Source organism: Marinobacter sp. LM1, from assembly GCF_042763285.1.
In the GTDB taxonomy this organism is placed as follows: domain Bacteria; phylum Pseudomonadota; class Gammaproteobacteria; order Pseudomonadales; family Oleiphilaceae; genus Marinobacter; species Marinobacter nauticus.
Genome location: NZ_CP114373.1, coordinates 3,158,885 through 3,269,895, shown reverse-complemented (window position 1 = coordinate 3,269,895; position 111,011 = coordinate 3,158,885). Strand labels below are relative to the sequence as shown.

Here is a 111,011-nt window from a genome sequence, read left to right as displayed (position 1 = left end):
CCAGATGCTGCTGGTCAATCAGGTACATCAGATCCAGATCCTCCTGACACTGTTCACGAGGGACGTAGTACACCGACGAGCGGCTCAGTTTGAGCAACTCGCACTGGCGCACAATGCTGACTTGGGGATGACCATGCTCGATCATCGCCAACCGGCGTTGACGGCTTACTGATCGAGCTTGCGCGACAAAAAATCGCGTTCCACCGTCAGTCGGCCGATCTCGCGGTAGAGTTCGTCAGAACTGGGCTCGTTGGACTGTTTGCCGGACCTTTTTTTGCCTTCGAAGAGGTCCGGAGCATTCTCCAACAACTCGCGTTTCCAGGTGCTAACCATGGTCGGATGAATCTGGAACCGGGCGGCAATTTCAGATGTGGTCTGGTCACCCTTGAGGGCGGCTAGGGCAACTTTGGACTTGAACGATGGGCTGTATTGCTTGCGTTTCTTGCTCATGATTCTCCTCCTTGTGGAGATGATGAATCAGAGCTTAGGCACCTGTCCAAATTTCGGGGTCCACTTCACATGACGCGCCGAGGCTATGGGTTGCTTCGACATTTTGCGGCACGGGGAGAGCCGGTGAACGGCTATTACAACGGGCTGACGCCAGTGCATGAAGCCGTTCTCTATGCCAATGTGGACTACCTTCACGCCTTGCTGGAGCTGGGGGCGGACCCGAACCTGCCAATTGATATGCAGGAGAAGGACTACCATGGCTTCAATGCGTTTGAGTTTGCGGTGTTTTTGGAGGCCCGGAATCCGGAAATGTATCAGGTTATTCGGGTAGTACTTGGCGGCAGCGAGTGAGCTACTTTGAATGCGAGTCGACGATCAGCGCAGCGCTGAAATAGATCTGCGTGTAGCTAGAAGAAATGGAGGCATACGTTACCCGCCCAAGCGCTCACTGTTTCTGGCCACCACGTCTATAAGAAAGTCTGCCAGGGCCCTGATTCGTCTAGACTTTGCCAAGTCGGTTTGTATGACGAGATAGATAGGCTGATCGACTCCAAGATCGGTGTCGACACAAACGAGTCCTGAGTTCCGAGCGATGAAATGTGGCAACAGTGCGAGCCCAAGCCCTGCCTTTGCTGCGGCCACCTGGGTGGCTAGTGAAGTGGTTGTCAGGGCGGGTCTTCTTCCACGCAAGATCCGCTCTATCCACTGAGCGGCAGGCAAATGTGAGTACATTTCCCCCCAGGTAATGAAATCATCCGTATCGTAGTAACCTAGGAGTCTGCGCGGCAGAAGTATTTTGAGCAAGTGACCCCGCCGCGTCGAATCACAGTTCGGCCCGAGAACGTATCCACAATATCCAGCCGAATAGAGTCTCGATTCTCTCTATTCAGTCAGTCAAGACGGTTATCAGCGAATGCGTTATCGTAGTCCGATCACTCAGTACGCCCAAGGATCCCTCGGACCCTCTATTTCAGCCTCATCAGTGAACTCATCCGCCTGAGATTAAGCGACAGACAGACCAGATCCCATTCACCCTGCACGGCGTGAAGGCCCCGCAGACTGAACTGTCGGAAGCCCAGAACATGCTTGATCCAGCCGTTGACCGCCTCAACCAGATGCTTGCGCTGAGCGTAAACCGATCGCCCGGTTGCCGTGGCCAGCTTCCCGGCCATCCGGGCGCTGGCCGGATAACGGCTCGCGTCTATCTCTGAACTCTTCTTGCCCTCCCGACGCAGCGAGACATAGCCGTCGATGCTTTTGTCTTCCAGGGTCTGTAGATCTTCTTCTTTACGGTAACCCGCGTCAGCCAGACACTGATCCGGATAGGTTTCCAGAGTGTCTTTTGCCTGATCCAGCAGTGGTATCAGACAGCCATTGTCACTGGGATTATTGCCCAGGTGGTTGGCGACAATCAGCTGGAATTCACCATCCACGGCCAACTGGCCGTTGTAGCATTGCTGGAACCCGTCCGCCGTTTTCATAATCCGGCTTTGCGGATCGGTAAAATTGCTCTGATCCTTGTCATCCGGAACCCCGTAATCCCGCTTGAAGTTCGGGCCCCCGCGAGGTGAGCGCCGATCATCGTCCGGGGACCGACCCCGAGCCTTGTCCCGCTCTTTCTGGTCTGCTTCCAATTTCTCTTTGGCAGCACGAATCTTTTCCAGCCGCGCCTGCCGGTACTGAAGCTCTTCAGGCAGTTCATCACCCCGGTTATCCGGGCCGAACTGTCGGTCTTCCGACTGGTCTGTCTGACGTGCCTGACGACAAAGTGCATCGATCTCTTTCGATAAACGATCGCCTTCCTCGCCCATGCGGCCATAGCTCATGGCCTTATGCTTGCTGGCATTAGCCCGAACCTTGGTGCCATCAATCGCCAGTGTTCCCAGCGTGATCAGCTCCGCTTCCCGGGCAATCCGGACCACCTGAATAAACACGGCCTTGAAGGCAACCAAATGGTGTTTGCGGAAATCACAGATCGTGCGATGCCTGGGGAAGTTGCCTGCCGCCAGAACCCGGAAGGCCACGTCTTCTTCCAGCTTCCGGGCGATCTTGCGTGAAGAGAAAACGCCGGTGGCGTAGGCGTAGATCAAAATCTTCAGCATCATTCGTGGATCGAAGGGCGAGTTGCGTCGGCCGTTGCCCTCGTAGCGGGCATAAAACGCACTTAAATCCAACTCCTCGACGACATCACTGACAAAATAGGCCAGATGCCCCTCAGGCAGCCACTCGTTCAGGCTCGGGGGAAGAAGCAGTTCCTGGCCAGGCGAATACGGGCGGAAAGTGGTTCCCATCAGTCATCCTGTTGCTGAAGAATTTTGATCTATTGTGCCAGAATGTAGCTTCTGCCGCGCAGACTCCTAGGTCCGGGTTGCTCTCACGTCTTAGCTCATAGGACGTGCTGCAGTAGAGTCCATACCCCAAGGTGCCAAGAGCACGAAGTGTGACGTTGCCCCTTTCTGGCCGCACCATTCGCAATGCTAAATCCGCATCGCGTCGATGCAGGTTGGCGGTTGATATGTCTGTAACCAGCTCAACCAACAGGTCGGGGTATTGGGCTCGAAATGCCGGGAGTTCCGGCAGTATGAGTTCGGTGGCGACATTTTCCGCTGTAGCCAGACGCACGTGGCCACTCATCTGCGCTTGGGTGTCTGCGCCTACGGCAAACGCGTGCGCTGCAGCCTCCAAGGCTTCGGCCTTTTCTATCAACTCAGCACCGTCCTCAGTTAACTCGTATCCCGATTGCTGACGTACGAAAAGCGGAAGTTTTAGTGCCGACTCAAGCCGCTCGATGCGACGTGAAAGTGTCGCAATGCCTACATTCAAGTTCTGGGCTGCGGCGCTTAGCGTGCCGCAACGGGCCACTGCCAGAAAGGCGCGGGTGTCATCCCAAACCATGCCCCTCGGCATCTCGTTTCCGATAATGGAAATCCTTTTGCCAAATTTGTTTGTATTTTCCATTTTTCGAGTCTGTCACGATTTAGTTCTAGACATCAAGGAGTCAGACATGGAAAAACGAGTGCTTGGAACAGGCTTCTCCGTTTCATCGATCGGATTAGGGTGCATGGGGATGAGCGAGTTCTATGGGCCCCGTGATGACAGTGAGTCGTTGCGTGTAATGGAAAGGGCGGTGGAGCTCGGCGTTGACTTTTTCGACACCGCCGACATGTATGGGCCACACCACAATGAGGAGCTTATCGGTCGGTTTCTAGCCGGTAGTAAGGCGCCTGTTCACGTCGCGACTAAGTTCGGCATTGTGCGTAATCCTGGCGAATATAAGCGGAGCTTGAAGAACGGTTCCGACTATGCGCGCAGGGCATGCGAAGCCTCTCTTCGTAGGTTAGGAATTGAGCAAATCGATCTGTATTACGTGCATCGCGTCAATCCGGAGGAGCCAATAGAGGAGACGATTGGCGGGCTTGAGAAGCTCATTCAATCAGGGAAAATCGCCCGTATTGGTCTTTGTGAAGTGAGCGCTGAAACCTTACGAAGGGCTCATGCGGTGCACCCGATTACCGCTATTCAGACTGAGTATTCACTTTGGGCTCGAGAGGTAGAGCGCGATGTTCTGCCGACATGCCGTGAGTTGGGTATTGGTTTTGTTCCATACTCCCCCCTGGGCCGAGGTTTTCTGACAGGGCGATTTCAAGACCCTGGAGAGTTCGATCATAACGACTTTCGTGCTCACCTTCCACGGTTTGCGGAAAGAGCAATCGGCGCGAACCGCCGAATTGCCGATGTTATAGCTGAAAAAGCCAAGCTTAAAGGGTGCACGCCAGCTCAACTCTCATTGGCGTGGCTGTTAGCCCAAGGGGACGATATCGTTCCAATCCCTGGTACCAAGCAGTTGCGCTACCTAGAAGAGAATGTCGCAGCAGCAGATGTCAGTCTTTCCGTAGCGGAGCAGCGGGAGCTCGAAACCGCCACTGAGTCACTGCCAGTAGTGGGTGAGCGTTACAGCGAGGAAAGCATGAAGGGGGTGAATGTATGAGTTCTCCAGGCTCTGATCGCCGCACTCAAGCTTTAAATCTACTCGAATCACTCGACCCGGCCGCGCCGGGAAAGGTTGCCGCAAGCCTTGATGAGTTTCACAGCGAGGCTGTAGAAATACTTCTCGGGTTTTCCTTTGCTGATGTAGTGGCGCGTGAGGGGTTATCACTTAGAACACGAGAGATGCTCACTGTCGCCATGTTGTCTGCCGTAGGCACGGCACCAGGCCAATTGGAGTTTCATATGCGCGCAGCGCTGCATATTGGAGTGACGCAAGAGGAAATTGTCGAGATTGTCCTCCGAGTTGCTGTATATGCGGGAATTCCTGCCGCAATGAATGCCATTACAGCGGCAAAATTGGCCTTCAAAGAAGACCGGTTGGGCACACAGTCTCATGGCGCAACGCAGGGAGGTGAGAAAAATGTACGCTAGAACCACAACCTGGCGTGATTGGGTTGCCGTGACCGCACTTGGTATTGGTAGCTTCACAATTGTCACTGCGGAATTGGCACCGATTGGATTGCTCTCCGATATTGGGAACAACCCGGTCTAGGCTATCGACAATAGATATTCTACCGGCTGCGCTTACTTCGACCGCACAAGGAGCGGAACAGCTCTATCGCGCCTTGCTGGAGCAGGGGGCGGCCCCGAACTTGCCCAGTGATATGCCGGAGAGGGACTCCCACGGCTTTAAGGTGGTTGAGCTTGCAGCGTTTTGGGAAGCCTAGAGTCCGGAAATATATCAGATTACTCAGGCAGAACTTGGCGGTAGCGAATGAGTATTACCTGGAGTGGGAGTAGTCTATCAGCGCCTGAACACAACGGCGGAACAATTCAGCCGAGAAAAACCGGTGTTCGCCGGGCTGCTCTGCCACCAGTAGCTGGCCACCGGACTCCTGGAGGCCACATTCAATCATCAGGTTGTCGCTCATCTCGAAGTCTTCAATGCTGTGGCCCAGTTCATCCCGATCGGCTGCGCCCGCGCGTTCACGGTAGTGCCTGCGGTCCATTGTGAATCCGAATGCAGCTTTGCCCTGGCCGATAATGTAGCCGACTTCGAACACCGTGCCCGGGTCCGCACTGATGCCTCGGAAGGGGGTGAGGTTGGCAATGACGGCGTCGCAACTGTCCATCAGTTCGCGGTTGGCCTGGTAGATCCGGTGGCCGCGCGCCGGTTTCGCTTCCTCGTCGGAAAACGTCAGGGCGGTGTCCAGTGGGTCTATGCCTTCATAGCCGGCTTCGCGCAGCAGGCGCTTTTTCTCGGCGACGATAGTGTTGTGTTCTTCGTGTGGGAAAAACACCTCCGGGCCGGCCAGGTAGATGCGTTTGGGTTTTGTCATGGCGAAGTCGTTTCCTGCTTCAGTCCTGGCAATTGCCCAAATCCAAACCGTATTGGACTGGCGATCAATGCTGAGAGGCTGGGTCGTATTCAATTGCTTCCAGTTTTACCCGAAAGCCACAGGCTGCTGCGTATTTGTTGAGCGTTCCCCAGCTTGGGTTGCTACGGCCTCTCTCAAGCCTCGAGATGTTGCTTTTGTTGGTTCCGAGCTTTTTCGCAACGTCTTCCTGAGTAAGGCCTGCTTTAGTCCTCATTGCGATCAACTGGTCGATCAGGCTGAATTCTTCCTGGAGGGCATCGTACTCCTGGTGAACTTCCGGATTTTCGAGTGCCTTTTGTCTGAACTGTTTGAAATTCATGATTTTTTGACCTCCTTTAAACGCTCTTTCGCGAGCTCTAGGTCTTTCTTCGGTATCTTTTGATCCTTTTTTACAAACACGTGCAGGATGATGATCCGTTTGCCCTGCATGTAGCAGAAGATTCCTCTACCTATTCCTTCTTTGGCTTTTGCTCGGATTTCAAACAGCTCACCACCTAAAGACTTTGTGTGCGGCTCTCCAAGGTTGGCCCCGTGCTTCTCCATCAATTCCATCAGCCGAATCATTCTGGCCTGAATCTTTGGCGGCATCTTAGCCAACTCTTCGCCTACTGAGTCGTAGAATTCAATCTCCCAATCCATGGGTGCTCCTTTGCCTTTTTGTTATCATATACGATAACTCTGAGCTTGAACACTATCTTGATAGCCGCCTCAACGAGCCTGAAGCTGTGCCACATAGGCGGTAATAAAAGCATTTTCCTGGAAGACTTTCAGGCCTGTGTCGGCAAAGGTGATGGGCACGGGGTTGGACGCCAGGGTGGATTTGATCAGGGCCGGAGGCACCAGGGTCACGTTCAGCTCAGAGTCGGCAATCAACTGGATGGCGGCTTCCATTTTGAAGCTGATGGCGCCACCGGCAAACTTGCCTTTTTGCATCCGCTCTTTTATCGCGACCGTGGCCACTCCGTATTCGGCCATCAACTCCGCAAAGGTGGCCTGAAACGTTTTCAGGTCGTCCCGGCTGTGGTTTTTCGGTAGCGACAGTTTGCGTACTTTGCAGTCGGGCAGGTTGAATTGGCCCCGGTCCATATTCAGCATACACACCACCGCATCGCTGCCGGTCAGTTCTACTCCGCATACAATCATAATAATGCCCCCTATGCCCCGGTTACTCTCAGCCGCAGCATTTCTTGAATTTGAGTCCGCTACCGCAATTGCAGGCGTCGTTGCGGGAGGGAGATTTTGCTGTGGTGACTGTTCCCGTTTTATTCAGGATAGCCGTGAGCTCGTTGACGGATTCAACGGCGCCTTCGCGGGTATCAACGGAGATGGTTGCGTGAAGCTTCGCCGCGGCCACCTGGGCCTCAACTTCTTTCCTGCGTGCTTCACTGGTAACCACCAGCGTTAGTGGGTACTTCTTGCTGCCGCTCTTTTGGCTGGCGTTTGTCTGAAAGCCGCCGTAAGCCGTGTGGTGCTGGCGGGCATCTTGCCGACCTTTATAGAAAAATTTATCTGACATGCTGATATCCTGAAGGAGAGAATACCCAGGCGACGGCCGGGCGCAATCTTTTAGCACGCTTGCGGAAACAGTGATATAGGGAAAATCGGAAAAGACTAATCAAGGAAGCACCACGTGAATCAAAAAGGCTTACTCACCTCATGGAACGACGCCAAGGGTTTCGGTTTTATCACGCCAGAGAAAGGTGGCGAGCGTCTGTTTGCCCACATCAGCGCCTATCAGGGCCGGGGCAGGCCCTCGGCCAGCCGCAAGGTGGTCTACGCACAGACAAAAGATGAGAAGGGGCGGCTGAGGGCGTCCAGTTTCCAGTACGCTGGCGTGGCGAGACACAGCGTAGCGGTCGCCACGGGCGTTTGGTTTGCTCTGTTGATTGCCGCTGCAGTCGCAGGGGCGGTTTCTGTGTTGTACGTTCAGGGTTATGTGCCAGTGCTGTTGCCGGCGGCCTATGGCGTAATGAGTGTAGTGACCTTCTTGATGTATGCCGTCGACAAGGGGGCAGCTGAGAGCGGCAAGAGGCGTGTCCCTGAGGGGCGGTTGCATCTGTTTGAACTCCTGTGCGGTTGGCCGGGGGCACTGGTGGGCCAGCAATTCTTTCGTCATAAAACCCGAAAGACCTCGTACCAGGTGTCTTTCTGGTTCAATGTCGTCCTCAATCTCGCAGTGCTTTGCTGGTTGTTACTGTGGCCGGGCGCCGAGTTCGTCAGGCAGGCCCTGGAGATCAGGCCGGTTATGCTTCTAAGGTTTTGATGATGCAAAACGTCTGCTCGGACGACGAGCTCTCAACATTGCTGCAGTCCAACCCTGCGGTGCTGCTGCTATATGGCGGGGCAAGTTGTGGCGTCTGCCAGGCTATCAAGCCCCAACTGGAGCGCCTTTCCAGTGAACAATTCCCGAAGCTGGTTACTGCCTACATTGATTGCCAGGCATCAGCCGGTGCGCTGTGTGCGGCTCAGGGTATTTTCTCGCTGCCGGTGGTGCAGTTATGGTTTGAGGGGCAGCGATTTGCGGAATTCGCCAGGGTGTTTTCAATCGGCGAGGTGCGGGTAGCTCTTGAACGGCCATATGGGCTTTTGATCGAGTGCTGAGCCCTCTCTGTACTCGTGGCAGGACCCAAATCTCGCTGTGCGGATTGGCTACGGCTCGCAGATGCCCCTAACAAACACCAGCAGTTCATTATTGGCGGGCATTGCAAAATCGTCCCGGAGTTGCAGGCCAACGGCCTCGGCCAGCTCAGACAGGGCTTCAATATCTCGGATGCCCATGTGGGGTGCTTGGGATTTCAGCGACTGATCAAACGCCTTGTTGCTCTCGCTGGTGTACCCGCCCTTATGCTTGAACGGTCCGTACAGGCAGAACGCACCGTCTTTTTGAAGGCAGGCGCCGACACCTTGAAACATCTTTTCAACTTCCTCCCAGGCCATGATGTGAGCTGTGTTTGCTGAGAATGCCCATCGACAGGCGGACACAGGCCATGGCATTTGGTTTACGTCCAGCTCAAGGATTGGGAGGACGTTGGGCAAGGCGGCCTGTTGCAGTCGGGCAACGGCCAGGTGCGCCGCTCTGGGGTGGTCGGTGGGCTGCCATTTCAGGTGTGGCAGAGCCGCAGCGAAGTGCTCGGCGTGCTGGCCGGTGCCGGTTCCTATTTCCAGGACGGTACCTGGTGCCATAAAGACGTCACGCAGTTTTTCCAGAATGGGGGCTTTGTTGTTTTCGCAGGCCTGGGAGTAAGGCAAGGGGGTGTTCATTTGAGCTCTCCTTCTTCAGGGTGGCACACAGCATGTTGCGTGGTCGGCGATGACTGGTTTTACCAAAGCGTGGCATTCAAGGGTAAACTGCGGGACGTTTTATGTCTGACGAATCTCTGAAAATAAACCATAGGAAATCCAACATGCTAAAAGTGCGAACGCTGTCGCCGGTGCGATCGCCCATTAGTGCAGACAGCGAGCGTCGCGCTGCGGATACCCTGAAACAGATGGCGGAGGCTGGCTCCAGTGCCGGCGGATTGGTCAATCTGTTAGCTGAAACCGACACCCTCAGTAGCTTTGAATGGCCGTGGGCCAATGGCTACGGGACGCTTGAGCACGATAACCTGCCAGCGTTCTTCCAACCCTTCGCATGTTACTCGGTTGCGATGGGTGACGTGTCTTTGCCTTCTGATATCAGCCAACTATTGGTCAACAACGGAGGTGCGATCGAGTGCTGTCGTTTGTACCTTTACGATGACACAGTCGCCTTGCTCCAGCTGGATGTGGCCTTTGAAACCAGCGAATCTGGCCTTGGTGATCTGCTCCGAGGGCATAGCCTGGACGGCGCGCTTTCCAATCTGGCCAAACGGGTCTATGAGCACGCGGTATACCCGGCGTTTCACCAGTACGCACTCGGATTCCGCAAGAGCAGGCGATACAAAGCCTCCGGCGCGGTCTCGTACCTTCGAGATCCGAAGAAGCTTACGGTGTTTCGGGATGTTTCGTTCGATTCGCCGGAAGCGCCAGACACCTATGTGCTGTGGACAGGGCGATACGTGGTGACGCCTCCGAGCACCCTGAACGGTCCGCTTGGAGACAGTCTGCGACTTTGGGCGTCGTATACCGGATCAACGGAGGCTTTGTTGGAGGCCAGACAGTTTGTGGGCTCGGGCAACATCCTGGCGGTTGCGGACGATGCCGAGGCTCAGGCGGACAACTGGCTGCGCGGCCTGTCCGTCTGCCAGCTTTACAATGCCGTGTTGTCGATATACGGCGGTATCCTGAAGTCCAGTTATTCGGAGCTTAACGACTTTGCGGGCTCGCGACACCGCAGTAAAGATTTGCATCGGCTGATGGCCGACATTACGAAGACCTTGGACCATCTGGAATTCACTCGCCTTGAATTCAATGAGGCCATCATCGGGGTTCAGGCTGAGCGAGCCAAGGTGGTCAGAGCTGCGTATGCGGCCTGGAATCTCGGCGAGCTGATTGAGGGTTCCCTGGAGCGCACGAGCTTGATTCGCTCCAAGATCTCCCGCCTGCTGGAGGCACGAAAAAGCCAGCTTGATCGTTCGGTTGAATTGATTCTTGTCGGTATCGGTGGCGTTGCCGTTATTGATCTGTTTATTTCGTTGACGACTGCTTCCCGGAGCCTGGACCGTGATGATATTCCCGGAGTGCTGGATGTGTTTGAGTGGCTCCAGCCGGATGGTTCCATTGCGCTGTCGACGACCATTCTTGTGCTGATCTCGTTCTACATCTATCTCGCCAAGCGTTGATGAAAAGGAGTTTGCCATGTCGGGCAGTGAAAGAATTCGTTTTCTTGTAATTCTGTCAGCAGAACCGGGACAGATCCCTCGGGCGAGTGAGCAGATCGCTCGGCAGCTTTCCCGGAAGTTTGGGGGGGCGACGGTGATGGGGGGGCTGGATAGTTCCTGGCTCGCCGGTTACTGGGCTGAAGATGGCCATGCCTTCAAAGGCGAATACGATGGCGAGGTTCACAAGGAGTCCGTGTTCGCCGTCATGCTGATGGTGCTACCGGAAGACGAGGCCCGGGCCTTTGCTGAAATCCGGAATGCCGTGAGGCAAGCGGTGTCCGATTTTGGCCTGAACAGCCGCCACATTCATGTGGAGGTGAGTTCCGTGCGATCACGGCACTTCGATATTCAGGATCATGAGCCTGACTAAGTGTCTTCGAGCATGATCGCCCATGGCCACCTTCACGGCCAGGGCGTTCAACATCTCTGACCAAGGGCGGGGGTTACTCGGCCTCGACGGTTTCGTTCAGCAGTTCCGGCTTTTTCAGTGCCTTGGTGAACAATTCTTTTTCTTCCGCAATGGCCAGGGCGCACTGTTCTGCCAGCTCTTCAGACAGGCCGCCGACCTTACGTTGCAGGAAGGTGGTAATCTCTTCGGACAGTTCAAGAACCTTGTCCCGGGCATCGGCTTCTGCTTTGGACGAAAACAACATTTTGTCCGGGTTTTTCAGTGCCATGTCCAGTCCGTCCCTCTCGGAATAGTAGAGTGCTTTTACGCCCATGGTATGCCATCGCCTCCGGGGTAATGATGGTTGGTAAGACCGTTAATGAAATCACAGCTTATCACGAATAGTGTATATTTATACAGTATTTTGCTGCGTCATCCTGTCCTCTTTTGCTGTTCCAGCGCCGGACCTGGCCCCCGTATGATGGATTGTCAGACATCAGCTCCGGAGTCCTGAAATGAACGCCAGAACAACCATAGCCGGTACTCAACCCACGCCGCCTCCCAAGACCAAGGCGCCCCTTCCCGAAGTCCGTCAGCCGGATTTTGATCTGGCGGAAGATGTGCCCAAGTACTGGTGGGATAGCGATCCGGCCAAAACGCTGTTGCTGGCGGCCTTGTCGGCGAGTTTTCCGCCCGGTGAGCGGTTTTTTATCGACTCCGTGCGCCATTATCAGAAAGAGATTACAGACCCGGAACTGAAGGCGGCAGTGCGAGCGTTCATCGGCCAGGAGGCGCACCACTCAAAAGAGCACGAGGCCCTGAACGGATACATGCAGGCGCGCGGCATCAACCTCAAACGCCTTGAGCGCGAGGTGATGTGGCTGATGAATGTGCTGCGCAAGCGGCTGAGCCCGGAGCGCCAATTGGCCCATACGGTGGCGGTGGAGCATTTCACGGCACTGATGGCAGAGGAATTCCTCCTGAAATATGACGCTCTGGAAGAGATGGACCCGCGTATGGCCCCCATCTGGGCCTGGCACGCGATTGAGGAATCCGAGCATAAAGCCGTGGCGTTCGACGTGTATAAGACCATCGGAGGCAGCGAGTTTGTCCGGTTGACCGAGATGATGGTGGTGAGCGTGCTGTTTCCAGTCTCCAGCGGTATTCATCTGATTCAACTGATGAAAGAGGACGGCCAGTTGTTCAATCTGAAATCCTGGGCGAACGGTCTCAATTACATGTGGGGCAAGCCAGGTGTATTCCGCAAACTCCTGCCCTCTTACTTCAAGTACTACAGCCCCGGCTTTCATCCATGGAATCACGATGCCCGTGATCTGGTGGAGAAAGCCAAACGGAAGTGGCTCGCTCCGGTGATGAAAAAGGCCGCGTGACGCCTAACACATTTGCTACCATGTCGGACTTTTCACTGGGTTGAGGATCTAAGTCCGGCAAGATGAATGCGCCTTTCACGCTGCGGCCTTACCAACAGGAAGCGGTCGACGCCACGCTGAACCACTTCCGTAAATCGGATGAATCTGCGGTCATTGTGCTGCCGACCGGTGCCGGTAAGAGCCTGGTGATTGCCGAGCTGGCTCGCCTTGCGCGCCGAAAGATCCTGGTGCTGACTCATGTGAAGGAACTGGTGGAGCAGAATCACGCCAAGTATCAGAGTTATGGTTTGTCGGGGGGAATCTTTGCGGCCGGGCTAAAGCGCAAGGAGAACCACCATCAGGTGACCTTTGCCAGCGTGCAGTCGGTGGCGGCGAATCTGGACCAGTTCCGGGATGAATACTCGCTGGTTATTATCGATGAGTGCCACCGGGTGAGTGGCGAGGAAACCAGCCAGTACCAGCGGATCATTGAGCTTTTACGGCAGCAGAATGACTCCCTGAAGGTGCTTGGGCTCACCGCCACTCCCTACCGCCTGGCCATGGGATGGATCTATCGTTACCACTACCGGGGTTTTGTTCGTGGTTCTGATGACGAACAGGACAAGCCTTTCCGGCACTGCATCTACGAATTGCCCCTGAGCTACATGATCAACCGTGGTTACCTCACCCGGCCTGAATTGGTTAACGCCGCCGTGGCCCAATACGATTTCTCCACGCTGACGCAGGACCGTTTTGGCGAATACGCCGAGAAAGACGTCAACCAATTGTTGAGCAAACATCAGCGGGTGACACGTGCCATCATCGAACAGGTGATGGAGATGGCGGCCGAGCGCCAGGGGGTGATGATTTTCGCGGCGACAGTGCAGCACGCGCAGGAAATTGCCGGGTACTTGCCCGAGCAGGAAACCGCCCTGGTGACCGGCGCGACTGATCTGCGAGATCGCGACCAGCTGATCCAGCGCTTCAAACAACGGCAGTTGAAGTACCTGGTGAATGTGTCTGTGCTGACGACCGGGTTTGATGCCCCCCATGTGGACCTGATCGCCATCTTGCGGCCTACTCAGTCTGTAAGCCTGTATCAGCAGATTGTCGGCCGAGGCTTGCGGTTGGATGAGGGGAAACGGGATTGCCTGGTGATTGATTACGCTGGCAATCATGTCAATCTGCATCATCCGGAAGTTGGGGAGCCGAAGCCCAACCCCGACAGTGAACCGGTGCAGGTGTTCTGCCCGGGCTGCGGTTTTGCCAACATCTTCTGGGGCAAAACCGACAGCGACGGGCGTGTCGTTGAGCATTATGGCCGCCGGTGCCAGGGCCTGCTGGAGCCTGCTGACGATGACCGAGGGCGGCCACAGCAATGTGACTACCGGTTCCGCTTCAAGGAGTGCCCACATTGTGGCGCTGAGAACGACATCGCTGCCCGCAACTGCGGGCACTGCCACCAGGCCATTATCGACCCGGATGATCAACTGCGGGATGCCCTGAAGCTTAAGGATGCCATGGTCATCCGTTGCGCCGGGGTTTCGCTTGCCGTAGAAGGCCAAAAACTTCGGATCACTTACCACGGAGAAGACGGGGAGGAACTCCGGGAGTCGTTTGATTTCAGCAAGCCCGCCCAGCGAGCCGTGTTCAACAAGCTGTTTGGACGACGATTTGCCAATGGTCAGGCTCCGAAAGTCTTTGCCCGGGCAAATGAGGTGCTGGAGATGCAGGTACTGTTACCCGCGCCGGATTTCGTGATTGCTCGCAAGCAGAAGCACTACTGGCAGGTGCAGGAGCGGGTTTTTGATTATCAGGGGCAGTATCGTAAGGCGTATTGACTGGCTAAACGATGCTCGGGTGGCGCATTGGATGCCATCTGGTCTATCGCCCTGTATGATTCGGACATAATCTCTCGTCAGCTTTCAAGCGGTGTTTACTCGGATCATGTCGGTAACCCTTCGAACCACAGTGCTCGTGCTGCTCCTGCTTGTAGCGGGGTTAGGGCATGCCAAGATCTACAAATGGGTAGATGAGCACGGCAAGGTGCACTTCAGCGACCGCCAGGACCATAGCGTTAAGCAGGAAGTGGTTAACGTGAAGCCCAGGGCCTCGAAGTGGTCGCGTTTTGATATCCGCATTGAAACGGTCGATCTGGAGCTGACTGCCGAGGAAAACCAGCAGATTGTCGATGGCGTGAACCATGTTTACGAGTTTTTCGACCGCGTGCTGTCTTTCGATATGTACCGGACGGTGCCGGTTAATATTCTGATTTTCAAGGATATGGTCAGTTACCGGAACTACCTGATTCAACGGGACAGGGGCTGGGCGGTTGCATCCTACGGTTTGTACATGCCATCTGAGCATCAGATCGTGGTTTATATTCAGGAGGACAGGGAACGCACCTTCAGAACCATCAAGCATGAGGTCAGTCATGCGGTTGTCGATACCATCGTCCCCTATGCTCCCGCCTGGTTGAACGAGGGGCTTGCCGAGCAGATGGAGATGCTGGAACGGGATGATTCCGGCTTGTATTTCGAGAGCCACCCGGAAAACCGATGGATTGTCGCTAAAGCCCGTGAGCAGGGGCGGTTAACCGGCATCGACCAATTCCTGAAACTGCCCAGCAATAAGTGGCGACACTCCGATATGTCTGGTAGCGGCAGCGTGCGTGCCCAGGCTGGCCAGTTTGTCTATTTCCTGCTTGCCAAGCCCACGCGCCGCAGTTTTCTGGTGCGGCTGATGCATAACTTCAACCGAGGTGACCGCACACTCTCGTATTACCTGGTAGACGACAACTACATCGGCGGGGTCAACATGCTGGGCCTGGACTGGCGACGCTGGCTGCATGCCCAGGGTGAGGGCTCGGTGCGGTTTGCGTTCTGACACTTTAGGCGGGGGCGTTGTTGTGAAGGTTTTCAAATCATTGGTGATTGCCGGAGTACTTGCGCTGTCGGGTTGCACCAACGTGATCGGGGACGTGCCCCGTTCCATTCATCTATCCTCGTCTGCCGGGCAGGAAGCAGGGGAGCTGTTGTCGGTTGCCCGCGATTTCTTCACCGGCTCGGGGTATCAGTGTCATGCCGATCAGCCTGCGGACAGCCTGCGTTGCAGCCGACCACTCCGGGACCTGTACATTCATCAAACCACGGCAGTGGTCCGCATTTATTCAGACGATGACGCCACCCCTGAGGTGACACTGGTGGCAACGCGCTGGGATGAGGGGCTGATTCCCAGCGAGTTTATCTCGGACGAATTCCACAACCCGGATGTCGAGGCGTTTTGTGAGTACGTGAAGGCGCAGGCTTTGGGAGTGTGTCAAACCGTCTCGAGCTAGGGCCTGCCATTGTCAGGGGGGCAGAACCGAAAACCAATGGCGGCAACAATCGGATGGAAACCATTGTCGAAGTCGGTTTTACTCATCGCTACGACCATGATTAAAAGGGTGATGAGATGTCCCGCTCCCCGGAACAGGATAGCGATTGGACGACAGGCGTCGGCGACTCTGCGGCAGGGGAGAGTGCACGGGTAGCCAGGCTGGTCAGGGTGGCACAGCACATCGAGATGCACGCCGATGAAGCACTCACGCTCTCGAGCCTGGCGAAGGTGGCCGCTCTGTCACCGTCCCGTTTACAGAAACAGTTCAAGGCGGCGTTTGGTGTCTCTCCAAAAGCCTATCAGGATGCCGTCCGTATGCGGCGCTTCAAGCAATCCCTGAAAGACGGGCGTAAAGTGACGGACGCGATATTCGCCTCCGGGTTTGGTTCGGTAAGTCGTGTCTACGGTGAAGCGAACCGTAGCATCGGTATGCCGCCCAGGACCTATCGGGCCGGTGGTGCGGGTGAAGTCATCGTCTATGCCGGCCGAACCACCGCACTGGGGCTGATGATGATGGCGGCCACGGATAGGGGTGTTTGCTTTGTGGAATTCGGTGACGATGAAGCGTCGCTGGTGGGCCGATTGAGGTCGGAATTTCCTAAGGCTGAGCTGACCGCCTCACCAGCCCGGAACGCCCCGGAACTTGATGCCTGGATGGAAGCCCTGGATCAGCATATCAGTGCGGGAGCCCCACGGCCGGATTTGCCGTTGGATATGCGAGGCACCGCGTTTCAGGTAAAAGTCTGGCAGTTTCTGTTGAGTATCCGCGAGGGCGATGTCCTGAGCTACAGCGAGGTGGCCGCGAAGATCGACAAGCCCAGGGCGGTGCGGGCCGTGGCGTCAGCTTGTGGCAAGAACCGGATTGGTGTGTTGATTCCCTGCCATCGTGTATTGCGGGGCGATGGCGGGCTTGGCGGTTATCGCTGGGGATTGGAGCGAAAGCGGGCGTTGTTGGAGGCAGAGCGGAGAAGTGTGACGAGGGAATAAACGATCCCAAAATGCTCCGACAGCAATTTTTTCCTGTTTCAGTTATACTGGAGCACTTATATTGGCGAATAAGCCAATAGCGAACCGGGGAAATATCATGAGCAAGAAAGTCGTAAAAGCTGTTTTAACGTCTGCTGAGATTGAAGAGCAGACAGCTGCCTTTTTAAAGTCCGGTGGGCGTGTTGAATATGTGGTTAAAGGTAAAAGCGCACAATTAACTGCTGCCGGCCCTAAACAGATTAATCTGAAGAGTAATTAAGAGTTTTCGATAGCGGGATGGGCTGGGGAACATAAATCTGGCCGGATCTGAGCAATAAAAAAGGCAGCCGAGGCTGCCTTTTTTACGTATTGGCCGTTAGTTACAGGCCAATAACGTTCTCAGCTTGCGGGCCTTTCTGGCCTTCAGTCACGGTGAATTCCACTTCCTGGCCTTCGGCCAGAGTTTTGAATCCGCCACCCTGAATCGAGCTGTAATGAACGAAAACGTCTGCGCCGTTTTCACGAGTAATAAAGCCAAAACCTTTTGCTTCATTGAAGAACTTAACGTTGCCTTTGATAGTAGACATAATCATTATCCTGATTTTAATCAATTGGTTGCCGTCAGCAGGTCGTTGTGACCTCTAATCAGCGATAGGCGGGAAACAAAAAACGCGCAGGATCAAAAACAGGACAGTAGGTTTGACAACACAAAAGGTCTTATTCGTGAAATGCTTTGCTAAATCTTTCCAACGAAATAGACAGTACGCTAAATAACAGGCGTTGCATAGAAAAGTTTTCAGAAACGGGAAAATACCTATTTCTGGAATTATTTCTCGAGTTTGCCATCGATCTTAAACCTTGCCATAAAATATCGTAACCATTAGTTGCCATCTTGGGGGCTACACTCTACTCAATCATGGATCTGATATGAGGCATAGCTGCGGTTATGAGTCACAACGAGGAAAGCCCGGGTGTCGGGTCGGGTTCTGGCGAACAGGACTCAACAACGGCCCTGATTGAAGCCATCAATATCCGCAGCATGTCGTTGATTGTGCTGACCAGCATCGCCTCCCTGTATTTTATCGACTGGGCCCAGCCTGTTCTGCTGCCGCTTGTGGTCGCAGTTCTGATCAGTTACGCCCTGGATCCGTTGGTGGCGACACTGGATCGGATTCACATACCCCGTCCATTGGGTGCAGCTCTGGTTCTTTGCGCACTGATAGCGATTCTGGCGGCGGCAAGTGTGCCACTCAAGCAGGAAGCCATGGCCATGCTGGACAAGATTCCCCAGGCCATCAAGGAGCTTCAGCGTGAAGATGCGTCTGCGTCCGAGGATGAAGAAAGCATCATGGAAAAAGCCCAGATTGCCGCCAAGCAGATTGAGGAAACCGCCGAGAAAAGCCAGGAGGAACCGGCTGTTCAGGCCGGCGTGACACCCGTACGGGTGGTGGATGAGCCGATGGACGTTCGTGACTATGTCATCCGCAATTCGCCGGCCACAATAGTTCTTATTTCCCAGATGTTTTCTGTGCTTCTACTGGTGTTTTTCCTGCTTTCCGTCGGCAAGCTATACCGGCGTAAGATCGTTAGAATATCCGGCCCGTCGTTCCGGCGTATGCGCAAGGCGGCACGAATTATGAACGAGCTGCATCACCAGGTACGCCGGTTCCTTTTTGTCATGGTCATCAGTGCGCTTTTTGTCGGCATTCTCACCTGGCTGGCATTCCTGCTATTAGGAGTTGAGCAAGCGGCTTTGTGGGGCGTGGTGGCTGGTATTGCCAGTGGTGTGCCGTATCTGGGGCCTTTCCTGGTTCTGGTCGGCTCTGGGGTGGCCGCATTTCTGCAGTTCGGCGAGCTCAATACTGCCGTGATTGTTGCGCTTACATCGCTGGTCATCACCAGTATTCAGGGGAATCTGCTGATGCCGTGGCTGACGAGTTACGTCTCCAGTTTGAATGCCGTCGCCATTTTTATCGGGTTGTTGTTCTGGGGTTGGTTGTGGGGGCCAGTGGGCTTGATTGTGGCTACGCCCATTCTCATGATCGCAAAATCCGTGTGCGATTATGTGGTGAACTTTCGTCCGGTAGGAGAGTTGTTGGGTAAATGATTCGGGTGTGACCACAGCTTCAATCCTTGATGACTTCTCGCTCGAATCGGCCAAGCACGACCACGATAATCAATGAAAGCACCGTCACCATGCTGGCAAGGGCCAGGGTGCCAAGGCCGCAGGCTACGCCAATGGCGCCGGATACCCAGATGGAGGCTCCCGTGGTAATGCCCTGAACATTGCCGCGGCTCTGGATGATACTGCCGGCGCCCAGAAAGCCAATGCCGCCAATCACGCCTTCGACAATGCGTGTGGGGTCAATTCGGGCGGAAGGGTCGCCTTCCGCCGTGGCGAGCAAAATGTGCATGCCCATCATGATGAATGCGGATGCCCCCACGGAGACGAGCATGTGCGATCGCAGTCCCGCTGGCTTCCCTCGTAGTTCACGTTCAAGCCCAAGCACCAGTGCCAGGCCAGCCGCCATAAGCAGTCGAATGACCATGTCCATTAAGGGGATTTCGCTTTCCAGCACAGATCGTCTCCTGGTCTTTCAGTTTTGTTTGTATCTGCTCACGCAGATTAGCAGGTAAGGCCGGGATCGTCCTTTTATGAGGTTACTGCCGGCACGGTTCCGTGCCATATTGGCAATTCCATATCCTCGGGATCTTCGTTGGGGCCACCGGTCCGGCTCTTGAATGAGCCTTCCTCAATCGGTATCCGGAACAGCGCGGTTGCCCGGCGCTCCTTCTGGTTCGGTGCCCGTACCTGCTCCCAACGTCCTGGCTCAATCTGGTTGATGATGGCCCGGAATGCGGCGTCGAATTCTGCAGAGTCTTCCACGAGCTGTGCGCAGCCGAACAACACCAGAGATTCGTAGTTGGCGCTGTGGTGGTACGCAGACTTGGTCAAAACCCATTCATTGGTGACGGCAAACGAGATGCAAAGGAGTTGGCCCGAGCCGAGGCGTTTTGACAACCGGCCTCCATTAAGAGTGTGAACGTACAGGTGGTCATCCATTCGCCAGGCGGTAATCGGGATGATGCGGGGCTCGCCGTCCTCCACAAAGCCCAGGTGCGCGGTTTTGAGTCGGTCAAATCAGCGTATAGGCAACCTGGCGGTTCACCGAGGCTCTTTTGGTGGCCCGCCTCACGGTGCTCCTTGGGCAGGACGTGAGAGGTGAGGCTTGTTGAGTATTTGGCTGATTCATTCGGTGGTCCTCAAGGCTGTGGATTGGACAGTTGCGTTCTATTTCACGTCACTTCTGATACCCTCAAAAGACCCAGATTGTGTTTTTTTATAGGACCAGTGGTTGTGATTGATGATATTCGGTTTGATGCTGACCAATCTCTGCAGCTTCAGCTCTATCGACAGTTGGCTGATCGGATTCTGGCTCAACGCTATCCTCCGGGATACCGGTTGCCGTCCAGTCGCCAAATGGCGGAGGATCTTGGCGTCAGTCGGAACACAGTGAATGCGGTCTACGATCAGTTGAAAGCAGAAGGCTTCCTTCAGAGCCATGCAGGTAGGGGAGTATTCGTTCACGAGGATATCGGGTCGGCTATCGAACCGGCTGGGAAAAAATTGAAAATACCCTCTGGCGGGAGTTTCCGACTGCCTTCACTGCCAGACAGGGTGCGTGGGACTCCCCGCAGAGCGGAAGATGCCTGCTTGCCATTTCAGCCCGGCCTGCCGGATCTGGACGCCTTTCCCGTCAACGCCTGGAACCGCGTGCTGCACCATCAGGAAAGCCGGCGGGGGCTTCGCGGTTATGACAGCACTCAGGGCTACCTGCCGCTGCGGACGGCCATTGCGAACTACCTCCGAACGTCGCGTGGCGTGCGTTGCCATGCCGATCAGATTGTGATCACCAATGGTGCGCAGCAGGCCTTGTCGTTGCTGGCGGATGTGTTTCTGAGTCCCGGCGATCGTGTCCTATGCGAGAATCCGGGCTATCGAGGTGCCCGCAATGCGTTGGGGCGCCTTGGCAATCCGTTGGTGCCCATTCCCCTGAAAAATCAGGTTCTTGATGTGACCGCGTTGCCACATCTGGGCTCCGCCAGGTTGCTGTTCTGCACCCCCACCCATCAATATCCCATGGGGGGGATTCTGGACCTCTCCCAACGGATGGCCCTGGTGCAGTGGGCTCGGCAGAACGATTGCTGGATAGTGGAAGACGACTATGACAGCGAATTTCATTTCTTCAACAAGCCGTTTGCGGCGGTGCAGGGTATGTTCGACAATGCGCCGGTACTGTACGTGGGAAGTTTCAGCAAAACGCTGCTGCCGGCATTAAGAGTGGGATATGTCGTTCTTCCGGAGGAAGTAGTGGAGCCGGTGCTCTGGGCCAAACAGGTCGGTGGTGGCGAAACGCCCTTGCTGATTCAGGCCACTATTGCCGAGTTTATGGAGAGTGGCCAGTTCGTTCGACACGTTCGCCGGATGCGTCAGTTGTATCGGGACAAGTGGCAGTACTTCCAGGACGCGGTGCAGAGGAAACTCGGGGATCTGGTGCACCCTGTGGCCGAGAGTGCGGGTATGCATCTGGTGCTTGAAGGCCGGTTTGATGACTCAGCCTTGAGTGGATGGCTGAGGAAACAAGGCTTTGGCAGCACGCCCTTGAGTGCGCACTACATCGGAGATACCGCATCATCCGGTCTGGTCATGGGGTTTGCCAGTGCCAGTGAGCGGGAAATGGAGGATTGCGTCAGCATCCTCAGAAGCGCGTTAACCTGAATGTAACCGCAGCTTGTAATTGACTCAAAATCCGTCGGAATAGCAAAGGGAAGCAGCATGACAACACCATCCGAGGCGAGACAGCGCGCCATTCTGAATCGTCTTGACCGGTTCAGTCGCCTCATGGACAGCAACATCGGCCTTCCATTTACCAGGTTCCGGATTGGCATAGAGGCCATCATCGGGCTGTTACCGGTGGTTGGTGATATGGCTGGCCTGATCCTGTCGGGCTATGTGCTGGTAGAAGCGCAACGGGCGGGCGCCAGCAAGGCTGTGAAGTTAAGAATGCTCAGAAATATGGTCATCGATTTCCTGGGTGGCCTGTTGCCGGTGGTGGGAGATGCCTTTGATGCCGTGTATAAGGCGAATACTCGCAATACCAGACTGCTGAGAAACTATCTTGAGAAGGAATTGGCGATTGAACCACCGTCACCGCCGTTCCCCTGGGGAACGCTGATTGGGTTGTCGATTCTGTTTGCCGTGATAACCGGTGGTTTGTCGCTCATTCTTTGAACACCCGAACTGACTATGGATAGAGCATGATGCTGGACGCACTTCAGGCCAATGGCCTTATGCAGATACTACTACTGACATTGATGGCCGGTCTTGCAATGCCTGTGGGCGCAGCACTGGCATCGGTGGAGCGTATTCACCCGCGCTGGCTGGAAACCGAGGTGCGGCACAGTGTGATCGCGTTTGGTGGTGGCGCGCTGCTGGCGGCGGTTGCGCTGGTACTGGTGCCAGAAGGGACGGCTAACTTGCCCATGGTGGGTATCGTTGTCTGTTTTGCCGGAGGCGGTATCAGCTTTATGCTTCTGGATCGATGGCTGGCTGCCAATGGCACGCCGGCGAGTCAGTTGGTGGCCATGCTTTCGGATTTTGTGCCGGAAGCCATGGCCCTCGGCGCCACTTTTTCGGTGTCCAGTGAGGGCGGAATTCTGCTGGCCGGCATCATTGCGTTGCAGAATATTCCGGAGGGCTTTAACTCCTATCGGGAACTGGTGGACGCAACCCATTATCGAGGATTGAAGATTGTGGGTGCCCTGGCGCTGATGGCGTTGCTTGGGCCGGTGGCCGGTGCCCTTGGCTACTTTCTGCTGTCGGATGCCCCGAGTGTGGTATCCGGCATCATGCTGTTTGCGGCAGGCGGTATTCTCTACATCATTTTCCAGGACATAGCGCCTCAGGTACGCCTGAAAAAACACTGGGCGCCACCATTGGGTGCGCTTGCAGGCTTTCTGCTTGGGGTGATGGGAGAGGTTGCGTTATCCGGATAGGGGACGTTCCGGCGTAGTTTGGCTATCATTCTGCCCTTTATGCGTTGTTTACTTTTTTATTATCCCAGAACAGGAGACTAACCGTGGCGGATACATCACTTAAGGAAAAACTTTCCAGCGCAGTCAAGGACGCAATGCGGAGCAAGGACAAAGACCGCCTGGTGACGCTGCGTATGGCTCAGGCTGCGGTGAAGCAGATTGAGGTCGACGAGCGCCGGGAACTCACTGATGACGATGTTCTGAAGGTGCTGGACAAGATGTTGAAACAGCGCCGGGACGCCGCTGCACAATATGATGACGCAGGCCGGGGCGAACTGGCAGACAAAGAGCGCTCGGAGATGGTGATCATCGAGGAGTTTATGCCTGCCGCGCTGTCTGAGGACGATCTGGATGCGCTTATCCGCGAAACCATTAACGCGACGGGAGCCTCCGGTATGCAGGACATGGGAAACGTGATGAATGAACTCAAGCCTCAGGTGCTCGGCCGGGTGGATATGGGGCACCTGAGCAAAAAAGTTCGAGCTGCGCTGGCGGGTTAAGCCAGCGCTGGGACCACGGCCTGGTCAGGCGAAGTCGTAGTCTCCACCTTTCTCCAGTGCTCTCTGGTACGCGGGGCGCGCATGCACCCGCGCTACCCAGGCCTTGATGTTTGGCCTGTCGTTACCAACGATGCCCCTTGCGACGGATGCCTCCAGAGGAAAGCTCATCTGAATATCCGCCGCACTCAGCTGTTCCCCAAGAAACCAGGTGTTTTTGGCCAGTTGTGACTCCACGAAGTCCAGGTGGGTCTTGATCATCGGGCCGATAAAAATCTGGTTGGTTTTGTCCGAAATTCCTTTGGCGATCGGCTTGATAAAGAACGGCATTGGGCTGGTCTTCACTTTTTCAAACACCAGGCGCATGACCAGCGGTGGCATCAGCGAGCCCTCGGCATAGTGCATCCAGTAGGTGTAATCCAGCCACTGCTGGCCTCCGGCTTCGGGCAGCATGGTGTCTTTACCATAGGTGTGCGCCAGATATTCGATGATGGCACCGGATTCGGCAACCACCAGATCTCCGTCGGTGATGACCGGGGACTTTCCGAGGGGGTGCACTTTCTTGAGACTGGCTGGAGCCAGCATGGTTTCAGGGTCGCGCTCATAGCGCTGGATCTCGTAGGGTACGCCCAGTTCTTCCAGCATCCAGAGAATGCGTTGTGAACGTGAATTATTGAGGTGGTGAACTGTGATCATTCGGAAGCTCCGTTCCCGTTTTATAAGTGGTCAGGGTAGTACAGTAGGCTGAAAAAGGCTGATTGGTTCACTCGAAATGTAGTATTCCGCTGTTACCTATCCCTGTTGAAAGTGGCGCATGATGGATATGCATTGTTGATCAAACAGGGAGGAATGAACATGTCGAATAAAAAACTGTTGCTGCTGGCCGGCGATTTCACCGAAGACTACGAGACCATGGTGCCGTTCCAGGCACTGACCATGCTGGGCTACGAAGTACACGCGGTCTGCCCGGAAAAGAAATCCGGCGACAGCGTGAAAACCGCCATCCATGATTTCGAAGGTGACCAGACTTACACCGAAAAGCCGGGTCATAACTTCGCGCTCAATTACGATTTCGATAAGGTTCAGGTTGATGACTATGCTGGGCTGGTGATTCCCGGTGGTCGGGGCCCGGAGTACCTGCGCCTGAATGAGCGGGTGATTGAGATCGTGCAGGCGTTCAACAACGCGGGCAAACCCATTGCGTCGGTTTGTCATGGCGCCCAGATCCTGGCCGCCGCCGGAGTGCTGGAGGGGCGCGAGTGCAGTGCCTATCCTGCCTGTGGGCCCGATGTGAAAATGGCGGGTGGTCGTTACATGGACATTCCGGTCGATCAGGCTCACGTTCAGGGCAACCTGGTGACGGCTCCGGCCTGGCCTGCCCATCCGGCATGGCTGTCAGCGTTTGCTAAACTGCTTGGTGCTGAGATCTCGATCTAGTCTTAACCCGGCAGCCTCCGCTGGAGGCTGCCGTTATCACAGGAGACCGACTCCATGTGTGAACTCTATGTGAAAGCCGACCCGATCCTGTTTGAAAGTCGGTCCCGTTCTCTCCGTATCCGGGGGGTGGTCACAACGCTTCGGCTTGAGAACCAGTTCTGGGATATTCTCCGGGAGATTGCCGAAGTGGACGGCATGACCACCAATCAGCTCATCACCAAACTCCACGAAGAGGTGATGGAACTGAGAGGTGAAGTAGAGAACTTCGCCTCCTTTCTCCGTGTAAGCTGCACACGCTATCTGGCGCAGCGCGAAGCCCGTCCCGTTCCCCTGATAACGGCTCATTCATCGGGTAAGGCCCAGTCCCGGGTCGTGTCGGTCCCTTGAATTATCCGCCGTTCGGGCGCAGCTAGTAGGGTAGGTTCATTTCACACAACAGACAGGGGAGGCACCCCATGCATGTATTCATTGCCGGAGCCAACGGGCAGATCGGGCGTTTTCTATTACAGGAAATCGCGGATAGCAAGCATGAGGCACGAGCACTGGTTCGCCACGCAGACCAGGGGCCGGAGTTGCAGCAGCTTGGTGCCACGGAAACGGTGATTGGCGACCTGGAGCAGGATTGCAGCGAAGCCATGCGGGGCTGTGACGCCGTTATCTTTACTGCCGGGTCCGGCCCCCATACTGGTCCGGACAAGACAGTAGATGTGGATCAGGATGGCGCGATTCGCCTCGTGGATACCGCCAAGGCCATGGGCATCAAACGTTTCATCATGGTCAGCAGTATGCGAGCTGAAGAGCCCGAAAAAGGCCCTGAAAAGCTTCAGCATTACCTGCGTGCCAAGCGTAATGCCGATGAACACCTGAAAAGCAGTGGTCTGAATTACACCATTGTGCGCCCTGGCCGACTTACCAATGACGATGGCAACGGTAAGGTGTCTGTCAGCGAGCGACTGGACGCGTTCGGAGAGATTCCTCGCCAGGACGTTGCCCGGGTTCTGTTGGCTGTGCTGGATTCTGACAATACCGGCAATTGCGTTTTTGATGTAGTGTCTGGAGATGTGCCGGTGCGTGATGCGCTGGCGAACCTGTAAGCCGCATCCGCCGGCATGATCAACAAGAGAGCCGCAATGAGCGATAACCCGTTAGCCTCGATTCTGGAAATGGATGGCGAAGAACGCTACGACTATTTTCTGGACGCTGTGGTGGAAGAGCGCGAGCTCTGGATACTGGTCAATGGCGATAACCAGTTTCTCAAAATCGTCTCGGAAGAGGATGGGGTCGGGTATCTCCCGGTATGGCCAGGTGAGGACTTTGCGGCTGATTATGCAGGTCCTTCGGGTGACCTGAGCCCGAAGGCGATTTCCTTGCCGGATTTCTTCAAGAAATGGGTGCCAGGGCTAAGCCGTGACGGGCTTGAGGTGGGCGTTTTTCCGGGCGCCGACAGTGAGCTCTGGATAACGCAGCCGGAAGAGCTGAAGCAGGATCTTCAGGACGTGTTGTCGGGATCTTTCTAGGCTTTATCGGCTGTAAACGAGCCTTTTAAGCTGTCAGTGAGCAGCAGTTTCAGACTTCTGTAATTTATGAGACCGGGTTCAGGGCTGGGAGAGTCGCGCTGATATAAGGTCATGCTCAGAGACCGAGTCGCAAGGAAAGAGCATGAGTAGTATGTCAGAGGAAGATTTTATTGAGTTGGTGCGTAAAGCCGAGCAAGAAACTGTTGCCCATCCACGGCGCTACGTGACAAAACTGGCGTTATTCGCCTTGATTGGATACCTGGCAATATTCGGGGTGTTATTCGCTCTGATTGGTCTTGCTGGTGGGCTGGTCGCCGCGGCTGTTTTCAGTACAGCCTTGTTCCTCATTCTGGTAAAGAAAAAGCTGATTTTTGTCATTCTGATCGCCATCTGGGTACTTCTGAAGGCGCTCTGGGTCCGTTTTGAAGCGCCTGAAGGCTACACGCTCAAACGAAAAGAATGCCCCCGTTTGTTTGAGGAAATTGACCGTTTGAGCAAGCAGTTGAAGGCGGTCAGAATTCACCGGGTTATACTGGATAACAATCTCAATGCTGCGGTAGTTCAACACCCTCGTTTGGGCGTGTTTGGCTGGAACCGGAATTACCTTATCGTCGGCTACCCTTTGATGCTGACTCTGTCCCCTGAAGAAATGCGCTCTGTGTTGGCCCACGAGTTTGGCCATTTGTCCGGCAATCACAGTCGTTTCAATGCCTGGATTTACCGTGTGCGTTTGAGTTGGCTCCGGATAATGGCCGCATTTGAACATGCAGAGTCATGGGGCGCTTCCGTGATGCGCAAGTTCTTCAACTGGTACTCACCCCGTTTTGAGGCCTATTCCTTTGCGCTTGCCCGGAGCAATGAGTACGAGGCCGATGCCATCGCAGCGGAGCTCACGTCACCGCAAACGGCTGCACAAGCGTTGGTGAATGTCCATGCGACGGCTCCGTATATCGACGATCACTATTGGAAGAACTATTTTAGGAAAGCGGATGAAGTGGCGGAGCCCCCTTTTGCGCCGTTTGCAGGCCTGGCACATTTTCTCAACGATAGTCCCTTTGATCGAGAACAGATGAAGGTACGCATCAATGAGGAAATGCAGGTACAGACGCATTACGCCAACACGCATCCGAGTTTGCGGGACAGGCTGATGAGCCTTGGTGTGGAAACACCGGAGGTGACCGTCACGGAAGTGAATGCAGCCGATGAATGGCTCGGCGACCGTGGCCGCCAGGTAATGGCGGATTTTGATCGTGAATGGCTGACAGCCAATGGTGAAGCCTGGCGAGAGCGCTACGAATACGTGGCGAACGCCCGCACCAAGCTGAAAGAGATGGAAGGTAGTGATGCAGCAGAACTATCTGATGACACTCTCTGGGACTACGCGTGTTGGACCCGGGAGTTTGTCTCCGATGAGCAGGCATTGCCTCTATTTCTGGCGTTTCGTGAACGTCAGCCTCAGGCCACGGGCTGCGCTTTCTATATTGCCTGTATTCTTCTGAGTCGTGATGATGAGTCGGGTCTAGAGTCTTTAGCTTTGGCCAGAACCAATCCAAACCTGATTGGCGACTGTGCGAGGCTGGGTTATCAGTTCCTCCTGGATAAGGGCAAACGGGAGGAAGCTGAGGCTTGGTGGCAGGACTCTTTGGCTCAGCAGGAAATCTTTGTTGCAGCCCATCAAGAGCGCCAGAGTGTTAGCCCTAAAGATGCTCTGATGAAGCCTGAAATTGAAAAAGAGCGGCTTGGCGAATTAATCGCGCAACTCAAGCGTATGCCAAATGTCGGAAAGGTCTGGTTGGCCCAGAAACCCGTTCGCCACATGCCGGAGGATCCGGTATATATCCTTGCATTCAAGTCTAAAGGCATCGTTTTCTCACGAAATAAGCTACAAGCTCGAGTGGCCGAAAGTCTGGATGTTGACGGTAGATTCTTCATCGTCTGTAAGTCAGGGGACGCCAAAGCTGTGGCAAAGAGGGTTGTTAAAAAAGGGAGCCGAATCCTGTAACCGCCGTTTTCACATTAAGAACCCCTCACATCGTGTTTCTGAGTCTGTGCTAGAGTTGGAATGACCGTGGTTGCTTTTGGATACACGCAGCCATAGCCGAAATAGCAGTAATCATACTGATAAGGAGGCAAGATGATGGAAGCGAAATCCGGTCAACAAAATGAGTACGAACAGGTTCGTGAGGATCTGCGCCGTCTTCAGGAAGATATGGCCAAGCTGACCAGAAGTGTCGCTGAAGGCCAGAAGAACAACATCAGTCATCTCCGAGACGAGATACGCCGCGAAAGCCGGGAAGCGTTTGACCAGGTAAAGCGGCGGGGCGATGAAGCCCTTGACCGTGCAAAGGATGTCAGTGGCAAAGCGGTGGAAAACGTGGAACACAAGATTGAGGAGCGTCCTTTCCTCAGTATTGTTCTTATGTTTCTGGCCGGGTTGTTGGTGGGTCGCTTGTTGGATCGCTGATGATGCCTGAGTCGGCCTGGTTGCAGGGCGCGCTGCGAAAGGTAGTCGCGGCAGTTCTGGGTTTACTGCTGGCGCTGGTTTTGCTGGTGGCCCTGCTCATTACCGGTTTTTACATGCTCGTCAACGCCGCCACGCTGGCCCTGGCTCCTGTGCTGGGTGAAGCCGGTGCGATGGCCGTGACGGGCTTTTTCTGTATTCTCCTGTTAGTGCTTTTTTTCTATCGTATGACACGGCCGGCCAGGTCTCACGGACAGGCCGATTCCGGCGAAAGTTCAGGTATGTCATCGCCGGTAGAATCTTTACGGAACCTGATTCGAAAGAACCCTCTGGAATCGGCGTCTATTGCTTTTGTGCTGGGCATCGCCGAACAGGGAGATCCCCGGTTGAAGTCTCTGTTGCTTCAGGGCGGTATGGTTTTGATGAAGGAAGCCGAAGCTGAACGTGCTGCCAAGCCTGAGCATATGTCTGGCTCACAACCTTCCGATAGCCAGTCGGAAACAACGCAGTAACAGACCAAGAGCAAGACATGCCACCATCACCATTACAGTCCAGCCTACCTGGTGCGCCTGAGAATAAACGCGCACTCTGGTCTTGGGCGCTCTATGACTGGGCCAACAGTGCCTTCTTTACGATCATTCTTACGTTTGTCTTCGCCCAGTACTTCAGCGTCTCGGTGATTCAGGATGAAGTGGCGGGCACGCGGGCATGGGGCAACATCGTTGGTATAGCCGGGGTGGTGATTGCCATACTTGCTCCGATTCTCGGTGCAATTGCCGATCAGTCAGGCCGGCGCAAACCCTGGCTGATCAGTTTTACGCTCCTGTGTGTGATTTCGTCGGCCATGTTGTGGACGGTGACGCCGGATCAGAGTCAGTTCTGGACGGCCGCTCTGTGGGTGGGGCTCGGCACTCTCGGGGCCGAGTTCGCTTTCATCTTCTATAACTCCATGTTGCCGGATCTGGCGCGACCGGAGCGAACAGGGCGTTGGTCTGGCTGGGCCTGGGGGCTGGGATATGTGGGCGGTATCGCCAGTCTGGTGGTGGCGCTCTACGGCTTTATCGAAGCGGACGGCACGTTCTTTAACCTTGATCGAGACGCCGCAGAGCACGTGCGGGCAACCTTCGTTCTGGTGGCCGTGTGGTATCTGGTATTTGCCTTGCCGGCGTTCTTTTTTATCCCGGATCGTCCGTCAACCGGTTTGAGTCTGGGGGCGGCGACGCGGGCTGGATTGGCCCAACTGAAACAATCCATTGCTCATGTACGGCAATACCGGGACATCGTGCGGTTTCTGGTTGCGAGGATGCTGTACACCGATGGCCTGGCGACAATTTTTACCTTCGGTGGCGTCTATGCTGCCGGCACGTTCAACATGAGTCCCACGGAAGTGCTGCAGTTCGCCATTGCCCTGAACGTCACTGCCGGGCTGGGCGCGCTAGGCTTTGCCTGGATTGACGATGCCCTGGGTGGTCGCAATACCATCCTGCTGTCGCTGGTGGGCCTGGGCTGCAGTGCGTTCGCGATTCTGGTGGTGGATGGGGCCACCGCGTTCTGGATATGGGGCATGATTCTGGGCATTTTCGTTGGGCCGCTGCAATCGGCCAGTCGCTCTCATTTGGCCCGTGTGGCCCCGCCGCATCTGCAGACTCAGATGTTCGGCCTGTTCGCCTTTTCCGGGAAGGCAACCGCGTTTGCCGGCCCGTTGCTGGTGGGTTGGGTGACGTCGGTTACCGACAGCCAGCGTTGGGGCATGAGTACGATCTTGCTGTTCCTGCTGATCGGGTTTGTGCTGATGCTGAAAGTGCCTGCGACTGAGGCCCGAAAAGCGGAGGACTGACACGGTATCTGCCCCAGCTTCGGCTATTCTGATTCATAGCCATCCCACAACAACAAGATCCTAAGGGGCGTTTTGCCATGGCCAGATATGACTTCATCATCAAGGGCGGTCGCTATTTCGACGGCACCGGGGCACTCTCGTTTACCCGCAATCTTGCTATCAAGGATGGCCGCGTTGTTCGTGTGACGGCCGATCCGATTGCTGATGACAATGCTGAGCGCGTGATTGATGCCTCCGGGCTTTGGGTGATGCCAGGCTTTCTCGATACCCACGCGCACTACGATGCCGAGCTGCTGGTAAGCCCAAGCCTCTCGGAATCTGCGCGCTACGGCGTGACAACCGTGCTGGTGGGGAGCTGCTCCTTGAGCATGGTGTGCAGCGACTACGAGGACGCCTCGGATATCTTTACGCGCGTGGAGACGGTACCGAGGGAGCGGGTGCTGCCTATTCTGAAAGCCCACAAGACCAGGCCGACTGGTTCGGTGTGGATGCGGGCAAGATTCGTGAAGGCGACCGAGCCGATGTTGTGATTATTGATCCTGCGGGGTTCGATCAGGACCTTGAGCAGGTGCACTGGGGCGAGATGGAAAACTTTGATCTGCAGCGTTTGGTCAATCGCAATCCCGGCATTGTAAAAACGGTTCTGATCAACGGACGGCTGGCGGTCGACGACGAGGAATTCTCGCCGTCATTCGGTCGTGAAATGGGCTATGGACAGTTTATCCCGGCGAGGTAATTAATCAGGTTATGGCCAAGGCCTCTTTTGCTAGAAAGTCACTGCGGCTGATGTTCTGGGTGGTTGTAGCCGCACTGGTGCTGATGTTTTCAATTATTCTGCTGTTCAGGTTCGTGAACCCACCGACTTCTGCCTTCATGCTGGGTTATCAGATGGGTGATTCCCGCGAGCCTTTGCAGCACGAATGGGTGCCAATATCTGAGGTATCCGAATGGATGGCGCTGGCGGTGATCGCCAGTGAAGACCAGCGATTCCCGGAGCACCATGGGGTTGATTTCAAGGCCGTTCGCGAGGCTGTCTCTGAGTATCAGGCCGGTGAGGGCTTGCGAGGTGCCAGTACCATCACCCAGCAAACGGCCAAGAATCTGTTTCTCTGGAATGATCGAAGCTTTGTCCGAAAAGCCATCGAGGCGGGTTTGGCACTTGCAATTGATGCGATCTGGCCTAAACAGCGGATTCTTGAAGTCTATCTGAACATCGCAGAATTCGGACCGGGCATCTACGGCGTACAGGCAGCCAGCCGCGCCTACTACCGCATTCCGGCGGGCGTGCTGTCGCCACTCCAGGCTGCACATCTCGCTGCAGTCCTTCCTAACCCGAAAGTGTTGAGCGTGCTTTCACCCACGCCTTACGTGCAGGAACGTGTGGCGTGGATTGAGGGGCAGATGGCTCGGTTATCGAGGGCGGGGTATCTAGCCGAAATCAACGCTGGCAGGTAGTGCCAAACCGCTGTTGATGATTCAACGGTTCTTTGATGAGTGAGCCTCGCTTCGGTAATGGGATGGTGTCACGCCAAATCTGGCCCTGAAAGCCTTGCTGAACTGGCTGGCGTCGTTGAAGCCGCAGGCGAGAGCGATGGCAGTGATTTTGGTGGTTGATTGGCGCAGATGATCGCGTGCCCGGATGAGCCGTTGTTCCTGTACATATTGGTAGGGGGCGCAGCCAAACGTGGCCCGGAACAGTCTTGCGAAATGGTAGGGGCTGAGATTCACCCAGCCGGCCATTTCCGACAGTGTGAGAGGCCGGTCCAGTTCCGCATGAATCTGCTCCTGTAACAGTCGCCGGTACTGATGGGACAGTTGCCCGGTAACTGCGGGAGGTGCTTTGGTGACGCTGGCGTGTCGGCTGACCACCTGTAGCAGGAGCCACTGTGCCAGGTGATCCATCGCCATTGCCTGGCCGGGTGCCTGCCAGTCGCTAAGCACCAGGAGTTTACCTGCCTGGGCCAGGATCGGATCCTCACGGTGGTAGCGCTCGTTCAGTTGAATCTTATCCGGGTCGGAATCCCAGGTTTGACTGGCACATCGAGCGACATCGACATCATTGAAATAGAAATGGAAAAACTCGAATTGCCCGCCGATTTGCCAGATGGAGCGGCTGCCCGCAGGAAACAGGCACACGGCGCCGGGAAAGCCGCGGCTTACCGCCTTTCCGTTGACCATCCGCTGGGCTTGCTGGCCCTTGTCAATGTAGATGCTCAGGGCGTGATGGCGAGGGCGCTCGTAGCGAACCTCCCCCTGACGGTTCTGCCACTGGGCGAGGGTTTTTCCATGCTCCAGGTCCATCATTCTCTGCGGCGCAACGCCCGCCGTGCGAAGGCTGTCGGCAATGTCCAGCTGCCCCCGTCTGTCTTGCAGCGGTGACGGGTTTGTTGTCGTTGGGTTGTCCATAATGCAAGGCCTCCGCAAGAATCATCCACGGTTCCGCAGGATCTGACAAGCTATCGCGCGTTCGTTTCCATAATCTGACCACCTGACGCCCGAACTTGCCATTTAACTGGGAGCCTCTGAATCATGCCCATTAGTGCCCATTATGGACTGACTGTATTGATATGGGGTCTGACCTGGACGGCGATTCGACTGCAGGTCGAATCTGCGTCTGTGGATTTGGCAGTGTTCTATCGCTTTGTGATGGCTTCTGTGGTTGCACTTGCGGTTCTTGCCGTTACCCGGCGGCTGAGCAGGTTGACGCCTGGCCAGCATGGCTGGCTTTTTTTGCAAGGGCTGACGCTATATAGCGTGAATTTTCTCCTGATCTATCGGGCCGCCGAATCGATGACCAGTGGGTTGTTGGCGGTCGTGTTTTCTCTGGCGGCACTGTTCAACGCGTTCAACGGTTGGCTCTGGTTGCGAACCAGACCGACAGCGAGGCTCTACCCCGCCGTGGCCCTTGGTGTGACCGGTGTCGCGCTGCTGTTCTGGCATGACCTGCAACTTGGCAATGCCACTGGCGCGAGCATACTGTTTGCGGTCGCTGGAACCTTCTGGTTTTCCATGGGTAACCTGGTGAGCGTGAAGGTGAGGGCCGCAGGGGTTCCGTTGTTTACGGCCAATGCCTGGGCAATGGTTTATGGAGCACTTATTCTCGGATTGTGGTGCCTGATCCAGGGGGTAGAGTGGATGCTGCCTGCCACCTCAGTATTCTGGGGAGCGACCGTGTTCCTTGCCGTTCCCGGCTCTATTGTGGCGTTCTACTGCTACATTACGGTCATCCAGGTGCTGGGCGCCGACAATGCAGGCTACGCCGCGGTATTGTTCCCGGTTGTCGCTCTTTCGGTCTCCACCTGGCTGGAGGGATTCGAGTGGACGACGCCGGCTATGCTGGGCGCCCTGCTGGCCATATTGGGAAACTATGTGTTGTTTCGTCCCGGCAAGCGTCAGAGCGTCAGCGCAACCAGCGTTCCCGAGCAACGGACCTGACTCTGTTGCTATGGGCTCACTTTGTCGTGCAGGACTCATCGCACCCGTTCGCACCGATCTCTTTTGGGGCCATTTTTAAAAACACACCTAGTGCGGCCAACAACAATGCTGTACTCGCAATAATCGCAACCGGATAAACGAGATTCCCCGCCAAATCAAGCTGGCTGTATTTGATGATCATGATCAGGCCTTCAAGCGACATGGCCACGCAAACGGTACTGATGAAGCGGGGCAGGGTGCGGCGCATCATAGTCACTATATCGTGAGTTTCTGAACGGCCGCTGTATTCCGAGCGGATCACCATCGCCAGTTCGTAAACGGCCAGTGCGATTATGCTGCCGTTAACGCCATTAATCATGGCCTGCATCAAGGGCTCATCGGAGTTCAGGAGCTCAAAAACATCGACGATGGTTGCTGCCACAAGAGCGAAGGCCAATCCGAAAAACAACCAGGAGAACAGCCTGGCGAACAAACCGCGTACTGGAATACTTCTCAACCTGTCGAGCATGCGTTTTCACCGTGACCTGTGGATGTGATGAGACAGGCTACGGATATTTCGTAAAGGCTGCGATTACAGGTTGCACACAGCGCGGTAACCTTGAAGCAAAGGGCGAGTTGATTATTTTACCTCCGCTCATCGCCAGGCCTTGTGGTTGAGCCATTCACAGCGGCTATCCTTGGGTTGCCAACACAGTTATCCACAGATTCTGTGGGAAAACTCTTTGCTGTTTGATCATTGTTTCGCTGGTTGTGGAGGCGGTTATTGAAACCATAACTCGGCGCTTTCAAGGCGTAGTAAACGCTACGGTCGCAAAGCGAACCTTCAGGAAGGTTCATGAGTTTTGGTCCAAGTGGTTTGGTCGAGTCTTCGGGCATTTTGAAGGGAACTTTCTGGTGCTATCCAAAATGCCCGAAGACTTGACCATTGAATTACCTCTTTAATTTAACGCATTGATAGTACGCACCGGTATCAGGGCTTCGTACCCGGCCGAGGCACCATATAGATCACGGATCACCCCAGCTCGACGGAGTTTGGCCCCAGTAAGCTGTCTTGCGCTATTTATCGCGTCCTCCAGTCTGCCAGTGCCACTGGCCAGCTCGTTCAGACTGGCTTCCCAGTGCGCGCGCTGGTTTGGCAAGTGTCGCTCGTTGAGGATGTTCAGTCGACCATGGCCGGCCTCAACGCTTGCCCTCAGTTTAGCTATCGAGGCCCGCCATTCCCGCTGGGCCTGAGTGGCCAGCCATCGTTTTTGTGATGCTTCGGCAGTCGCCTTTCGAACGGCGCTGTGCTGGCGCTGCCCACTAAATGGGATCCGAACGCCAATGCCGACGACCCAACGTTTTCTCTCGTCAGCCCACAGGCTGTTATAGCCGGCATTAGCTGTGAACGTAGGTCGACGATCGACTTCGGCAACATCCAGCCGCGCGCGCCTCGGCTTCCCTCGCCTCGGCTGCACGAATCAGCGGATGATCTGGTTCCAACTGTCCATCGGCGAACAGAAGCGTTTCAGATGGCGCCATCAGTTGCAAACTGGCCCCCGTCGGACGACGCCCAAGCAGAGGAATCAGGTCGCTGGCTAGCCCGGCCTTTTCCGCTTGCAGCTCTACTAGTCTGGCATCTAGGAGTCTGCGCGGCAGAAACGTTTTGAGCCCTCGTTTCCGCCAGACCGGATCATTGTCTGGCCGGAAGGAGTGTTCGCGATATCGGATCGGCTCCATCATCGCTTTCGATCCAGCCAGTTAACCGGTTAAAAGGGGCATCGCAGGGCCCCAGCTGTACCTACCGTGAGCCAAAGGCTGCCTCAGCGACTTATGCCAGCCTCATCAGTGAACTCATGCGCCTGAGATTGAGCGACAGACAGACAAGATCCCATTCACCCTGCACCGCCTGAAGGCCCCGCAAGCCGAACTGCCGGAAGCCCAGGACATTCTTGATCCAGCCATTCACCGCCTCAACCATGTGCTTGCGCTGAGCGTAGACTGCTCGCCCCTCCGCCGTGGTAAGCTTCTCCTCCATGCGGGCCGTCGCCGGGTACCGGCTCGCGTTTATATCTCCGGTTTTTTTGCCTTCCCGGCGCAGCGAGACGTAGCCATCTATGCCTTTTGTCTCCAATGCCTGCAAGTCTTCCTCTTTGCGATAACCCGCATCAGCCAGACATTGGCCCGGGTAACTTCCCAGAGTTTCTTTTACCTCGCCCAGCAGCGGCACCAGACAGCCGTTATCACTGGGGTTGTTACCCTGGCGGTTGCCCACGATGATCTGGAACTCGCCATCCACGGCCAGTTGGCCGTTATAGCATTGCTGGAACCCATCATTCGTTTTCATGATCCGGCTTTGGGGGTCGGTAAAGTTACTCTGAGCCTTGTCCTCCGGAACTCCATAATCTCTCTTGAAGTTCCGGCCACCCTTGGGTGAGCGGCGATCATCGTCTGGATGCCGGCCTTTGGCCTCATCTTGCGTTTTTTGATCCGCTTCCAGTTTCTCCTTCGCTGCCCGGATCTTGTCCAGCCGCCCCTGACGGTGCTGAAGCTCTTCGGGTAACTCGTCGCCCCGCTGATCCGGGCCAAACTGTTGGTCTTCCGATTCATCCACACGGCGAGCCTGGCCACAAAGCTCATCAACCTCTTTTGACAGACGGGCTTCTTCCTCCCGCATGCGGTCATAGCTCATGGCCTTGTGCTTACTGGCGTTGGCCCGGACCTTGGTGCCATCAATCGCCAGCGTACCGAGAGTAACCAATTCCGCTTCCTGGGCGATCCGGACCACCTGAATAAATACGGCCTTGAACGCAGCCAGGTGTTGCTTGCGAAAATCGCAGATAGTGCGGTGTCTGGGGAAATTGCCAGCCGCCAGGACCCGAAGGGCGACATCTTCTTCCAACTTCCGGGCGATCTTTCGTGATGAAAACACGCCGGTCGCGTACGCATAGATCAACACCTTCAACATCATCCGCGGATCGAAAGGCGAGTTGCGCCGACCGCTCCCTTCATACCGGGCGTAGAAGGCACTCAGATCCAGTTCCTCGACCACGTCACTGATGAAATAGGCCAGATGCCCTTCGGGCAGCCACTCGTTCAGGCTCGGGGGAAGAAGCAGTTCCTGATCAGGTGAATAGGGGCGGAAGGTGGTTCCCATCGGATTCTCCGGTGCTGAAGAATTTTTACGTATTATGCCAGAAGGTGGCTCCTGCCGCGCAGACTCCTAGCATAGGCCGGTAACAAACTGTCGAAACCGGCAAGAAGTCCCATTGTGGCAGCTCCTTGTATAAGGCGGCGCCTGGACACACCTGCATAGAAATGTCTATCGCTCATAGGTTGCTCCTAAAACCATGTATATACAGCTTCTTGCGTTCGTGACTCGATTATTGATGCTACCCGGTGCAACTGAAATCAAACTGAAAAGTCGACCGGTAACCCCCCATTTTTAACGGGTTGCTGTTTTTCTGGGGAGTTGCCGTTACTGGTACAATCCATGGCAGACTGGCGAAACTTTCCCACCACGAAAAACGGCGCTTACAAATGAAAATTCTGATTGTTGAAGACAATGCTGTACTTGCCAAAAAAATATCGGACTGGCTTGCGCAGGCGCACTACACAGTAGATATCGCCAAAACCGGCAAAGAAGCGGACTCGTTGATTGAAACAAGCTCCTACCAGGCCGTTATTCTCGATATCGGACTGCCCGATGAAAATGGACTTTCTTTAATGCAAAGATGGAGAAAAAACGGGAAAAAAGAGGCCATCCTTATTCTGACCGCACGCTCCAACTGGACTGAGAGAGTAGAAGGGTTGAACGCGGGTGCCGACGATTACCTTCCCAAACCGTTTGAGTTTGATGAACTGAAAGCCCGGCTCAGTGCGATTATCCGCAGAAAGGACGGCAGAACGACAGACCAGATCAGCGTCGACGGATTTCATCTCAACGCCACCTACCGAACGCTTACCACGCCCGACCAGAAAGAGTTCAGACTGACAGCTACGGAATTCCGCCTTTTACAGTGTTTCCTCCGTTCACCGGACCGAGTGTTTTCCCAGGACGAACTGGTTGAATCCCTCTACAACATAGAAAGATGCCCCACCAGAAATGTCGTTCAGGTTTACATAACCCGGCTTAGAAAAATAATAGGGGTCAATAAAATAAAAACATTGCGTGGCCAGGGCTACTACTTCGAAAAAGATCCTAACCGCTGAACGCCCGAGTGAACCAACCAGGTTAAAATATGTCTGCTCCGAAAAGTATCCGCAGAACAGCCATTCAGTATGGTGCTGTTTTCAGCCTCGTATATTTTACTCTGATATTCTTTTCACACACCTACGTGATAAAGCAACTATCGGACGAGTCCAGGAAGCAACACCTGAACAAAGAGCTGGGAAACTTTCAGGCAATCATTGAGGCTGAATCCCCCACAACCGACGACCTCAGCAACATGATCAATCAGTTTGAAATGCTTCTGGGGCATGCCATCGTCATCGAAACGGCTAGCGGAAGCGTCCTGGCGAGCCCGAACTTTGACCAGAGCCAACTGCAGGGCGCTGCAGAGAAGCCCGAGGGTTTCATCCACATAGCGCAGGGTGCGAACACGCTTTTCGGGCTTAGACGTACGTTCACTGCTACTGGAAAGCTGGCCTCAATCACCGTTCTTGAAACCGAGGGGGCGCTCTCTGAACGACCGCTGAAGGCCCACCTGACATTGCTCGGTGCCTCGGCCGTTCTTCTGGCGATACTGCTGGCACTGATTGGAACCACCACACATCTGACGTTAAAGCCCATCAGTAGGATAAAAGAGGACCTGAGACGGCTCCAATCCGGGAAACAAAGTCGTCTGAACCCTCACGTGCCGGAAGAGTTTCGTCCGCTGATCCGGCAGCTCAATGATTTGCTCGAGCTGTCAAACCGGCGGCTGGACCGCCACCGCCGCCTGAATTCCGATCTCTCTCACCTGGTCAAAACCTCTATTTCTGCCAATCTTGCCATTTTGTCGGATATCGATACCTTGCCTCCGTCCCGGGAGGATGTTGTGTTTATGGCCTCTAACTTGCGGGAGCTTGACAAATCCCTGAAATACCGGATGAGCAAAGCAGACATATCAGGCAGACAGATGGGACGGACGTGCATGCCGGTTGAAATCACGGCAAGTGTCATCACCGTTATGGAAAAAATCTTCCCTGACACGGTTTTTCGCCTCCACACCAACTTACCTGAAAACTTCAGCTGGCCAATGGAACGGCAGGATCTTTCAGAGCTACTTGGCAATTTACTCGAAAATGGCGGGAAGTGGTGCCAGACAACCGTCGACGTTACAATCGCCCGCACGTCATCAGGACTCTCCATAGAAGTAGCGGACGATGGCCCCGGAATTTCTCCCGAGGCGGCAGCCACTGTCATGAACAGGGGTACCAGGCTGGATGAAACGGTCGCCGGTTTTGGGCTCGGATTGTCCATCGTGTCCGAGATTGTCGAAGACAACCTCGGACAGATGAACATGGGTACCTCAAAAAACGGAGGAGCCAGGATTCTGATTTTACTGCCATTTCCGGACTAGATCACTGCCAAAAGGCCAGCCATCTTGAAAATCCGGCCTTCAAAGACTCAGTTTTAGCAGTAATCAGCTGCGTCATTAATCATTCTTCGAGTTTAATTCAGAATCAACGGGGTCATTCTGGCTGTCTGTTGGCGGAAGATCGATCGAGAATAGCTGGTACCGTTCGTTCTCCCCCAACTTCTGAGCGTCAGTGGCCCGCGGACCAAGAACCTCATCGACCGCATGGTTTGGAATTACTGCAAAGACCCTGGCGTACCCGTCAGCTTCCAGCAGACTGTTGAATTCTGTGGAGATGATTTCCACAGCGTCGCCTAACGAATAAAAACGTGCCGAAAATGGCATCTCACCAATGTAGAAGATCGGACTGTCCCCCGCTTGATGGATGCTCTCATACCGGCTTATCAATTGTTTCTCGGTTTTTAGTGGAATGACTCCGCTCACACTGATGAACACAACAAGGGTAATGAGAACGGGCACAAGCAATACAGCCCCCGACCTGACTCTGGACCAGGCACCTAGATCGAGCTTCGACACCCATCCGGCAATCAGAATGGCCGAGAACGGAAGAGAAGGAAGTATGTACGTCCAAAGCGTGTTGCCTGCCAGGGTGAAGAACAGCATTGGCGTTATCGCACAAAACAACAGATACAGCGTTGAGGCGTCTTGAACAGCACCAGTGAATATATCCTTTGTTTTGCCTCGCGCCGCCGCAAGGCCAAAGCCAACCAAGCCAATGATACCCCAGGGGAATGAAGCCCAAAGCCAGAATATCCAGATCATGCCCTTGGGCCGGTCATGGGCACTACCGTACAAATCGCCGGCCCACCCGGGGTCCAGAAACCGGCTAAAGTGTTCGCCAATGATGAAATAGTTGAGGAACCCTGGCGTTTTCAATTCAGCGAGCACGTACCATGGCACGGCAATCGCCAGTGTCAGAAGTGAGCCAAGAAGCCAGGGTAATTTTTTCAACGGCTGTAACCGCTGCCTGAAAATAGCAGCCCATAGCACCAGGGGGATAACGGTCAGTACAACAGCCAACGGTCCCTTTGACAACAAACCGATGGCCAGGCCCATGAAAAACCACCAGCGCCAATAGTCAGAGCGCCCTGAAAGCACAAACCACACGCTCACCAAGGAGAGGGTCGTTCCAAATACCAGGAACGTATCCGTCATGACTGCGCCGGCACTGATATAGGTGAGTACCATCGTGGAAAGCACAAGAGTAGACCATCGAGCGACCGCAGCACCGCGCGCATGATTTGCAAGGCACCACGTCAGCCATACGATTCCAATCGTGGCGAACCATGCCGGTAGCCGCAGAGAAAATTCAGACAGTCCAAATATTTTTATAGAGGCAGCCTGAGCCCAGAACGACAGTGGAGGTTTCCCCCAGAACGGAACGCCGGGTTCAAACCAGGGCGTTATCCAGTCCCCGGTTTCAGCCATTAAACGAGCGATTTCAGCGTATCGGGGCTCCGTTGTATCCACGAAGGGAAACAGCGTCATTCCGATAAAGCGACTGAACAATACGGCAGCCAGTACCCAGAACCAGGGCTCAAATCGCTTTAGCATTCTTGACGCCTCTGAAGTTGCTGATTTGGTCTCGGCTTGATACCTCTTTGTTCTCGACCACTTCTTCGGTCAGATACAGTGGTCGCTGTTTCGATTCGATGTAGGTTTTGCCCACATACTCACCAACGATACCAACGCTCACCAGTTGTATGCCGCCCAGAAAACTGATGAGGGCGATTAACGATGGGTAGCCGTCAGTCGGATCGCCGAGCATTATTGCCTTCGCTACAATCCAGACACCGAACAATCCACCAACGGAGGCGGCCAGCAAGCCGACAAGCGTTGCCCATCTGAGAGGTGACACTGAGAAGGAAGTCAGGCCTTCAAGGGCCAGGCCGACCAGGCCCGGGTAGTCCCACTTACTCTCGCCAGCCACTCTCAATGCCCGGTCGTATTCGATGATCGTCGTTGGCATACCAACCCAGGCAAAGAGTCCCTTCATGTAGCGGTTGCGCTCTCCTAACCGGAGAAGGGCATCAACTGCCCGCCTGCTCATCAATCGGAAATCACCCGTGTCGACCGGGATTTCAGTGCGACTGGTCTTATTCAGCAAGCGATAGAAAAGGTGCGCACTCCAGCGCTTGAGAAAACTCTCGCCTACACGTGATCGACGTTGCATCAGAACGACATCAAAGCCGGACTTCCAACTCCTGACCATCTCGGGAATGTATTCAGGTGGATCCTGAAGGTCCGCATCCAGAACGATCACCGCATCCCCCTTGGCATGCTCCAGCCCTGCTGTTACCGCTGCCTCTTTGCCAAAGTTGCGGCTTAGCTTGACGAGACGGATGCTCGATTTCCTTTTAATGAAAGTCCTAACAAATTCGGCACTGCCATCCTCGCTACCATCGTCCACAACCACGATCTCCGAGCGAATATCGAGGCTCGCAAGGATCGGCAATACATGCTCAAAGAATAGGGGAAGCATCGAACGCTCATTGAACACCGGAACCACCAGGGAAAGCAGCTCTGATTCATTCGGCGCACGGGAAGTCTCAAGAGGTTTGTTCATGAAACACCAGCCTTTGGTAGACAACATAGTTAAATACAGCGACAGCCGCAGTGGTTAGAAGCTGAGCAGGCACAACAGAGATTTCAAACAGTTGATGCAGGACTAAAAAGATCAGAACGTTCAGGAGAGCTGCGAGTGAACAGGAAAAGGCATATCGCCAGATGGCCTGGATGTGTGGGCGTGCGTTTGGAAAGGCCAAAGTTCGCTGCAACCAGTAGTTGGTAACCGCTCCTACAACGCTTCCAGAAAAGGTGGCTGCTACGGGGGCCATGCCAAGCAGAACCAGGCCGGACATGGCCGCCCAATGGAAAAGGGTTGCCATTCCTCCGGCGGCAATAAATCCACTTATTCTTTTAAAGGGAACCTTCTTCATCCTGGCCGACACACCCGTGGCTATAACCATCGTGCCCGATGTTTCAACAACAATTCCGGAAATGGTGAACATTGACTCTTCAGAAACATCGGGCACCAGAATCACAGTCACAGCCTTCTTTCTAGGAGCAAAGTTCAACAGCAAGACCCTCGTCTCCGTTAAAACGGGCGGAATTACACTTCCATGCATGTAACCGCAACTATGCATTTCCGCCTCACATCTACCGCTGAATATCACCCACCTTGGCTCTTGAAAAGCGACCGAACAGAACCGGCAAAACAAAGAGTGTCAGGAAAGTTGCAGTCACGAGACCACCAACAATCACGCTGGCCAGTGGCTTCTGGATTTCCGCTCCCACGCCCGTCGACAACAGCATCGGTATCAAGCCGAGCGCCGAGGTTATTGCTGTCATCAAGACAGGACGTAAACGGGAGACGGCACCTTCAAACACCGCGGTATCCACGTTCAACCCATCCTGTATTCGCTGATTGATGCTTTCGACCATAACGACCCCGTTAAGCACCGCCACACCAAACAGTGTGATAAATCCAACGGAACTGGGCACTGAAAGATACTGGCCGGAGACCCAGAGCGAAAAGACACCACCAATTACGGCAAGCGGCACGTTGACCAGAATCAACAGCGCTTGACCAACCGAACTGAAAGCGAAGTAGAGCAACAGCGCAATCAGGCCCAGAGATACAGGTACCACAATGGTCAATCGTTTCTGAGCTCGCTGCTGGTTTTCGAACTGACCACCAATATCCACCGAATAGCCGGGGGGAAGGTTCACTTCTGACGCGATGGTATCCTGAATATCGGCAACCACACTGCCCATGTCACGACCCTGCACATTGGACTGAATGACCACACGGCGCTGAACGTCGTCGCGGCGCACCTGGGGCGGGCCAGACTCAATAGACACATCGGCCACATCACCGAGTCTCACCCAGGCTCCGGAAGGCGCCTGCAACCTGAGATCAGCAATGGCATCCCGGTCTTCCCGGAAACGTTTGGCCAGGCGCACATAGATATCGTACCGCTCATTTCCGTTGATGATCTGGCCCGCGGCGGCACCACCCAGTCCGTCCCGGACGACACTCATCACATCAGACACGGCGAGTCCGTACCGGGAAAGTGCCTGACGGTCTGGCTGAACCACCAACTGCGCTTCACCGGCAATCTGCTCCATGGCCACATCCCGGGTCCCCTGAACAGTTTGGACCGCCGCTTCAATCTGCTGGCCTTTCTCCGCCAGTACGTCGAGATCCGGGCCAAAGAGTTTGATGGCCAACTGCGCACGAACACCTGACAACAATTCATCAACCCGAGTCGCGATAGGCTGAGAAAAGTTAAACAGTAGTCCCGGGTGCTGTTCGAGCTTCTCCTCAAACAGAGCCTGCAATTCATAGCGATTACTGGCGCTGGTCCACTCCGAAGTTGGTTTTAAGCCAATATAGACCTCTATGTTGTTAACTGGCTCCGGGTCGCCGCCTATTTCTGCTCGGCCAGCCCTGGACAGAGCGTAAGTCACCTCTGGAAACTCCATCAGCATGGCCTCCAGTTTCGGCGCCACTTCAAGCGCCGTATCGAGGCTTGATGAAGGGGCCAGGGTCACCCGGAGGTTAATCGTGCCCTCTTCCAGTTCAGGCACGAACTCCGTGCCCAGTCGTGGAACAATCAGCGCCGCCAGTACAACAAGAACCGCCGCCGCGCCAACAACCACGCGGCTATGCTTCAGTGACCAGGCAAGCCCCATGCGATAGAGCTTTTCCAGGGGTTTTAGAATGAAGCTTTCCCGCTCCCGGATACCCTTACGGAACATGTATGACGCCAGCGCGGGTACAACCACCAGAGCGACGATCACCGCCGACACGATAGCCAGCATGATGCTGATTGCCATTGGCTGGAACAGCTTGGCTTCCACACCTTCGAAGCTGAACAGAGGCATGAAAACGACCAGGATAATCGCCGTCGCGAAAAAAATCGGCCGTGCCACTTCCCGGCCGGCTTCCTGGAGACGAAGGGCAATGCCATGATCATCGTGTGACGCGTCCAATGGATCGGGGTCATCTCCAGCCAACTCATCCCGATGGGCGTCATGCTCGCCATCAGGATGGGTCAGATGTTTGAACATGTTCTCGACCATAACAACAGAGCCGTCTACCAGCATGCCAATTGCCACAGCAATACCGCCAAGAGACATCAGGTTGGCCGAGAGGCCGAACCAGGCCATGATCATCAGCGCAATTCCGATGGAAATCGGTATTGAAAGCAGCACCAGCGTTGTTGCCCGCAGATTCATCAGGAACAGGGCAAGCACGATCGCAATAAACACAAAAGCCAACAGAAGCGCATTGGTCACCGTCTCTACGGCCTTGGTCACCAGATCCGCCTGGTTGTAATAGGGCTCAAAACGAACCCCACTCGGAAGCGCCTGATTTATGCGATCAATGCGGGCCTCGATGCCGTCGATGGTGGCTTTTGTGTTGGCCCCCATTCGTTTGAGTACAATGCCAGAAACCACTTCACCCAGTTGTTCAACCTGACCGGCTTCATCCTTCCGGGTCATGGTTACCGCACCCTGGCGAATTTCAGTGCCCAGCGCTACCTCGGCGACATCGTTCACTGTCACTGTAATGCCATCACTGGTTTTAACGGGCACCTGACGGATCTGCTCGAGCCCCTGCTCGCCATTACCCAGCCAGCCCATACCGCGAATAACCAACTGCTCCTGCCCGCGGCCCATATACCAGCCCCCAACATTGGAGTTGTTGTTCTCCAGGGCTTCCATGACATCGTTCTGTGATAAGTCATAGGACAGCATTCGCGCCGGGTTCAGGTTAACCTGGTACTGGCGGACCTCTCCGCCAAACGACAGGATTTCCGTAACCCCTTCAGCCGGTATCAGCAACAGTTTGACCAGCCAGTCGTGCAAGCTGCGCAATTCCATTGCGTCGTACCCCGAATCCGGGTCCGCTATCAGCAAGTACTGGTAGACCTGGCCAAGACCGGACGTATTCGGCCCCATTTCAGGCACCCCGACCCCGTCCGGAATCAGCTCCCGCGCGGCCTGCAACCGCTCGAAAACCAGTTGGCGCGCGAAATAGATATCCGTGCCCTCTTTAAAGACCACGGTGACACCAGACAACCCGGTTTTGGAGATGGACCGAACCTCCTCAACATCCGGCAACGCATACATCACCGCTTCAATGGGATAGGTGATCAGCTGCTCGACTTCCTCAGCCGCAAGTCCGGGCGCCTCTGTATTAACAGCGACCTGGACGTTTGTAACGTCGGGGAAAGCATCAAGATTCAGTTTTGGTATCTGAAACGCGGCCGTGGCGATAAGCACTGCAAGCGCAATAAGAACCAACAGGCGGTTCTGAACCGCCAAGTCGACAACTCGGTTGAACATAATGACTCCCGGAATCAGTGGTTGTGCGGATCAAAGCCGCCTTTGGCAATCTCAGAGGCCACAAAAAATGCGCCCCGCAAAACGACTCGTTGGCCCGCAGCCAGGCCGGAAACCTCACGGAGCCCGCCAATTGAGCGGCCCAGTTCCACTTCCACGGGTTCATACTCGCCTTCGGCCTCTTCCACATAGACCGTCCAGTCGCCGTCCGCGCCACGCATCAATGCAGTCTCCGGCACGGCAAGCACCGGCTCGCTGGTCTTAAAACGAAAATACACATCTGCGAACATTCCTGGATGAAAACGATCTTCAGGATTGTCCAGCTCCAGCCTGACAATCCGCGTGCGGGTCACAGGATCAATGGTGTGGGCTTCCTGGGACACCGTTGCCACGCCCACACGACCCGCTGCCCTGACTTCGGCTTCCGCGCCCTTCTCTAGAACAATGTCGGAGCTTGCTGGCAGATGGGCTTCTACCCAAAGCTCACTCTCATCAGCAAGAGTCACCAGCGGCTGGCCAGCCTCAACTCTTTGTCCTTGCTCAAACTCATCGGTCAGTACTGCACCATCCACGCGAGCCCTGAGCATGTATTCACCGAGACTATCCACCCCGCTGGCCTTCAACGCACCAATGTCATCATCGTTCAGCCCGTAAGCAAGCAGAGTCGCCCTTGCTGCTTCAATGTTGGCTTTCGCTGTATTGAACCGCTGATCGCCAACCACGGAACGACCCAGCCCGCTGATTCGCTTCCATTCAGGAAAAGCTTTCCTGTAATCCGCCTGCGCCTGTGCCACCGTCTCACTGAACAGGGTTACCAGCGGCTGGCCCTTGGTTACGTGCTCACCCAGTTCCACGTGACGCCGCAGCACCACTGAGGCAACCCGGGGGGACACGTGATAGCTGGTATAGCCGTTGGTCAGCAGCTCACCGGGAGCGTAGATTTCATAGTCAACGTGCTTGCTTTCGAGGGTTGCTACTTCAATGCCGGCGAGCTCTTTCTGTTTGGCATTGATGCTTGCGGTGGCCGCTTCTTCATGGCCACCGTTCTCGTCTTCGTGGCCGTGCCCCCCTTCCTCTTCATGATCACCTTCCTCCTCATGCTCACCTTCCTCCTCATGCTCACCTTCTTCACCATGATCTTCCTTATACTCGCCCTCCTCACCGGTGACTTCCTGATGATCGTCGCCACTGGCAGCATGATCATGACCGGCTTCCTGATGAGCATCTTCCTCTGCCTGTACAAAAGAAAGTGGGGCTGTAAGCAACGTCAATGCGAATACAGAAATCAGAGTTTTTTTCATAATGAATATCCAGTTTCCAGACTATTTTTGGAAGGGGGTGATCAGTTCGCCAGACTGACTCAAGAGCTCAATCAGACCCAGCTGCGCCTGCTTTTCCAGTTCAATACCGGTTTTCAGGCTCTCCGCGCGCTGGCCCAGCGCCTGGAGATACTCAGAGGTGGAGAGGTCGCCGACCTGCCACTGCTTCTCAAGCAAATCAGCACTTCGCTGTACACGCCCCTGGGAGAGTTCTGTCCATCGGCTGAGTTGGGTGTCGTATCGCTTCCAGGCAGCTCGGGCGCCCGCCAGACCATACTGCTGCTTCCGATAAAGTGCCTGAAACCGAGCTTCGGCCTCTAATGATCGTCGGTTGGCAGCCTGGACTTCGGCACGGTAGTTATTACGGACATTCAGAGGGATCGAGAACGTCAGGCCAACCAGGCTCTCACCGCCATCACGCCCTCCGCTCAGCCCGACCGTGGGAGATGCCGTCGCTCTGCGACTGACCACCTCGGCTTCGCTCCGCAGCACCTGCCACCTCGCGCGGGCAGCAGCAATTGACGGATGATCCAGCAAATTGTCGTTATCGACCCTGGAAGCAAGAGCCGGCCAAATGTGCCCGGGGATCCCCCCATCCTGAGGCCGCCAATCCGGCAGAAGCTCTCTGACCCGGGCTTGCGCCTGATCAACCGCAGCCTTTGCCTGGGCGAGTTCACTGAGCTGCTGAGAAAGGCTTAAAAAAAGCAACTCTGCATCGGTACTCCCCAGGTCGCCCGCCTGCTGGCGTTGCTCAACCTGCTCCAGCAAGGCATCCAGACGGTGTTGCTGGGATTCCGCAATTTCTTCGGCACGCGTCGCCGCGCGCCACTCGACAAGCGCAAACAGCGACTCGGACGTTTGTGCCAAAACCGCCTCGTTCAAATCAGCTTCAGCGGAAAGCCTGATCAGCTTTGCCTTGTCCTTTAGCGCACCCTGTTGATCAGACCAATCGATCGTTTGTGATAGCCCTGCCTCAAAGTTGTTTTCACTGCCCGTTCTGTCTGCTCCAACAGACAGCTCCGGGTTATACAGCGGTTGTTCGCTTGCCTCAGCATCCGCATCCCGGGCTGCCGCCTGCTCTGTCGCCGCCATGACATCCGGATGCTTGCTTATCTGGCCAGTGAGCCAATTTGTCCAATTCACAGTCTCCGCTTGACCGAACAGAGGAATAGACAATAGTACTGAACACAGCAACGCCCTGGGCGAGTGCTTGCTTGCCTTCATCGACTTTCTCCCGAAGGGGTTGTTAGCCACAATTCATGGGGGCGAGACGCCCATGACAAGGTAGGTGGAGATAGTAAGTGAAAAGGTTGAAATGAACTTGAATTTGGAAGGCATTAGCTCAGGGAACTTGAAAGTGCTCCTCAATAAGGGCGGGGAGAAGCGGCATCGCGACTCATGGCCACGATGCCGCCATCCAATCTAGGAAAAGCGCTGGTTTGATGCCGGTTGAAGTGCGCTCTCGTCGGTCGCACCATCGTCGATACGAACAGCCCGAACCAGGCGGGATACAAGCACCTTGCCGTCACCCGGGTGCCCTTCCTGGGTTCTGCCCGTTCTGACAATGAGTTCCACAACTTCACCAGCGACATCATCGGTCGCTACGTCTATTTCCAGCTTGACCATCTTCACTTTCTCCAGAGGCGACTCATCGCCGACCAGATGACCAAATTCGCCGAGAGACACGACAGCAATACTTGCCACCCCCTTAACTTTGGCCAGAGCATCAACCACATGCTCTGCCATCACTTCTCTGACATACGCTTTTATTTCATACATAAACCGTCTCCTGACTATCAGACTGAAACGTCACGACGTTCAGATGCAAACCACTGGTACACACTGGGCAACACCACCAGCGTCAGCAGCGTTGAAGTGATCAGACCGCCAACCACAACCGTTGCCAGTGGCCGTTGGACATTAGCTCGGATTTCTCATGAGGGGATAAAAGAAAGCGGCTGAAAGTGCTATAGTTTCAGGACCTTACACCGTTCACCAAGCACCAACAGCCGCTATCCAAAATGGTACCTGAAAAACTGACCTTCTCGCCACTGTCTCGCCGTCAAATTGAAGCCGATTTCTCCGGTGGTCATATCACCTCCGATGCCGGCCTGCTTTTGCTTCGCGAAGTCGACAACCAACACCAGCTCACTCAGCGCCTGGCTACGGTGCTGGACGATGCCCGTAATCCGGTACTGGTTCGCCACAAGCTTCAAACCATGATCCGGCAACGGGTCTTTGGCGTAGCCGCCGGATACGAAGATCTGAACGATCACGAAACGTTACGCGCTGACCAGGCACTTCAGACCGCGACTGGCGAAGCGGCCATTCTAGCGGGCAAATCAACACTGTGCCGAATGGAGCAGCGCGTGGACCGGCAGGCCGTGGTCAAGGCCCACGAACTGATGTGGCATCACTTCATTGAGCAGCACGACGCCCCACCCAAGGAAATCGTGCTGGACTTCGATGGCACCGACGTTCCGGTGCATGGCGACCAGCCCGGCAAGTTCTTTAACGCCTACTACGATCACCATTGTTACTTCCCGCTGTACGTGTTCTGCGGTCGCCATCTGCTGGTGAGCTACCTGCGCACCAGCAACCGAAGCGACAGCCGCCACAGCTGGGCCATTCTGGCCCTGCTGGTTGAAGTTCATCCGGCAGTACTGGCCGGATACCCGCATCGTGTTCCGGGGTGACAGCGGCTTTTACCGTCCCCGATTGCTGAGCTGGTGCGACCGGAACAACGTGGACTATCTGGTCGGCATCAGCAAGAACAGCCGGCTGCTCAAGGAGGTAGACGTACCCTCGATGCTGGTTCGCAAGGCTCACAACGAACTGGGTGAAAAAGTCTCCGCCACCTACCGGTTCCAGTACCAGGCCCGAACCTGGAAACACCCCCGCTGGGTGATCGCGCGTCTGGAGGAAGGCGAACTGGGTGCCAACCCCAGGTTCATTATCAGTTCCCGTTACGACGACGGCGTTAAACTCTACTACGAGCAATACTGTGCCCGGGGTGACATGGAAAACCGGATCAAGGATCAGCAGTTGTGTCTGTTCGCAGATCGCACCTCCAGCACGCGGTGGTGGACCAATCAGTGGCGGTTGCTCCTGTCGGGCTTTGCCTACACGCTGTTCGAGCGATTACGGGCCCACTTGAAGAAGACGCCCTTCGAGAGAATGAGCGCCAGTAACCTGCGGCTGAAGCTGATCAAGGTGGGCGCGGTCATCATTCGCAACACTCGGCGCATACGGGTGTTGATGAGCGATGCCTATCCTTACAAAGACGAACTCTCTGACCTGGTGCGTCAACTGGTTCCGGGATAGAAGCCCGGGCTCCCCCGGCCCGACTCAATGGGGGAAAGGGGGCCGTGTGTCCGGACAACAGGAATTGATCGATTATTGATCAGTCACGGCCGCCAATGAGCGGTAATGGCGGTAACCCGCACAGTCTGCGAGACTTGCTGGGGACCTATGAGAAATCCGGGCTAGAGTATCCAACTCCGTTTTGACCCTGAGCATTTCACTTTGCGAGCCGATGCCATAGTCAAGCCTCTGTTCCGTTACGGTGGCCAGTTGCTCGACCAAAGCGCGTGTCTCATGATGGAGATTGATCGCTTCATTGGTATACCACCAATATGCATACGCCTCCTTAACGCGAGCTGTCAGCTGCCTTATTAGCCACTGAGTCTCCTGCTGGGCGGCAAGCATTCCGGCCTCCGCTGCCTTGCGAGACGCCGACAGATGATCCGGCCAGGGCAGCTGCTGGCTTACCTCAAAGCGATGCCCAACTGTATTAGGTCCCTCTAGAGTTTCAGGCGCAATGCCATACTTGATGACCGGGTCGGCCCAAGTATCTGAGCCCTCCACTTTGGCTTCTGACATTTCGGCGACAGATCTTTGCGCGCCCAGAGTCGCGTTATTGGTCAGAGCCTCTTGAACCCAATCGTCAACGACCTCAATAGGTTCGGCGTTTATCGGCAAGGCCATTGTGATCAGCAGGATCAGAACGGTTTGGATGCCAATGGGTCTAATCATCGGAATGTTCCTTTTTTGGCGATTTTTTTCAGCCGTGCGCGCTGCCAGAGATAGAAAATCACCGGAATCAGCAGCAGGGTCAGGATCAACGTGGTGACCATGCCACCGATCATCGGGCCGGCGATGCGTTGCATGACTTCTGAGCCGGTGCCACTGCCCAGCATGATGGGCACCAGGCCAGCTACAATGGCCGCGAAGGTCATCATGATCGGACGCACCCGTTGCGCAGCACCGTCACTGATCGCCTTGCGCAGGGCATCTGCCGACAGCTGGCCTGATTGATGATCCACGGTTTCCAAAGCGTTATGCAGAGACTGGTTCAGGTACACCAGCATCAGGACTCCGATCTCCACCGCCACCCCGGCCAGGGCAATAAAACCGACGGCCACGGCCACGGAGAGGTTGTAACCCAGCAGATACATCAGCCAGATGCCACCGATCATGCCGAATGGCAGGGTGCCGAGAATAATGCCCACCTCGGTCAGGTTGCGGAAGTTCAGGTACAGCAGAATGATGATGGCCAGGGTCAGCGGCACCACCAGCGTCAGGCGTTCCTTGGCCCGCTGCATATACTCATATTGGCCAGACCAAGTCAGGGAGTAGCCAGCAGGTAGATCCACCTGTTCTTGCACCACGGACTGCGCCTCCCTTACCCAACTGCCCAGATCCCGGCCCTCGATATCCACCAGAGTCCAGCCATTGATACGGGCGTTTTCCGACTTGATCATGGGCGGCCCCTGGTCGATCCGGATATCCGCCACATCGGCCAACGCGATACGCTGGCCATTGGGTGTCACCATCGGCAGCAGGCGCATCTGCTCCACCGAATCCCGGTAACCCTGGGGATAGCGCAGATTGATGGGATAGCGCTCCAGACCCTCCACCGTGTTGGCCACGTTCATGCCGCCAATCGCGGTACGTACGACCGATTGAATGTCTGCGATATTCAGCCCGAAACGAGCGGCAGCCTCGCGCTGTATATCCACCTTGATGTAGCGTCCGCCGGCCACCCGCTCGGAAAACGCAGAGGCTGTGCCGGGTATGTCAGTCAACACCCGCTCGAGCTCTTCCCCTATACCCTGGATCACCGCCAGGTCAGGACCGGCCACCTTGATGCCGACTGGGGTCTTGATGCCCGTGGAGAGCATGTCGATGCGGGTTTTGATCGGCATGACCCAGGCGTTAGTAAGGCCCGGAAGTCTGACGGTCCTGTCCAGTTCCCGGCGCAGAGATTCCGGCGTCATGCCGGGTCGCCACTGGTCCCGTGGTTTGAACTGGATAAAGGTCTCAATCATGGTCAGCGGGGCAGGATCGGTGGCCGTATCGGCGCGGCCAATTTTTCCGAACACGGTCTCCACTTCCGGAATACTGGCAATCAGCTTGTCGGTCTGTTGCAGAATCTGTCGGGCCTTGCCAATGGAGATACCAGGATAGGTGGTGGGCATGTACATCAGATCCCCCTCGTCCAGAGGCGGCATGAATTCACTGCCCAGCTTGTTGGCCGGCCAGAAGCCGATGATCAGCACCACCAGGCCTCCGGCAAGCATCAATGCCGGCCGTCGCAAAGCCCAGCCGATAATCGGTCGGTACAGGGCGATCAGCAGTCGGTTGATGGGATTGCGATGTTCTGGCAATACCTTGCCACGGATGAAATAGCCCATCAGCACTGGAACGAGAGTGATGGCCAGCCCGGCTGCCGCCGCCATGGCGTAGGTTTTGGTGAACGCCAGGGGGGCGAAGAGCTTGCCCTCCTGAGCCTCCAGGGTGAAGACCGGCAGAAAGCTCACGGTGATGATCATCAGTGAGAAAAACAGCGCGGGCCCCACCTCACCCGCGGCCCGCGACATCACGGCCCATCGGTTTTCCGGTGTCAGCGGGGTTCGCTCCATGTGTTTATGGACGTTCTCCACCATCACGATGGCCCCGTCCACCATGGCGCCGATGGCAATGGCAATACCCCCGAGGGACATGATATTGGCGTTGATGCCCTGGGCGTGCATCACCACGAACGCCGCAAGGATACCTACGGGCAGACTGACGATGACCACCAGCGACGACCGTAGATGGAACAGGAATACTGCGCAAATAAGGACGACCACCAGGAACTCTTTCAATAACTTGCCATACAGGTTGTCCACGGCGTTATTAATGAGTGTGGAGCGATCGTAGGTAGGAACCACTTCTACACCATCGGGGAGGCTGGTTTTGATGTCCTCCAAGCGTTGCTTGACCCCTTCGATGGTTTTCAAGGCGTTCTCACCGAAACGCATCACCACAATGCCTCCGGCCACTTCCCCTTCCCCATTCAGTTCGGCGATACCGCGACGGACCTGTGGGCCAAGCTGCACATCGGTCACGTCTTTCAGTAACAGGGGCTTGCCGTTGTCGTTGACCCCCAGGGGGACCTGTCGCAGATCGTCTTCGTTCTGCAGGTAGCCGGTGACCCGTACCATGTATTCCGCCTCGGCCATCTCCACCACCGAGGCGCCGGTTTCCTGGTTGGCGCTGTTGATGGCGGAATGGATGCGCTGCAGGGTAATGTCGTGGGCCCGCAGTCTGTCCGGGTTCACCACGACCTGATACTGTTTCACCATGCCGCCAACGCTGGCGACCTCGGATACACCGGGCACGGTTTGCAGTTCAAACTTCAGGAACCAGTCCTGAATAGCCCGCAGTTCCGACAGGTCATGCTGACCGGTGCGGTCCACCAGGGCGTAGGAGTATACCCAGCCAACGCCGGTTGCATCCGGCCCCAGCTCTGGTTTGGCGGCATCGGGCAATTGCCCGGCCACCTGGCTCAGGTACTCCAGTACCCGGGAGCGGGCCCAGTACAGATCGGTGTTGTCATCGAAAATGACATAGACAAAGGAATCACCAAAAAAGGGGTATCCGGATTTTTTGGTTGATTGGCTCATATCATGATGACGGAACCAACCATCAGCTCAGCGGATTACCTGGTTGATGACGACTCTTCTTCACGGCCCCTGCAAGTTTGCAGCAACGCCCAGGTTCGCATGCCGAGATACGCAGTGAGGCTTCGCGATCAACACACCATGCATTCACAATGTCACTGCAAGGTCCGGCATGTCTCTGCTCAGTCCTTACGGCCTGAGCTAGCCCTATACAGCTGTTGTTTGCTCTCCTCGCTGATCCCCGTCAGGATGCCGCAGGCATTGATCTCCCGACCCTCGTTGCAACTCGCCCTCAGTGAAACGAGTTGTTGCTCAAGCGCTTGCAGAGCAGTTATCTGCGACCGCACATGAGAGATGTGGTCATCGAGCATGGCGTTGACGGCGGTACAAGGCTGGCGAGGGTCGTCCTGATAGCTCTGTAGCTCGCGAATCTCTGTCAGTGACAGGTCCAGAATTCGGCAGCGGCGGATAAAGGCAAGCCACTCGCCATGCTTCTCGGTATAGACACGGTAACCATTCTCCTGCCGTTCTGGCGGCGGCAACAGGCCCTGCTGCTCATAGAAGCGGATCGTCTGCGTGTCGATACCCGCTATCTGGGCTAACTGACCAATGCGCATCAGGCTTACTCCTCAACGGATCATCTGTCCCATTGACCTTATAGTAGCTATATAGTTTTTAATACTAGCAATCTATGTTGGTTAACTGGAGCCGTATCGTGAGTAAAGCCTGTGGTGGCCCATGTAGCTGCGATGCAACGCCTGCAGCGGATACCGATATGCCGGTCTCCTCCGAAGCGTCAGGGGAATGGGTCAGCGTGTATGCTGTGCCGAAGATGGATTGTCCCTCAGAAGAACGGATGATCCGCTTGGCGCTGAACGGCTTTGATGAGATTCGAACGCTGTCCTTCGACTTGTCGAACCGCCGATTGGAGGTCGTGCATGACGGCGAGGCTGAGCCCATTACCGCGAAACTGGCGACCTTGGGGCTAGGCGCCTCTCTTCAGGAAACCGTCATTGCCGACCCAGAGACGATCAAGGCCGCTGAGAGCTCGGCGGTCTCTGCTACGCAGGAGTCAGGCACTCTGCGCGTGTTGCTCGGTATCAATGCGATCATGTTCGTGGTGGAAATGACTGCTGGCCTGATCGCCCAGTCTACCGGCCTGATCGCTGATTCCCTGGATATGTTTGCCGATGCAGCCGTCTATGGCCTGGCTCTCTATGCCGTAGGGCGCAGTGCGAAAATGCAGGTACGTGCCGCGCATCTGGCAGGGGTACTGCAACTGATTTTGGCTATCGGCGTACTCGTCGAGGTGGTGCGACGCTTTGTTTTCGGTAGTGAGCCTGAATCGCTGATGATGATGGCGATCGCCTTCGTCGCGTTGATCGCCAATACCGGTTGCCTGCTGTTGATATCCAAGCACCGCGAAGGCGGCGCGCATATGAAGGCAAGCTGGATATTCTCGGCCAATGATGTGGTTATCAATCTGGGAGTTATCCTTGCGGGGCTTCTTGTTGCCTGGACCGGTTCAAACTATCCGGATCTGGTTATTGGCGGCGTTGTGGGAGGCATTGTATTCATTGGTGCCAAGCGCATCCTTGCACTAAAAGGATAATTCGATGTCTGAACACCGTGCTAGTTTTTCTACGTTTATCTTTCTCGGCTTTTCCACACTGGTAGCGCTGGCCGACCAGCTTATTAAATGGCTCGTCCAGCAATCCATGGCTTACGGGCAATCGGTTGAGATCACTCCTTTCTTTAATTGGGTGCACGTATGGAATAAAGGCACTGCCTTTAGTCTCTTCGCCGATGGCGGGGGCTGGCAGCGATATTTTTTTATTGCGATAGCCGTTGTCGTCTCGGCTGTTCTGGTCAAATTGATGCGGGACAGCCATAAGCGAACAGAAGCCCTGGCCTATGCGATGGTACTTGGCGGTGCATTCGGAAATGTCATCGACCGAGTTTTCCGAGGCTACGTTGTCGATTACCTGGATTTCCATTGGCAATCTTGGCATTGGCCGGCGTTCAACCTTGCCGACGTGTTCATCCTCCTGAGCGTGGCCATGATTTTGGTCACGGGCTTCACAGCCGAGAAAGGTGCCGGGAATAACATGGAAAATCGCCAGAATGGCTAGTTTTCGCGCGGTCGCAACACTCGCTAAGCCCTCTGAGCCAGGCTTAGCGAGTGTTGCGACTACGTTTAATTGAACAGCAACGACCAAGGAGAAAACAATGGGCCACGAGCATGCTCACATGTCACCGGATACTAAGGATAAGAGAGTTGCAGTAGCTATCTGGGCGAACGGTATCCTAACCTTGGCTCAGATCGCTGGAGGGATCTTCGCTGGCAGCTTGGCGCTGATAGCCGACGCTATACACAACTTTTCGGATATGGCGTCACTATTTATCGCATTTGCGGCGCGGAAGATTGCACGCCGCCCGGCCGACTCGAAGATGACCTTTGGCTACGGGAGAATTGAGGTTGTTGCGGCACTCATAAATTACACCACTTTGATAATGATCGGGGCATATTTGATCTACGAAGGTGGCATGCGATTCATAGATCCCCCGGAAATCAAGGGGTGGTGGGTAGTTTGGCTTGGCATTATCGCATTGGTAGTGGATGGTTTGACCGCGCTGCTTACTTACTCCATGCAAAAGGACAGCGTCAACATCCGTGCGCTGTTTCTACACAACTTGTCTGATGCGTTTGCGTCAATTGCAGTCGTTGTAGGCGGCGCCCTGATTCTCCTGTACGACATGCGTTGGGTTGATCCCGCGATCACAATTGGTATCGCAAGCTATATTCTCTACCTGGGTCTAACGGAAATCGGCGGAACCATCCGGACACTCATGCTGGGTAGTCCATTGGATATCGACACAGATTCTGTCATCGAGGCTTTATCAAACGTAGAAGGCGTTTTAGACCTTCACCACGTACATTTCTGGCAGATGGGTGAGCATGATGCCTCCCTCGACGCCCATGTGGTGGTCGAAATAAGTGCCTGGAATGAACTTGAAAAAGTCAAGGGTGGGATAAAACGAACTTTGGAAAACGAGTTCGGCATCACTCATTCAACATTGGAGTTTGAACATCCTGATCACAGTCACAAAGATGCCCATACTTATGGCCATGGCTAGCAGGGCTGCTGAAAAGGGTACCGTGTGGCAGATATGCTGCGAATGGCCGACATTCCACTCGGTTACGAGCACGCCATGCGAGACGTAATTGAACGCCACCAGGTCTGGGCCTACCTCATCGCTGTTGTTTTCGGACTGTCTGTGGATTGGACATCGTCCCTCGGTGACAGTGTGCCGGATTACTTAATCTGGGGGTTGCTCGGAGTTCTGCTCTACGCCACATTTACTCAAACACCGTTGACCCACCTGTCTGATATGTTCCGGGACCGTCGGTTCATGGGTGCCTTGCTCACCGGAAATTTTCTGGTCATGCCGGCGATCACTGCCTTGCTGATATTGGCGCTGCCGGACAATGACGCGCTGAAGTTGGGAGTGCTTCTGGTATTGCTGATGCCCTGTACCGACTGGTTTGTCACCTTCACTCACCTAGGCAAGGGGGACAGCACCCGAGCCATTGCGGCAACACCGGTTCTGCTGATTGCTCAACTGGGTCTTCTTCCACTTTACCTCTGGCTTTTCATGGGTAATCAGTTCGACGTGAATCTTGAGCTTGGGCGGCACCTCCTGCCGGCCTTTGGCGGGCTGATTATTGTCCCGCTTATCCTGGCATTTCTGACTGAAAAATGGGCCGAAAACTCCAGAAAAGCCATCGGGTTCATTCGCTTCATGGGTCTGATGCCGGTCCCTCTGCTGACAGTCGTACTGTTCATCATCTCAATGACACAGGTCAGCCAGATCGACAGTACCGGCTCACTTATCTGGCCCTTGATGATTCTGTTTCCGGCCTATCTTCTAGCTGCGGCTCTGGTTGGAAAGGCTCTGCGCCGGGTCTTTCGATTACCGGTAGAAACCGGTCGCACCGTCATCTTCAGCCTAGGAACACGCAACTCCTTCGTGGTTTTACCTTTGGCACTGTCAATGCCAGAGGCCTGGGCTGTGGCCGTCGTGGTGATTGTCGTCCAGTCTTTGTTGGAACTGTTTGGAATGATGCTTTATCTGCGGTGGGTGCCTAGTCGGCTGCTACCGGACACCTGAATAATCTGAAACCCGTAAACTCATTTAAAATAGGAAGATCTCCCGTGCAAACCCGAACCCTGGTCATCAGTCTCCTTCTTTTTTGTCTGGTTGTCTTTGCTGGTGCTTTTGTTATTTACGATCGCTCCCAGGGCACTAATGAACCCGCCGTTGTTGAAAAAACGCCACTGGTGAGGGATTACTCTCCCGTTATTGGCCCTGAGGACGCGCCGGTAACCATTGTCGAGTTCTTCGACCCATCCTGCGAAGGTTGTCGCGCCATGCATCCCTATGTGAAACAGATTCAGGCTGCCTACCCGGACAACGTGCGTCTGGTACTGCGCTACGTATTGTTTCACAAAGGCTCGGAAGAGGCCGTCAGAATCCTGGAAACCGCCCGTGAACAGGGGGTCTATGAGCCGGTACTGGACGCTGTTATGGAAGCACAACCGAAATGGCACGATGATCCAAAGGTCGCCGCAGCATGGGATGCGGCGGAGTCAGCCGGACTTGATGTCGAAGCCGCTCGGGCCGGTATGAACTCACCCGAGATTGACGGCATTATTCAACAGGATGCTGCGGACGTTAAGGCGGTTGGAATTTCCGGAACCCCAACATTCTACGTTAACGGAGACACCTTGAGCCGCCTGGGGCCTCAGGAACTGTACGACCTGGTGACATCCAAGGTAGGGTCACTGAAATAACAACAAAACAACCGGCAACGCTATGTCACTGCTTGACTACCTTTTACCCTACGATTTCTCGCCGCTGACCATACTCAGCTACATGCTCGTGATGGGATTCTATGGCGTCGGGCTAATTCGGATGCCGGAACAGGACCGGCCAGGCTCACTGCGGATCTTTGCGTTCACCCTGGGGGTACTGATCTGTTATGCGGTGATGCAGACCCGCTTCGATTACTACGCACAATACATGTTCTTCGTCCATCGGGGTCAGCACCTGATTCTTCATCATATCGGTCCGATCCTGATCGCCCTGTCCAACCCTTTACCGGTCATGCGGTTCTGGTTCGCAAAAATCAGCCCGGGCTGGAGGCATACATTGAGGCCTCTGGGCTGGGTCTATAACGTTCTGCAACAGCCTTTTATCGCCCTTTTCCTGTTTGTCGGGCTTATCTATTTCTGGCTGTGGCCATCAATCCATTTTGACGCCATGCTCAGCCGGGATCTGTATTGGGTCATGAACTGGAGCATGTTGCTGGATGGCCTGCTGTTCTGGTGGTTGATCTTTGATCCAAGACCGCCGGCGATCACCTCATCGCTGGGGTATGGCAGACGCATGTTGGTTCTGGCCGCCGCAGGTGTGCTTCAGATGTTTCTTGGGGCGTGGATCGTGTTTTCACGTGACATGGTCTATGACGTTTACGAAGTCTGTGGCAGGGCCTGGCCGCTGGACCCGGAAGTCGACCAGCTACTGGGAGGCATGCTGACCTATATTCCTCCGGCCATGATGAGCATTCTTGGCATTCTTCTGATGCTCCGGCGAGCCATGCATCAGGACGGAAAATATACCAACCAATCCAAACAACTTGAGGAAACAGCGTCATGAGAACTCGCTTCTGGCGACAGCGCACCAACATCATATCGGCGACCTTAACGCTGATAGCATCCCTATTGCTGACTGGTTGCTTTGGCAATGACGAGGAAGACTGGAACGGTAAAAACATCAGTGGCTTGATGCCTGAGCTGGAATTCGACCTGATCAATAGCCAGGGCAAGTCTGTATCTGGCGATGATTACAGTGGCCGCGTGAGAATGCTGTTTTTCGGGTTCACCTCGTGCCCCGATGTTTGCCCGACCGCCCTGCAAAAACTCAATCAGGCAACCAGTGGCCTGGACCCCGCGCTTCAGGATGAAGTACTCACTTTGTTCGTGAGTGTCGATCCGAAACGTGACACGCCTGAGCGTCTCGCAAAATACGTGGATTTCTTCGGCGACAATATTGTAGGACTCACTGGAAAAGAACCCCAGCTTCGTGAACTGGCAAAACGATATAGAACAACCTTCGGTTATGACGAACCTGCCGCTGATGGAAATTATGCGGTGTCACACAGCAGCGCGATTTATGTATTTGATCGCGAAGGTAACCCCCGCCTCTTAATGCGGCCCGATCTGAGTAGAGAAGAAATTCGGCATGACCTCGTTGCTCTTATTCAGGAGGATGCCTGACTGAATAGACTGTCCCAACTCGAATTGAGACAGTCCTGGTTGGCGGGCACATACAAAGTGGTTAAGCAGAGCCGGAGAGTGTCTCGATAATTCGGCAGTCCATAATAACTCCGCCGTCACAACACGCACTCAGTCTTTCCAACTCGTGTTCCATTGCATGTAGATCTTTCAGTCGAGAGCGCACTTGAACCAGTTGTTGTTCAACTTTGGCGTCCACACCCGCACAGGACTCCTGCTGACGATCCGCCAGTGAAAGCAGTTCACGAATATCGTCAAGGCTAAATCCGAGCCCGCGGCTTCGTCGAATAAACAGCAGCCGCGAATGATCCTCTTCGGAGTAGAGACGATAGCCCGACTCCGAGCGGGTCGCTTTCGGCAACAGTCCAATTTTTTCGTAATAACGGATGGTCACGGGCTTAACGCCCGTATCATCAGCTAGCCGACCGACCGTGTTCCTTTTTTCGCTCATCGCTATTGACCTTATAGTTACTATAACCACCAGTGTATCGATGTATTGCACGTTTTAGGAGGGTTCGTCGTGGACAGCTGCTGTGAAAACAAGGCCGGTGAACTGGCACAATTGCGAGCGAGCCAAAGCCGGGTGCTTTACATTGCGCTTGCCATCAACGCAGTGATGTTTGTGGTGGAATTCAGCGCCGGCTGGATTGCAAGCTCTACCGCGTTGCTGGGCGATTCGCTGGATATGTTTGGCGACGCGTCTGTCTATGCACTGACACTGTTCGTGCTGGACCGAAGCCGTCGCGCGCGTGCCGGAGCGGCTTTGTTCAAAGGCGGCTTTATGCTGTTGTTCGGGCTTGTTGTTGTCGCCGATGCCATCCGCAAGCTGGTGATACAGGAAGTGCCCGCCGCCGAGTGGATGGGCGCTGTCGGCGCTCTTGCCCTGTTTGCAAACGGCGTTTGTTTTGTGTTGCTCTACCGTCATCGTGCGGACGATCTCAATATGCGTTCCACCTGGATGTGTTCCAGGAACGATCTGTTCGCCAATAGCAGTGTAATCATTGCGGCAGGATTGGTCGCCCTCACCAATACCCTCTGGCCGGACATCATTGTGGGCCTCGCCATTGCTGCGCTATTCCTGCACTCCGCTTGGCAGGTCATCCGTGAGGGTATGGAGGAATGGCGTGCCGGTGGGGCTGAAACCGCCGATAAATCGAGCAAAGATGAAGGCGATACCGCTGGAAACAGCTGCTGCTCTTCTTCGCAAAGCACTTGTGCCAATGAATCCAGAGAGCCATCCCGGTGACCACCAATAACCGGGTGATTCCATGGGGGCTGCTGCTGTCAGCCTGGCTACTGGCGGCGGGGTCCTCGCTTTCAGCCATCTACATCGGGGAAGTTCTCGGGCAGGCTCCGTGCGTTCTGTGCTGGTTTCAGCGCGCCTTCATGTTTCCGTTGGCGGTGATTCTCGCAGTCGCCTGCTACTACTCGGATTTTAACGTTTGGCGCTACGCTATGCCGCTGTCTGTCATTGGCTCCCTGTTCGCTCTAGCCCACTCACTGCTTTATGTGGGGCTCATTCCACAACCCATTCAGCCCTGCACGGCCACTGGCCCGTCCTGCTCGGGTGACGGAATGACGATATTTGGTGGGCTGCCGCTTCCGTTTCTATCGCTGGCCATTTTTGTTGCCATCATCATTCTGCTCTTGCTTATCCGTCGGAGAGTTCATACATGAATCGTCGTGCCATCTTTGTTGTCGTGTGTCTCGTGCTGATCGCAGCCTTTTCAGCCGCCGTCCTATTCAAGCCACAGCCCCAGCAGCCTCAAAAAACGGCCACCACCGGCGAAAAGTCTGTTGCCGCTGCCGAACCGATCGCGAACCAACAAGCATTGGTACGCTTCCATTCGCCCACATTCGGGCCTGCCGACGCACCGGTGATCATCGTTGAGTTTTTCGACCCCTCCTGCGAAGCCTGCCGGGCGTTCTACCCGATCGTGAAACAGATACTTGCTGAGTATCCAGGCCAGGTGCGGCTTGTTTTGCGGTACACAATGTTCCATCAGGGTTCCGAGGAAGTCTCCAGAATTCTGGAAGCAGCTCGCCTGCAAGATGTCTATGAACCGGTGCTGGAAGCTGTGTTGGAGGTGCAGCCGGCCTGGCACGACGACCCGAAGGTTGCCAAGGCATGGGGAGCGGCCGAGGCAGCCGGTCTGGACCTGTCCCAAGCCCGTGAGGATATGCAATCCGAACGGATAAGCGCCATCCTTGATCAGGACATGCAGGACGTCAAAACCATCGGTGTTCGGGGCACCCCGACTTTTTTCGTGAATGGCCGCCAACTCACGGAGTTTGGTCCCAAACCGCTACTTCGTCTTGTTCAGGAGTCGCTCCCAGACGCACAGAAATAGTCGACCGGTGTCGAACAAAACACGGATGGGCTTGATGCCCTCCACCGTCAACTGAACTCAGAAAATTGAGGACTCACGGAAATGCCAGATCTTGCGACATGGGGAATGCTGGCTGCTTTTTTTGGCGGCCTGGTGTCATTTTTCTCACCCTGCACTCTGCCGCTGGTTCCGGGGTATCTATCGGTCGTTACGGGCGGCACTGTCACAGACCGTTCGAGTCGACTGCAATCTCTGTGGCTCAGTATCTGTTTTGTCCTTGGGTTCAGTGTAGTGTTCATCGCTTTTGGTGCCAGCGCTAGTCTGCTCGGTCAGTGGCTGATGGCCTACCGGCAGGAAGCCAATCTGGTGGCGGGCATTCTGATTGTGCTGATGGGGCTATTTATGCTGGGCTGGTGGAGCATGCCCGCGTTACAGCGCGACTGGCGCTTTGGGCAAACCCTTGAGGGTGGACGGCCCACGGCAGCGTTCCTTCTCGGCTTGGCCTTTGCCGTCGGGTGGACACCGTGTATTGGCCCGATATTGGGCGCTATCCTGGCTCTCAGTTCCACCCATGCGAATGCTGAAACCGGCATGCTGTACCTGGCCGTTTATTCGCTGGGGTTGGCAATTCCATTTTTGGCAACGGCTTTATTTATTAAGCACTTTCGGGCGCGAGTGCGCTGGATGAGCCGCTGGAGTCAGTCACTGAGAATCCTGGCAGGGCTGGTTCTGGTTGTTATGGGGGTAATGGTGCTGACGGGACAGATGACCCGGTTTGCATCATGGATGTTATCCGCATTTCCGGTACTCGGAAGACTCGGTTGATCCCGGGCAAATCTTTGCCCACAACTTAGCTGGCCGATAAGGCAGGAGAACTGAGCAGTGAACAGTGAACTCAAGACGTTCTATCTGACAGAACCGGCAGCAGCCGCTGATGCTGACAATCAGGGCGATGTCGCTACAGCGTTCAGACATCTTGAACGGGCTCATATTCTGAGCCAGAAGTTCGCGTTAGCGCACACGACAACACATTTGCGCATGCTCCGGCTTGGCTGGCACGCGCGCGATGCTCGCGAGGTTCTCGGTCAGCTGGCTCGGGCCTTCGCTGCGTTGCTGGTTTCACGAATCCGGGTTCCTGTCGGCAATACGGGACGTGCCAACGTCAGCGCATTTGAACCGATGGCGGTGCCGGAAGACTTGGCGATTGTTCTGGGACACCAGAATCCTTCCAACACGTAATTGAAGGACACCACTTGATGATCAAACCCTGCTTCCAACACCACGCAAAGCGCTTTGCATCCATTGCATTGATGATGCTGGCAATCCTCCTTGTTGGCTGCATGGGCGATGATCCGCCGGATTGGCACGGGACAGACATCAGCGGCGTGATGCCCAAGCTTGAATTCGATTTGATCGACAGTCAGGGAACACGGGTTTCAGGCGATGATTACAGTGGTCAGGTACGAATGCTGTTTTTCGGATTTACCTCTTGCCCTGATGTTTGCCCCACTGCTCTGCAAAAACTCAGCCAGGCCGTCAGCGGGCTGAGCACGGAAAATCAGGAGGAAGTACTTACGTTGTTCGTCAGTGTCGATCCTCAGCGCGACACACCCGAACGCCTGGCGGAGTACGTCAATTTTTTTGGTGACAAAATCATCGGGCTGACCGGCAACGCCTCTGACCTCCGCACGCTTACCCAGCGATACCGGACGACGTTCGGGCATGAAGAACCGGACGCAGAAGGTGACTATGCCGTTACTCACAGCGGTGCAGTCTATGTGTTTGATCGTGAGGGTAATCCTCGCCTGCTTATCCGGCCGGAAGATTTAAGCGCTCAATCCATTCGGCAGGACCTTGTTGGCCTGCTTGAAGAGGATTACTGAATGACTGGAGGCTCTGGAGGAAAGCTCTGACTCGAATGTTCGCTTTTGTTTAGGTTCGGACAATTTATGATTGCACTACGCAAAAAGACGATGAAATAGACGGTTCAACGGTTGTTAGACAAAGGTGGGTAACTTCACTCCGAGAGGGTTGCATTCCGCGAGGTCCGGGTTCGCTTTAATGCGGGTCCCCATGATGTAGTCGAACCAGGGACGGGTGACGCACCAGTTGGCGTCCCAATTGGTGTTCATATGGTGATTGTAATGCCAGGGAATGGCCTTCTTTCCCACTCGGGTTCCTCATAGACTTCGTCGCGGTAATCCTTGGTGCGCAAGATCTTGTGATGCTGCCAGTGGCTTTTCTTGGACTTTGCCTGCCATTCTCGGGGCATTGTTGGCTTTGATTGCAAACTATGTGCTGTTTCGGTCTGCGGGACGGTGATCCAGCTTATTGGTTCAATGGTCAATGTCCTACAAGGAAGCAGGACAATATTGGGCATTGCTAAACGGCAGGTTTTGTTAACGTCCGCCCCCTTGGACGGGCCATCTACATGGTCGACATTCCTGGAAAACACATTAAGGACTTCCTGCTGTGAGCACCCCAACCGATACTTCTTACGACACCCCTGTTATCCCGAGAAAAGTTCCGGCCGGCCCACCACTGAACTGGATTTCGGCGGCGGTGCGACTGCTGCGCAGTAACTGGGGCGTGATTCTGCCTGCCTATCTGCTGGTGTTTCTTGTTCCGGCGCTGATTCAATATGGTGCGATGGAGATGATTTCCGGTGGCAGTGTCTTTGGCACCGTGGTGCTGGTGATTGTCAGCATTTTCGTAACGCTGCTACTCAACGCCGGTATGGTGGCTCTGTTCCACAGCGCAGCCGAGGGGACTCCCCGGTTTACCCAGGTGTTTTCCGGCTTCAGCGGGCACACGATACTTCATACTTTCCTGATGGTAGTGATGATGATTGTCGTCGGCATTGTACTGTCCGTTATTGGCTACGTGATCGCAAGTATTGCCGATTTTTCGTTTTCATCTGTTAGCCGCTATGGCATGGGTGGTTTCATGGATGATGGCTTCGGGCCCTCAGCAGGTATTGCTGCGATTCTGCTCATGTTCATTGCAGTGCTTGGCGCGCTGGTTCTGTTCGGTGCGTTGTTCTTCTATGCAATCCCGTTGATTGTGGTTGCCAGACAGGGGGCTTTAGAGGCTGTTCGTAACAGCCTGCGCGCGTGCTTCAAGAACTTGTTTGTACTGCTTTTCTTTGCTGTAAACGCGATGGTTGTTACTCAACTGGTACTGTTCCCCACGTTCGCAATTGGTGCTTCAACCGCATCGGTTATTGGCATGACGGTGATTACAATTGTCGTGTCATTTGTCTGGGGGGCGGTTCTCGCGGGCGCGTATTATCTTTCGTTCCGGGATATTCTTTTGGGCAAAGGTGATACCGAAGCAGGCAACGCTATCGAAGCCACTGTTCCCGCCTGAAGCGACCCAAAAACAAGCTATTGGTGGGTGTGCCAACACCCACCCAACCTGGCGAAGCGCGCATCTGTTCAGATTGATCATTTTACCTGCGCTTTCCGCCAGGGCCTGCCACTGCACGCTTTGCACTGCCTATCCTGTCGTTGCCAACAACGTTATCCACAGATTCTGTGGGCAAAACCAATCAGCCCTGTTGGTTCATCCCTAGCTGTGGAAAACACTTGTTCAAAAACCGGTTCATGGGGTTCTCGATGATCGAGGGCAGGTTGATACCCAAAGGGTTGGACTCGGCAAGCTCCGGATTTGCTTTGATACGGGTCCCCATGATGTAGTCGAACCAGGGACGGGTGACGCACCAGTTGGCGTCCTGATTGGTGTTCATATGGTGATCGTAATGCCAGGGAATGGCCTTCTTTCCCCACTCGGGTTCCAGGTGAGAGCGCCGGTGCACATAGAAGTACCGGCCAGCCGCGTAGTAGGTGCCCAGTGTAAAAAACGGGGCTACCGGTAGCGCCAGAGAGGTAACCGCAGTGAGCGCAAGCAGGGAGGTGACTTCGTTCCGGGTGCGCCAGTTGGAAAACCCTTCTTCATAGCCTTCGTCGCGGTAATCCGTGGTGCGCACGATCTTGTGATGCTGCCAGTGGCTTTTCATGGACTTCGGTACCGGGCTGTATCTGGGTTTTCCCGGCCGTGGGGTCCCGTGGAGGATGTATTTATGGGCATACCATTCAACGCCGTTGGCAAAAATCAGGGCGACCGGAAAGCCAATCATGAATCACCTCTTTCAGAGCGTGGCTGAGTTTTCATCGTGCCATAGCCGCCTTGAATTTCTGAGCTCATTTGCGTCAGCTTGTCAGGCCCCGTTGGCGGAATCGGACAACCTGATCAAATTGCCTCCAACATTGGGCGCCCCAGGGATGACGAGGGTCGGGCGAACCTGTCCTGAGACTTCGCACAGAGTTATCCACAGATTCTGTGGGCAAACCGCTGAGTGATCCGCAGCTGTGCAGGTTCGTAATTCCCCGTAGTTGGGTGCAATCGCTTAAGAGTTCCGGTAGTGTCGCGCCCTTTTTGCCCCAAGGACCCATTCCCAATGACCGCCGAGACTATCCCTAAACCCAAGGCAAGCGAGAGCGTCTGGAGCGACAGTGATCCCGTTGTGCTGGTTCTGACCATTGGCTTTATTCTGCTGTTTGTTGGTGCTTCTGTTGTCGATGCCGATTACGTGGCTGACCTGATTGGTCACGGTTTTTCGTGGACCGCAAAATATCTTGGTTCTTTTTTCCAGCTGCTCTTGCTGCTCACGTTTTTTGTGGCGGTTGCCACCGGCGTAAGCGGGGCCGGTCGGGCCAGGATTGGAGGGCTGGATGAGCCGGAGATTGGCCGGTTCCGCTGGCTATCGATGATCATGTGTACGTTGCTGGCCGGTGGCGGAGTCTTCTTCGCAGCAGGTGAGCCGGTCTATCATTTTGTGGTCACCCCGCCGGCGTTCGACACCGAGGCCGCGTCCCCTGCCGCCGTTGCACCTGCGCTTGCCCAGTCATTTATGCACTGGGGGTTTCTAGCTTGGGCTGTGCTTGGTTCATTAACGGCCATCGTGCTCTCGCGCGCGCACTACTCACAAGGGCAGCCGCTGCAGCCACGGACGCTGCTTTATCCCGTTTTAGGTGAGCGCGTCGTTCGTGGGCGCTTGGGCGGAGTCGTGGATGCTGCCTGCGTGATCGCCGTGGTTGCCGGCACCGTGGGCCCGATCGGCTTTCTGGCGACACAGATGAGCTTTGGATTGCATGAGCTTTTTGGTGTCTCCGATGATTATGGCACCCAGCTCATGGTTCTGACCGTGCTGGCGGGGGTATACATGACATCTGCAATGACCGGGCTGCATCGGGGTATCCAGCTGCTCAGTCGTTTCAACGTCATCCTGGCGCTGGTCATCGCCGGTGTTATTTTTGTGTTTGGCCCAACGCTATTCCTTACGGATGTCTACGTGCAATCCATGGGGCAGTATCTGGGCTCGTTTTTCTCCATGGCCACGATGACAGCACAGACGGCGCCCGATTGGTGGATGAAGTGGTGGACGGTGTTTTTCTTTGCCTGGTTTATCGGCTATACCCCCTTGATGGCAGTGTTTGTATCGAGAATCTCGCGGGGTAGAACAGTCCGTGAAACCATCATGGCGGTCGCCATACTGGCACCCATCGCTACGACCATCTGGTTCACGTTACTGGGTGGCTCCGGCATCTATCATCAGATGTCTGGCACGTTTGATTTGACCGACGCCCTGAACAGCTTTCAGTTTGATGTCGCCACATTGACGGTTGCTCAGGCACTGCCGGGGGGCACCTGGATGGCGGCTGCCATCCTGTTGTTGACCACTATCTTTGTGGCGACAACCGGAGATTCGATGAGCTACTCCATTGCGATGGTGGGGGCCGGCCATGACGAGCCGCAACCCTGGATTCGCGTTTTCTGGGGTGGCGCCATGGCACTGATGGCCGCGATTCTTCTCTATATGGGGGCCGGTCAGATTGGGGTGTTGCAACAGTTCATTGTTATCACAGCCATTCCGGTGTCGTTGATTATTCTCCCTTCTTTGTGGACCGGTCCCCGGGCCGCATCAGCCCTGGCGAAAGAGCAGGGGCTGACTTAGCCTTTTACTTTTCCCCTCAGGGATTTGATCTCCCCACGGCGGGTTTTGTTATCCACACGCCGCCGTTGGGAGGATTTTGTCGGTCGTGTTGGCCGGCGGGCTTTTTGCGGTTTTACTGCCTCCCGAATGAGAGTCTTGAGTCGGTTCAGCGCGTCCTCTTTGTTCTGCTCAAACGTGCGGAAAGACTGCCCCTTGATCACAATCACGCCGTCTTTACTGATGCGCTGGTCGGACAATGCCATCAAACGTTCTTTGTAAAACGGCGGCAGGGTGGAATGCAGGATGTCGAACCGGAGGTGTACGGCAGAGGCAACCTTATTCACATTCTGACCGCCGGCCCCCTGGGATCGTATCTGCGTAATCTGGATTTCCCAGTCTGCCAGTTCGACGGCATTGGATAATTTCAGCATAGTGGCACGTGTTGAGAGCTCGGATTCGGGTGTTTACGAGTATCATCCTACGCAATCCGGCAACCAATCAGAAGCGATGAACACAGGGAGACACCGAATGAAGGTGATGGTTTTAGGCGCTACCGGCCTGACCGGAGGCATGGTGGTGGAGAAACTCCTCGAGCAGGCGGAGATATCGACGGTGATCGCTCCGGTTCGCCGGCCGATGGTCGTGGAAAATCAGAAACTGGAGCAGCGCTTCATGGATTTTGATGCAATGGAGGCTGCGCCTGACGCTTTCCAGGTGGATGTCCTGATCTGTTGCCTTGGAACAACCCTGAAAAAGGCAGGCTCCAGAGAAGCCTTTCGCAAGGTCGATCATGACTATGCATTGAAGGCAGCTCAGATGGCCCGTAACGCTGGCGCACGGGCATTGATTCTGATGTCGGCCATCGGAGCATCGTCGCAATCCCCGGTTTTCTACAATCGAGTCAAAGGAGAGCTTGAGGACAATGTCCGGGCGCTGAAATTTCCTTATCTTGCGATTTACCACCCGAGCCTGTTGCTGGGGCAGCGCAAGGAGGCTCGAACGGCCGAGGCTCTTGGTGTGGCCGTCATGCCGGTTGCGAATCGGGCGTTGATCGGGCCACTGAGAAAATATCGGGCAATTGAAGCGGAAGCCGTCGCGTCGGCCATGGTCAACGAGCTTGAGACCATTAGCGGAATCACTTCGGGCGGTGCAGTGGTGAGAGTGTGGGAGTACGACGATATCTTAACGATGGGCAATCGTCGCTAATGCGGTCCTTCACCTGATGTAAAATCCGGGTCACTGTTCCCGAGCGATCGATGAGGTTGATTAATGAAATATGTACTTTTTCCTTTTCTGGTGTTTTCCGTATTCATGGCGACAGGGTGCAGTCGCCCGGAATCGCCCCAGGAAGTATCGGAAGCGTTTTGGCAAGCTGTACTTGAAGAGGATGCTGAAGCGGCCGCAGATTATTCAACCCTGGTCGATGAAGCGGCGTTCGATGGTTTTGAACAGCAATGGCAGAACGTGAGCATTGAGTGGGGGCGTGTGGTCATTGATGACAATCTGGCCCGGGTAACCACCACCCTGAGTGGTCTGGAGGGCCAGAGCGAAGCCACGGAGTCCTTAACCTATCTGGTACGTAAAGGTGACGACTGGCTGGTGGATTATTATCGCACCGGCGATGCCCTGAAACAGGGCCCGGTTTGGGGAAGTCTTGTTGGGCAGCTGGAAAAACTGGGTGAAGATCTCAAGAGTCGCTGGGCAAATCAATCTGATGAGATGGCGGTAGAGCTTGAGAGGCTGGGGCGGGAGTTGCAGCAACAGGCCCAGAGTATGAATGAAGATATGTCGGCGTTGGCTGAAGAGTACGGTGATCAACTGAGCCAGCATCTGGAAGAGCTGTCTGAATCCCTGCGGGAAGCGCTTAAATCTACCCCATCTGCAACGCCGCAGGACAGACGTACCTTGAACGAAACGGTAATCAGGCTTGAAGACCAGCGGGAGCAGTTGTCTGAAGTCAACTTGAAGACGCTTGCGGAGAGCACCGCGACCGCCGCCGAAGCCCAGCTGCAATTGGGCGAATTGAGCGAGGAGTTTGCGGCCTACAAGGCGGAATGGCGGCAACGTGTTGTCGACATGCAAGCAGAAATGGCTGAGTTTCTGGAGAATCTGAAGACCCGCTGAGCCCAGGGGCGCCTCGCCCTTCTTTAGTGCATATTTTTGATGGCGCACCCCGATGGTGCGCCTCTCTCATCGTTTGAATCCGGCAGTTGCTACTTCCCTTCAGGTTTTGACCGGTCCGCCGGTTCAGGCCCGCTCTTTGCTTAGCTTCCTTCTGAAAGCAGGTATGTTTGCACCACCTCGTTGTAGTGCAGGCATGCAGTACCGATTGAGGAAGGCGCGCTATGACTTTACGCAGTGATTCCATGAACCTTTCATCCGATGAGCGGGGTTGGTTGCCCTGGTTTGGGGCCACAGGTAAGTTGCGGATGGGATGGTCCTGTTTTTTGAACCGCCAGCAATATGCAACGAATGAAGAGATATTCGAGAGCATCGCGAAAACCCGTCGCGAAGCGCTGATTAACTGGGCAAATGGCAAGTGGGCCTTCCTTGAGGGGCTTGCGGCACGACTTGAGGGTAGCGAACACGATAGCATTTCAGAGGTACTGGATTCGGCCGTTACGCGCCTCCGGGAAATTTCCGAGCTTTTCGTTGTGAAAGAAGATGGCTCTGTTGTCGCCTCGACGGTGACCGGCAGAAACGGAGCCGCAGGCCTCATGCCCGCGGCCGTGCAACGAGGGGTGAGAGAGCGGTTCCTCCACGGGCCCTACAGTGACCCGGTCACCTTGCAGCTTGGTGCCACAACTTCCAGATTTCATGACGATGTCACGCTGATGTTCTACCAGCCGGTCGCTCTTGCTGGCAATCAGGCAGCGGCAGTCTGTGCCCGGGTTCCGAACGATGTCATGAGTGACCTGATTCAGCGCGAGGCCGGGCACATTTTTGAAGAGTCTGGCGACAACTACATTTTCATGATCGACAGTCAGTTTGATCCATCGATCAGACCGGGAGTTGCCCTGTCGCGCTCGCGGTTTGAAGACGCTACCTTCAGTCACGGCGACAACCTCAAAGACGGAATCCGTACGGGCTTCGGTACAGTACGGATTCGGGAACACACCGAATTCGAAATACGTTTTACCGACCCGGCTACGGGGCAGTTGCACCCGGGGGTACGGGAAACCATGGCCCGTGGTGAAAACCTCTACGTTAAGTACCCCGGCTATTCCGACTATCGCCATATACCGGTGATTGGCAAGGGCGTGACCTTCCAGTTACCCGGGTCTCCTGATCGTTGGGGCATGATGTGTGAAGGCGACCTGGAGGAGGTGTATCGGAAACGTTCGGTCAGCTATCGACTGACGGCGCGGCTCGGGGTCCTTATGGCGCTTATCTGGGCAGCCAACGTAGCGGTTTCGGCAAGCGGTGCTCCTCTGTGGCTGGAAGCCTCCGTGAACGCGATGGTTGCGCTCCTGGGGCTTGTCATCTTCCGGGCAAGTTCCGCCAAGCCATTGGCAGATAGCCTGTCATCACTCGCGGATGTCATACGGAACATTGCCGAAGGAGGCGGGAATCTGCGCCAGCGTCTCGATGTCGGCAAGACCAAGCGGGATGAGAGCGGGGATCTCGCGCGCTGGATGAACAGCTTTCTGGATACCCTCGACGGCATGGTGGGGCAGGTCATCAGTCTTGCGGGTGAATCCCGCTCCGCCAGTGAACACCTTGTGGGTCAGAACCGCCAGGCGGATGAAAAGATTCAGCAGGTGGTACACGACATAGAACAGATGCTGAAGGGCGCAGATCTGCAGCAGAACGAAATCGAAAATGCCTCGACCACGGCACAGGAAATGCGGGTAAGCATGGAAGATGTGGTGGCTCGTGCCAAAGATCAGTTTGCCCGTGTCAGCCGTGAAACCGAGAGCATTCGCGACGTTATCGTGCGTTCGGCCGAGGGTATTCGCGCCGCGAGTGAACGCACGGACGAGATCGGCAAGGCGGCTGAAATGATTAACGACATTGCTGCCCAGACCAATCTTCTAGCGCTCAATGCAGCCATAGAAGCGGCTCGGGCTGGTGAGGCAGGGCGGGGATTTGCAGTCGTCGCCGATGAGGTCCGGCAACTGGCCAGTCGGACAGCCCAGGCCACGACGGAAATTGATGAGCGTCTGTATCGGGTGCGGGAAGAAACTCAGCGCGCCGTAACCACAATGGAAGAAGGCATGGCAGAGATGGAGGCCCGTCTGGCTCAGGCCCGGGCGGCGTCGGATGACAACGCAGAGCTGCATCACATGGTCGACAAGCTCTTCCGGGCGATCTCGGGCATCGCGGAAACCAACGCTGTTCAGAGTTCACAGACCAGTGGCGTTGCTGACAGCGTAAGCTTCATGACGACGGTGATCGCGGGTTTGACGGCGAGTTCGGAAATGACGCACGTTTCGGCAAACAAGCTGAAAAACCTCACCGGTCAGTTTCAGGTGAGCAATGCGTAAGCTGCTGGCCCCGCGTTAGCCTGAGAGCTGGCGGGGCCGGCAAAAGCCACTTGGCGATCAGAGCCCGTAAGAACGCGAAATGGTGTCTATCTCACCGCTTTCCTGCATAGCCTGGTAAGCCGTATTAAGGGCTTTGATCAAGTCGGGATCAAAGTCCTTGTTAATGGCCAGATACATCGGGGTTTCGCGGAAAACAAGAACTGCCTCAAGGCCGGTCACGTCGGAGGCATCGGCGGCCAGGTAGGGGCCTGCCAGGCCATCGGCCACCCATAGATCGATCTGATCCTGTTCCAGCCGCTTGGCATTCAGTCCATTGTTGGTTATGGCGGAAACGTCGAATCCTTTGTCTTCCAGGTATCCCGTCATCACATCGCCTTTGTAGCCACCAATACGGTAGTCACGGGCATCCTCAAGATCGTCCAGTTTGATGCTGGAGCCGGGCTTGGCAAACAGGGTCCACTTGATGCTGGAGAGTGGTCCCACCCATTCAAAGAAGGGCTCCCGTTCGTCTGTCTTGGATACGCAGTAGATACCATGGTCTTCGTGCCGTTGAGCGCGGTTCATGCCATAGCTGAGGTCTCGCAGCTTGATGCTGTAGTCGACCTTGGCATTCTCTAGAACAGCTTTGAGCACATCGGTGCAGAGGCCGGTGATTTCGGATTCTGAATGGGCAAAGGGCTGACCGCTGGTGGTCATGTTATAAGGAGGATATTGTTCGGTGTAAACGCGCAGTTGCTCGGAAGCGGTGGCACAGCCGGCCAGAACGAGCATGGCAGCGAGAAGTCCGAGTTTCCCTTTCATGAGGATGCTCCGTTTTCGGTTCAGAATTTGGGAGTTCACTATGGTATTCAACCGGTGTTCAATGAGGCAGCTCGGATTGTTCTTCTTTACAATGGCGCGCCACTCTGTTTTAAGGATTTGTAATGAAGATGCCCGTTGTCACAGTAACGCTGGTTTCTGCCGCATTGCTCTACGTATTGTGGGACCAGACCAGGGGAACCCCGGCTCCGGCCAGTGCAGAGCGTTTCAGTAACCTGGCGACCAGCCCTGCAAGCCGGGGGGAGGTACTTGATTTTGTTGTCAGCCGGGTTCCCGTTTTTTGCAGCGAGGCGACGGGACGGGATAGCGGGGAGACATTCAACGATTGTGTGCAGCGAGCAAACAGTCGATCCTCATCCTGCCGGCGAACGATGGTCGGCCAGTTTCCGGATAACGTGATGTCGGAAGCGGTATTCCGGGATCTGTCGATTACCATGATCAATTGCCTGGTGCCTCAATCCGGGGTGGTGCAACCCTGAAGTAACGACAAGACAAGGAAACGTCCATTGGAAGCATTACTCTTTCTCGTTATCGGAGCTGGCGTGCTGCTGGTGCCTGTGGGCTCACTTCTGGGCTTTCTGGCGTTCCGGCAAAGAGACCGTCACGCCTCCCGGGTCGAGGATCTGGCTCTGGAAGTCGCCGACCTCCGGGCAGAGGTTTCCAGGCTTCGCGATACCGGGGTTTCTCTGCCGGATCCGGTGACGCCGGCCACCCCGGATGTGCCGGCGGATGTCGGGTACGTGCGGGAGCCAGCAAGTTCGGTGGCAGAAACGACAGACGCAGAGACATCTCGGGAGCCGGTCGCGGAAGACACAGCAATTGCCGTTCCCGTGAATCGGTCGGATGCTCTGGTATCCCGTGGCGTGGCGGCATTCAAAGCCAACTGGATGGTCTGGATTGGCGCGCTGAGTGTCAGTCTTGCCGGGATCTTTATGGTGAGCCATTCGATTTCCGCCGGACTTATCGGACCAGTGCATCAGTTGCTGATGGCGTTGTTGACCGGGTTGGGGCTGCATGCAGGCGCGGAATATCTTCGTCGGCGTCACATGGGTTCGGATCAGGTCTTTGCAGCACTGACCGGCGGTGGCAGTGTCACACTCTATGCAGCCTTGTTGGCGGGCGTTCATCATTATGGATTGATCGGGCCCGTACCGGCGCTTTTCGCACTGGCACTGGTTTCCCTCGCGACCATGTTTCTGGCGCTTGTGCATGGCCCATTACTGGCCATTATGGGGCTATCGGGTGCCTATCTGGTGCCGCTGCTGGTCGGGGGTGAAGGCGGCAGTGCGGTCTTTGTGCTGAGTTACAGCGTTGTGATCACCGTCAGCTCCCTGCTGTTGATGCAGTATGTCTACCGTCCCTGGCTTTGGTTTGGCACCCTGGCCGGCGCTGGACTCTGGTGGCTTCTGGTTGCCGTTAGTGGACGCCACGGCCTGGCGGTGTCCTGTTATCTTCCCGTGCTTTTCCTGTTGTTTTCGGTCTTGCCTGGAGATGGCCTGCTTCCCCTGCAGCGCCGAAGAGACGCCTTGCTGGCAACATTGTTGGCCTGGGGTGCGTCTATTGCTTGGCAATCGACGGATGATCCCGCTTTTCTGGCGTGGCTATGGATGCTGCCGGTCGCCGTATTGTTGCCCCAAAGCCGGCAGCGACTGTGGTTTTTGCCCTGGGCCACTGTGTTGGCCACGTTTGCCGGCTGGCTTTTCTATTCTGCCGATCTGAGTCAGGACGTTCTGTTCAGGCCGTTGGCACAGAGTTTCCATCAGCCCTTCATCACCTATCTGATTCTTGCCACTGTGCTGGTGGTATTGAGCGTCCTCTGGCAGTGGCGGACGCAGCTGGAGCTGAGGCGGTGGGCGTCGCTGGCGATGCTGGCGCCCGTTATCTGGCTGTTACTGGGTTGGTTGCTTGTTCAGGGCGGGCAGGCTGCAGGCAGCTGGGCGTTGGTCGCGCTCCTGGCGGCGGCGGTCTATGGTGTCGTTGCCTGGCGGTTGGAGCACTCGCCAGGTTATCGCGTTGGCCTGGTCTGGGCGATACTGGCTGCCCACGCGTGCTATTCCATGGCGGTTGCCATGTGGTTGCAGGAAGCGTCAATGACATTGGCACTGGCCACTCAGTTCGTCAGCCTGGTCTGGCTTGGACGCCGATACCAGGCGCCCGAGCTGTTCCTGATTCTCAAGGTATTACTGGCCATTGTGGTGGCGAGACTGACCTTCAATCCATGGTTGCAGAGCTACGATGCGGGTGGGCATTGGTCCCTTTGGACCTACGGAGGGGCCACGCTGTTTGCCGGCGCTGCTACCTGGCTGGCCAGAAAGGAGGTCATTCGGCCCTGGCTGGAAGCTGTCACCTTGCATCTGCTGGTACTGTTCCTGGGCGTGGAGCTTCGTTACTGGCTATACAACGGTGATATCTTTGCGCGGGAATATGGCGTCACCGAGGCGTCAATCAATACCGTGCTCTGGGGCGCTTTGAGCATCGTCTACGTTTTCAGGTCCAGGGTCGCGGGAACGCTGGGGTGGCTTTACCGGTTGCTGGCGCGGGCACTGACGGTGATCGCTGTTCTGAGTTATCTCGTTGTTGCCGTGGTGCACAACCCCTGGTGGACCGACGGCGTAATTGGCAGTACTCCGGTATTCAATCTGCTGTTGCTGGCGTATGGCGCGCCGGTCCTTCTGGCTCTGGCCAGCGCTCGATACTCCGATCTTGTGCCCGTTCGCTGGGCTCTTTGTGCGGCCGCCGTGGCTTTCGGGTTGTTCACTTTGCTCGAAATACGGCATCTGTGGCAGGGCAGTGCGATGACTCTGTCCAGTGGAATGGGGGAGGGCGAGCTCTATACCTACTCGGTGATTGGTATGCTCTACTCGATTGCCGCGATCCTTTGGTCCACACGTAACCAGAGCGAACTGCTGCACAAGGCAGGAATGATTCTGCTTGGCCTGGTCATCGGCAAGATCTTTCTGGTGGATATGGCCGGGCTGCAGGGGCTGTGGCGGGTTGCTGCCTTTATGGGGCTGGGGCTGGCGCTGCTTGGCCTGGCGTGGATGTACCGGCGAACCTCCGGCTCCGGGAAGGCGTCAGAAGCCTGAGGCCGTTGATCAGGATTTTGGCGTTGCCCATGAGCGGTGTTCGCTATACAGTTAACAAACACTCACTTAATTCTGGCAGTAGATGAGGAAATCCAGGTGACAGAACTCGTAACTTACGAACTGAACGACGGCATTGCCACCATTACCGTGAACAATGGCAAGGCTAATGCTCTGAGCCATGAGGTATTTGACGCGCTGAATGCCGCGCTGGACCAGGCAGAGCAGGATAAGGCCATTGTCATTCTCACTGGCCAGCCGGGAATGTTTTCCGGCGGCTATGATCTCAAGGAAATGCAGAAAGGCCCGAAAGAGGCCATGGCGCTGGTTAAGGTGGGCTCTACGTTTACCCGTCGTCTGGCTGCATTTCCGCTGCCGGTTATTGCCGCCTGCAGTGGCCACGCCATCGCCAAGGGCGCGTTCGTTCTGCTTTCAGTGGATTATCGAATCGGGGTAGAGGGTGGCTTCAAGCTGGGCCTGAATGAAGTGGCCATTGGTATGACCATGCACCATGCGGGCATTGAGATTGCGCGCCATCGTATGCCGGCCCCTTACTTCTACCGCTCGGTGGTTAACGCTGAGATCTTTAACCCGGAAACGGCTATCGCGGCCGGCTTCCTGGATGAAATTGTGGCGCCGGAACAGTTGGCGGAGCGCGCCAAAGCGGTGGCAACGCAAATGAAGCAACTGAACATGCGCGCCCACAAGCAAACCAAGCTCAAAACCAAGGCCGCTTATCTGGAGAAGCTGGACTGGTGCATTGAGCAGGATGCAGCCCACTTCGACGTACTGGGCTGATCCCTGCCGGGGCCACCTGTCTGGTGGCTCCTGTCGCTTCAGTTGGTTTCCCGGTAGTTCACCAGATCGTAACGCTTCTGGTAACTGCCGTTTTCTCCCGCACACAGCAATCCCGCCTGGACCGGGCAGCCTTGATCGTCAAGCATCAAGGTGCCGATATTGCGGTCACTGGTCAGGAAGAAGTCGCTGTCTTCCGGCAGCAGGTAGCTTTCCTGGTTTTTGCCCAGTAACTCTCCGATCCTGTTGATGGCCCTCAAGCCGATATTCTCACCCATGGGTACGTTGTTGCAGGCGCTGCTGCAGATCTGCCAGAGAACGGGCCCCTGGCTGGTTTGACGTCTTCGGGCAAAGGCGTAGTGTACGTCGCCAGAGAAAACCACCACATGCTCAACACCGGGTAACTGACAGCAGGATGATTTCAGAGCCTCGAGCGATGCCGTGTCCGCACTCCAGGGTTCCCGGTCCAGAGTGCGTTTGAACATGGGAAAATTCAGCTGCAGGTATTCGATATGACTGAACCCGTAGGTGGGGGTCGGTGAGACCACAATCAGCGTGCGACACTGATGAAACCCGGAGAGTCGCTGGCCCAGTTGCTGGATCTGCTGATCAGACATCAGGCCAAGGGAGTGTTTGCCTCGCTTGCTGAATTCCCGGTGCGTGCGGGTATCCAGCACCGCCACCGGAGGTGTCTGTTCCAGTTCGTAGCCCCAGTACCGCTCAAGCAACCAGTCCCAGTCTTTGTGGTCGGCTGGCGTATCCTGTTCGAGAAGCGTTTTGAGTTTTGCCACTTCGGACTTCACCAGAGAGGGCTCATTGCCCCAGTGCTGGCAGAGAAAGTAAGTCTGCAGAGCGTTGATCAGCACGTACCGGCCAATGGGCGTGGTGCTCAGTTGCCGGGCGTTCTGTTTCGAGATGTTCCAGTCGTCGGTGACTTCATGGTCATCAAAGATCATGTAGGTCACCGTGTTGGCGAGCAGTTGGCGGACCTCCGAGCGGGCCAGATGTGCAAAGCCAGACAGATTACGGTGGTCTTCTGCGAGTTGTCTCTCCGTGTAGACATATTGCACCGGCGGGTTCCGGCCATCCCGGGTATTGGCAGGCTGTTTGGCAAGCCGTGGCTTGAGTTCGTCGTGGCCCGCGAAGTCCAGGCCAAACTGGTGTCCGGCGCCTGAGAAGGCAAACAGGTACATGCTCAGGTATTCGGCCCGGGTCAGCAGGTGGGAGCTTTTGGCACTGGAGCTGAATCCGTAGGGGCTTCGGGTTACCCAATGCCGATCATCCAGTTTCGACAGCCGGTGCAGGTCTTTGCCCGCCGGCAGGTTCTTCAGATCATCGGGCAGTCCGAGGTGTTTCTGTAGCTTGCCCAGATAATCCAACAGCAAGGGTGACACATCGTCGGCGTAAATCTGGTCGCCGGTCAGAAATAGCTGGCTTGGCCGGCTCTCCTTGCGCAGATTCTCCGCCAGCAAACGGGCGCCCCGGGCGAGTTGGTCCGGCTTTTTGTCTTGTCCCGGGGAGTGAGGACGCCGGCAGGATGCCTGAATGAAATGCCGGTGTTCCCGGGGCAGGTAAACACTGGGCAGTTTGTCCGTGCCAGGGCAAAGTGTCGCGAGCAGCTGGCTGTCTCCAAAGGGCTCGCCATCCAGTACTATTTCGTAGAAGAGCTCATTGGTTTGGTGATAAGGCTCGGCGTTGTCGAGGGGAAGGTCCGTCGACAGCATGCAGATATAGCAGTTATCGCCTGCTTGTATGAATTCGGCGTTGCAGTGGCTGGTAACGGATGATGATCTGGCATCATCCAGGTAGGTATTCAGTTGAATGTTCTCGGGGCGCTGGTCTAAAACCAGCCATAGATTGAGCTCGGCACGGTTGGAGTGGCGTACGATAGGGCCGCAGATGATCATGGGAAACTCCTTTCCGGTATGTGAATCCTTTCGGGGGTAATGTTCGCTTTGTTGTTGTCATTAAAACGTGCAGTATATCTGATCAAATTAACCGCAGGGATCGCAAACGCAGTGTTTATGCCGCCTGTGATCGCATGTCCTTGCCTTGCTAACAAAGTTATCCACAGAAAGTGTGGGTAAACACACAAAGGAATGACCGTTTCATGACCGATAAACCTGCAAAAGCTGTTTCTGCTTCAGCTATTGAAAAGCATGTGTATAAAGTGTTTCCGAATGACATGAACTCCCATAATACGGTGTTCGGGGGCATGATCATGGCGAAGTGCGATCGCCTGGCACTGGTGGTCGCCGAGCGGCACTCAGCCCATGTCTGTGTGACGGCGGCGGTGGATTCCATTCATTTTCGTGCTCCCGCCAAAGGCAATGACACCTTGTTGTTCAATCTGTCGCTGAACCGCAGTTGGGGCTCCTCCATGGAGATCGGTGCGAAAGTGGAGGCCGAGAACAGCTATACCGGCGAGACCCGCCATATTCTGTCTGCCTTCTTTACCTTTGTGGCACTCGATGAACACGGCAAACCGGTGGAGGTGCCCCAGATAATCCCGGAAACCGAGGACCAGAAGCGTCGTTATGCCAAGGCACAGATTCGTCGTGAGGGGCGTTTGCGGACCCGGGATGAATTGTCGAAAGCGAGTGGCTGAGGGCTATCGCATATTGCCGCCAGTCGTGGTATACCAGCGCCCGTGATGACTAACTATTCTGGAACCGGATGTCATGCCTAAAGCAAGTGAAATCAAAAAGAATCAGGCGGTTGAATACGAAGGCCGTGTCTATTTTGTGAAGGATATCGAACGCTCCGTGCCCCAGGGCCGTGCCGGAGGCAGCCTTTACCGGATGCGCATGTACGACGTGGTCACTAACCAGAAACTGGATGAGACCTTCAAGGACTCGGACATGCTCAATCTGGCGGATCTGGTGCGCCGGGAAGCGACCTTCTCCTACGCTGATGGTGATGAGTATGTGTTCATGGATACAGAAGACTTTACTCAGTACATGCTCAACCGCAGTGCCATTGAGGATGAGTTGCTGTTCATTACCGAGGACACCCAGGGGGTAATGGTGATTCTGGTCAGCGAAAACCCGGTGGCTATCGATTTGCCGCCTACTGTGGAACTGACCATTGAGGAAACCGATCCGTCCATCAAGGGTGGCTCGGCAACCGCCAGAACCAAACCCGCCCGCCTGACCACAGGCCTGGTGGTACAGGTTCCTGAGCACATTTCCACGGGTGACCGAATTCGCGTGAACGTGGAAGAGCGCAAATTCCTCAGCCGCGCCTGATGATATGGCAAGAGGTCAGCCGATTGAGCTGACCTCTTGTGCGCTGAGATGGCGGTAGCTGCCAGGCTCTAGCCCATCCACAGTCAGCCCGCCCATGCTTTCCCTGTGCAATGAGGTCACCCGGTTGCCCACGGCGTGAAACATGCGTTTTACCTGATGATAGCGACCCTCGTAGATCGTCAGCCGCACTTCCCGCTCTCCTAATGGCTCCAGCGACGCGGGCGAGGTTCTGAGTTGTTCGTACTCGAACCAGATGCCTTCCCTGAACCGATCCTCTGTCTCCGGTGAGATGGCGTAAGCCGTGGTTACCCGGTATACCTTGGGGATTTTAACCGCCGGTTCGGTCAGCCGTCGGCTCCAGACCCCGTCACTGGTGAGGATCAATAGTCCGGTGCTTGCCCTGTCCAGTCGCCCTGCGATGTGCACATGCGGCCGAAGCAATGGGTCAATCAGTTCCATAACGGTGGGATGCTGGTCATCCCGGGTGGCGCTCAGATAGCCCGATGGTTTATTCAGCATCAGGTAATACGAAGGGGCCGCGCTCTGGATGATTCGCTGGTCAACGCACACTTCACGAAACCGCGGGATGTCAAGGTCCGGATCATGGCAGCGCTCGCCATCAACATGAACACGGCCGGCGGCGAGCAGGGCCTTGGCCTGTCGGCGGCTAATACCGTTCTGATTGGTGAGTATCCGTAAGAGCTTCATGTTGTGCCCGACAAAAAAGGAGCTCCGAAGAGCTCCTGGTGTGCTGTCTGATTTGCCATCAGCTATCGGCTGTGTCGCCCTCCCAGCGGGCAATCTTCTCACGGTCCTGATCTGACACCACGTCTGATTCCAGTGATGCCCGTTGCTCTGGTGCAACCAGGCCCTGGGCAGCCATATCCCCGGTTCTGCGCGCTTCCTGCTCCTGGCGGATATAGTCGAGCCGCTGTTCCCGGTCGGCCTGCTTTTCGCTCTTTATTTCGTCGTTGCGGCGACGGAACTGGTCTTCCAGGTCGCCAACCACGCTGTTGATGAATCCATCGCATGGCGACAGGGACAGCAGATACCTCGGCTGCTCCAGGTTTTGCTGGCCAGAGACTGCAAACGTTGAGCTGACCGCTTCAGTTGCCAGAGCGAAGTAGGTGGCGTCGAAACTGAATACATCCTGTTCACTGGACGCACTGTGACGGTCGGCGCCGCGGTAATGAGTTGCCCGCATCACCGTGCCTTCACAGTGCATATCGAACAGGTTGGACTTGAAGAAGATCTCGGCCCAGAACAGATGGCAGATTCTGGACAGTGTCCGGCCGAAGCCGAGCAATAGCAAGCTGGCAAGCAGGATGGCGGCAGTGGCGCCCGCGGGGACGAACAGCAGGTTCAATGCCTGGTCGACATCGAGCCGGGTAGTGCGAAGCTGATCCAGAGCGTAAACATGGTCCATCACGCGATCGGCACCCAGCCAGAGCAGCAGGGCACCCGCCAACAGGAGTATCTGGCCAGCGATGGTTCCGCTTGCCCGGGCCCAGCGCAGGGATTTTGGCTCTTCGCGGTCTTCGACAACAGGCTGTATCTCGACCAGAAGGTCGCCGTTGAACTGCTCATTCTCCCGGTTGGCATCACCGGTGTCGTTGCTGTCCAGATATACCCGGTTCGGCAGCTCCTGCTGACGTTTTTGCATCAACACCAGGTCGCGCAGCGTCGTGAAAATCTGGCGTGGGTGCAGATCGAATCGCCAGCTGTTATTGAGTTCAGAGCTGCTGGTTGCGATGGGCACCATGCCAATGCGTGCTTTGATCAAAACCACCGCAATGGCCGCTGTCGCCAGAGCACAGACGATAGTCAGGGTCAGCAGGGACCCGGTACGGAAAACCGGTTCAAGCAGGGGCATCAGGCCGGCCAAATCCTGGCGGGCACTGACGTGCAGACTGTCCCAGAAGCTAAGCCAGCCCTGGGCAGTCAGTATGGGTACCGCGATGGCACCGATGATCACCAGCGCCAGTCCCTTGCTGGTGGTCTGGCCCAGAGTGGTCATGTTACTGCGGGACAGCGGGTTACCGAGTTTGACCCACAACAGTCCCAGGTAAACCAGCAATGACGCTTGCAGGATCAGTGAGATAACCGTGCTGCCAACATCCGCGCCTTCGGTGCCCGAGAACACCATGGTGACCACCAGGCTGGCCACCAGAAAGGCGGCGGTGGCCACGAAGCTCTTGGTCAGTTTCATGGCCAGATTCTGAGCGACGTTGCGAATTGGCCAGGGGGTGACAATCAGGTTGGGAAAGACCGAGTGAACCGCCCGGGCGAACCAGCCGGTGGGCTCGATAAAGGTCGGGTTGCTCTTGCTCATGAGCATGTTGTGGAGCATTTTGGAGTTATACAGGGTCGGCTCGCGTTCGTTCACGGCTTCACGGGCAACGTTTTTGGCCAGTGAGGCCGGCGCGGCGCGGCCCACGAAGAAACGCATGACCTGGAACAGGCCTCCGCCCAGCGCCTTCAACCCGCCCGTTACAAACAGGCCGCCGATCAACAGGTTAACCCAGGCCCTGGGTTTGTCGGGACCAAGCAGGGGTTGAATCTGAAACAGGAGATAGACGCCAATCGCCAGCAGAATTGCACCACGAATGGACCGGACCAGCCCTTCGAACCGGAATGGATTCCGGATGTTGAGTTTTTGAGCTCCGTACTCAAATGCCATGCTTTGTTCCTTTACATGAGTAAGAGAGAATGTAGAGAGACGCAGAGTTTAGCCTGAAAACTATGAACAATTACCGGCAATTACATAAAAAAATGTAAAACGGAGTAAGATTTTTCGTGGTCGGCAGGGCGGATTTTATAAGACCCGGATTTTTTTCATCAGCGCGGGCCATCCAACCGGCAGTTGTTCTTCCAATGCCTCGAGGACTGAGTCGGGTATCTGCCAGGGATCAAACGCCCGATTACAGCCATAGATAACCCAGTTGTTGGTTTTGCTTTTGAAGGTGAGCAGACACGGGAACTGGCGTTTCAGCTCGCGCAGCAGGTTACCGTCCGGCTCCGGCATGCGGTGATAGTTAAGAACGAGCCAGCCGTCAGGTTGGAGTGCCCGGGCACAGGCCTTGATGAACCGGCGTTGCGCTTGAAGGGGCGACATCCGGTCTGCGCTGTACAGATCCGTGACAATCATGGCGGTGCTGGCCACCGGAAGCGTTTCCAGTGTGTGCCAGGCATCAGCGACGGTGACATGAAGGCGCTCATGTTGCGGGAACGAGAACCAGTCCCGTGCGGTCTCGAACACCTTTTGACGCAACTCCACCACATGAACCTGACTGTCGGGTAACAGGCGGTGTATGCCGTGGGCGACGACGCCTGCGCCCAAACCAAGCACAGTGATGTGGTCGGGCCTGGCGAAGGCAATGGGCAGCAGCATGGCACGGCTGTATTCGTGGACGGGAACATGGGGTGCCCGACGCAGAATTTTGCTTTGCTCAAACACGGAATCAAAACTGAGAATCCGGTGTTTGCGATCATCAATCACAAGAATATTGCCGTAGCGGTCGTTGGCGACATGCACGATATCGCCCTTGATATCGGGCCGTTTGATGATGGTGCCCATCAGTTGGCGGCGTAGCGCTGGTGCAGGATACCTACACGTTCCACGTAGGCTTTGGTTTCCGCGTAAGGCGGAATGCCCCTGTAGCGGCCAACGGCGCCGGGGCCGGCGTTATAGGCGGCGGTCGCCAGGCGAGTGTCGCCATTAAAGCGTTTGAGCATTTTGGCCAGATAGTCGACACCGCCGCGGATGTTTTCGCTGGCCTCCAGTGGGTCTTTTACGCCCAGTTCCTGTGCCGTCCCCGGCATCAGCTGCATCAGTCCCTGGGCACCGACCGGTGAAATGGCCTTGGGGTTGAACGCAGATTCGGCATGGATAACGGCTCGCACCAGGGCCGGGTCAACATTGAATTCAGCTGCCGCGGTCTGGATTTCACTGCGATAGGGGCTCAGGAACAATGGCGTTTTGTGCCAGTCGACGCTGGATTCCGGGTCACAGGCGTAGCAGTGGAAGCGGATAACATCGAAGTCGGCGTTGCCCGGGCGCTGACTGCTGTAGGCCACGACACCGTGCTCGTCGGTGTAACGATACACGGTTTCACTCTTGGTGGAGGCTCGTGGCTGGCTTTTGCTTTTCACATTGGTGAATTCCACCCGTCCGTCCGGATGCACGATGCGTTTGATGCTGTCGGCATGGGCCGTCGCTGCCGCGAGAAGGAGTCCGGTGACAAGGGCAATGGTGACTCTAGTCGTCAGGGATGTACCGCTGAAATTCATCAAGAACCCGAAGCATAGTTTCTGAATGACACACTACGTCTATTATCGCGGTAGATGGCCGTTCAAGTGTAGGAGTTTCGTGCCTTCATGATACCGATTGTTCATGGGGTCACAAACTGGCCGTTGTCTTCAGGCATCGACAGCACTCGGTCCGGCCGGCGGCGGAATTCGCTTGCCCGACCAGTTCTCCAGCAGCCGGCAGGCAACCAGGTCGCCGGTCACATTGATGGCGGTTCGGCACATATCCAGAATTCGGTCCACGCCCATGATCAAGGCAATACCTGCGGCTGGTACACCCACCGATTGCAGTACCATTGCCAGAATGACAATGCCAACCCCCGGGGTAGCCGGCGACCCTATGGAGGCACCCACTGCCATGGCGACCACCAGGGCCATACTGCCAACACTGAGGTCGATGCCGTAGACCTGGGCCAGGAAAACGGTCGCGACGGCCTGATAAAGCGCAGTGCCATTCATGTTGATGGTGGCGCCCAGGGGGACTACAAACTGGGAAACCGAGGGGCGCACTCCCAGTTTGTCCTCTGCGGTACGGATAGACAGGGGCATGACAGCGGCGGAGCTGGAGGTTGAGAATGCCAGCAGCAAGACATCACGGGTATCCCTCAGGAACTGCAGTGGCCGTACACCTGCCAGCAGTTTGAGAATGACCAGATAAAACCCCATCAGGACGGCGAGGCCGAACAGCACCGTTGCCACATAGGAGGCCATGCCAATCATGGCACGAAAACCCAGGGTAGTTGTGAGTTGCGCCATCAGGCCAAACACGGCATAGGGCGCAAGGCGCATGGCCCAGCGAACCACGGTCATGCAGATTTGCTGCAGTGAATCGAGCAGGTCCAGCATCGGTTTGGCTTTGTCGCCCGACATACTCACCAGCGCAACGCCGATGATGATGGAGAAAATCACCACCTGCAGCATCTGCCCTTCCACCATGGCGTCCAGGGGGTTACCGGGCAGAAGTCCAATCAGTGTCTGGGGGAGGGCGTCCAGGCCGGGGATGTCGGCGGCCACCGGCGCGGCATCGGCTGGCGGTGTGGTCAGCCCGGTCATCAGATCCCCCGGGTTAACCAGGCCGCCCACCCAGAGCCCGATGGTGGCCGCAATGGCGGTTGTAATGACAAAAAACAGGGTAACCCGGGTCCCCATTTTCCGGAGTTGTTCCAGGTTGTCGCTGGCGGCCAGTCCTCGCACCACCGAGGCAATCACCAGTGGTATGACGATCATCTGTATAGTGGCGAGGAAGAGTTGCCCCGGAAACGCCAGCCAGTTGCCGATCAAGGTGCCTGTTTCCGGTTCGACCAGGCCGACCGAAGGACCAAGCAGTGTGCCCACCACCAGACCAAGCCCCATGCCAATGAGCACTTTAAGCCAAAGCCTGCCTTTGACCAGTGTGGCCAGGTAGACGCTCAGATGGCGCAGCGAGCGAGGTGCATTGTCGGTGGTCTGAGCTGGTGTGTTATCCATGATCAACGTGTCCGTGTTGCCGTTTTTCTGTGTCGGTGACAGGCAGAGATCGGGCCTTTGAAGACAATAACCATAGGATAGTCAGGCAAACTATGCATCTGGATCAATTTCTTTGTGATTCCGCTTCGGTCCACGACTGTTTGGGCTAAACTGCAGAGAACGCTGACGATAAGGAGCTTTTATGCCGTTCTCTCCAAACCACCTTGCTGAGCTGAACCTGTTGCTGCAGTTTCCGTCCGCCTCTACTCAGGAGGGCATCAAGGTGCACGCTCACAGTGCGGCGCCGGAAACGCTGCGCGCGGCGGAATCCTTGTTTGCCAAGGGGCTGATAAGCCAGAAGGATGGTGGTTACCTGACGCCGCTTGGTTGCGAAGCGGTGGAGTTTACCCAGAAGCTTCAGACAATGCTCACCGCCCCATAGGGTGACTGTGGCTCTGTAATGGCAAGGCTGTACCTGTTCCCGGCCTGATTGGCCGGGTATAGTCGAGGCTCTTTTTCCAGCCTCTGCCAGGACTTATGCCACCGATCTATTACTCCTTTTTTGTGCCCGCCCTGTTTGTCTGGTTGTGGAGCACCGGGTTCATTGGCGCCAAGTATGGTCTGCCTTATGCGGAACCCTTTACCCTGCTGCTGATCCGTATGCTGCTGACGCTGGTGCCGTTGGCTATTCTCGCCGTGGCCATGAAATCCCGTTGGCCGGGCTGGCGTGGGGCCGGGCATCTGGCGATTACCGGGTTGTTGGTGCAGGGAACCTATCTGGGCGGGGTGTTCTATGCCATCGATCAGGGCATGCCCTCGGGCCTGGTCTCACTGATTGTTGGCTTGCAACCGCTGGTAACAGCGCTGGCAGCCGTTCTGATTCTGCGGGAGTCGGTTGCTGGCAGGCAGTGGCTGGGGCTGGTCATGGGGCTGGCCGGAGTGGCGTTGGTGCTGGCGGAAAAGTTGGGCAGCGGTGCCAATGGCGGTAGTTTTTCACCGGTCACCATTCTGTGGGCAGGCTTGTCGTTGATCGGCATTTCCCTGGGTACGGTCTATCAGAAGCGCTTCGGAACCGGAGTGGACCTGATATCTGGCACCATGATTCAGTACACAGCGGCTGCAGCGTTCTTCGCGATTGGTGCTTTTACGCTGGAGACCCGGCACATCGAATGGACAGTGCAATTCAGTCTGGCGCTGGGATGGCTGGTGTTCGGGCTGTCGGTAAGTGCCATTCTGATTTTGATGTGGCTTATTCGTCGTGGTGCGGCTTCGCAGGTGGCCAGTCTGTTTTATCTGGTGCCACCGGTAACGGCTCTGGAAGCCTTTATTCTGTTCAATGAGCGGTTGGGGCCGTTGGCCATTGCCGGGGGAGTGGTGGCGGTAGCCGGGGTGGCCCTCGTGGTTACTGGAGGGCCACGACCGTTAAATCGCTGATGCTATACCTTTGGCCCCTTACCGCGCAGGGCGTTAACGACCAGCGACACCACCAGAAGCACCAGAAAGACGAAAAACAGTATCTTCGCGAAGCCGGCTGCTGTGCCTGCAATACCGCCAAAACCCAGAATACCTGCGATCACTGCAATTACGAGACAAACAATAGCCCAATAGAGCATTTCGTGTCCTCCTTTCAAGGGTTGCTTTTTAACCGTGGCACAGGGCTTCCAGGTACGCAATTTTCAGCGGGTTTTGTGGAGGGATGGTAACGGCCCCGTCATTTGGCCATCGCCGCAATAGAGTTCTTTTCAGTCCGTTTTTCGGGTCGGAAACACCGACGTGGAGAGTGTTGGCTGACAGCCAACGACACCTCGTGCCTGCTCGTGGGCATGCAGGTACCAACGCTGGCCGCCTTCCGGAAACGTGGTGCTGTCCACCTGAAACTCTGCGGTGCCCACGGTTGCAGGAATCGGAGTGCCATCGGCATGGCGGTAGACACAGCTGGTACCGAGGGTTACAGGCCGGGCAACGGGCAGCTCAATAAAGCCGTCGCTGCGCACGGTCGGCGCTTCTCCATTGATGTCGGTAATCTTCAGGCAGGGGCCAAAATGAATACGATCCTGGTCGCCGACGGGTTCCTCCAGACAGTGTGTGGCCTTGAGAAAAACAACATTACGGTTGGCCCCTTCCTTTGCGTTCGGAAGGTTCTGGCATCCGGACAGTACGATGGCCGAGATCGCCAGCATTGTAAGCTTCAGTCTCATCAGAGGCTCCTTGGTGTCAGTGACGCTTTACCCTCAGAATCTGCACGCAGTGCCTGCAGCAAACGGCGGTCACGATCATACACATCGTTCCGGAACTGGAGAACGCCGGCCGGATCAATCCAGGTGGTCCAGTATTGCAGGTACACAGGCACCGGTTCCGATAGCACTACGGTTGCCGGTTCGGCGGTTGCCAGGGTCTGCTCAATTCGCTTTTTGTTCCATCCGTTGGTGTTTGCCAGCAATCGTTCGGCCAGCTCAAAGGGGCGTTCCAGACGGATGCAGCCGGAGCTCAGGGTTCGCTCCAGCCGACTGAACAACGATTGCGCCGGGGTATCGTGGAGGTAGATATCGTACTGGTTCGGGAACATGAATTTGACCTGGCCCAGCGCATTCTGGGGGCCGGGCTGCTGAATCAGCTGGTAGGGAAAGTTGTTCTTCGAGAGTTTCGTCCAGTCGATTTCTGCTGGATCGACTTCGCTCTGGTTTGCGCCCCAGCCTCTGAAAACCTTGAAGCCCAGGCGCTCCAGATACTCCGGATCTGACCGTATGATCGGTAGCTGGTCTTCGATCATCAGCTTCCGGGGTACCGTCCAGGTCGGATTGAAAACCAGGTAGCGAATGCGATCGCTGAATACTGGCGTCTGCCGGTATGGCCTGCCAACAATTACCCGTTGGCGATGGACCTGCTCGCCGCTCTCTACGAGCACCAGCTCAAAACCGGCGATGTTAACGACGACATAGGTTTCTCCCAGGGATTCCGGTAACCACCGCCACCGTTCCAGGTTGGCGTCCAGGCGGTATATCCGTTCCAGGGGCAACAGGTTCAGCGCTGTCAGAGTGTCCCGGCCGACGATTCCATCTGGTTCCAGGCCGTGTCGGGCCTGGAATAAGGGGATCGCAGTGGCCAGGGCGTCGTCGTAGTGTTGGTGATTCGAGGCTTCTGGCGAGTCGCCGGAGAGGTCGCCCAGCATTGCCAGGCGGCGACGAATGTCGGGTATGCGGTTATCGGTATCGCCTGGTCGGATACTTGGTCCCGAAACGATAGCCGGCCAGTCTGCGCTGATCAGCTCACCCAGCGCTTTACGTCGTTGTACCAGTTGATGGTAGGCCGCAGAGCGGGGTTTCAGATCCTGCAGGGTGGTGTAGACGGTGCCGCTGGCCAGGGCTTCGGCCAAGACCGACTGCATCTCCCTTTGCTGGCGGTTGGCGGTCCATTCCGCATGGATGGTTGTGGGGTTGACCTTGCCGTGGTGCAGGTGGGACGCCAGTAGCAGGAAGGCATCCGAGAGTACAAGGTCAAGGTCGGTCTGTAATTCCTCGGCACTGTCATTCAGGTCTTTCAGGGCGAGTGCTGCAAGGGTGTCGTAGTGGTAGTCGCCGGGGTTGAGGCCGTCACCGGCCACTTCCCTGATGGCTTCGAGCAATTCCCTGCGATTGCTTGGGTCCTCCCAGGCCAGCGTGTACCCTCTGGCTTCGTAGAATCGCGTCAGCGCTTCCTTGGCATATAGCCGGGATTCCAGCACCGATACCGGGTAACCAGCCTGCAGGGCTTCAATGCGGTTGATCAGTCCATCATTGCCCTGGGCCCTGGCCGGAACCGCAAACACCAGAGCCAGGAGAAGCCAGTACAGGGTGAGTGGGTAACGAGCTTCCTGCATTCTGCGCCTCTATTGCGGTGTACGATCAAAGGCTGTCCCTGCGGTGTCCGTAATGCCTGGGCAGTCTATCTGACGGCAGTATAGCCTGATCGTTCAATCCCGGTAGGGGCAAAGCGCGGTTGGCTTCTGCCGCCCGAGGCTGCGGGCGGCAATGGCTGGGGCTTAGCCAGCGCGCCCAAACATACGTTCAAGGAAACCCAGTTCCCTGACATCGGGCACGGGCAGTTCATCCACCTGTTCCATGGCCTGGCGCCAGAAAGCCTCAGGGGTGTCCAGGTGCTCCACGGTCTTACGTTCTTCCGGGCTGTAATGATTGTGTTCCCCGGTCATGCCGGCGTCGGCCAGGGACTCTGTCCACAGGTAGATCGCCGAGCGGATGGTGCGCAGCAGGCGGCAGTAAACTTCACGGCTGAGATTGATCGCCAGTTCCGCCTTGAGGTTGATTTGCTTTTGCACATGGGCCATGTCGTCTTTGTCCAGCAACGCCCGATGACCATTGCCTTTCTTGCAGTTCAGGCACACCTGCTCCAGGGACTTGATGCCCTCCGGAAGGTCCAGGTGACCGTATTCCGCGGTCTGGCGCTCATCCACCGGCGCTGGAATCCAGCCGTACTGGGGTGATTTTGCAACAATGTGACCGGGCAGGTCGCGTCGGTAGGGCGGGGCCTTGTCCTTGTCGGTGTAGCCATCAAATTCTTCCCGCAACCAGGCCGCCATTTTCCGGTGGCGTAGCATGGTGGCGAGCGTAATGGCCGAGGGTACGATGTCCGTTAGCAGGTCGCTGGCGTCCTGGGTACGTTCCTGAAGATGATCCACGGATGTTGACATGGTCTGCGCTCCATTCGGGCCGGTTTATGGGCCCTGATCTTTTTGTTGTTGTCTGGTTCTCCTGTGTCGGCATCAGGAGTAACCTGTGGTTAAAAAGTAGTCAGTCCCGGGTGTTCGCACTGTTGTAAAAAAGTTATGCCTTTGTAACGACAGGTAAGCATGAGGAGGGACACCTTATGAACAAAGACGGACAGGATCTGAGTGATATGCGACGGGCCATGGTCCGGTGCCAGCTGGTGCCTCGGGGTATTTCCGATGGACGGGTGCTGGAGGCCATGGAGCGTGTGCCCAGAGAGCAGTTTGTTCCCGAACATCTGCGCTTCGAGGCTTATGAGGACCACCCGGTACCCATTGGCCAGGGTCAGACCATTTCTCAGCCTTACATCGTTGCCCTGATGGCAGAAGCTCTGTGTCTAAAGGGCCGCGAGCGAGTGCTCGATATTGGCACTGGTTCGGGCTACGCCGCCGCCGTCCTGGCCAGTCTCGCTCTGGAAGTTTTTTCCATTGAGCGTATTCCGGAACTGGCGGCCCAGGCGCGCAAAAATCTGGACCGAACAGGCTTCACCCAGGTGCATGTGAAATGCGCAGACGGTACGTTAGGCTGGCCAGAGGCAGCACCATTTGATGGCATCTGCGTGGCTGCCGGAGCCCCTGCGGTGCCAGCGGCCCTCAAGCAACAACTGGCGGTCGGCGGGCGGCTGGTGATTCCGGTGGGCACAGAGGGCGGCCTTCAGCAACTGCTCTGCATCACCCGGCTGTCGGATTCCGAGTATGAGCAGGCGAGCTACGGCGATGTACGCTTTGTCCCGCTGCTGGGTGAGGAAGGCTGGCCTTAAGCCTTCCCTGGTTTAACTATGGGTGCTCTCGAAAATCCGATCGGCGGAGGCGGCAACAAAACCGCTATAGAGTTTGCCGTTGGCCATTGGGTAGCGCTTGGCAAATTCGTAAAAGCAGCTCGGAATGACTGCGTCCTGGTCGGTAAAGTGCGCGGTAACACGGTCGGCCATAGTGGACGACTGTTCCAGGCAGTCCTGCGGTGAACCTTTCACTTCTCCACCACTGGCATTCACGGAAAAACCCTGTTCTTTCAGCAGCGTGTTGATGTCTGGTACCGAGTGAATCGTGTCCAGGTGGTTTATGCTCACGGTAAAGTGGTTGGCGCGATAGCCCCAGGCTGCCAGCCAGCCGGCGTATTCACTTTCCTCAAGCAACTGTCGATAGGTTGAGTAATCCAGATTCCAGTGTCGGCCTGAGTAGAGAAAGTCATCAGCCTGTACCCTTTTCGGGTCGATCTGGTCTACCAGACCCTGCACTACCGCTTGCAGCTGGTCTGAGCATTGTTCGACCAGCAGTTCGGAGATAAACACTTTTGGCACCTCCGGGTCCGGGTGCTCGTAATGCCGGGCGTAGAGCTTCTTGGCTTCAAAATGGTATTCGCCACAGGGTTGGTAACCTAAAGCCAGGAAATGCGCAGCCAGGGCGTCCAGACCCACCGGCGCCGGGTTGAAGGTTCTCAGGGCGATATGATCATTGACGATGGCGGTGTTCTCGCGCTCGGCCAGCAGGGCATGAATGCGGTCTGCCGAAGGTGTTACGGCCCGGTAGTCTTCCCAGAGCGCGCGAAACAGGGTGTCGACGTCAGAGTGCATAGTGAACCTCCGCAGAATCTGTGACATGGATTGAGGCCGCCGGAATGGCTTGCTGGCCCAGGGGCAGGGCTCGTACTGATGCGCCCACACTGAGGTCCAGCGCATCGGCTTGCTTGGTTGAAAGCTCGATCCGGCCGCTGGCCAGGGCGTGAGTGTCTGTATTCACAACCATCGCGCGAAAGCCCTCGAGCCCGGTATTAGTCACAAGCACCGGGCGGCCTGTGTCTGTAAGGTGTTGGTTTCCGGTTGTGCTGATCTCTGCCGACATCAGTGCAGCTTCCCGGACACTGCGGATGTCATCTGTCCGGCATTCAACGGTGGGGCCGGCGTCGAACAGATCCACCATTCCCCGATGGCGGAACCCCTCTGCCTTGAGCATGGCCAGCGCGGGCCTGGTGTCCGGATGCACCTGACCGATGACAGCCCGGGCCGGATTGCTCATTAAATGAGTATAGAGAGGTAATGAAGGCATCAGGTCCTCGACGAAGTCCAGTGAACCAGCACCCGCCAGTTGCGTGACATGGCTGAACTCCAGATCAATAAAGTGATCCCGCAGCCAGTCCCAGAAGGGCGACTGGCCGAGTTCATCGGCCACACCCCGCATCTGGGCAATGGCCAGGTTCGGAAAGCGGTCCAGATGTTGGGCGATAAAGGCGAAGCGGACTTTGGAGAGTAATTTGCCGGCATTGGCGCGGCGAAAAGCCGGGCGCAGATACAGTGAGCAGAACTCCGTACAGTTCCGGTAGTGCACGCAGCGGGTGAGCGCGCCCACGGAGCGCCGTAGCCCCAACTCTCTGGAGTGATGAGTGAGGGTGCTGTGGCGAAAATGGTAAAGCGGTTGCGACCGGCCGGTTCCAGAGGTAATGCCGGTTGTGCCCATGATCTGCCCGGAAGTCTCCTCTTCAAGCACAAACAGGTAGCGTTGTTCGCTGTGGTCGACGGCCTGTGAGCGGAAGCTGCGAATTGAGCCCTCAATTTTTCGGGATAGCCGGTCTTTGTCCGGCATCAGGGAAGTAAATCCCGGGCCGGACTCGCAGGCTATCTCGTACAGATCGTTCAGGTCGTCATGACGAACCGGGCGAATAATCATGGCGGCACCTCAAAATTGTTTTTTATCAGTATGAGTGCGTAAGCCGCCGGTTTGCAGTGTCAGAATGTTCGAAATGATCTATTGTTTTGTTGAAATGATAAGTTTGGGGATCAAAATGACAGAAAGTCGCGATCAGAAACTGCTTGCTCTGCTCCGGCGCAATGCCCGTACGAGTGTGACCGAACTGGCCAAAGCACTGCACGTGTCCCGATCAACGATTCAGAATCGCATTGCCAGGCTGGAGGCCAGCGGCGTCATTCGCGGCTATTCAGTGATTCTGGGAGGGGATTATCTGCAAGGGCAGGTGGAAGCCCACGTGTCTATCAAGGTCCGGCAGAAGCTGACCGCCCGAACCAACACGGAACTGGAGCGTATCAGCCAGGTGGCACAGTTATTTGCCGTGAGCGGGGAATATGACCTTATAGCGATTGTCCAGGCCCGTACTCTGGAGGAGTTAAGTAAGGTGCTGGACGACATCGGCAATCTCGAAGGCGTCGAACGAACCAATTCAGCCGTCGTGCTGGAAACCCGCTTCAAACGTTAGCGTTTGACGGTCAGGAGCCGAGCATGCCTGCCCAGGCGCTGTAGAGGAAGGCACCGGAACCGACCAGAATCAGGGCCCAGGCCGGAAAGATCAGAACAGAGCGCGTTGACGATTTCATAACGACCTCCTGAGGTGATGACAATCTTTACGCTGCAACTTTCAATCTAGACCAGACTTGACGGATGTCACGAAGTATTTTGAGTGACAGGTCTCAGATTCGAGCTAAACGGCCAATCACCGGGATTGTTATTGCTATTGAGGGAGTCGGAAAGTTGGCTAGTATGGAGAGGAAGAAAACAATAACAAGGACGCACAATGGCCGTAGACCCGAACAAGCAGACTTCACTGCATTGCCTTTATTACTGGGCAGAGCATACTCCCGACAACGTTTTTTTGACCCAGCCCTACCCAGACGGGCGTGTTGAAGATATTACCTGGCGTGAAGCCGCCGACCAGGTGTCGCGCATGGCCGCCCACCTGAACACGCTGGGGTTGCCTCAGCGAAGCAATATCGGGATTCTGGGCAAAAACAGCGCCCACTGGATTCTGTCCGATCTGGCCATCTGGGCAGCAGGGCACGTCAGCGTACCGCTCTATCCAACTCTGAATGGCGAGACCGCAGCCTATATTCTGGACCACAGTGAAACTCAGATGCTGTTTCTCGGCAAACTCGATGGCACGGCCGATGGCTGGCATGACATCAAAGGCCATATTCCCGAGCAATTACCGATTATCTCGCTGCCCCTATCGCCTCGGGACGACACGCCCAAATGGCAGGACATCATCGCCGAACAGTCCCCGGCGATACCGAAACTGCCCGATCCCGATGATCTGGCCACCATTGTTTACACCTCTGGCAGTACCGGGCGGCCGAAAGGCGTGATGCACAGCTTCCGGACCATGATCTCGGTTGCTGACGGGCTGCAGCAGCTATTCCCCGTATCGGCCAGCGAACGTATGTTGTCCTATCTGCCCCTGGCCCATGTGGCCGAACGGGCGGCGGTGGAGACCCAGTCACTGTATTACGGTTTCCATCTGTACTTTGCCAACTCGCTGGATACCTTTCAGGAGGATCTGCAGCGGGCCCGGCCAACCCTGTTTTTCTCGGTGCCTCGCCTGTGGATGAAATTCTACCTGGGGGTGAATGCGAAGTTGCCGCCCAAGAAGCAGAAATTGCTGTTCAATATCCCGATTCTGAACACGCTGGTTAAGAAGAAGGTGCTCAAACAGCTGGGGCTGGATCATTGCCGGGCGGCACTCACCGGTGCGGCTCCGCTCTCGGCAGAGATCATCGGCTGGTACCGAAACCTTGGTCTGGAGTTGCTGGAGGTCTACGGCATGTCCGAGAACTTCGGCTATTCCCATGCCAACCGTCCGGGCCAGGCCAAGGTGGGCACCGTTGGTATGGCCAACCCGGGTGTTGAGCATCGAATCGGGGAAGGAGGCGAGGTTCAGGTGAGGAGTCCGGGCCAGATGCTCGGTTATTACAAGAACGAGGAAAAAACCCGGGAAGACCTGACGGATGACGGTTTTCTCAAAACCGGTGACATGGGTGAAATTGACCGTGATGGATGCCTGCGCATTACCGGGCGGGTAAAAGACCTGTTCAAAACATCAAAGGGGAAATACGTGGTGCCGGTGCCTATCGAGAACCGGTTCAATCACCCCAAGGCGGAAGTGGTGTGTGTGGCGGGTGCCAACCAGCCCCAGCCGTGCCTGATGGTACTGCTCTCCGAGGAGGCCCGCGATGAACTGGAGCGGGGAGGCAGTCGCAGCGAGCTGGAACAAGAGCTGGCGGAGGAACTGGACTCCGTGAATGCGGAATGTGAGTCCCACGAAAAGGTGGCTTTTGTCGTCGTGGTACGTGAACCCTGGACCATGGAAAACGGTATGCTCACGCCCACCATGAAGATCAAACGCAATGTCATCGAGGATTTCTACAACCGCAAGATGGACGAGTGGTTTGAGCAGAAACGCAAAGTGATCTGGGAATTCTGACCGGGTACAAGCGAACAAAAAAAACGCCGGCATGGAAACATGCCGGCGTTTTTTATTCAGCAACCCCGAAAGGCGTGCAGTCTGTTTTAGTGGCCGCCCTGAACCTGGGGCATATCCTGCGCCACGGCTACCGCCTTGCGATTGAAAATTCGCACCTTGCGGCTGATAAACTGCATCGCCTGCCTTGCGGCAGCGCGGGTATACTGGCGCCTGACCTCAGTACTGTTGTGGAGGATACTGGACGGCAGCGGTTTAACGGTTGCGATATGGTTCTGAGTCATAGCGCCTTCCTCCTTCATCTGGTGGATTGTTAGCGATCTATCTTTAATTTACGTTCAATTCTAAGGATTCTTTTTTGCAGCTTGAATACGTTAAAATCCGTACCCTTGTTGCAAATATGCAGTGATTATGGACTGGGATTATCTTCGATATATAAGGGCCCTTGCAATAGGCGGAACGCTTGCAAAAGCCGGTGAAATTCTGGGTGTTCACCAAACGACTGTTTTACGGCGACTTGATCAGATGGAAGAGTCGCTGGGGGTGCAATTTTTTGAGCGTAACCAGAGCGGATTGCAGCTCACACCCGTGGGAGAAATGGCCTTTCGGGAGGCTGAACGGCTGGCTACCGATATGGAAAACCTTGAACGCAAACTGGTGGGGGATGATTCCGCACCGGTTGGCAAGGTTCGTGTGGCCGCCGAAGACGTGATGATGAATGAACTGCTCAGCCCGATTCTGGCCGAGATGGTGCGCACCTATCCCGAGATTGAGCTGGAGGTTCTCACTGATAACGATGTGGCCAATCTCAGCCACCGGGAAGCCGACCTTACCCTTCGGCCGGAGAACAAGCCCCAGGCAACGCTGGAAGGTGAGAGGATTGCCGCAATCGAATCCGCGGTCTATGGCGCAGCAAAATACTGCCGCCGGCACCGGAACATGGATATCGAGAATCAGCCGGAAGGCTGTACCTGGATACTGCCAGACGAATCCTTCAGCCACCTGGCAACGGGGCGTTGGTACCGCAAACAGCTGAAAAATGTCACGTCGGTGATTCGCTGCAATAGCCTGCAGTCCATGCATGCCCTTGCCCGGGCCGGGGCAGGCCTGGCAGTACTGCCCTGTTACCTGGGCGACGCCACCAGGGAATTGCGGCGGCTGTCCGATCCTCTGGAGGGCGAAAGCATCGACCTCTGGCTCCATGTAAACCAGGATACCCAGCAGATGGCCCGGGTCAGAATGGTCATGGAGTTTCTGGTAGAGCGCTTGCAGGGTCTGGAGTCGGTGATCGAGATTTCGGGAGCCCTGTAGCTCAGTCTTCAGCCGAGCAGAACGGCCAGAACTGGTACCAGCGCCAGCACTGGAACTCCGCTTCGCACTGCTGCAACTGGTTGTGGTAGCGGTAAGCCCTGGCCCGGACCCGGCTGGCCAGGGCCTGAAGCTGCGGCTTACGGTCGAAGGAGCGCCGGGCATAGCCGGTTCTGCCTTCATGGTAGGCCAGGTACAGTTCCCTCGGGGCGGTATAGGGGATACCCAGTTGCTGGTGGCTCAGGCGGTTATACCAGCCGACGAAATCCAGGGCATACTGCATATCGCTGCGCACCGTCAGCCAGTCACCATCGTTTGCTGCCAGGTATTCCTGCCAGGCTGGATCAAGGGCCTGGGCGTAACCGAAGGCTGTGGTTGGTCTTGCCCACGGAATCAGACCCCATAGCCGGGTACGCGGTGGTCTGGCATGGCTTCGAAACGATGATTCGTAATAGACAAAGGCCATCTGGGTGGCAATGGGGGTTCCCCAGCGTTGTTGTGACCCGCTGGCATAGTCGTACCAGACCGGATGCTCCCGGAAAATGTCGCAAAGATTTTCCGGTCTCGCCGGGGGATCCGGAGCCAGCAGGCTGAAGCGGAGCGTGGCCCAGATCCCGATCAGTAGGCCGGCCACCGGTGGCCCATACCATTTTGCCAAGCGAAGCCAGCGTGCTTTTTCAGCCTTATGGCGGCTCTTTTTCTTTCGGCCTGACCTGTTGCGTATTCCTACCAAACTGTCATCTCCTGAACCCCTGGATTGCTTGCTGCCAGCCTTGGGCCCATGGCATAAGAGAGTTATTGCATTAGTCAGGATGATAGGTAAATGAAGCGATTGGCCCTAGTTAAACCTGTTTTAGTCGTTGCCATGCTTGGCGTGGGCTCAGCTCAGGCGGCCCCGGATGCCGCCAGTGTGCTCGAAGCCTCCCCGATTGACGACATTGTTGAGCAATACCCGGCGATGCTAAGCCAGGGTATTCGGGAAGGGCTGAAACAACGCGGTCAGGTGCCGCCCATGGTGGCGGATACCGTTGGTTATGTGGTGAGCAGCAGTTTCAGTGCCGACAAAATTGAGCAACAGATCATTACCGATCTGCAAGCACAGCTCACGGACAAACAGCTTCAGGCGGTGAGTGAGTGGTACCAGACACCCATCGCCCGGAAAATCTCGAACGCAGAGATTGCCGCCTCGGCGCCGGAAGCCTGGCCGCAGGTACAGGCCAGCGCGCCGGAATTGAATCGAAAGTACAAGGGTACTCGCAAAGCCGAGATGTTCGATCGATTTGACCGGGCCGCCCGCGCAACTGAAAGCGCGGTGGATACCACCATCGCTGTTCAGCTAGGGTTGGCGGCAGCCATGTCGGCGCTCAGCAGCGAGTCAATGCACTATGAACAGCTTGAGCGCCGTATCGAGAACCAGCGAGGAATGTTGCGGGGTGTGGTTGGTCAGCAGGTCTACGACAGCTATCTTTATACCTACGACAAGGTGAGCGCCCAGGAGCTGGCACTGTACCTGGAGTTCCTCGAAAGCCCCGCTGGTAAGCAGTTTTCTCAGGTTGTGACCAGCAGTATTCAGCAGGCGATCATGGAGCCGGTGGAAAGCATAGGACGGCAGATATCGAGGTTTATGGCACCGCCGGCGGGGTCAGAATAGGACGCACTCCGGCCGGCGTCGGAGATATTCCGAACACCGGCCGGGCCGATCATCGGATCAGCTGCGGCTGGTGACTTCCAGCAAATGGTAGCCAAACTGGGTCTTGATGGGGCCGATCACAGTATTGAGCTCGCTGTTGAAAACGGCTTTATCGAACTCCGGCACCATCTGGCCCGGGCCGAAAGAGCCCAGATCGCCGCCGTTACGGCCGGAAGGGCAGGACGAGTGCTGCTTGGCGACTTCGGCGAAATCCTGGCCACCTTCGATCGCTTTCTTCAGCTCCTCACACTTGGCTTCACTGTCTACCAGAATGTGGCGTGCGGTTGCTTGTGCCATGATCAATTTCCTGTCGTTGGGTGAATGGAACACAGACCGGAATGCTGCCCTCAGCGGCGTTCTGAGGCAAGCGGTTTTTGTCCGTGTTTCTGCGGCCTCACAGTCTCTGGTGCAAACCTGTACAATGCCGGCTTTCTTTTCGCCGGCGTTTGCTGGCCCTCACTTCGACAGGTTTGTTTCTTGATCTCTACCGCCAATCTCACCATGCAATTCGGGGCGCGGCCCCTGTTTGAAAATGTGTCTGCCAAATTCGGCAACGGCAACCGTTACGGCCTGATCGGGGCCAATGGCTGCGGCAAATCCACCCTGATGAAAATTCTGGGTGGTGATCTGGAGCCATCGGCGGGCCAGGTCATGCTGGAACCGAATACCCGGCTCGGCAAGCTCCGTCAGGACCAGTTTGCCTATGAACAGTGCTCCGTGATGGACACTGTGATTATGGGCCACGAAGAACTCTGGAATGTGAAAAAAGAGCGGGACCGCATTTATTCGCTGCCGGAGATGAGTGAGGAAGACGGCATGGCCGTGGCAGACCTGGAGGTGCAGTTTGCCGAAATGGATGGCTACACCGCGGAATCCCGAGCCGGTGAGTTGCTGCTGGGCCTGGATATCCCGCTGGAGCAGCATAACGGCCCCATGAGTGCCCTGGCGCCGGGCTGGAAACTGCGTGTGCTGCTGGCACAGGCGCTGTTTTCTGACCCGGACGTACTGCTGCTGGACGAGCCCACCAACCACCTGGACATCAACACCATCCGGTGGCTGGAAAACATCCTGGTGGCCCGTAACAGCACCATGATCATCATCTCTCACGACCGCCACTTCCTGAACAGTGTGTGTACCCACATGGCGGACCTGGATTACGGTGAGCTGCGCCTGTTCCCGGGCAACTACGACGAATACATGACCGCCGCCACCCAGGCCCGCGAGCGCATGCTGTCAGATAACGCCAAGAAGAAGGCCCAGATTGCGGAATTGCAGCAGTTCGTCAGCCGCTTCTCGGCCAACGCCTCCAAGGCCAAACAGGCCACCTCTCGCGCCCGTCAGATCGACAAGATCCAGTTGGAAGAGGTGAAGCCCTCAAGCCGCGTGAGTCCCTTTATCCGCTTCGAGCAGGGCAAGAAGCTGCATCGTCAGGCCGTGACTCTGAAAGGTCTGACCAAGGGCTTCGATGAAGGCCCCTTGTTCAAAAACCTGGATCTGCAGATTGAGGCGGGAGAACGCGTGGCTGTTATTGGCCCGAACGGGATTGGTAAAACCACACTCCTGCAATGCCTGGCTGGCGCTTATGAGCCAGATTCCGGCGAGGTGAAGTGGACTGACAGTGCCGAGGTTGGATATTTCGCCCAGGACCACACCGCGGATTTTGCCCGCGACGAGACCCTCACCGACTGGATGGCGCAATGGACCACCGGCGGCGAACAATTAGTGCGCGGCACTCTGGGGCGAATGCTGTTTTCCGGTGATGATATTGGCAAGTCGGTAAAGGTAATCTCGGGGGGTGAGCAGGGCCGCATGCTGTTCGGCAAACTGATTCTGCAGAAACCGAATGTAATGCTGATGGACGAGCCCACCAACCACCTGGATATGGAGTCTATCGAGGCTTTGAACCTGGCGTTGGAGAACTATCCGGGAACGCTGATTTTCGTAAGCCATGATCGCGAGTTTGTCTCTTCGCTGGCGACGCGGATTATTGAACTCACGGCTGATGGGGTGACTGACTTCAGTGGCTGCTATGATGATTATCTTCGGAGCCAGGGCTACCTATGAATGAATCACAGGTTGTAAGCGCCACCCGGCAATGGGTTGAAGAAGTGGTGGTTGGTTACAACCTCTGCCCCTTCGCCAAGCGCGAGTTGGTCAAGAACCGCGTGCGTTTTGTCGTTAGCGAGGCAGAGAACGAGGATGAGCTGCTACAGGCGTTGCAGTCAGAGTTGCAGCGCCTGGAAGACGAGCCGGACGTCGAAACCACGTTGTTGATCCATCCTGGTGTGTTGCAGGATTTTCTCGCCTACAACGAATTTCTCGATGCCGCGGATGCCTTGCTGAGCTATCTGGAGCTGGAAGGTGTCTTTCAGGTTGCCAGTTTCCATCCGGACTATCAGTTCGCCGGCACCGATGCCGGGGCCGCGGAAAACTACACCAATCGCTCGCCGTACCCCATGCTGCACCTGTTGCGGGAAGCAAGCCTGGAAGCGGCTATTGATCACTATCCGGACGTAGATGGTATTCCCGACCGGAATATTGCGTTGATGAATGAGCTCGGTGTGGAGAAGATGCGTACTATTCTGAAACGGTGCACTGACGCCGAAACCTGACATTCCGAGCTTCTGAGTTGTAACGGAAATGACTGAGCATCGAACCCGCCCATTCAGTTCCAGCCAGCGCCTGCCCGAGCTGGAAACGCCGCCTGTGATGCATAACCCGAACGAAGCCGGGGCGTTGCTGGCGGAGTTTATCCAGCAACATCCAAGATTGATGATTCTCACCGGAGCCGGCGTGAGCACGGATTCCGGTATTCCGGATTACCGTGATGGCGATGGTGCCTGGAAGCGTAAGCAACCGGTGCAGCATAAGGCGTTCATGGAGGACTTCCACACCCGCCAGCGATACTGGGCGCGCAGTCTGATTGGCTGGCCGGTCATGCGTAATGCTGCGCCTAACCCGTCCCATCACTACATTTCGGATCTGGAACTGCTCAACCACAGCAGCCTGGTGGTTACCCAGAACGTGGATCGTCTTCACCAGAAGGCGGGTACCCGGGCAGTGACCGATCTACACGGGCGGGCGGACGAAGTTGTGTGTATGGGCTGCGGCTATCGTTGCCCCCGGGATGAGGTGCATGACCGTTGCGCCGAGCTCAATCCCGGATTTCGGAAGTACACAGCGGAGACGGCACCGGATGGGGATGCTGACCTGGATGTGGATTTTTCGGAGTTCCGGCCGGTGGACTGCCCCAGATGCTCCGGTATCCTGAAACCGGATGTCGTGTTCTTCGGGGATTATGTGCCAAAGGACAGGGTGTACTCTGCGCTTGATGTACTCAAGGCGAGCGATGGCCTGTTGGTGATCGGTTCGTCGTTGATGGTGTATTCCGGCTTCCGTTTCTGCCGCTACGCCAGCGAGTGGAAAAAGCCCATTGCCACCCTGAATCTGGGGCGGACACGGGCTGAGGATCTGGTGGATCTGAAACTGAACGCGAGGATCGGGGAGACCTTGAAGGCCTCCCTTGATCAGTTGTGAGTGTTATTTACATCAGGTTGTAGATGAACACCACGCCCACCGCAATCGGGGTGATGAAGCGCACGGTGACAAACCACAGGTTGAATGTACCCGGTGACAGGGCCAGCTCCTTCTCCATGGCCGGTTTCGACATCACCCAGCCCGCCATCAACGCGACCAGTAGCCCGCCCAGCGGCAGCAGGATGTTGGCGGTGAAGAAGTCCAGCAGGTCGAAGATGGTTTTGCCTTCCAGCATCGGGATGAAGCCCAGTGGTGCGAAATCCGCCCACAGGTTCAGCGACAGAATAGAGGCAATACCCAGAGCCCAGCACACCACACCGGCACCCAGCGTACTGACGGTGCGGTTCATGCCCTTTTGTTCTTCCAGCCATTCAACGATCGGTTCCAGCAGGGAAATGCCAGAGGTCCAGGCGGCAAAAATCAGAAGTACAAAGAACAGGGTGCCGAACAGTGAGCCCATGGGCATCTGACCGAAGGCCAGGGGCAGGGTCTGGAAAATCAGGCCAGGGCCAGCACCGGGCTCGAGGCCGTTGGCAAAGACAATCGGGAAAATGGCGAGGCCGGCCAGCAGGGCGACACCGGTATCAATCACCGAGACGGTAATGGAGGTTTTGGCGATGGAAATCTTCTTGGGCAGGTAGGAGCCATAAGCCATCATCACCGCCATACCCAGGCTCAGAGTAAAGAATGCGTGCCCCAGTGCCACCAGTACGCCGGAGGTGGTGAGCTTGGAGAAGTCGGGCTGGAACAGGAAGGCTGCCGCCTGGCCAAAGTGGCCGGTGGTCATGGCGTAGCCGACCACAATCAGTAGCAGTACAAACAGTGCCGGCATCAGAATGCTGACGGCCCGCTCCAGGCCGGAGCGCACACCTTTCGCCACCACCAGCATCACCAGGGCCATGAACACCGTGTGCCACAGCAACAGGGTGCCGGGATTGCTCAGCAGGCCGGAGAAAATCGCACCCACGGCATCTGCGGTCTGGCCGGAGAGCTGGCCGCTGGCGGTGGTGCCAACGTAGGAAATGGCCCAGCCACCAATTACCGAGTAAAACGACAGAATCAGGAAGCCTGCAAGAATGCCCACGGCGCCAACCAGTTTCCAGGCCGGGTTCAGTCCGTCCCGCTGGGCAATGGCCTTGATGCTGTTAACCGGGCTGTGGCCGCCACGACGGCCGATCATCACTTCGGCCATCATGATGGGAATACCGATGATGGCGATACACAGCAGGTACACCAATACAAAAGCGCCACCGCCGTTTTCGCCGGTTACGTAGGGGAATTTCCAGATGTTTCCGAGGCCCACAGCGGAACCGGTGGCCGCGAGAATGAACGCGAGCCGTGATGACCAGAGCCCGCGCTGGGCATTGGAGCCCTCAAGGCTGCCGGAATAGGCAGCAGAACCGGATGATGAGACAGACATGGTTTTCTCCCGAAGGTCTTGTTTTTGTTACTGGGGTTAAAAATGGAGTCGCAGAGACTGCGGCTCCCAAGGGGAAGCACCGGTGTCAGGTTATCCGGTGCGAGACAGCCGCTGGGGCGCCAGCCCAGCACCCGCGGCATGCTTGGTGAACCGCTCTTCCGCCAGTTCATTGGCGATTTCACCGGTAGGGAGCCCGGTGCGGTCAGAACGGTTAAAAATTTCCGTCAGGGTGTCGCCGATGGTTTCCACATGGGCGCGCACTTTTTCCGGGGATGCGCCTGTGCGTTCGTAGAACACATCAATGATGCCGCCGGCGTTAATCGCAAAGTCCGGAGCGTACAGAATGCCCCGCTGTTTCAGTGCCGCGTCGTGTTCCGGGCGATCCAGCAGATTATTGGCCGCGCCTGCGACGATACCGGCGCGAATGGCAGGAATACTGCGGTCGTTCAGGACGGCGCCCATGGCGCAGGGTGCGATAACATCTACGGGCAGAGTCAGTATGTCTTCCGCCGAGGCGGCGTGTGCGCCGAGCTGGTCGACAGCCCGCTGCATGTTGTCGGCGTGAATATCGTTCACCCAGAGTTCAGCGCCAGCGTCTTTCAGGTGTTGGGCCAGACGGAACCCGACATTACCGATGCCCTGGATGGCTACTTTCAGGCCGGTAAGGTCGTCGCTGCCGAGCCGGTGTTTTACTGCTGCTCTGAGGCCAACAAAGGTGCCGTAAGCGGTGACAGGAGAGGGATCCCCGTTACTGGGGGTGCCGTCGAATCCGGTACGGTAGGCAACGCCGGCCACATGGCGGGTATGGCGCCCCATCACTTTCAGATCCGGCACGCTGGTGCCGGAGTCTTCGGCCGCAATGTAATGGCCTCCCAGGCTTTCCAGGTGCTTGCCCATAGCCTCCAGCAGGGCTTGTGTTTTGTGCTTGCGCGGATCGCCAATAATCACGGATTTGCCACCACCCAGGTCCAGATTGGCCAGGGCCGATTTGTAGGTCATGCCCCTGGACAGGCGAAGCACATCTCGCAGCGCTTCTTCATCACTGGCGTAAGGAAACATTCGGCAACCGCCTAAAGCGGGGCCGCGAGAGGTGTTGTGAATAGCGACGATGGCTTTGAGGCCGGTTTCGGCATCGCAGAAAAACGACAGGTGTTCGTGGTGATCGAACTCCGGATGGCTGAACAGCATATTGAAATCCTCTCCCGCACAGCCGGATCCCGGCGGCAGGTTCTGTCTTGTTTTTGTCGGTCTGGCTTGTGGCCAGGGTGTCGATTTCAGGTGTCCTCCCGAAGGATTGGTCGGGTTGCCCTTTTGGGGCTGGACGAAATTCAAGCTAATGCAAGTTTACGTGAACGTCAACCTTGGCGGCCGGCGGAATTGTGAACTTGTTTGATTTAATCATCTAACTGCCTGAGCACTGGTAAGAAAAAAACGCTTAATGGTGGTTTCTACCTATACGCGTTTTGCACTATCCGGCTTAGCTTCTTCAGATGTCTGTCGCCTCCTATCCTTATCAGTTTGATTCGCGGAAAGTCCGTTCCGAGTTCTTCCGCCTGCTCCCCATCTCATTCTTTGTGGTGGCGTTTGGTGCTGCCTTTGGTCTGGCCGCCATTCAGGAAGGGTTGACGCCGCTGCAGTCTATCCTGATGAGCACGACCGTGTTTGCCGGCGCTTCGCAGTTTGCGGCGGTGGATATCTGGGGGGCCGATGTTTCGGTTCTGCCTTTGATCGCCGTGGTTTTTGCCATCAATTCCAGGCACTTGCTGATGGGCGCCTCGCTTTACCCGATGCTGAGAGAAGTCTCGCCCGGACACCGCTACGCGCTTTTGTTGTTGCTCACAGATGCCAACTGGGCGGTCTCGGCCCAGGATTATCAGAATGGCAGGCGCAACCTCGAAGTGATTATCGGGGGTGGTCTGGTGCTGTGGCTGGCCTGGATTGTTGGTACAGCCCTGGGTGTCTACTTCGGCGGTTTGTTACAGAACCCCAAAGCCTTCGGGCTGGATATGGTGCTGGGTTGCTTCCTGCTGGCCATGGCACTGGGTGGCAATAAATCCCCGCGGGTGCTGGTCGCCTGGTGCGTTTCCGGCGCAGCCTCCCTTGCCGCCTGGAAATGGCTACCGCCCAATATGCACGTGGTGGTTGGCGCGATCGCTGGTGGTCTGGTCGGTTTGTTCTGGCTGGAACACAAAACCGAGGTGGCGGATAGCCAGCGGGAGGTGTCTGGTGACCATTGAAACTACCACCCTCGGTGTGCTGGCGCTGATCACTATCATGACAGTGGTGACACTGATTACCCGTTTTGGCGGCGTGTTCGTGATGTCGTTTGTGCGCATCAATCCGAGGGTAGAGAGTTTTATCAATACCATGGCCAGCTCGGTGCTGATCGCCATCATTGTACCCATGGCGGTGGGTGGCGATCTGGGTGCGCTGGCAGCACTGGTAGCCACGACGGTTTCCATGCTTGTGCTCCACAAGCCGCTTCCCGCTATCGCTATTGGCTTGCTGGCCGCTGCGACGGTTCGTTATTTGCTCTGATGTCGTCGGTGGGTGTGGTTGAAATCTGCTCAAGTTTTCGGTGATGGTGCCGTTAAGTGACCAAGTGTCACTGAGGTACCACTCCATGATTGCATCCAGCCAGATTTCGCTGTTTCAGGACAGCAGCCGCCAGGTCTCGGCGTTTGACAGTTCCCAACTGAGAATCCGCCAGTCTGCCGCCCCGGAGCCGCAGGGGCAGACCAATCGGGGCACCGAAGTGTCGCTGATCCGACAGGCGGCGTATCGCTACAGCAGCCAGGAGCAGATGGCCTTTTCCAGCACCAGTGAGGTGACCGGGGCCAACCGAGCGGCCACCTTCACCAGTTCAGAACTGGTCGAAAAGTCTTCAGAGCTGTTCCTGATGGGGCAGCAGGCGCTGATGGTCAGCCGAGCCGCCCTGGGGGGTGAAGCAGCCGCGGAATCGCCGAAGAGTCTGTCGGTTTCTGCCGGTCGCTATATGTTCTACTCCGAAAGCGAAACCCGCAGCTTCGCGTCGACTGGCAGTATTACCCTCGACAATGGTGAAACCATCGACTTTACCCTGTCGCTCAGGCAGTCCCAGTCGCGTAGCTATGAATATTCCGAGCTGATCCAGATTCAGGAGCGTCCCCTGACTGATCCGCTGGTGATCAACTTTGGTGCTTCTACCGCAAGACTGACCGACACCCTGTTTGAATTCGACATGACGGGCAACGGCGAGACTGCGCAGTTCGCCTCTCTGGGCGCGGGCAGCGGATATCTGGTTTTTGACCGCAATGGTAACGGTAAAGTGGACGATGGCAGCGAATTGTTCGGCCCGGAAAGTGGATCTGGCTTCAGCGAGCTGGCTGCGTTTGATGACGATGGTAATCGCTGGATAGATGCTAACGATGAGATTTTTCAGTCCCTGTCGGTGTGGGTACAGACGGCTGATGGCGGCCAGGATCTGCGCTCGCTGGCGGAGGTTGGTGTCCAGGCACTGTATGTCGACAGCGTGGACGACCGCTTCACTCTGACCAATCCTCAGGGCGTGCCCCTGGGGCAGATCAAGGCCTCTGGTATTTACCTGACCACTGACGGTGAAGTTCGGACTCTGGAAGAGCTGGACCTGGCGGAACAGAACACCGAGTCGGCCCCGGCGGTGGAAACCGTTCTTGGGGTTCGTAACGCTGAACCCGAGATGAGCGGCGCAGCTTCTGCACGAGAGGAAGCGATCCGCAATGCCATAGAAAAACTGAACGAAATTCGTGAGAAGCAGCAGGTGTTTATTGAGGCTTCAAAAGAGCAGGGCGAAGAAAAGTCCCCGCTGGATGGTTATCTGAAGATCATTGATAAATTGCGGCTGGAGTTGCTGAACAGCCAGGATGAGAAGAAGCAGGCAGCCAGTCGGTATCTGGAATTCGCCAAGCTTTGAACTTGATGCCGAAGCTGAGCCAGCTCTGGGTTGGGGGTGGCCTCCCAAAAACCGCTACAAGCACCCGCAATCGGGTCCAGCCAGCAATCACAGATTGCTGTCGTTCGGCTGCGTATGAAGCTTCGATTCATAAACACTTGCCTTACCCATGTGCGCTTCTCTCCGGCCATCCATGGCCTCCCACATTTTTGGGAGGCCACCCCCAACCCAGAGCCCCTAGCGCGCGGTTTCTTCGGGCATCGGGTTGGTGTCAAGCAAGGCCAGCTCGCCGAGTCCCGGTAATTTGATACCCAGCGCCATGGGATTGATACCCAGCGACAACCCCAGAATATTCACTTCCAGACCCTCTCGAACCCCGGCCAAGACACCGAAATATCCACCCAGGGATAGCTGATAGCCCGCGCCACCCGGGCTTGGGGCGATCAGCCGGTCACCCAGGTAGTCCTTGCCAATGGCGTGGCTGGGCAGGGCTACGTCGAAATCCGGCGTTTCCCGTATCACCCACGCTACGAAGGTGTTGCTGTTTGGCCCCGGCCAGGCTTCGTATTGGGTGGGGTAGGGATAATTTTCCACTGCCTGGTAGATCTGCGGAATCAAGGCCGCGGCTTTCTCTCCCCGAATATCTGCATACAGTTCCGGCCTGGCGCCGTACCAGTGTCTGTCCGGGTCGCCGGGGCGGGAATTGACCACGTAGGTGCGCCAGCCGGTGACCTCGTGCACCTGATAATAATCAGCGCCCTGTTCTTTGGTCGCAATCCAGGTATGTACCGCAAAGTAGCCTCGCCAGCTCCAGGCGCGTGCGCCATAGACCTGAATAATGGCTTCCTCCACCTGTTCGGGTCGAGGCGCTATACCGGCGCTTTCCCGGCTGGCGGTACGCCAGCTCTCCGCAACCTCAAGGCTGCTGCTGGCGGCCAACAGAAGGGGGCCGCCCAGAAGCAACAGCAGGGCGCCGAGCAGGCCCGCGGCGTATTTGAGAAGTCGTTTCATTTACAGGTCCGGTTCGAGTACTTCCAGCATGCTACAGGCGAGATGATACGCCTTTTAACGGTCAATGGATGAAGCAGGTTAAAGAATGGTAGTTTGCCCAAGCTCACGCTGGCTTCTAGGCTCAAGGTGTAAATATTCTTGAGTCAGGAGGCTGTCATGTCTGATCACCATGTCTACAAAAAAGTGGAAATCGTAGGCTCATCAAAGACGAGCATTGAAGATGCCATTCAGAACGCGCTGGATGAGTGCGGGAAAAGTATTCGCAATATGGAGTGGTTCGAGGTAACGGAAACCCGTGGCCACATTGTCGACGGAAAGGTCGGTCATTATCAGGTGGGCCTGAAAATCGGTTTCCGGATTGCCGATAGCTAAGCAAACTTAGCCGCTTCTTATGGCGCGGTGCCGGATGGTGGTCACCAGGTGATTCAAAAGCTCCCGAGCCTCGCCCTCATGCAGGCTGTGAAACTTGTCGTGCAGGACTCTCCGGTCGTGATCGGAAGCGCCGTGCCGGACTTCCTTCACCAGGTCCAGGTACTGGCAGGCGGCGAGGTGGGCCTTGATTTCCACGTCAATGAGCCGGGTGAGCAGTTCATCCACCGTTTCGTGACAGAAGGGGCGGTGCTGGTTCAGGTGATTTCTGGCCTCCAGCGCAGCGTTTCTGGCCTCCAGACGTAAGTCGTTGGCGGATTCACCGGTTTCGACAGTTCGCAGAAACTGCCCCAGGCGTTCGTGCAGAAGCCAGATGGCCGGCCAGGTCTTCTGGTAGGCTTCCATTTCCGTTTGGTAACGGGCTTGGTCCAGTGAGGAATGGCTGGTCGACGGGCTATGATCTGAGCGGTTGAACTGGCTGACCCGGATGTCATCCATTTCACGCCAGAGGGTGTCCGACCTTTCCCTCAATGCGCTGAGCTGGCTCTGGTTTTTGTTCCGTAACCGGGATGCCAGTATCAGGCTGAGAAGTGCCAGCACAAAGGCACCCAATGCCACCATCAGGGGTGGATCAAATGAGGTGAGTATGCTTCCTGGCAGACCGGTATCCATTGCCGTTCACCTGATTGAAGTCCGTCCTGGTCAATCAGTATACAGACTATTGCGGTGTTTGTTGTTTAAACGGCAGTAAGGTTT

123 protein-coding genes and 2 pseudogenes (2 of these 125 running past the window's edge) are annotated in these 111,011 nt (G+C 56.0%); 70 read left to right on the top strand and 55 right to left on the bottom strand.

All coding sequences use genetic code 11. The features are described from left to right. Nucleotides 1-450 (bottom strand): IS3 family transposase gene (locus OZ656_RS15335; protein ID WP_228715213.1). Its coding sequence is split into 2 segments (ribosomal slippage): nt 1-168 and nt 168-450, totalling 1,134 coding nucleotides; it reaches 683 nt to the left of the window's first position; the frame shifts between segments, so codons are not numbered across the junction. Between the two features lie 69 nt (nt 451-519). Between OZ656_RS15335 and OZ656_RS15330 the strand changes: the two genes are divergently transcribed. Continuing rightward, the gene (locus OZ656_RS15330; RefSeq protein WP_379944705.1) at nt 520-801 is read left to right on the top strand and encodes a hypothetical protein; all 282 of its coding nucleotides are present in this window, start codon (nt 520-522) and stop codon (nt 799-801) included. Between the two features lie 78 nt (nt 802-879). On the opposite strand, the gene OZ656_RS15325 is transcribed toward OZ656_RS15330, so the two are convergent. The 3 genes from OZ656_RS15325 to OZ656_RS15315 form a co-directional block, all read right to left on the bottom strand. Then, complete coding sequence (locus tag OZ656_RS15325) at nt 880-1,182, bottom strand: LysR substrate-binding domain-containing protein (RefSeq protein WP_379945217.1); 303 nt, start codon at nt 1,180-1,182, stop codon at nt 880-882. A gap of 233 nt (nt 1,183-1,415) precedes the next feature. Beyond that, nucleotides 1,416-2,741, bottom strand: coding sequence for an IS1182 family transposase (locus tag OZ656_RS15320; protein ID WP_075196030.1), 1,326 nt, complete (start codon nt 2,739-2,741; stop codon nt 1,416-1,418). Then, on the bottom strand, nt 2,665-3,408 hold the full coding sequence (locus tag OZ656_RS15315; protein ID WP_379944704.1) for a LysR family transcriptional regulator: 744 nt from the start codon (nt 3,406-3,408) through the stop codon (nt 2,665-2,667). Before OZ656_RS15315 ends, OZ656_RS15320 begins: the two co-directional genes overlap by 77 nt. A 46-nt stretch (nt 3,409-3,454) precedes the next feature. Here OZ656_RS15315 and OZ656_RS15310 point away from each other — a divergent pair, with 46 nt between their 5' ends. Beyond that, entirely contained in the window at nt 3,455-4,438 is a 984-nt protein-coding gene (locus tag OZ656_RS15310; protein WP_379944703.1) for an aldo/keto reductase, read from the top strand. Then, nucleotides 4,435-4,869: a carboxymuconolactone decarboxylase family protein gene (locus OZ656_RS15305; RefSeq protein WP_278351430.1), complete on the top strand. Its 435-nt coding sequence runs from the start codon at nt 4,435-4,437 to the stop codon at nt 4,867-4,869. The genes OZ656_RS15310 and OZ656_RS15305 overlap by 4 nt, the downstream gene beginning before the upstream one ends. A gap of 350 nt (nt 4,870-5,219) precedes the next feature. Here the strand turns inward: OZ656_RS15305 and OZ656_RS15300 are convergent, their stop codons facing one another. The 5 genes from OZ656_RS15300 to OZ656_RS15280 form a co-directional block, all read right to left on the bottom strand. Further along, nucleotides 5,220-5,777, bottom strand: a complete 558-nt coding sequence (locus OZ656_RS15300; RefSeq protein ID WP_278351429.1) for a nucleoside 2-deoxyribosyltransferase — start codon at nt 5,775-5,777, stop codon at nt 5,220-5,222. A 64-nt stretch (nt 5,778-5,841) separates the two neighbouring features. After that, the gene (locus OZ656_RS15295; RefSeq protein ID WP_022992835.1) at nt 5,842-6,135 is read right to left on the bottom strand and encodes a helix-turn-helix domain-containing protein; all 294 of its coding nucleotides are present in this window, start codon (nt 6,133-6,135) and stop codon (nt 5,842-5,844) included. Then, complete coding sequence (locus tag OZ656_RS15290) at nt 6,132-6,455, bottom strand: type II toxin-antitoxin system RelE/ParE family toxin (protein ID WP_022992834.1); 324 nt, start codon at nt 6,453-6,455, stop codon at nt 6,132-6,134. Before OZ656_RS15290 ends, OZ656_RS15295 begins: the two co-directional genes overlap by 4 nt. A gap of 69 nt (nt 6,456-6,524) precedes the next feature. Then, on the bottom strand, nt 6,525-6,959 hold the full coding sequence (locus OZ656_RS15285) for a DUF3010 family protein (protein ID WP_023008506.1): 435 nt from the start codon (nt 6,957-6,959) through the stop codon (nt 6,525-6,527). Nucleotides 6,960-6,987: 28 nt separating this feature from the next. Continuing rightward, a complete protein-coding gene (locus tag OZ656_RS15280; protein ID WP_278351428.1) occupies nt 6,988-7,332 on the bottom strand; it encodes a PBPRA1643 family SWIM/SEC-C metal-binding motif protein in 345 nt (114 codons plus the stop codon). Nucleotides 7,333-7,446: 114 nt separating this feature from the next. On the opposite strand from OZ656_RS15280, the gene OZ656_RS15275 reads away from it, so the two are divergent. Both OZ656_RS15275 and OZ656_RS15270 read left to right on the top strand, forming a co-directional pair. Next, a complete protein-coding gene (locus tag OZ656_RS15275; protein ID WP_022992831.1) occupies nt 7,447-8,079 on the top strand; it encodes a cold shock and DUF1294 domain-containing protein in 633 nt (210 codons plus the stop codon). After that, on the top strand, nt 8,079-8,417 hold the full coding sequence (locus OZ656_RS15270; protein WP_022992830.1) for a co-chaperone YbbN: 339 nt from the start codon (nt 8,079-8,081) through the stop codon (nt 8,415-8,417). Before OZ656_RS15275 ends, OZ656_RS15270 begins: the two co-directional genes overlap by 1 nt. Before the next feature lie 48 nt (nt 8,418-8,465). On the opposite strand, the gene OZ656_RS15265 is transcribed toward OZ656_RS15270, so the two are convergent. Further along, nucleotides 8,466-9,077, bottom strand: a complete 612-nt coding sequence (locus tag OZ656_RS15265) for a DUF938 domain-containing protein (protein WP_199452413.1) — start codon at nt 9,075-9,077, stop codon at nt 8,466-8,468. Nucleotides 9,078-9,220: 143 nt separating this feature from the next. On the opposite strand from OZ656_RS15265, the gene OZ656_RS15260 reads away from it, so the two are divergent. Next, a complete protein-coding gene (locus OZ656_RS15260; protein ID WP_199452412.1) occupies nt 9,221-10,576 on the top strand; it encodes a hypothetical protein in 1,356 nt (451 codons plus the stop codon). 16 nt (nt 10,577-10,592) lie between these two features. Continuing rightward, the gene (locus OZ656_RS15255) at nt 10,593-10,985 is read left to right on the top strand and encodes a hypothetical protein (RefSeq protein WP_199452411.1); all 393 of its coding nucleotides are present in this window, start codon (nt 10,593-10,595) and stop codon (nt 10,983-10,985) included. A 73-nt stretch (nt 10,986-11,058) separates the two neighbouring features. Here OZ656_RS15255 and OZ656_RS15250 read toward each other — a convergent pair whose 3' ends face one another. After that, the gene (locus OZ656_RS15250; RefSeq protein ID WP_022992826.1) at nt 11,059-11,337 is read right to left on the bottom strand and encodes a YebG family protein; all 279 of its coding nucleotides are present in this window, start codon (nt 11,335-11,337) and stop codon (nt 11,059-11,061) included. 181 nt (nt 11,338-11,518) lie between these two features. Here OZ656_RS15250 and OZ656_RS15245 point away from each other — a divergent pair, with 181 nt between their 5' ends. The 6 genes from OZ656_RS15245 to OZ656_RS15220 all read left to right on the top strand — a co-directional run bounded on the left by OZ656_RS15245 (nt 11,519) and on the right by OZ656_RS15220 (nt 16,997). After that, the gene (locus OZ656_RS15245; protein ID WP_199452410.1) at nt 11,519-12,394 is read left to right on the top strand and encodes a metal-dependent hydrolase; all 876 of its coding nucleotides are present in this window, start codon (nt 11,519-11,521) and stop codon (nt 12,392-12,394) included. Between the two features lie 62 nt (nt 12,395-12,456). Then, nucleotides 12,457-14,214, top strand: coding sequence for a DEAD/DEAH box helicase (locus OZ656_RS15240; RefSeq protein ID WP_023008502.1), 1,758 nt, complete (start codon nt 12,457-12,459; stop codon nt 14,212-14,214). A gap of 106 nt (nt 14,215-14,320) precedes the next feature. Then, the gene (locus tag OZ656_RS15235; protein WP_023008501.1) at nt 14,321-15,259 is read left to right on the top strand and encodes a DUF4124 domain-containing protein; all 939 of its coding nucleotides are present in this window, start codon (nt 14,321-14,323) and stop codon (nt 15,257-15,259) included. A gap of 22 nt (nt 15,260-15,281) precedes the next feature. Continuing rightward, nucleotides 15,282-15,710 carry a hypothetical protein gene (locus tag OZ656_RS15230; RefSeq protein ID WP_023008500.1) on the top strand — a complete coding sequence of 143 codons (429 nt, stop codon included), beginning with the start codon at nt 15,282-15,284 and terminating at the stop codon, nt 15,708-15,710. A 116-nt stretch (nt 15,711-15,826) separates the two neighbouring features. Beyond that, complete coding sequence (locus tag OZ656_RS15225; RefSeq protein WP_199452408.1) at nt 15,827-16,738, top strand: bifunctional transcriptional activator/DNA repair enzyme AdaA; 912 nt, start codon at nt 15,827-15,829, stop codon at nt 16,736-16,738. Between the two features lie 97 nt (nt 16,739-16,835). Next, nucleotides 16,836-16,997, top strand: a complete 162-nt coding sequence (locus OZ656_RS15220) for a hypothetical protein (RefSeq protein ID WP_023008498.1) — start codon at nt 16,836-16,838, stop codon at nt 16,995-16,997. Between the two features lie 100 nt (nt 16,998-17,097). Here OZ656_RS15220 and OZ656_RS15215 read toward each other — a convergent pair whose 3' ends face one another. Then, nucleotides 17,098-17,304 carry a cold-shock protein gene (locus tag OZ656_RS15215; protein WP_011786397.1) on the bottom strand — a complete coding sequence of 69 codons (207 nt, stop codon included), beginning with the start codon at nt 17,302-17,304 and terminating at the stop codon, nt 17,098-17,100. Nucleotides 17,305-17,663: 359 nt separating this feature from the next. Between OZ656_RS15215 and OZ656_RS15210 the strand changes: the two genes are divergently transcribed. After that, complete coding sequence (locus OZ656_RS15210; protein WP_023011206.1) at nt 17,664-18,824, top strand: AI-2E family transporter; 1,161 nt, start codon at nt 17,664-17,666, stop codon at nt 18,822-18,824. A 19-nt stretch (nt 18,825-18,843) separates the two neighbouring features. On the opposite strand, the gene OZ656_RS15205 is transcribed toward OZ656_RS15210, so the two are convergent. Together OZ656_RS15205 and OZ656_RS15200 are read right to left on the bottom strand one after the other, a co-directional pair. Further along, the gene (locus OZ656_RS15205) at nt 18,844-19,296 is read right to left on the bottom strand and encodes an MgtC/SapB family protein (protein ID WP_011786395.1); all 453 of its coding nucleotides are present in this window, start codon (nt 19,294-19,296) and stop codon (nt 18,844-18,846) included. A gap of 74 nt (nt 19,297-19,370) precedes the next feature. Beyond that, nucleotides 19,371-19,826 carry a pyridoxamine 5'-phosphate oxidase family protein gene (locus OZ656_RS15200; protein WP_286715653.1) on the bottom strand — a complete coding sequence of 152 codons (456 nt, stop codon included), beginning with the start codon at nt 19,824-19,826 and terminating at the stop codon, nt 19,371-19,373. Nucleotides 19,827-20,075: 249 nt separating this feature from the next. Between OZ656_RS15200 and OZ656_RS15195 the strand changes: the two genes are divergently transcribed. The 4 genes from OZ656_RS15195 to OZ656_RS15180 all read left to right on the top strand — a co-directional run bounded on the left by OZ656_RS15195 (nt 20,076) and on the right by OZ656_RS15180 (nt 23,313). Beyond that, nucleotides 20,076-21,497 carry a PLP-dependent aminotransferase family protein gene (locus OZ656_RS15195; protein WP_031211335.1) on the top strand — a complete coding sequence of 474 codons (1,422 nt, stop codon included), beginning with the start codon at nt 20,076-20,078 and terminating at the stop codon, nt 21,495-21,497. Between the two features lie 57 nt (nt 21,498-21,554). Beyond that, on the top strand, nt 21,555-22,010 hold the full coding sequence (locus OZ656_RS15190; protein WP_379944702.1) for a DUF4112 domain-containing protein: 456 nt from the start codon (nt 21,555-21,557) through the stop codon (nt 22,008-22,010). A gap of 26 nt (nt 22,011-22,036) precedes the next feature. After that, nucleotides 22,037-22,774 (top strand): ZIP family metal transporter, encoded by a 738-nt coding sequence (locus OZ656_RS15185; RefSeq protein WP_011786391.1) that lies wholly within the window; start codon nt 22,037-22,039, stop codon nt 22,772-22,774. A gap of 83 nt (nt 22,775-22,857) precedes the next feature. Next, nucleotides 22,858-23,313, top strand: a complete 456-nt coding sequence (locus OZ656_RS15180; protein WP_011786390.1) for a GatB/YqeY domain-containing protein — start codon at nt 22,858-22,860, stop codon at nt 23,311-23,313. A 24-nt stretch (nt 23,314-23,337) separates the two neighbouring features. Here the strand turns inward: OZ656_RS15180 and OZ656_RS15175 are convergent, their stop codons facing one another. Then, a complete protein-coding gene (locus OZ656_RS15175) occupies nt 23,338-24,006 on the bottom strand; it encodes a glutathione S-transferase family protein (protein ID WP_011786389.1) in 669 nt (222 codons plus the stop codon). 159 nt (nt 24,007-24,165) lie between these two features. Here OZ656_RS15175 and OZ656_RS15170 point away from each other — a divergent pair, with 159 nt between their 5' ends. From OZ656_RS15170 to mtgA, 11 genes are all read left to right on the top strand, one after another. Further along, on the top strand, nt 24,166-24,747 hold the full coding sequence (locus tag OZ656_RS15170; RefSeq protein ID WP_014422317.1) for a DJ-1/PfpI family protein: 582 nt from the start codon (nt 24,166-24,168) through the stop codon (nt 24,745-24,747). 54 nt (nt 24,748-24,801) lie between these two features. Then, nucleotides 24,802-25,134 (top strand): ribbon-helix-helix domain-containing protein, encoded by a 333-nt coding sequence (locus OZ656_RS15165; protein ID WP_199452405.1) that lies wholly within the window; start codon nt 24,802-24,804, stop codon nt 25,132-25,134. Between the two features lie 68 nt (nt 25,135-25,202). Continuing rightward, nucleotides 25,203-25,841: an SDR family oxidoreductase gene (locus OZ656_RS15160; protein ID WP_014422316.1), complete on the top strand. Its 639-nt coding sequence runs from the start codon at nt 25,203-25,205 to the stop codon at nt 25,839-25,841. 36 nt (nt 25,842-25,877) lie between these two features. Beyond that, nucleotides 25,878-26,264 (top strand): DUF2750 domain-containing protein, encoded by a 387-nt coding sequence (locus tag OZ656_RS15155; RefSeq protein WP_379944701.1) that lies wholly within the window; start codon nt 25,878-25,880, stop codon nt 26,262-26,264. A gap of 142 nt (nt 26,265-26,406) precedes the next feature. Continuing rightward, on the top strand, nt 26,407-28,266 hold the full coding sequence (locus OZ656_RS15150; RefSeq protein ID WP_379944700.1) for a M48 family metalloprotease: 1,860 nt from the start codon (nt 26,407-26,409) through the stop codon (nt 28,264-28,266). 132 nt (nt 28,267-28,398) lie between these two features. Next, on the top strand, nt 28,399-28,728 hold the full coding sequence (locus tag OZ656_RS15145) for a YqjD family protein (protein WP_011786381.1): 330 nt from the start codon (nt 28,399-28,401) through the stop codon (nt 28,726-28,728). Next, nucleotides 28,728-29,237 (top strand): hypothetical protein, encoded by a 510-nt coding sequence (locus tag OZ656_RS15140; protein WP_379944699.1) that lies wholly within the window; start codon nt 28,728-28,730, stop codon nt 29,235-29,237. Before OZ656_RS15145 ends, OZ656_RS15140 begins: the two co-directional genes overlap by 1 nt. Before the next feature lie 17 nt (nt 29,238-29,254). Next, on the top strand, nt 29,255-30,562 hold the full coding sequence (locus tag OZ656_RS15135) for an MFS transporter (RefSeq protein ID WP_379944698.1): 1,308 nt from the start codon (nt 29,255-29,257) through the stop codon (nt 30,560-30,562). A 77-nt stretch (nt 30,563-30,639) separates the two neighbouring features. Beyond that, nucleotides 30,640-31,092: an amidohydrolase family protein gene (locus OZ656_RS15130; protein ID WP_379944697.1), complete on the top strand. Its 453-nt coding sequence runs from the start codon at nt 30,640-30,642 to the stop codon at nt 31,090-31,092. Continuing rightward, entirely contained in the window at nt 31,089-31,298 is a 210-nt protein-coding gene (locus OZ656_RS15125; RefSeq protein WP_379944696.1) for a hypothetical protein, read from the top strand. The genes OZ656_RS15130 and OZ656_RS15125 overlap by 4 nt, the downstream gene beginning before the upstream one ends. A gap of 11 nt (nt 31,299-31,309) precedes the next feature. Then, entirely contained in the window at nt 31,310-32,017 is a 708-nt protein-coding gene (gene mtgA / locus OZ656_RS15120; RefSeq protein ID WP_379944695.1) for a monofunctional biosynthetic peptidoglycan transglycosylase, read from the top strand. A gap of 21 nt (nt 32,018-32,038) precedes the next feature. Here the strand turns inward: mtgA and OZ656_RS15115 are convergent, their stop codons facing one another. Further along, nucleotides 32,039-32,968 carry a helix-turn-helix domain-containing protein gene (locus tag OZ656_RS15115; RefSeq protein WP_278351419.1) on the bottom strand — a complete coding sequence of 310 codons (930 nt, stop codon included), beginning with the start codon at nt 32,966-32,968 and terminating at the stop codon, nt 32,039-32,041. A 123-nt stretch (nt 32,969-33,091) separates the two neighbouring features. Here OZ656_RS15115 and OZ656_RS15110 point away from each other — a divergent pair, with 123 nt between their 5' ends. After that, entirely contained in the window at nt 33,092-33,997 is a 906-nt protein-coding gene (locus tag OZ656_RS15110; RefSeq protein ID WP_286715643.1) for a DMT family transporter, read from the top strand. A 16-nt stretch (nt 33,998-34,013) separates the two neighbouring features. Here OZ656_RS15110 and OZ656_RS15105 read toward each other — a convergent pair whose 3' ends face one another. From OZ656_RS15105 to OZ656_RS15095, 3 genes are all read right to left on the bottom strand, one after another. Beyond that, nucleotides 34,014-34,505, bottom strand: coding sequence for a hypothetical protein (locus OZ656_RS15105; RefSeq protein ID WP_011786374.1), 492 nt, complete (start codon nt 34,503-34,505; stop codon nt 34,014-34,016). Between the two features lie 430 nt (nt 34,506-34,935). Next, nucleotides 34,936-35,454: a TolC family protein gene (locus OZ656_RS15100; RefSeq protein WP_008169850.1), complete on the bottom strand. Its 519-nt coding sequence runs from the start codon at nt 35,452-35,454 to the stop codon at nt 34,936-34,938. Between the two features lie 353 nt (nt 35,455-35,807). Continuing rightward, nucleotides 35,808-37,133, bottom strand: coding sequence for an IS1182 family transposase (locus tag OZ656_RS15095; protein ID WP_053113971.1), 1,326 nt, complete (start codon nt 37,131-37,133; stop codon nt 35,808-35,810). Nucleotides 37,134-37,516: 383 nt separating this feature from the next. Here OZ656_RS15095 and OZ656_RS15090 point away from each other — a divergent pair, with 383 nt between their 5' ends. Both OZ656_RS15090 and OZ656_RS15085 read left to right on the top strand, forming a co-directional pair. Next, the gene (locus OZ656_RS15090) at nt 37,517-38,188 is read left to right on the top strand and encodes a response regulator transcription factor (RefSeq protein ID WP_123891321.1); all 672 of its coding nucleotides are present in this window, start codon (nt 37,517-37,519) and stop codon (nt 38,186-38,188) included. A gap of 29 nt (nt 38,189-38,217) precedes the next feature. Continuing rightward, complete coding sequence (locus tag OZ656_RS15085; RefSeq protein ID WP_379944694.1) at nt 38,218-39,540, top strand: ATP-binding protein; 1,323 nt, start codon at nt 38,218-38,220, stop codon at nt 39,538-39,540. 75 nt (nt 39,541-39,615) lie between these two features. Here the strand turns inward: OZ656_RS15085 and OZ656_RS15080 are convergent, their stop codons facing one another. From OZ656_RS15080 to OZ656_RS15045, 8 genes and pseudogenes are all read right to left on the bottom strand, one after another. After that, nucleotides 39,616-41,112 carry a glycosyltransferase family 39 protein gene (locus OZ656_RS15080; protein ID WP_123891319.1) on the bottom strand — a complete coding sequence of 499 codons (1,497 nt, stop codon included), beginning with the start codon at nt 41,110-41,112 and terminating at the stop codon, nt 39,616-39,618. Further along, nucleotides 41,096-42,124 carry a glycosyltransferase family 2 protein gene (locus tag OZ656_RS15075; protein ID WP_008169859.1) on the bottom strand — a complete coding sequence of 343 codons (1,029 nt, stop codon included), beginning with the start codon at nt 42,122-42,124 and terminating at the stop codon, nt 41,096-41,098. The genes OZ656_RS15080 and OZ656_RS15075 overlap by 17 nt, the downstream gene beginning before the upstream one ends. Beyond that, a complete protein-coding gene (locus tag OZ656_RS15070) occupies nt 42,108-42,641 on the bottom strand; it encodes a GtrA family protein (RefSeq protein ID WP_278351261.1) in 534 nt (177 codons plus the stop codon). The genes OZ656_RS15075 and OZ656_RS15070 overlap by 17 nt, the downstream gene beginning before the upstream one ends. A 76-nt stretch (nt 42,642-42,717) precedes the next feature. Then, on the bottom strand, nt 42,718-45,915 hold the full coding sequence (locus tag OZ656_RS15065) for an efflux RND transporter permease subunit (protein ID WP_379944693.1): 3,198 nt from the start codon (nt 45,913-45,915) through the stop codon (nt 42,718-42,720). 14 nt (nt 45,916-45,929) lie between these two features. After that, complete coding sequence (locus OZ656_RS15060; protein ID WP_104270573.1) at nt 45,930-47,213, bottom strand: efflux RND transporter periplasmic adaptor subunit; 1,284 nt, start codon at nt 47,211-47,213, stop codon at nt 45,930-45,932. 21 nt (nt 47,214-47,234) lie between these two features. Beyond that, a complete protein-coding gene (locus tag OZ656_RS15055; RefSeq protein ID WP_379944692.1) occupies nt 47,235-48,374 on the bottom strand; it encodes a TolC family protein in 1,140 nt (379 codons plus the stop codon). A 279-nt stretch (nt 48,375-48,653) separates the two neighbouring features. After that, entirely contained in the window at nt 48,654-49,010 is a 357-nt protein-coding gene (locus OZ656_RS15050) for a P-II family nitrogen regulator (RefSeq protein WP_035561679.1), read from the bottom strand. A gap of 17 nt (nt 49,011-49,027) precedes the next feature. Then, nucleotides 49,028-49,156, bottom strand: a pseudogene (locus tag OZ656_RS15045) (efflux RND transporter permease subunit); the annotation flags it as partial. Nucleotides 49,157-49,252: 96 nt separating this feature from the next. Here OZ656_RS15045 and OZ656_RS15040 point away from each other — a divergent pair. Continuing rightward, nucleotides 49,253-50,555 (top strand): annotated as a pseudogene (locus OZ656_RS15040) (IS1380 family transposase). A 72-nt stretch (nt 50,556-50,627) separates the two neighbouring features. Here the strand turns inward: OZ656_RS15040 and OZ656_RS15035 are convergent. From OZ656_RS15035 to cadR, 3 genes are all read right to left on the bottom strand, one after another. Next, complete coding sequence (locus OZ656_RS15035) at nt 50,628-51,266, bottom strand: TolC family protein (protein ID WP_008175810.1); 639 nt, start codon at nt 51,264-51,266, stop codon at nt 50,628-50,630. Then, nucleotides 51,263-54,181 (bottom strand): efflux RND transporter permease subunit, encoded by a 2,919-nt coding sequence (locus OZ656_RS15030; RefSeq protein ID WP_379944691.1) that lies wholly within the window; start codon nt 54,179-54,181, stop codon nt 51,263-51,265. The genes OZ656_RS15035 and OZ656_RS15030 overlap by 4 nt, the downstream gene beginning before the upstream one ends. A 179-nt stretch (nt 54,182-54,360) precedes the next feature. Beyond that, complete coding sequence (gene cadR, locus OZ656_RS15025) at nt 54,361-54,795, bottom strand: Cd(II)/Pb(II)-responsive transcriptional regulator (protein WP_008175821.1); 435 nt, start codon at nt 54,793-54,795, stop codon at nt 54,361-54,363. Between the two features lie 98 nt (nt 54,796-54,893). Here cadR and OZ656_RS15020 point away from each other — a divergent pair, with 98 nt between their 5' ends. The 7 genes from OZ656_RS15020 to OZ656_RS14990 all read left to right on the top strand — a co-directional run bounded on the left by OZ656_RS15020 (nt 54,894) and on the right by OZ656_RS14990 (nt 60,519). Then, nucleotides 54,894-55,790: a cation transporter gene (locus tag OZ656_RS15020; protein WP_123891398.1), complete on the top strand. Its 897-nt coding sequence runs from the start codon at nt 54,894-54,896 to the stop codon at nt 55,788-55,790. Nucleotides 55,791-55,794: 4 nt separating this feature from the next. After that, entirely contained in the window at nt 55,795-56,310 is a 516-nt protein-coding gene (gene lspA / locus OZ656_RS15015; RefSeq protein WP_199458282.1) for a signal peptidase II, read from the top strand. Between the two features lie 97 nt (nt 56,311-56,407). Then, nucleotides 56,408-57,316 (top strand): cation diffusion facilitator family transporter, encoded by a 909-nt coding sequence (locus OZ656_RS15010; protein ID WP_008169406.1) that lies wholly within the window; start codon nt 56,408-56,410, stop codon nt 57,314-57,316. Nucleotides 57,317-57,349: 33 nt separating this feature from the next. Continuing rightward, complete coding sequence (locus tag OZ656_RS15005) at nt 57,350-58,351, top strand: arsenic resistance protein (protein WP_206769037.1); 1,002 nt, start codon at nt 57,350-57,352, stop codon at nt 58,349-58,351. Between the two features lie 44 nt (nt 58,352-58,395). Then, complete coding sequence (locus tag OZ656_RS15000) at nt 58,396-59,034, top strand: thioredoxin domain-containing protein (protein ID WP_058091791.1); 639 nt, start codon at nt 58,396-58,398, stop codon at nt 59,032-59,034. Between the two features lie 22 nt (nt 59,035-59,056). Beyond that, nucleotides 59,057-59,899, top strand: a complete 843-nt coding sequence (locus tag OZ656_RS14995; RefSeq protein WP_023010648.1) for a cytochrome c oxidase assembly protein — start codon at nt 59,057-59,059, stop codon at nt 59,897-59,899. Then, nucleotides 59,896-60,519, top strand: coding sequence for an SCO family protein (locus tag OZ656_RS14990; RefSeq protein ID WP_123891400.1), 624 nt, complete (start codon nt 59,896-59,898; stop codon nt 60,517-60,519). Before OZ656_RS14995 ends, OZ656_RS14990 begins: the two co-directional genes overlap by 4 nt. Before the next feature lie 61 nt (nt 60,520-60,580). Here the strand turns inward: OZ656_RS14990 and OZ656_RS14985 are convergent, their stop codons facing one another. After that, nucleotides 60,581-60,988: a helix-turn-helix domain-containing protein gene (locus tag OZ656_RS14985; protein ID WP_008173636.1), complete on the bottom strand. Its 408-nt coding sequence runs from the start codon at nt 60,986-60,988 to the stop codon at nt 60,581-60,583. A 69-nt stretch (nt 60,989-61,057) separates the two neighbouring features. Between OZ656_RS14985 and OZ656_RS14980 the strand changes: the two genes are divergently transcribed. The 6 genes from OZ656_RS14980 to OZ656_RS14955 all read left to right on the top strand — a co-directional run bounded on the left by OZ656_RS14980 (nt 61,058) and on the right by OZ656_RS14955 (nt 64,750). Next, nucleotides 61,058-61,783: a cation diffusion facilitator family transporter gene (locus OZ656_RS14980; RefSeq protein WP_008173639.1), complete on the top strand. Its 726-nt coding sequence runs from the start codon at nt 61,058-61,060 to the stop codon at nt 61,781-61,783. Next, nucleotides 61,780-62,214, top strand: a complete 435-nt coding sequence (locus tag OZ656_RS14975) for a disulfide bond formation protein B (RefSeq protein WP_008173641.1) — start codon at nt 61,780-61,782, stop codon at nt 62,212-62,214. Before OZ656_RS14980 ends, OZ656_RS14975 begins: the two co-directional genes overlap by 4 nt. Further along, nucleotides 62,211-62,888: a thioredoxin domain-containing protein gene (locus OZ656_RS14970; RefSeq protein ID WP_008173644.1), complete on the top strand. Its 678-nt coding sequence runs from the start codon at nt 62,211-62,213 to the stop codon at nt 62,886-62,888. Before OZ656_RS14975 ends, OZ656_RS14970 begins: the two co-directional genes overlap by 4 nt. A gap of 81 nt (nt 62,889-62,969) precedes the next feature. Continuing rightward, entirely contained in the window at nt 62,970-63,692 is a 723-nt protein-coding gene (locus OZ656_RS14965) for a cytochrome c biogenesis CcdA family protein (protein WP_008173647.1), read from the top strand. Between the two features lie 57 nt (nt 63,693-63,749). Next, entirely contained in the window at nt 63,750-64,106 is a 357-nt protein-coding gene (locus tag OZ656_RS14960) for a DUF3703 domain-containing protein (protein ID WP_008173648.1), read from the top strand. A 17-nt stretch (nt 64,107-64,123) separates the two neighbouring features. Next, entirely contained in the window at nt 64,124-64,750 is a 627-nt protein-coding gene (locus OZ656_RS14955; protein ID WP_053113916.1) for an SCO family protein, read from the top strand. A 114-nt stretch (nt 64,751-64,864) separates the two neighbouring features. Here the strand turns inward: OZ656_RS14955 and OZ656_RS14950 are convergent, their stop codons facing one another. Beyond that, nucleotides 64,865-65,038, bottom strand: coding sequence for a hypothetical protein (locus OZ656_RS14950; RefSeq protein ID WP_226538144.1), 174 nt, complete (start codon nt 65,036-65,038; stop codon nt 64,865-64,867). Nucleotides 65,039-65,339: 301 nt separating this feature from the next. Between OZ656_RS14950 and OZ656_RS14945 the strand changes: the two genes are divergently transcribed. After that, entirely contained in the window at nt 65,340-66,236 is an 897-nt protein-coding gene (locus OZ656_RS14945) for a hypothetical protein (protein WP_153740968.1), read from the top strand. A 181-nt stretch (nt 66,237-66,417) separates the two neighbouring features. On the opposite strand, the gene OZ656_RS14940 is transcribed toward OZ656_RS14945, so the two are convergent. After that, nucleotides 66,418-67,005: a sterol desaturase family protein gene (locus tag OZ656_RS14940; RefSeq protein WP_153740969.1), complete on the bottom strand. Its 588-nt coding sequence runs from the start codon at nt 67,003-67,005 to the stop codon at nt 66,418-66,420. Between the two features lie 321 nt (nt 67,006-67,326). Here OZ656_RS14940 and OZ656_RS14935 point away from each other — a divergent pair, with 321 nt between their 5' ends. Beyond that, on the top strand, nt 67,327-68,883 hold the full coding sequence (locus tag OZ656_RS14935; protein WP_278350322.1) for a BCCT family transporter: 1,557 nt from the start codon (nt 67,327-67,329) through the stop codon (nt 68,881-68,883). Here OZ656_RS14935 and arfB read toward each other — a convergent pair. Continuing rightward, nucleotides 68,880-69,293 (bottom strand): alternative ribosome rescue aminoacyl-tRNA hydrolase ArfB, encoded by a 414-nt coding sequence (arfB, locus tag OZ656_RS14930; RefSeq protein WP_278350321.1) that lies wholly within the window; start codon nt 69,291-69,293, stop codon nt 68,880-68,882. The two genes, OZ656_RS14935 and arfB, sit on opposite strands and share 4 nt — an antisense overlap. Nucleotides 69,294-69,390: 97 nt before the next feature. Between arfB and OZ656_RS14925 the strand changes: the two genes are divergently transcribed. From OZ656_RS14925 to OZ656_RS14915, 3 genes are all read left to right on the top strand, one after another. Then, entirely contained in the window at nt 69,391-70,068 is a 678-nt protein-coding gene (locus OZ656_RS14925) for an NAD(P)H-binding protein (RefSeq protein WP_379944690.1), read from the top strand. Nucleotides 70,069-70,131: 63 nt separating this feature from the next. Continuing rightward, nucleotides 70,132-70,986, top strand: a complete 855-nt coding sequence (locus OZ656_RS14920; RefSeq protein WP_278350319.1) for a hypothetical protein — start codon at nt 70,132-70,134, stop codon at nt 70,984-70,986. A 221-nt stretch (nt 70,987-71,207) separates the two neighbouring features. Next, the gene (locus OZ656_RS14915; RefSeq protein WP_153740973.1) at nt 71,208-73,349 is read left to right on the top strand and encodes a methyl-accepting chemotaxis protein; all 2,142 of its coding nucleotides are present in this window, start codon (nt 71,208-71,210) and stop codon (nt 73,347-73,349) included. Between the two features lie 57 nt (nt 73,350-73,406). Here OZ656_RS14915 and OZ656_RS14910 read toward each other — a convergent pair whose 3' ends face one another. Continuing rightward, on the bottom strand, nt 73,407-74,150 hold the full coding sequence (locus tag OZ656_RS14910; protein WP_199452394.1) for an ABC transporter substrate-binding protein: 744 nt from the start codon (nt 74,148-74,150) through the stop codon (nt 73,407-73,409). Between the two features lie 122 nt (nt 74,151-74,272). On the opposite strand from OZ656_RS14910, the gene OZ656_RS14905 reads away from it, so the two are divergent. The 3 genes from OZ656_RS14905 (at nt 74,273) to OZ656_RS14895 (ending at nt 78,049) form a co-directional block, all read left to right on the top strand. Beyond that, complete coding sequence (locus OZ656_RS14905) at nt 74,273-74,647, top strand: hypothetical protein (protein ID WP_153740975.1); 375 nt, start codon at nt 74,273-74,275, stop codon at nt 74,645-74,647. A 27-nt stretch (nt 74,648-74,674) separates the two neighbouring features. Then, the gene (locus OZ656_RS14900) at nt 74,675-77,254 is read left to right on the top strand and encodes a DUF2339 domain-containing protein (RefSeq protein ID WP_278350318.1); all 2,580 of its coding nucleotides are present in this window, start codon (nt 74,675-74,677) and stop codon (nt 77,252-77,254) included. 96 nt (nt 77,255-77,350) lie between these two features. Then, entirely contained in the window at nt 77,351-78,049 is a 699-nt protein-coding gene (locus OZ656_RS14895) for a crotonase/enoyl-CoA hydratase family protein (RefSeq protein ID WP_022991508.1), read from the top strand. Between the two features lie 38 nt (nt 78,050-78,087). On the opposite strand, the gene OZ656_RS14890 is transcribed toward OZ656_RS14895, so the two are convergent. After that, a complete protein-coding gene (locus OZ656_RS14890; protein WP_379944689.1) occupies nt 78,088-79,953 on the bottom strand; it encodes an alkaline phosphatase D family protein in 1,866 nt (621 codons plus the stop codon). 203 nt (nt 79,954-80,156) lie between these two features. On the opposite strand from OZ656_RS14890, the gene OZ656_RS14885 reads away from it, so the two are divergent. Together OZ656_RS14885 and yeiP are read left to right on the top strand one after the other, a co-directional pair. Continuing rightward, nucleotides 80,157-80,654 carry an acyl-CoA thioesterase gene (locus OZ656_RS14885; protein WP_278350316.1) on the top strand — a complete coding sequence of 166 codons (498 nt, stop codon included), beginning with the start codon at nt 80,157-80,159 and terminating at the stop codon, nt 80,652-80,654. Between the two features lie 73 nt (nt 80,655-80,727). Continuing rightward, on the top strand, nt 80,728-81,294 hold the full coding sequence (yeiP, locus tag OZ656_RS14880; protein WP_011786351.1) for an elongation factor P-like protein YeiP: 567 nt from the start codon (nt 80,728-80,730) through the stop codon (nt 81,292-81,294). Nucleotides 81,295-81,309: 15 nt separating this feature from the next. Here yeiP and OZ656_RS14875 read toward each other — a convergent pair whose 3' ends face one another. The 5 genes from OZ656_RS14875 to OZ656_RS14855 form a co-directional block, all read right to left on the bottom strand. After that, nucleotides 81,310-82,002 (bottom strand): pseudouridine synthase, encoded by a 693-nt coding sequence (locus OZ656_RS14875; RefSeq protein ID WP_011786350.1) that lies wholly within the window; start codon nt 82,000-82,002, stop codon nt 81,310-81,312. A gap of 58 nt (nt 82,003-82,060) precedes the next feature. Next, the gene (locus tag OZ656_RS14870; RefSeq protein WP_379944688.1) at nt 82,061-83,974 is read right to left on the bottom strand and encodes a hypothetical protein; all 1,914 of its coding nucleotides are present in this window, start codon (nt 83,972-83,974) and stop codon (nt 82,061-82,063) included. A gap of 135 nt (nt 83,975-84,109) precedes the next feature. Beyond that, complete coding sequence (locus OZ656_RS14865) at nt 84,110-84,871, bottom strand: methyltransferase (RefSeq protein WP_278350314.1); 762 nt, start codon at nt 84,869-84,871, stop codon at nt 84,110-84,112. After that, nucleotides 84,871-85,584: a lytic transglycosylase domain-containing protein gene (locus OZ656_RS14860; protein WP_011786347.1), complete on the bottom strand. Its 714-nt coding sequence runs from the start codon at nt 85,582-85,584 to the stop codon at nt 84,871-84,873. Before OZ656_RS14860 ends, OZ656_RS14865 begins: the two co-directional genes overlap by 1 nt. Nucleotides 85,585-85,713: 129 nt before the next feature. Further along, entirely contained in the window at nt 85,714-87,069 is a 1,356-nt protein-coding gene (locus tag OZ656_RS14855; protein WP_114434135.1) for a dicarboxylate/amino acid:cation symporter, read from the bottom strand. 181 nt (nt 87,070-87,250) lie between these two features. Between OZ656_RS14855 and OZ656_RS14850 the strand changes: the two genes are divergently transcribed. Together OZ656_RS14850 and OZ656_RS14845 are read left to right on the top strand one after the other, a co-directional pair. Next, nucleotides 87,251-87,490 (top strand): TIGR02647 family protein, encoded by a 240-nt coding sequence (locus tag OZ656_RS14850; RefSeq protein ID WP_011786345.1) that lies wholly within the window; start codon nt 87,251-87,253, stop codon nt 87,488-87,490. 95 nt (nt 87,491-87,585) lie between these two features. After that, nucleotides 87,586-88,482, top strand: coding sequence for a DMT family transporter (locus OZ656_RS14845; protein WP_011786344.1), 897 nt, complete (start codon nt 87,586-87,588; stop codon nt 88,480-88,482). A 2-nt stretch (nt 88,483-88,484) separates the two neighbouring features. On the opposite strand, the gene OZ656_RS14840 is transcribed toward OZ656_RS14845, so the two are convergent. The 4 genes from OZ656_RS14840 to OZ656_RS14825 form a co-directional block, all read right to left on the bottom strand. Further along, a complete protein-coding gene (locus OZ656_RS14840; RefSeq protein ID WP_011786343.1) occupies nt 88,485-88,661 on the bottom strand; it encodes a DUF1328 domain-containing protein in 177 nt (58 codons plus the stop codon). A gap of 129 nt (nt 88,662-88,790) precedes the next feature. Beyond that, nucleotides 88,791-89,246 (bottom strand): hypothetical protein, encoded by a 456-nt coding sequence (locus OZ656_RS14835; RefSeq protein WP_199452390.1) that lies wholly within the window; start codon nt 89,244-89,246, stop codon nt 88,791-88,793. Then, the gene (locus OZ656_RS14830; RefSeq protein ID WP_199452389.1) at nt 89,246-90,904 is read right to left on the bottom strand and encodes a murein L,D-transpeptidase; all 1,659 of its coding nucleotides are present in this window, start codon (nt 90,902-90,904) and stop codon (nt 89,246-89,248) included. Before OZ656_RS14830 ends, OZ656_RS14835 begins: the two co-directional genes overlap by 1 nt. A gap of 162 nt (nt 90,905-91,066) precedes the next feature. Then, nucleotides 91,067-91,732: a hypothetical protein gene (locus OZ656_RS14825; RefSeq protein WP_023009157.1), complete on the bottom strand. Its 666-nt coding sequence runs from the start codon at nt 91,730-91,732 to the stop codon at nt 91,067-91,069. A gap of 176 nt (nt 91,733-91,908) precedes the next feature. Here OZ656_RS14825 and OZ656_RS14820 point away from each other — a divergent pair, with 176 nt between their 5' ends. Further along, nucleotides 91,909-92,568: a protein-L-isoaspartate(D-aspartate) O-methyltransferase gene (locus tag OZ656_RS14820; RefSeq protein WP_023009156.1), complete on the top strand. Its 660-nt coding sequence runs from the start codon at nt 91,909-91,911 to the stop codon at nt 92,566-92,568. Nucleotides 92,569-92,580: 12 nt separating this feature from the next. Here the strand turns inward: OZ656_RS14820 and OZ656_RS14815 are convergent, their stop codons facing one another. Then, nucleotides 92,581-93,381: a DUF1338 domain-containing protein gene (locus OZ656_RS14815; RefSeq protein ID WP_199452388.1), complete on the bottom strand. Its 801-nt coding sequence runs from the start codon at nt 93,379-93,381 to the stop codon at nt 92,581-92,583. Further along, nucleotides 93,371-94,471 carry an arginine N-succinyltransferase gene (locus OZ656_RS14810; RefSeq protein ID WP_199452387.1) on the bottom strand — a complete coding sequence of 367 codons (1,101 nt, stop codon included), beginning with the start codon at nt 94,469-94,471 and terminating at the stop codon, nt 93,371-93,373. The genes OZ656_RS14815 and OZ656_RS14810 overlap by 11 nt, the downstream gene beginning before the upstream one ends. Before the next feature lie 115 nt (nt 94,472-94,586). Here OZ656_RS14810 and OZ656_RS14805 point away from each other — a divergent pair, with 115 nt between their 5' ends. Both OZ656_RS14805 and OZ656_RS14800 read left to right on the top strand, forming a co-directional pair. Beyond that, entirely contained in the window at nt 94,587-95,015 is a 429-nt protein-coding gene (locus tag OZ656_RS14805) for an Lrp/AsnC family transcriptional regulator (RefSeq protein WP_031211329.1), read from the top strand. A gap of 315 nt (nt 95,016-95,330) precedes the next feature. Further along, complete coding sequence (locus OZ656_RS14800; RefSeq protein ID WP_199452386.1) at nt 95,331-97,013, top strand: AMP-binding protein; 1,683 nt, start codon at nt 95,331-95,333, stop codon at nt 97,011-97,013. An 86-nt stretch (nt 97,014-97,099) separates the two neighbouring features. On the opposite strand, the gene OZ656_RS14795 is transcribed toward OZ656_RS14800, so the two are convergent. Continuing rightward, complete coding sequence (locus OZ656_RS14795) at nt 97,100-97,294, bottom strand: hypothetical protein (protein WP_014422246.1); 195 nt, start codon at nt 97,292-97,294, stop codon at nt 97,100-97,102. 127 nt (nt 97,295-97,421) lie between these two features. Between OZ656_RS14795 and OZ656_RS14790 the strand changes: the two genes are divergently transcribed. Further along, nucleotides 97,422-98,321, top strand: a complete 900-nt coding sequence (locus tag OZ656_RS14790) for a LysR family transcriptional regulator (protein WP_031210210.1) — start codon at nt 97,422-97,424, stop codon at nt 98,319-98,321. A gap of 1 nt (nt 98,322) precedes the next feature. Here OZ656_RS14790 and OZ656_RS14785 read toward each other — a convergent pair whose 3' ends face one another. Further along, nucleotides 98,323-98,952 carry a lysozyme-like domain containing protein gene (locus OZ656_RS14785; protein WP_183576605.1) on the bottom strand — a complete coding sequence of 210 codons (630 nt, stop codon included), beginning with the start codon at nt 98,950-98,952 and terminating at the stop codon, nt 98,323-98,325. A gap of 189 nt (nt 98,953-99,141) precedes the next feature. Between OZ656_RS14785 and OZ656_RS14780 the strand changes: the two genes are divergently transcribed. Beyond that, entirely contained in the window at nt 99,142-99,969 is an 828-nt protein-coding gene (locus OZ656_RS14780; RefSeq protein WP_379944687.1) for a DUF2059 domain-containing protein, read from the top strand. Between the two features lie 57 nt (nt 99,970-100,026). Here the strand turns inward: OZ656_RS14780 and OZ656_RS14775 are convergent, their stop codons facing one another. Next, nucleotides 100,027-100,305 (bottom strand): peptidylprolyl isomerase, encoded by a 279-nt coding sequence (locus tag OZ656_RS14775; protein ID WP_008939100.1) that lies wholly within the window; start codon nt 100,303-100,305, stop codon nt 100,027-100,029. Nucleotides 100,306-100,485: 180 nt separating this feature from the next. Between OZ656_RS14775 and OZ656_RS14770 the strand changes: the two genes are divergently transcribed. Genes OZ656_RS14770 through OZ656_RS14760 form a run of 3 tightly spaced genes read left to right on the top strand, consistent with a single transcriptional unit; the run spans nt 100,486 to nt 103,545 of the window. Further along, the gene (locus OZ656_RS14770) at nt 100,486-102,072 is read left to right on the top strand and encodes an ABC-F family ATPase (RefSeq protein WP_379944686.1); all 1,587 of its coding nucleotides are present in this window, start codon (nt 100,486-100,488) and stop codon (nt 102,070-102,072) included. Next, nucleotides 102,069-102,620: a DUF1415 domain-containing protein gene (locus OZ656_RS14765; protein WP_011786325.1), complete on the top strand. Its 552-nt coding sequence runs from the start codon at nt 102,069-102,071 to the stop codon at nt 102,618-102,620. Before OZ656_RS14770 ends, OZ656_RS14765 begins: the two co-directional genes overlap by 4 nt. A gap of 28 nt (nt 102,621-102,648) precedes the next feature. Next, nucleotides 102,649-103,545 (top strand): NAD-dependent protein deacetylase, encoded by an 897-nt coding sequence (locus OZ656_RS14760; RefSeq protein ID WP_222196894.1) that lies wholly within the window; start codon nt 102,649-102,651, stop codon nt 103,543-103,545. A gap of 7 nt (nt 103,546-103,552) precedes the next feature. On the opposite strand, the gene OZ656_RS14755 is transcribed toward OZ656_RS14760, so the two are convergent. Both OZ656_RS14755 and OZ656_RS14750 read right to left on the bottom strand, forming a co-directional pair. After that, on the bottom strand, nt 103,553-104,965 hold the full coding sequence (locus OZ656_RS14755; protein ID WP_014422240.1) for a sodium-dependent transporter: 1,413 nt from the start codon (nt 104,963-104,965) through the stop codon (nt 103,553-103,555). 90 nt (nt 104,966-105,055) lie between these two features. After that, nucleotides 105,056-106,153, bottom strand: coding sequence for a Glu/Leu/Phe/Val dehydrogenase dimerization domain-containing protein (locus OZ656_RS14750; protein ID WP_153740993.1), 1,098 nt, complete (start codon nt 106,151-106,153; stop codon nt 105,056-105,058). Nucleotides 106,154-106,455: 302 nt separating this feature from the next. On the opposite strand from OZ656_RS14750, the gene OZ656_RS14745 reads away from it, so the two are divergent. The 3 genes from OZ656_RS14745 (at nt 106,456) to OZ656_RS14735 (ending at nt 108,896) form a co-directional block, all read left to right on the top strand. Further along, complete coding sequence (locus OZ656_RS14745; RefSeq protein WP_153740994.1) at nt 106,456-107,202, top strand: AzlC family ABC transporter permease; 747 nt, start codon at nt 106,456-106,458, stop codon at nt 107,200-107,202. Next, complete coding sequence (locus OZ656_RS14740; RefSeq protein WP_014422237.1) at nt 107,192-107,503, top strand: AzlD family protein; 312 nt, start codon at nt 107,192-107,194, stop codon at nt 107,501-107,503. The genes OZ656_RS14745 and OZ656_RS14740 overlap by 11 nt, the downstream gene beginning before the upstream one ends. An 85-nt stretch (nt 107,504-107,588) precedes the next feature. After that, nucleotides 107,589-108,896 carry a hypothetical protein gene (locus OZ656_RS14735; RefSeq protein ID WP_199452383.1) on the top strand — a complete coding sequence of 436 codons (1,308 nt, stop codon included), beginning with the start codon at nt 107,589-107,591 and terminating at the stop codon, nt 108,894-108,896. Nucleotides 108,897-109,112: 216 nt separating this feature from the next. Here the strand turns inward: OZ656_RS14735 and OZ656_RS14730 are convergent, their stop codons facing one another. Continuing rightward, entirely contained in the window at nt 109,113-109,886 is a 774-nt protein-coding gene (locus tag OZ656_RS14730) for a DUF3750 domain-containing protein (RefSeq protein WP_113879963.1), read from the bottom strand. Nucleotides 109,887-110,042: 156 nt separating this feature from the next. On the opposite strand from OZ656_RS14730, the gene OZ656_RS14725 reads away from it, so the two are divergent. Continuing rightward, nucleotides 110,043-110,258, top strand: coding sequence for a dodecin (locus OZ656_RS14725; RefSeq protein ID WP_014422233.1), 216 nt, complete (start codon nt 110,043-110,045; stop codon nt 110,256-110,258). A 6-nt stretch (nt 110,259-110,264) separates the two neighbouring features. Here OZ656_RS14725 and OZ656_RS14720 read toward each other — a convergent pair whose 3' ends face one another. Both OZ656_RS14720 and OZ656_RS14715 read right to left on the bottom strand, forming a co-directional pair. After that, the gene (locus OZ656_RS14720) at nt 110,265-110,927 is read right to left on the bottom strand and encodes a hypothetical protein (protein WP_206852716.1); all 663 of its coding nucleotides are present in this window, start codon (nt 110,925-110,927) and stop codon (nt 110,265-110,267) included. Between the two features lie 46 nt (nt 110,928-110,973). Then, nucleotides 110,974-111,011: the final stretch of a GNAT family N-acetyltransferase gene (locus OZ656_RS14715; protein WP_199452381.1), read on the bottom strand. 1,129 nt of this gene lie beyond the right edge of the window; 38 of the gene's 1,167 nt are visible here — the last part of the coding sequence; its start codon lies beyond the right edge, outside the window — the gene reads right to left on this strand; its stop codon occupies nt 110,974-110,976.

Coding starts and splice junctions, on each gene's coding strand:
- OZ656_RS15330 (WP_379944705.1), top strand. CDS start 520: ATGACGCGCCGAGGCTATGGGTTGCTTCGACATTTTGCGGCACGGGGA.
- OZ656_RS15325 (WP_379945217.1), bottom strand. CDS start 1,182: ATGTACTCACATTTGCCTGCCGCTCAGTGGATAGAGCGGATCTTGCGT.
- OZ656_RS15320 (WP_075196030.1), bottom strand. CDS start 2,741: ATGGGAACCACTTTCCGCCCGTATTCGCCTGGCCAGGAACTGCTTCTT.
- OZ656_RS15315 (WP_379944704.1), bottom strand. CDS start 3,408: ATGGAAAATACAAACAAATTTGGCAAAAGGATTTCCATTATCGGAAAC.
- OZ656_RS15310 (WP_379944703.1), top strand. CDS start 3,455: ATGGAAAAACGAGTGCTTGGAACAGGCTTCTCCGTTTCATCGATCGGA.
- OZ656_RS15305 (WP_278351430.1), top strand. CDS start 4,435: ATGAGTTCTCCAGGCTCTGATCGCCGCACTCAAGCTTTAAATCTACTC.
- OZ656_RS15300 (WP_278351429.1), bottom strand. CDS start 5,777: ATGACAAAACCCAAACGCATCTACCTGGCCGGCCCGGAGGTGTTTTTC.
- OZ656_RS15295 (WP_022992835.1), bottom strand. CDS start 6,135: ATGAATTTCAAACAGTTCAGACAAAAGGCACTCGAAAATCCGGAAGTT.
- OZ656_RS15290 (WP_022992834.1), bottom strand. CDS start 6,455: ATGGATTGGGAGATTGAATTCTACGACTCAGTAGGCGAAGAGTTGGCT.
- OZ656_RS15285 (WP_023008506.1), bottom strand. CDS start 6,959: ATGATTGTATGCGGAGTAGAACTGACCGGCAGCGATGCGGTGGTGTGT.
- OZ656_RS15280 (WP_278351428.1), bottom strand. CDS start 7,332: ATGTCAGATAAATTTTTCTATAAAGGTCGGCAAGATGCCCGCCAGCAC.
- OZ656_RS15270 (WP_022992830.1), top strand. CDS start 8,079: ATGATGCAAAACGTCTGCTCGGACGACGAGCTCTCAACATTGCTGCAG.
- OZ656_RS15265 (WP_199452413.1), bottom strand. CDS start 9,077: ATGAACACCCCCTTGCCTTACTCCCAGGCCTGCGAAAACAACAAAGCC.
- OZ656_RS15260 (WP_199452412.1), top strand. CDS start 9,221: ATGCTAAAAGTGCGAACGCTGTCGCCGGTGCGATCGCCCATTAGTGCA.
- OZ656_RS15255 (WP_199452411.1), top strand. CDS start 10,593: ATGTCGGGCAGTGAAAGAATTCGTTTTCTTGTAATTCTGTCAGCAGAA.
- OZ656_RS15250 (WP_022992826.1), bottom strand. CDS start 11,337: ATGGGCGTAAAAGCACTCTACTATTCCGAGAGGGACGGACTGGACATG.
- OZ656_RS15245 (WP_199452410.1), top strand. CDS start 11,519: ATGAACGCCAGAACAACCATAGCCGGTACTCAACCCACGCCGCCTCCC.
- OZ656_RS15240 (WP_023008502.1), top strand. CDS start 12,457: ATGAATGCGCCTTTCACGCTGCGGCCTTACCAACAGGAAGCGGTCGAC.
- OZ656_RS15235 (WP_023008501.1), top strand. CDS start 14,321: ATGTCGGTAACCCTTCGAACCACAGTGCTCGTGCTGCTCCTGCTTGTA.
- OZ656_RS15225 (WP_199452408.1), top strand. CDS start 15,827: ATGTCCCGCTCCCCGGAACAGGATAGCGATTGGACGACAGGCGTCGGC.
- OZ656_RS15220 (WP_023008498.1), top strand. CDS start 16,836: ATGAGCAAGAAAGTCGTAAAAGCTGTTTTAACGTCTGCTGAGATTGAA.
- OZ656_RS15215 (WP_011786397.1), bottom strand. CDS start 17,304: ATGTCTACTATCAAAGGCAACGTTAAGTTCTTCAATGAAGCAAAAGGT.
- OZ656_RS15210 (WP_023011206.1), top strand. CDS start 17,664: ATGAGTCACAACGAGGAAAGCCCGGGTGTCGGGTCGGGTTCTGGCGAA.
- OZ656_RS15190 (WP_379944702.1), top strand. CDS start 21,555: ATGACAACACCATCCGAGGCGAGACAGCGCGCCATTCTGAATCGTCTT.
- OZ656_RS15185 (WP_011786391.1), top strand. CDS start 22,037: ATGATGCTGGACGCACTTCAGGCCAATGGCCTTATGCAGATACTACTA.
- OZ656_RS15175 (WP_011786389.1), bottom strand. CDS start 24,006: ATGATCACAGTTCACCACCTCAATAATTCACGTTCACAACGCATTCTC.
- OZ656_RS15170 (WP_014422317.1), top strand. CDS start 24,166: ATGTCGAATAAAAAACTGTTGCTGCTGGCCGGCGATTTCACCGAAGAC.
- OZ656_RS15165 (WP_199452405.1), top strand. CDS start 24,802: ATGTGTGAACTCTATGTGAAAGCCGACCCGATCCTGTTTGAAAGTCGG.
- OZ656_RS15160 (WP_014422316.1), top strand. CDS start 25,203: ATGCATGTATTCATTGCCGGAGCCAACGGGCAGATCGGGCGTTTTCTA.
- OZ656_RS15155 (WP_379944701.1), top strand. CDS start 25,878: ATGAGCGATAACCCGTTAGCCTCGATTCTGGAAATGGATGGCGAAGAA.
- OZ656_RS15150 (WP_379944700.1), top strand. CDS start 26,407: ATGAGTAGTATGTCAGAGGAAGATTTTATTGAGTTGGTGCGTAAAGCC.
- OZ656_RS15145 (WP_011786381.1), top strand. CDS start 28,399: ATGATGGAAGCGAAATCCGGTCAACAAAATGAGTACGAACAGGTTCGT.
- OZ656_RS15140 (WP_379944699.1), top strand. CDS start 28,728: ATGATGCCTGAGTCGGCCTGGTTGCAGGGCGCGCTGCGAAAGGTAGTC.
- OZ656_RS15135 (WP_379944698.1), top strand. CDS start 29,255: ATGCCACCATCACCATTACAGTCCAGCCTACCTGGTGCGCCTGAGAAT.
- OZ656_RS15130 (WP_379944697.1), top strand. CDS start 30,640: ATGGCCAGATATGACTTCATCATCAAGGGCGGTCGCTATTTCGACGGC.
- mtgA (WP_379944695.1), top strand. CDS start 31,310: ATGGCCAAGGCCTCTTTTGCTAGAAAGTCACTGCGGCTGATGTTCTGG.
- OZ656_RS15115 (WP_278351419.1), bottom strand. CDS start 32,968: ATGGACAACCCAACGACAACAAACCCGTCACCGCTGCAAGACAGACGG.
- OZ656_RS15110 (WP_286715643.1), top strand. CDS start 33,092: ATGCCCATTAGTGCCCATTATGGACTGACTGTATTGATATGGGGTCTG.
- OZ656_RS15105 (WP_011786374.1), bottom strand. CDS start 34,505: ATGCTCGACAGGTTGAGAAGTATTCCAGTACGCGGTTTGTTCGCCAGG.
- OZ656_RS15095 (WP_053113971.1), bottom strand. CDS start 37,133: ATGGGAACCACCTTCCGCCCCTATTCACCTGATCAGGAACTGCTTCTT.
- OZ656_RS15090 (WP_123891321.1), top strand. CDS start 37,517: ATGAAAATTCTGATTGTTGAAGACAATGCTGTACTTGCCAAAAAAATA.
- OZ656_RS15085 (WP_379944694.1), top strand. CDS start 38,218: ATGTCTGCTCCGAAAAGTATCCGCAGAACAGCCATTCAGTATGGTGCT.
- OZ656_RS15080 (WP_123891319.1), bottom strand. CDS start 41,112: ATGCTAAAGCGATTTGAGCCCTGGTTCTGGGTACTGGCTGCCGTATTG.
- OZ656_RS15075 (WP_008169859.1), bottom strand. CDS start 42,124: ATGAACAAACCTCTTGAGACTTCCCGTGCGCCGAATGAATCAGAGCTG.
- OZ656_RS15065 (WP_379944693.1), bottom strand. CDS start 45,915: ATGTTCAACCGAGTTGTCGACTTGGCGGTTCAGAACCGCCTGTTGGTT.
- OZ656_RS15060 (WP_104270573.1), bottom strand. CDS start 47,213: ATGAAAAAAACTCTGATTTCTGTATTCGCATTGACGTTGCTTACAGCC.
- OZ656_RS15050 (WP_035561679.1), bottom strand. CDS start 49,010: ATGTATGAAATAAAAGCGTATGTCAGAGAAGTGATGGCAGAGCATGTG.
- OZ656_RS15035 (WP_008175810.1), bottom strand. CDS start 51,266: ATGATTAGACCCATTGGCATCCAAACCGTTCTGATCCTGCTGATCACA.
- OZ656_RS15030 (WP_379944691.1), bottom strand. CDS start 54,181: ATGAGCCAATCAACCAAAAAATCCGGATACCCCTTTTTTGGTGATTCC.
- cadR (WP_008175821.1), bottom strand. CDS start 54,795: ATGCGCATTGGTCAGTTAGCCCAGATAGCGGGTATCGACACGCAGACG.
- lspA (WP_199458282.1), top strand. CDS start 55,795: ATGTCTGAACACCGTGCTAGTTTTTCTACGTTTATCTTTCTCGGCTTT.
- OZ656_RS15010 (WP_008169406.1), top strand. CDS start 56,408: ATGGGCCACGAGCATGCTCACATGTCACCGGATACTAAGGATAAGAGA.
- OZ656_RS15005 (WP_206769037.1), top strand. CDS start 57,350: ATGCTGCGAATGGCCGACATTCCACTCGGTTACGAGCACGCCATGCGA.
- OZ656_RS14995 (WP_023010648.1), top strand. CDS start 59,057: ATGTCACTGCTTGACTACCTTTTACCCTACGATTTCTCGCCGCTGACC.
- OZ656_RS14990 (WP_123891400.1), top strand. CDS start 59,896: ATGAGAACTCGCTTCTGGCGACAGCGCACCAACATCATATCGGCGACC.
- OZ656_RS14985 (WP_008173636.1), bottom strand. CDS start 60,988: ATGAGCGAAAAAAGGAACACGGTCGGTCGGCTAGCTGATGATACGGGC.
- OZ656_RS14970 (WP_008173644.1), top strand. CDS start 62,211: ATGAATCGTCGTGCCATCTTTGTTGTCGTGTGTCTCGTGCTGATCGCA.
- OZ656_RS14965 (WP_008173647.1), top strand. CDS start 62,970: ATGCCAGATCTTGCGACATGGGGAATGCTGGCTGCTTTTTTTGGCGGC.
- OZ656_RS14955 (WP_053113916.1), top strand. CDS start 64,124: ATGATCAAACCCTGCTTCCAACACCACGCAAAGCGCTTTGCATCCATT.
- OZ656_RS14940 (WP_153740969.1), bottom strand. CDS start 67,005: ATGATTGGCTTTCCGGTCGCCCTGATTTTTGCCAACGGCGTTGAATGG.
- OZ656_RS14935 (WP_278350322.1), top strand. CDS start 67,327: ATGACCGCCGAGACTATCCCTAAACCCAAGGCAAGCGAGAGCGTCTGG.
- arfB (WP_278350321.1), bottom strand. CDS start 69,293: ATGCTGAAATTATCCAATGCCGTCGAACTGGCAGACTGGGAAATCCAG.
- OZ656_RS14925 (WP_379944690.1), top strand. CDS start 69,391: ATGAAGGTGATGGTTTTAGGCGCTACCGGCCTGACCGGAGGCATGGTG.
- OZ656_RS14920 (WP_278350319.1), top strand. CDS start 70,132: ATGAAATATGTACTTTTTCCTTTTCTGGTGTTTTCCGTATTCATGGCG.
- OZ656_RS14915 (WP_153740973.1), top strand. CDS start 71,208: ATGACTTTACGCAGTGATTCCATGAACCTTTCATCCGATGAGCGGGGT.
- OZ656_RS14910 (WP_199452394.1), bottom strand. CDS start 74,150: ATGAAAGGGAAACTCGGACTTCTCGCTGCCATGCTCGTTCTGGCCGGC.
- OZ656_RS14905 (WP_153740975.1), top strand. CDS start 74,273: ATGAAGATGCCCGTTGTCACAGTAACGCTGGTTTCTGCCGCATTGCTC.
- OZ656_RS14890 (WP_379944689.1), bottom strand. CDS start 79,953: ATGATCATCTGCGGCCCTATCGTACGCCACTCCAACCGTGCCGAGCTC.
- OZ656_RS14885 (WP_278350316.1), top strand. CDS start 80,157: ATGACCGATAAACCTGCAAAAGCTGTTTCTGCTTCAGCTATTGAAAAG.
- yeiP (WP_011786351.1), top strand. CDS start 80,728: ATGCCTAAAGCAAGTGAAATCAAAAAGAATCAGGCGGTTGAATACGAA.
- OZ656_RS14875 (WP_011786350.1), bottom strand. CDS start 82,002: ATGAAGCTCTTACGGATACTCACCAATCAGAACGGTATTAGCCGCCGA.
- OZ656_RS14870 (WP_379944688.1), bottom strand. CDS start 83,974: ATGGCATTTGAGTACGGAGCTCAAAAACTCAACATCCGGAATCCATTC.
- OZ656_RS14865 (WP_278350314.1), bottom strand. CDS start 84,871: ATGGGCACCATCATCAAACGGCCCGATATCAAGGGCGATATCGTGCAT.
- OZ656_RS14860 (WP_011786347.1), bottom strand. CDS start 85,584: ATGAATTTCAGCGGTACATCCCTGACGACTAGAGTCACCATTGCCCTT.
- OZ656_RS14855 (WP_114434135.1), bottom strand. CDS start 87,069: ATGGATAACACACCAGCTCAGACCACCGACAATGCACCTCGCTCGCTG.
- OZ656_RS14850 (WP_011786345.1), top strand. CDS start 87,251: ATGCCGTTCTCTCCAAACCACCTTGCTGAGCTGAACCTGTTGCTGCAG.
- OZ656_RS14845 (WP_011786344.1), top strand. CDS start 87,586: ATGCCACCGATCTATTACTCCTTTTTTGTGCCCGCCCTGTTTGTCTGG.
- OZ656_RS14840 (WP_011786343.1), bottom strand. CDS start 88,661: ATGCTCTATTGGGCTATTGTTTGTCTCGTAATTGCAGTGATCGCAGGT.
- OZ656_RS14835 (WP_199452390.1), bottom strand. CDS start 89,246: ATGAGACTGAAGCTTACAATGCTGGCGATCTCGGCCATCGTACTGTCC.
- OZ656_RS14830 (WP_199452389.1), bottom strand. CDS start 90,904: ATGCAGGAAGCTCGTTACCCACTCACCCTGTACTGGCTTCTCCTGGCT.
- OZ656_RS14825 (WP_023009157.1), bottom strand. CDS start 91,732: ATGTCAACATCCGTGGATCATCTTCAGGAACGTACCCAGGACGCCAGC.
- OZ656_RS14820 (WP_023009156.1), top strand. CDS start 91,909: ATGAACAAAGACGGACAGGATCTGAGTGATATGCGACGGGCCATGGTC.
- OZ656_RS14815 (WP_199452388.1), bottom strand. CDS start 93,381: ATGCACTCTGACGTCGACACCCTGTTTCGCGCGCTCTGGGAAGACTAC.
- OZ656_RS14810 (WP_199452387.1), bottom strand. CDS start 94,471: ATGATTATTCGCCCGGTTCGTCATGACGACCTGAACGATCTGTACGAG.
- OZ656_RS14805 (WP_031211329.1), top strand. CDS start 94,587: ATGACAGAAAGTCGCGATCAGAAACTGCTTGCTCTGCTCCGGCGCAAT.
- OZ656_RS14800 (WP_199452386.1), top strand. CDS start 95,331: ATGGCCGTAGACCCGAACAAGCAGACTTCACTGCATTGCCTTTATTAC.
- OZ656_RS14795 (WP_014422246.1), bottom strand. CDS start 97,294: ATGACTCAGAACCATATCGCAACCGTTAAACCGCTGCCGTCCAGTATC.
- OZ656_RS14790 (WP_031210210.1), top strand. CDS start 97,422: ATGGACTGGGATTATCTTCGATATATAAGGGCCCTTGCAATAGGCGGA.
- OZ656_RS14780 (WP_379944687.1), top strand. CDS start 99,142: ATGAAGCGATTGGCCCTAGTTAAACCTGTTTTAGTCGTTGCCATGCTT.
- OZ656_RS14775 (WP_008939100.1), bottom strand. CDS start 100,305: ATGGCACAAGCAACCGCACGCCACATTCTGGTAGACAGTGAAGCCAAG.
- OZ656_RS14765 (WP_011786325.1), top strand. CDS start 102,069: ATGAATGAATCACAGGTTGTAAGCGCCACCCGGCAATGGGTTGAAGAA.
- OZ656_RS14760 (WP_222196894.1), top strand. CDS start 102,649: ATGACTGAGCATCGAACCCGCCCATTCAGTTCCAGCCAGCGCCTGCCC.
- OZ656_RS14755 (WP_014422240.1), bottom strand. CDS start 104,965: ATGTCTGTCTCATCATCCGGTTCTGCTGCCTATTCCGGCAGCCTTGAG.
- OZ656_RS14750 (WP_153740993.1), bottom strand. CDS start 106,153: ATGCTGTTCAGCCATCCGGAGTTCGATCACCACGAACACCTGTCGTTT.
- OZ656_RS14745 (WP_153740994.1), top strand. CDS start 106,456: ATGTCTGTCGCCTCCTATCCTTATCAGTTTGATTCGCGGAAAGTCCGT.
- OZ656_RS14735 (WP_199452383.1), top strand. CDS start 107,589: ATGATTGCATCCAGCCAGATTTCGCTGTTTCAGGACAGCAGCCGCCAG.
- OZ656_RS14730 (WP_113879963.1), bottom strand. CDS start 109,886: ATGAAACGACTTCTCAAATACGCCGCGGGCCTGCTCGGCGCCCTGCTG.
- OZ656_RS14725 (WP_014422233.1), top strand. CDS start 110,043: ATGTCTGATCACCATGTCTACAAAAAAGTGGAAATCGTAGGCTCATCA.
- OZ656_RS14720 (WP_206852716.1), bottom strand. CDS start 110,927: ATGGATACCGGTCTGCCAGGAAGCATACTCACCTCATTTGATCCACCC.